Source organism: Micromonospora hortensis, assembly GCF_022230935.1.
Lineage (GTDB): Bacteria > Actinomycetota > Actinomycetes > Mycobacteriales > Micromonosporaceae > Micromonospora > Micromonospora hortensis.
Map to the genome: position 1 here is coordinate 1 of NZ_JAKKFE010000018.1, position 97093 is coordinate 97093.

At 70.8% G+C, this 97093-nt stretch carries 82 protein-coding genes, 1 tRNA gene and 3 pseudogenes; 22 read left to right on the forward strand and 64 right to left on the reverse strand.

Annotated elements, in window-relative coordinates; all coding sequences use genetic code 11:
• Positions 1–17 precede the first annotated feature (17 nt).
• On the forward strand, positions 18–1115 hold the full coding sequence (locus tag NIE111_RS13715; protein ID WP_372488333.1) for a methyltransferase domain-containing protein: 1098 nt from the start codon (positions 18–20) through the stop codon (positions 1113–1115).
• Positions 1116–1243: 128 nt separating this feature from the next.
• The gene (locus NIE111_RS13720) at positions 1244–1462 is read left to right on the forward strand and encodes a hypothetical protein (RefSeq protein ID WP_238684759.1); all 219 of its coding nucleotides are present in this window, start codon (positions 1244–1246) and stop codon (positions 1460–1462) included.
• A gap of 22 nt (positions 1463–1484) precedes the next feature.
• On the opposite strand, the gene NIE111_RS13725 is transcribed toward NIE111_RS13720, so the two are convergent.
• Both NIE111_RS13725 and NIE111_RS13730 read right to left on the reverse strand, forming a co-directional pair.
• Positions 1485–1919 carry a DUF6228 family protein gene (locus NIE111_RS13725; protein WP_238684760.1) on the reverse strand — a complete coding sequence of 145 codons (435 nt, stop codon included), beginning with the start codon at positions 1917–1919 and terminating at the stop codon, positions 1485–1487.
• Positions 1920–2094: 175 nt separating this feature from the next.
• Positions 2095–2171 (reverse strand) — tRNA-Thr (locus tag NIE111_RS13730).
• Positions 2172–2315: 144 nt separating this feature from the next.
• Between NIE111_RS13730 and NIE111_RS13735 the strand changes: the two genes are divergently transcribed.
• Complete coding sequence (locus NIE111_RS13735) at positions 2316–4070, forward strand: metallophosphoesterase family protein (protein WP_238684761.1); 1755 nt, start codon at positions 2316–2318, stop codon at positions 4068–4070.
• Between the two features lie 160 nt (positions 4071–4230).
• On the opposite strand, the gene NIE111_RS13740 is transcribed toward NIE111_RS13735, so the two are convergent.
• The 6 genes from NIE111_RS13740 to tmk all read right to left on the reverse strand — a co-directional run bounded on the left by NIE111_RS13740 (position 4231) and on the right by tmk (position 10222).
• Positions 4231–5070 carry a PSP1 domain-containing protein gene (locus tag NIE111_RS13740; protein ID WP_238684762.1) on the reverse strand — a complete coding sequence of 280 codons (840 nt, stop codon included), beginning with the start codon at positions 5068–5070 and terminating at the stop codon, positions 4231–4233.
• Between the two features lie 351 nt (positions 5071–5421).
• Positions 5422–6102, reverse strand: coding sequence for a hypothetical protein (locus NIE111_RS13745; RefSeq protein WP_238684763.1), 681 nt, complete (start codon positions 6100–6102; stop codon positions 5422–5424).
• Positions 6102–6407, reverse strand: a complete 306-nt coding sequence (locus NIE111_RS13750) for a type VII secretion target (protein WP_112725261.1) — start codon at positions 6405–6407, stop codon at positions 6102–6104. The genes NIE111_RS13745 and NIE111_RS13750 overlap by 1 nt, the downstream gene beginning before the upstream one ends.
• Before the next feature lies 1 nt (position 6408).
• On the reverse strand, positions 6409–6738 hold the full coding sequence (locus NIE111_RS13755) for a YbaB/EbfC family nucleoid-associated protein (RefSeq protein WP_238684764.1): 330 nt from the start codon (positions 6736–6738) through the stop codon (positions 6409–6411).
• A 122-nt stretch (positions 6739–6860) separates the two neighbouring features.
• On the reverse strand, positions 6861–8123 hold the full coding sequence (locus tag NIE111_RS13760; RefSeq protein WP_238684765.1) for a DNA polymerase III subunit delta': 1263 nt from the start codon (positions 8121–8123) through the stop codon (positions 6861–6863).
• Complete coding sequence (tmk, locus tag NIE111_RS13765; protein ID WP_266305230.1) at positions 8123–10222, reverse strand: dTMP kinase; 2100 nt, start codon at positions 10220–10222, stop codon at positions 8123–8125. Before tmk ends, NIE111_RS13760 begins: the two co-directional genes overlap by 1 nt.
• A 308-nt stretch (positions 10223–10530) precedes the next feature.
• Here tmk and NIE111_RS13770 point away from each other — a divergent pair, with 308 nt between their 5' ends.
• Positions 10531–11739, forward strand: coding sequence for an amino acid deaminase/aldolase (locus NIE111_RS13770; protein WP_238684766.1), 1209 nt, complete (start codon positions 10531–10533; stop codon positions 11737–11739).
• 50 nt (positions 11740–11789) lie between these two features.
• Here the strand turns inward: NIE111_RS13770 and NIE111_RS13775 are convergent, their stop codons facing one another.
• Positions 11790–12395, reverse strand: coding sequence for a TetR/AcrR family transcriptional regulator (locus tag NIE111_RS13775; protein WP_238684767.1), 606 nt, complete (start codon positions 12393–12395; stop codon positions 11790–11792).
• A gap of 226 nt (positions 12396–12621) precedes the next feature.
• On the opposite strand from NIE111_RS13775, the gene NIE111_RS13780 reads away from it, so the two are divergent.
• Positions 12622–13938: a D-arabinono-1,4-lactone oxidase gene (locus NIE111_RS13780; RefSeq protein WP_238684768.1), complete on the forward strand. Its 1317-nt coding sequence runs from the start codon at positions 12622–12624 to the stop codon at positions 13936–13938.
• Positions 13939–13969: 31 nt separating this feature from the next.
• On the opposite strand, the gene NIE111_RS13785 is transcribed toward NIE111_RS13780, so the two are convergent.
• The 9 genes from NIE111_RS13785 to NIE111_RS13825 all read right to left on the reverse strand — a co-directional run bounded on the left by NIE111_RS13785 (position 13970) and on the right by NIE111_RS13825 (position 24200).
• Positions 13970–15070 (reverse strand): GDSL-type esterase/lipase family protein, encoded by a 1101-nt coding sequence (locus tag NIE111_RS13785; protein WP_238684769.1) that lies wholly within the window; start codon positions 15068–15070, stop codon positions 13970–13972.
• Positions 15067–15366, reverse strand: coding sequence for a hypothetical protein (locus NIE111_RS13790; RefSeq protein WP_238684770.1), 300 nt, complete (start codon positions 15364–15366; stop codon positions 15067–15069). The genes NIE111_RS13785 and NIE111_RS13790 overlap by 4 nt, the downstream gene beginning before the upstream one ends.
• Positions 15363–15989: a TetR/AcrR family transcriptional regulator gene (locus tag NIE111_RS13795; RefSeq protein WP_238684771.1), complete on the reverse strand. Its 627-nt coding sequence runs from the start codon at positions 15987–15989 to the stop codon at positions 15363–15365. Before NIE111_RS13795 ends, NIE111_RS13790 begins: the two co-directional genes overlap by 4 nt.
• Before the next feature lie 142 nt (positions 15990–16131).
• A complete protein-coding gene (gene topA / locus NIE111_RS13800) occupies positions 16132–18963 on the reverse strand; it encodes a type I DNA topoisomerase (RefSeq protein WP_238684772.1) in 2832 nt (943 codons plus the stop codon).
• A gap of 442 nt (positions 18964–19405) precedes the next feature.
• Positions 19406–20152, reverse strand: coding sequence for a hypothetical protein (locus NIE111_RS13805; RefSeq protein ID WP_238684773.1), 747 nt, complete (start codon positions 20150–20152; stop codon positions 19406–19408).
• Complete coding sequence (locus tag NIE111_RS13810) at positions 20143–20682, reverse strand: hypothetical protein (RefSeq protein ID WP_238684774.1); 540 nt, start codon at positions 20680–20682, stop codon at positions 20143–20145. The genes NIE111_RS13805 and NIE111_RS13810 overlap by 10 nt, the downstream gene beginning before the upstream one ends.
• A 51-nt stretch (positions 20683–20733) precedes the next feature.
• A complete protein-coding gene (locus tag NIE111_RS13815) occupies positions 20734–23094 on the reverse strand; it encodes a sodium-translocating pyrophosphatase (protein WP_238684775.1) in 2361 nt (786 codons plus the stop codon).
• Between the two features lie 315 nt (positions 23095–23409).
• On the reverse strand, positions 23410–23847 hold the full coding sequence (locus NIE111_RS13820) for an ATP-binding protein (RefSeq protein WP_238684776.1): 438 nt from the start codon (positions 23845–23847) through the stop codon (positions 23410–23412).
• Positions 23844–24200 carry an STAS domain-containing protein gene (locus tag NIE111_RS13825; protein WP_091395433.1) on the reverse strand — a complete coding sequence of 119 codons (357 nt, stop codon included), beginning with the start codon at positions 24198–24200 and terminating at the stop codon, positions 23844–23846. Before NIE111_RS13825 ends, NIE111_RS13820 begins: the two co-directional genes overlap by 4 nt.
• Before the next feature lie 188 nt (positions 24201–24388).
• Here NIE111_RS13825 and sftH point away from each other — a divergent pair, with 188 nt between their 5' ends.
• From sftH to NIE111_RS13840, 3 genes are all read left to right on the forward strand, one after another.
• The gene (gene sftH, locus NIE111_RS13830) at positions 24389–26761 is read left to right on the forward strand and encodes a DEAD/DEAH box helicase (RefSeq protein WP_274531103.1); all 2373 of its coding nucleotides are present in this window, start codon (positions 24389–24391) and stop codon (positions 26759–26761) included.
• Between the two features lie 99 nt (positions 26762–26860).
• Positions 26861–27070 (forward strand): hypothetical protein, encoded by a 210-nt coding sequence (locus NIE111_RS13835; protein ID WP_030334221.1) that lies wholly within the window; start codon positions 26861–26863, stop codon positions 27068–27070.
• Positions 27071–27234: 164 nt separating this feature from the next.
• On the forward strand, positions 27235–27813 hold the full coding sequence (locus NIE111_RS13840; RefSeq protein WP_238684778.1) for an LURP-one-related family protein: 579 nt from the start codon (positions 27235–27237) through the stop codon (positions 27811–27813).
• A gap of 609 nt (positions 27814–28422) precedes the next feature.
• Here the strand turns inward: NIE111_RS13840 and NIE111_RS13845 are convergent.
• The 10 genes and pseudogenes from NIE111_RS13845 to NIE111_RS13890 all read right to left on the reverse strand — a co-directional run bounded on the left by NIE111_RS13845 (position 28423) and on the right by NIE111_RS13890 (position 36961).
• Positions 28423–28836, reverse strand: a complete 414-nt coding sequence (locus NIE111_RS13845; RefSeq protein ID WP_372488326.1) for an Rv3654c family TadE-like protein — start codon at positions 28834–28836, stop codon at positions 28423–28425.
• Positions 28836–29231 carry a TadE family type IV pilus minor pilin gene (locus NIE111_RS13850; RefSeq protein ID WP_238684820.1) on the reverse strand — a complete coding sequence of 132 codons (396 nt, stop codon included), beginning with the start codon at positions 29229–29231 and terminating at the stop codon, positions 28836–28838. The genes NIE111_RS13845 and NIE111_RS13850 overlap by 1 nt, the downstream gene beginning before the upstream one ends.
• A 47-nt stretch (positions 29232–29278) precedes the next feature.
• Positions 29279–29446, reverse strand: a complete 168-nt coding sequence (locus tag NIE111_RS13855) for a DUF4244 domain-containing protein (RefSeq protein ID WP_081883916.1) — start codon at positions 29444–29446, stop codon at positions 29279–29281.
• Positions 29447–29468: 22 nt separating this feature from the next.
• Entirely contained in the window at positions 29469–30092 is a 624-nt protein-coding gene (locus NIE111_RS13860) for a type II secretion system F family protein (protein ID WP_372488327.1), read from the reverse strand.
• Positions 30093–30268: 176 nt separating this feature from the next.
• Positions 30269–30862, reverse strand: a pseudogene (locus NIE111_RS32520) (type II secretion system F family protein); the annotation flags it as partial.
• Positions 30863–31563: 701 nt separating this feature from the next.
• Positions 31564–32775 (reverse strand): TadA family conjugal transfer-associated ATPase, encoded by a 1212-nt coding sequence (locus NIE111_RS13870; protein ID WP_238684779.1) that lies wholly within the window; start codon positions 32773–32775, stop codon positions 31564–31566.
• Positions 32772–33875 carry a septum site-determining protein Ssd gene (ssd, locus tag NIE111_RS13875; protein WP_238684780.1) on the reverse strand — a complete coding sequence of 368 codons (1104 nt, stop codon included), beginning with the start codon at positions 33873–33875 and terminating at the stop codon, positions 32772–32774. The genes NIE111_RS13870 and ssd overlap by 4 nt, the downstream gene beginning before the upstream one ends.
• Positions 33876–34095: 220 nt before the next feature.
• Entirely contained in the window at positions 34096–35106 is a 1011-nt protein-coding gene (locus NIE111_RS13880; protein WP_238684781.1) for a CU044_5270 family protein, read from the reverse strand.
• Positions 35106–35660, reverse strand: coding sequence for an RNA polymerase sigma factor (locus NIE111_RS13885; protein WP_238684782.1), 555 nt, complete (start codon positions 35658–35660; stop codon positions 35106–35108). Before NIE111_RS13885 ends, NIE111_RS13880 begins: the two co-directional genes overlap by 1 nt.
• Before the next feature lie 110 nt (positions 35661–35770).
• Positions 35771–36961, reverse strand: coding sequence for a serine hydrolase domain-containing protein (locus tag NIE111_RS13890; RefSeq protein WP_238684783.1), 1191 nt, complete (start codon positions 36959–36961; stop codon positions 35771–35773).
• A gap of 492 nt (positions 36962–37453) precedes the next feature.
• Between NIE111_RS13890 and NIE111_RS13895 the strand changes: the two genes are divergently transcribed.
• On the forward strand, positions 37454–38257 hold the full coding sequence (locus tag NIE111_RS13895; RefSeq protein ID WP_030486293.1) for an HAD family hydrolase: 804 nt from the start codon (positions 37454–37456) through the stop codon (positions 38255–38257).
• Between the two features lie 18 nt (positions 38258–38275).
• Here the strand turns inward: NIE111_RS13895 and NIE111_RS13900 are convergent, their stop codons facing one another.
• A complete protein-coding gene (locus tag NIE111_RS13900) occupies positions 38276–39022 on the reverse strand; it encodes a Fic family protein (protein ID WP_112585724.1) in 747 nt (248 codons plus the stop codon).
• Between the two features lie 220 nt (positions 39023–39242).
• On the opposite strand from NIE111_RS13900, the gene acs reads away from it, so the two are divergent.
• The 4 genes from acs to NIE111_RS13920 all read left to right on the forward strand — a co-directional run bounded on the left by acs (position 39243) and on the right by NIE111_RS13920 (position 48165).
• Positions 39243–41207, forward strand: a complete 1965-nt coding sequence (gene acs / locus NIE111_RS13905) for an acetate--CoA ligase (RefSeq protein ID WP_238684784.1) — start codon at positions 39243–39245, stop codon at positions 41205–41207.
• A gap of 267 nt (positions 41208–41474) precedes the next feature.
• Complete coding sequence (locus NIE111_RS13910; protein WP_238684785.1) at positions 41475–44270, forward strand: immune inhibitor A domain-containing protein; 2796 nt, start codon at positions 41475–41477, stop codon at positions 44268–44270.
• A 333-nt stretch (positions 44271–44603) separates the two neighbouring features.
• Complete coding sequence (locus tag NIE111_RS13915; protein WP_238684822.1) at positions 44604–47042, forward strand: immune inhibitor A domain-containing protein; 2439 nt, start codon at positions 44604–44606, stop codon at positions 47040–47042.
• Between the two features lie 190 nt (positions 47043–47232).
• Positions 47233–48165: an alpha/beta fold hydrolase gene (locus NIE111_RS13920; RefSeq protein ID WP_112638703.1), complete on the forward strand. Its 933-nt coding sequence runs from the start codon at positions 47233–47235 to the stop codon at positions 48163–48165.
• A 4-nt stretch (positions 48166–48169) separates the two neighbouring features.
• Here the strand turns inward: NIE111_RS13920 and NIE111_RS13925 are convergent, their stop codons facing one another.
• Positions 48170–48535: a UCP033725 family protein gene (locus NIE111_RS13925; RefSeq protein WP_238684786.1), complete on the reverse strand. Its 366-nt coding sequence runs from the start codon at positions 48533–48535 to the stop codon at positions 48170–48172.
• A complete protein-coding gene (locus tag NIE111_RS13930) occupies positions 48532–51330 on the reverse strand; it encodes an SseB family protein (RefSeq protein WP_238684787.1) in 2799 nt (932 codons plus the stop codon). Before NIE111_RS13930 ends, NIE111_RS13925 begins: the two co-directional genes overlap by 4 nt.
• A gap of 152 nt (positions 51331–51482) precedes the next feature.
• Here NIE111_RS13930 and mycP point away from each other — a divergent pair, with 152 nt between their 5' ends.
• Positions 51483–52706 carry a type VII secretion-associated serine protease mycosin gene (gene mycP, locus NIE111_RS13935; RefSeq protein ID WP_238684788.1) on the forward strand — a complete coding sequence of 408 codons (1224 nt, stop codon included), beginning with the start codon at positions 51483–51485 and terminating at the stop codon, positions 52704–52706.
• Positions 52707–52854: 148 nt separating this feature from the next.
• Here the strand turns inward: mycP and NIE111_RS13940 are convergent, their stop codons facing one another.
• Both NIE111_RS13940 and NIE111_RS13945 read right to left on the reverse strand, forming a co-directional pair.
• The gene (locus NIE111_RS13940) at positions 52855–53148 is read right to left on the reverse strand and encodes a WXG100 family type VII secretion target (protein ID WP_238684789.1); all 294 of its coding nucleotides are present in this window, start codon (positions 53146–53148) and stop codon (positions 52855–52857) included.
• 21 nt (positions 53149–53169) lie between these two features.
• Positions 53170–53490, reverse strand: coding sequence for a WXG100 family type VII secretion target (locus tag NIE111_RS13945; protein ID WP_238684790.1), 321 nt, complete (start codon positions 53488–53490; stop codon positions 53170–53172).
• A gap of 203 nt (positions 53491–53693) precedes the next feature.
• Between NIE111_RS13945 and eccE the strand changes: the two genes are divergently transcribed.
• The 4 genes from eccE to rarD all read left to right on the forward strand — a co-directional run bounded on the left by eccE (position 53694) and on the right by rarD (position 57739).
• A complete protein-coding gene (gene eccE / locus NIE111_RS13950) occupies positions 53694–55742 on the forward strand; it encodes a type VII secretion protein EccE (RefSeq protein WP_372488331.1) in 2049 nt (682 codons plus the stop codon).
• A 62-nt stretch (positions 55743–55804) separates the two neighbouring features.
• Positions 55805–56191, forward strand: a complete 387-nt coding sequence (locus NIE111_RS13955) for a phage holin family protein (protein ID WP_091395522.1) — start codon at positions 55805–55807, stop codon at positions 56189–56191.
• Positions 56192–56318: 127 nt separating this feature from the next.
• Entirely contained in the window at positions 56319–56816 is a 498-nt protein-coding gene (locus NIE111_RS13960; RefSeq protein ID WP_238684792.1) for a GNAT family N-acetyltransferase, read from the forward strand.
• Positions 56813–57739 carry an EamA family transporter RarD gene (gene rarD / locus NIE111_RS13965; RefSeq protein WP_238684793.1) on the forward strand — a complete coding sequence of 309 codons (927 nt, stop codon included), beginning with the start codon at positions 56813–56815 and terminating at the stop codon, positions 57737–57739. The genes NIE111_RS13960 and rarD overlap by 4 nt, the downstream gene beginning before the upstream one ends.
• A 121-nt stretch (positions 57740–57860) precedes the next feature.
• On the opposite strand, the gene NIE111_RS13970 is transcribed toward rarD, so the two are convergent.
• Positions 57861–58577, reverse strand: coding sequence for an anti-sigma factor family protein (locus NIE111_RS13970; RefSeq protein ID WP_238684794.1), 717 nt, complete (start codon positions 58575–58577; stop codon positions 57861–57863).
• On the reverse strand, positions 58574–59089 hold the full coding sequence (locus NIE111_RS13975; RefSeq protein WP_051708644.1) for a sigma-70 family RNA polymerase sigma factor: 516 nt from the start codon (positions 59087–59089) through the stop codon (positions 58574–58576). The genes NIE111_RS13970 and NIE111_RS13975 overlap by 4 nt, the downstream gene beginning before the upstream one ends.
• A gap of 226 nt (positions 59090–59315) precedes the next feature.
• On the opposite strand from NIE111_RS13975, the gene NIE111_RS13980 reads away from it, so the two are divergent.
• The gene (locus NIE111_RS13980) at positions 59316–61442 is read left to right on the forward strand and encodes a PhoX family protein (RefSeq protein ID WP_238684795.1); all 2127 of its coding nucleotides are present in this window, start codon (positions 59316–59318) and stop codon (positions 61440–61442) included.
• 102 nt (positions 61443–61544) lie between these two features.
• Here NIE111_RS13980 and NIE111_RS13985 read toward each other — a convergent pair whose 3' ends face one another.
• Positions 61545–62327 carry an IclR family transcriptional regulator gene (locus tag NIE111_RS13985; RefSeq protein WP_091395539.1) on the reverse strand — a complete coding sequence of 261 codons (783 nt, stop codon included), beginning with the start codon at positions 62325–62327 and terminating at the stop codon, positions 61545–61547.
• A gap of 154 nt (positions 62328–62481) precedes the next feature.
• Between NIE111_RS13985 and NIE111_RS13990 the strand changes: the two genes are divergently transcribed.
• Positions 62482–63711: an MFS transporter gene (locus NIE111_RS13990; protein ID WP_238684796.1), complete on the forward strand. Its 1230-nt coding sequence runs from the start codon at positions 62482–62484 to the stop codon at positions 63709–63711.
• Here the strand turns inward: NIE111_RS13990 and NIE111_RS13995 are convergent.
• The 25 genes and pseudogenes from NIE111_RS13995 to paaA all read right to left on the reverse strand — a co-directional run bounded on the left by NIE111_RS13995 (position 63687) and on the right by paaA (position 91509).
• On the reverse strand, positions 63687–64772 hold the full coding sequence (locus tag NIE111_RS13995; protein WP_238684797.1) for a polyprenyl synthetase family protein: 1086 nt from the start codon (positions 64770–64772) through the stop codon (positions 63687–63689). The genes NIE111_RS13990 and NIE111_RS13995 overlap by 25 nt on opposite strands.
• A 90-nt stretch (positions 64773–64862) precedes the next feature.
• The gene (gene nuoN / locus NIE111_RS14000; protein WP_238684798.1) at positions 64863–66416 is read right to left on the reverse strand and encodes an NADH-quinone oxidoreductase subunit NuoN; all 1554 of its coding nucleotides are present in this window, start codon (positions 66414–66416) and stop codon (positions 64863–64865) included.
• Between the two features lie 52 nt (positions 66417–66468).
• Positions 66469–68004 (reverse strand): NADH-quinone oxidoreductase subunit M, encoded by a 1536-nt coding sequence (locus NIE111_RS14005; protein ID WP_145794932.1) that lies wholly within the window; start codon positions 68002–68004, stop codon positions 66469–66471.
• Between the two features lie 64 nt (positions 68005–68068).
• Positions 68069–69994, reverse strand: a complete 1926-nt coding sequence (nuoL, locus tag NIE111_RS14010) for an NADH-quinone oxidoreductase subunit L (RefSeq protein WP_238684799.1) — start codon at positions 69992–69994, stop codon at positions 68069–68071.
• Between the two features lie 12 nt (positions 69995–70006).
• The gene (gene nuoK, locus NIE111_RS14015) at positions 70007–70324 is read right to left on the reverse strand and encodes an NADH-quinone oxidoreductase subunit NuoK (RefSeq protein ID WP_238684800.1); all 318 of its coding nucleotides are present in this window, start codon (positions 70322–70324) and stop codon (positions 70007–70009) included.
• Between the two features lie 58 nt (positions 70325–70382).
• A complete protein-coding gene (locus NIE111_RS14020; protein ID WP_238684801.1) occupies positions 70383–71153 on the reverse strand; it encodes an NADH-quinone oxidoreductase subunit J in 771 nt (256 codons plus the stop codon).
• Positions 71150–71791, reverse strand: a complete 642-nt coding sequence (gene nuoI, locus NIE111_RS14025) for an NADH-quinone oxidoreductase subunit NuoI (protein WP_238684802.1) — start codon at positions 71789–71791, stop codon at positions 71150–71152. The genes NIE111_RS14020 and nuoI overlap by 4 nt, the downstream gene beginning before the upstream one ends.
• Position 71792: 1 nt before the next feature.
• Complete coding sequence (gene nuoH / locus NIE111_RS14030; RefSeq protein ID WP_238684803.1) at positions 71793–73145, reverse strand: NADH-quinone oxidoreductase subunit NuoH; 1353 nt, start codon at positions 73143–73145, stop codon at positions 71793–71795.
• 61 nt (positions 73146–73206) lie between these two features.
• A complete protein-coding gene (locus tag NIE111_RS14035) occupies positions 73207–75714 on the reverse strand; it encodes an NADH-quinone oxidoreductase subunit G (RefSeq protein ID WP_238684804.1) in 2508 nt (835 codons plus the stop codon).
• Positions 75714–77030 (reverse strand): NADH-quinone oxidoreductase subunit NuoF, encoded by a 1317-nt coding sequence (gene nuoF, locus NIE111_RS14040; protein WP_112585688.1) that lies wholly within the window; start codon positions 77028–77030, stop codon positions 75714–75716. Before nuoF ends, NIE111_RS14035 begins: the two co-directional genes overlap by 1 nt.
• Positions 77031–77366: 336 nt before the next feature.
• Positions 77367–78336: pseudogene (nuoE, locus tag NIE111_RS32255) on the reverse strand (NADH-quinone oxidoreductase subunit NuoE); the annotation flags it as partial.
• Positions 78333–79658: an NADH-quinone oxidoreductase subunit D gene (locus tag NIE111_RS14050; RefSeq protein WP_210785487.1), complete on the reverse strand. Its 1326-nt coding sequence runs from the start codon at positions 79656–79658 to the stop codon at positions 78333–78335. The gene NIE111_RS14050 and the pseudogene nuoE, both read right to left, overlap by 4 nt.
• Positions 79655–80392, reverse strand: coding sequence for an NADH-quinone oxidoreductase subunit C (locus NIE111_RS14055; protein ID WP_112620361.1), 738 nt, complete (start codon positions 80390–80392; stop codon positions 79655–79657). The genes NIE111_RS14050 and NIE111_RS14055 overlap by 4 nt, the downstream gene beginning before the upstream one ends.
• Positions 80389–81066 (reverse strand): NuoB/complex I 20 kDa subunit family protein, encoded by a 678-nt coding sequence (locus tag NIE111_RS14060; RefSeq protein ID WP_124821345.1) that lies wholly within the window; start codon positions 81064–81066, stop codon positions 80389–80391. Before NIE111_RS14060 ends, NIE111_RS14055 begins: the two co-directional genes overlap by 4 nt.
• 14 nt (positions 81067–81080) lie before the next feature.
• The gene (locus NIE111_RS14065) at positions 81081–81446 is read right to left on the reverse strand and encodes an NADH-quinone oxidoreductase subunit A (RefSeq protein ID WP_007454588.1); all 366 of its coding nucleotides are present in this window, start codon (positions 81444–81446) and stop codon (positions 81081–81083) included.
• A gap of 135 nt (positions 81447–81581) precedes the next feature.
• Complete coding sequence (locus NIE111_RS14070) at positions 81582–82859, reverse strand: geranylgeranyl reductase family protein (RefSeq protein WP_238684806.1); 1278 nt, start codon at positions 82857–82859, stop codon at positions 81582–81584.
• A gap of 139 nt (positions 82860–82998) precedes the next feature.
• Positions 82999–83223 (reverse strand): hypothetical protein, encoded by a 225-nt coding sequence (locus NIE111_RS14075; RefSeq protein ID WP_091395588.1) that lies wholly within the window; start codon positions 83221–83223, stop codon positions 82999–83001.
• A gap of 87 nt (positions 83224–83310) precedes the next feature.
• The gene (locus NIE111_RS14080) at positions 83311–84021 is read right to left on the reverse strand and encodes a demethylmenaquinone methyltransferase (protein WP_196920656.1); all 711 of its coding nucleotides are present in this window, start codon (positions 84019–84021) and stop codon (positions 83311–83313) included.
• Between the two features lie 792 nt (positions 84022–84813).
• A pseudogene (locus NIE111_RS14085) lies at positions 84814–85869 on the reverse strand (cell wall anchor protein); the annotation flags it as partial.
• A gap of 374 nt (positions 85870–86243) precedes the next feature.
• The gene (mqnC, locus tag NIE111_RS14090) at positions 86244–87434 is read right to left on the reverse strand and encodes a cyclic dehypoxanthinyl futalosine synthase (RefSeq protein WP_238684808.1); all 1191 of its coding nucleotides are present in this window, start codon (positions 87432–87434) and stop codon (positions 86244–86246) included.
• A gap of 219 nt (positions 87435–87653) precedes the next feature.
• Positions 87654–88763 carry a 1,2-phenylacetyl-CoA epoxidase subunit PaaE gene (gene paaE, locus NIE111_RS14095; protein ID WP_238684809.1) on the reverse strand — a complete coding sequence of 370 codons (1110 nt, stop codon included), beginning with the start codon at positions 88761–88763 and terminating at the stop codon, positions 87654–87656.
• Positions 88760–89272 carry a 1,2-phenylacetyl-CoA epoxidase subunit PaaD gene (paaD, locus tag NIE111_RS14100; RefSeq protein ID WP_238684810.1) on the reverse strand — a complete coding sequence of 171 codons (513 nt, stop codon included), beginning with the start codon at positions 89270–89272 and terminating at the stop codon, positions 88760–88762. The genes paaE and paaD overlap by 4 nt, the downstream gene beginning before the upstream one ends.
• A gap of 5 nt (positions 89273–89277) precedes the next feature.
• Entirely contained in the window at positions 89278–90003 is a 726-nt protein-coding gene (paaC, locus tag NIE111_RS14105; protein ID WP_238684811.1) for a 1,2-phenylacetyl-CoA epoxidase subunit PaaC, read from the reverse strand.
• Between the two features lie 112 nt (positions 90004–90115).
• Positions 90116–90400 carry a 1,2-phenylacetyl-CoA epoxidase subunit PaaB gene (gene paaB / locus NIE111_RS14110; protein WP_238679931.1) on the reverse strand — a complete coding sequence of 95 codons (285 nt, stop codon included), beginning with the start codon at positions 90398–90400 and terminating at the stop codon, positions 90116–90118.
• Positions 90401–90432: 32 nt separating this feature from the next.
• The gene (gene paaA / locus NIE111_RS14115; protein WP_238684812.1) at positions 90433–91509 is read right to left on the reverse strand and encodes a 1,2-phenylacetyl-CoA epoxidase subunit PaaA; all 1077 of its coding nucleotides are present in this window, start codon (positions 91507–91509) and stop codon (positions 90433–90435) included.
• Between the two features lie 371 nt (positions 91510–91880).
• Here paaA and NIE111_RS14120 point away from each other — a divergent pair, with 371 nt between their 5' ends.
• Both NIE111_RS14120 and NIE111_RS14125 read left to right on the forward strand, forming a co-directional pair.
• The gene (locus NIE111_RS14120) at positions 91881–92867 is read left to right on the forward strand and encodes a serine hydrolase (RefSeq protein WP_238684813.1); all 987 of its coding nucleotides are present in this window, start codon (positions 91881–91883) and stop codon (positions 92865–92867) included.
• Positions 92867–93829 (forward strand): serine hydrolase, encoded by a 963-nt coding sequence (locus NIE111_RS14125; RefSeq protein ID WP_238684814.1) that lies wholly within the window; start codon positions 92867–92869, stop codon positions 93827–93829. Before NIE111_RS14120 ends, NIE111_RS14125 begins: the two co-directional genes overlap by 1 nt.
• Positions 93830–93896: 67 nt before the next feature.
• Here NIE111_RS14125 and NIE111_RS14130 read toward each other — a convergent pair whose 3' ends face one another.
• The 3 genes from NIE111_RS14130 to NIE111_RS14140 form a co-directional block, all read right to left on the reverse strand.
• On the reverse strand, positions 93897–94748 hold the full coding sequence (locus tag NIE111_RS14130; RefSeq protein ID WP_238684815.1) for a menaquinone biosynthetic enzyme MqnA/MqnD family protein: 852 nt from the start codon (positions 94746–94748) through the stop codon (positions 93897–93899).
• Positions 94749–94840: 92 nt separating this feature from the next.
• Positions 94841–96196: an MFS transporter gene (locus NIE111_RS14135; RefSeq protein ID WP_238684816.1), complete on the reverse strand. Its 1356-nt coding sequence runs from the start codon at positions 96194–96196 to the stop codon at positions 94841–94843.
• 42 nt (positions 96197–96238) lie between these two features.
• A complete protein-coding gene (locus tag NIE111_RS14140; RefSeq protein WP_238684817.1) occupies positions 96239–96823 on the reverse strand; it encodes a winged helix-turn-helix domain-containing protein in 585 nt (194 codons plus the stop codon).
• Positions 96824–97093 lie beyond the last annotated feature (270 nt).

Below are 97093 nucleotides of genomic sequence, written 5' to 3' on the forward strand. Positions count from 1 at the left end.
GAGGATGAAAAACGCTCATTGTCCAGGACAACCTGAACGGCGTCGGTGCCGTGAAGGGGTACGCCTGCGCCGAGGCTGCCGGTGACATCCTGGTCGAGCTTGACGACGACGACCTGCTCAGCAGCGACTGCCTGCAAGAGATCGTCGACGCCTTCGACGCCAACCCGGAGGTGGGGTTCGTCTACAGCGACACCGCGCAGATCCAGGAGGATGGCGGCCGCTCTGAGGACCGTTTCGCGAGTTCGTTCGGCTGGCGGCACTACGACGACAAGGTGGACGGCCGCGAGGTGCTGGTCTGCCGGGCGTTGCCGCCGACGCCACACAACGTGAGCTACATCTGGTACGCACCGAACCACGTACGGGCATTCCGTCGGGACATCTACGAGAAGGTCGGCGGGTACGACGAGTCGCTCGACGTTGCGGACGATGCCGACCTCATGGCTCGGATGTACCAGGTGAGCGAGTTCCATCACATTCAGAAGTGCCTGTACCTCCAACGCATGCATGCCAAGAACACGCAGCGCATCCCAGATGTCAACGCTCGCATCCAGCAGCGCACGGTGGAGATCTACGACCGGAACATTCAACACAACGTGCTGGCCTGGTCACGTCGGCAGGGACTTCTGGCCCTCGACCTGGGCTCCGCGCACAACAAGCCGGAAGGGTATCTCGGGCTGGATTACCACGACGGGTCGGGTGTGGACATTGTCTGCGACATCAGAAAAGGTGTCGACCTGCCGGACAACAGCGTCGGAGTCATTCGGGCGGTGGACTTCCTGGAACACATCCCGGACAAGATCGCGCTGTTCAACGAGCTGTACCGACTGCTCGCACCGAACGGGATGCTGTTGTCGCTGACCCCCAGCACCGACGGTCGAGGCGCCTACCAGGACCCAACACACGTGGCGTTCTACAACGAGAACTCCTTCTGGTACTTCACGGACGCCAAATATTCTCGGTTCGTACCTGAAATCGAATGCCGATTCCAAGCGTCGCGGCTGGTCACGTACTTCCCGAGTGAATGGCACAAGGCCCACAACATCCCGTACGTCTCCGCGAATCTCATAGCGATCAAGGATGACGCCCAGCGCAACGGCGGCCTGTTGAACATCTGACATCGGGCGGACAATGACGGACGGCGTCCGCCGCCCAGGCGATCCCGGTCGGCTCCTCGGGTACCGCCGTTGCCCCCGAGCGACAGGGTCGGGCACCGACGCGGTCTTCCACTACGTACTGTCTTCTTGTGGTCGACACTGATGAGGCGGTCCAGATCGCGATGCGATTCCTGGCCGGCCGCCTCGCCGAGCGTCAAGATCTGCGCGAACCGCCGAGCGTGCAGGATGCGACCATCGAGCAGGTGACGACAGCGACCGGTGTGCGGCTTTGCCACGTCGTGAGTTTTGGGTGGCCGCTGCGGGTGGCTGTCGATCAGGAAACGGGCGACGCCGACATGCTGCGGTAGGACCGATCTGGTGCGACCGCTGCTATGTGCGGAGGAAGTGTGTGAGGTCGCCGGCAAAGTGGGTCAGCTCCTCCCCTGCTTCGAGGACGAAGACCGCTCTGGCGGACCAGGCCGTGTCGTCCCAGTCGGGGCCGGCAGCTCGAAGAGTCACCCCCAGTGACACGTGGCCTCGACCGTCATGCCGAGCGTCGATCACGAGCTGGCGTTCCATCGATGTCCAGGTACGGGTGCCGCTCCAACCCTCCCAGTCGGCCGCGAGCCTCTCCACGAACCCGGGCAGCGTCGAGTCCGCAGGCTCGTACAGCCCATCGATCTTGGCAATCGTCGATGCTGTCATGCCCAGCTCGTGCAACTCCGTCGCGATCGTGTAGACGTAGCCGTCGCCGTACGGATCTTGCGGAGGATGAACAAGCCAGCGCTGGTCGTCAGACCTCTGAAGGACGAACGGTTCGCTCATAGTGACTCGCAGTATGCCCATGTCGGCGGTGGCCCGGTCTCCCGGCTGAGCCAGGGACATCTTGTCTGCAAGCCCTGTGCGTCGCGTCCGCACCCGTCCAGCAACGGCTGCGCTCTCGGAATAGAAAAGGCCCAGGTCATGATCGGCGATCAAGCCGGTGACCTGGGCCTTTCAGTGGAGCCGCCTGACGGAATCGAACCGTCGACCTACGCATTACGAGTGCGTCGCTCTAGCCGACTGAGCTAAGGCGGCAACGATCAGCAAGTGTACGGCACCCCGGCGGCACCGACCGAACGGGATACCCCCGTCGCGCCCGCCAGCACCAACCGGACATCGGCCGCCATCTGGACGCTTACCGGACAGCGGACGATCGGAGCCGGGACTACGCTGCGGCGGGTGAGCGACGAACGCGACCACCCCGAACGTCAGGACGAGACGACCGAACGCCCTGACCGCGCGCCGGCCGGTGAACGCGCCGCCCATCGGCCGCGCAGCACCGACCCGTTGGAGTTGGGCTTCACGCCGCGCAAGCCGGTGCCATGGCTGGCGCCGTTTCTGTTGATCAGCACCGGCATCCGGACGCTGCTGGCGGTGCTCTTCGGGGCGTACCTCGACAAGCGCGAGTTGCAGAACGCGTTCGGCGACGGCGTCTTCCGCCAGGTTGGGCCGGACGGCGGGCTGTGGCTCGACTACGTGGCCGACCTCGGTGACGGCTTCAACGCCACCTACTCGGTGGCGTACCTGCTGGCGCAGCCCGAGCTGACCGTCGACGGGCACCGCCTGCCCCGGGCGCAGACACTGGTGATGGGCGGGGACCAGGTGTACCCGTCGGCGGCCTACGCCGCGTACGAGGACCGGTGCAAGGGCCCCTACCAGGCCGCCCTGCCGGTGGCGCCGGCCGAGAAGCCGACGCTCTTCGCGGTGCCGGGAAACCACGACTGGTACGACGGCCTCACCGCGTTCCTGCGGTTGTTCGTCCGCTCCCGGGACCGCAACTTCGCGGGCTGGGGCACCGGGCAGTCCCGGTCGTACTTCGCTGTGGAGTTGCCGGCGGGCTGGTGGTTGCTCGGCGTGGACGACCAGTCCGGCTCGTACCTGGACGACCCGCAGCTGGCCTACTTCGACGAGGTGGCCCGGCGGCTCGGGCCGGAGTCCAAGGTGATCATCGCCGCGCCGGCGCCGACCTGGGTCAAGGCTGCCGACAACCCCACGGCGTACGACTCGATCGACTACTTCATCCGCACGATCATCGACCCGACCGGGGCGCGGGTGCGACTGTTGCTCTCCGGCGACCTGCACCACTATGCCCGCTACTCCGGGCCGGACCGGGAGCTGATCACCTGCGGTGGCGGCGGCGCGTACCTCTACCCCACGCACAAGCTGCCGGAGCGCATCGAGGTGCCACCGCGGGACACGCTCGCCCGCAAGGCCAGCTCCGCCCAGCCGTACGACCTGGTGGCCCGCTACCCGGACGCCGCGCGGTCGCGCCGCTACGGCTGGGGCATCTTCCCCCGGTTGCCGTTCCGCAATCCCGGCTTCACCACGCTTCTCGGCACCCTGCACACCCTGCTGATGCTGGCCATGGCCGGTGCGACGGCGAACTGGGCCGACAGCACCAACCAGCGGTTGTTCAGCGTCCCGCTGGTGGTGATGGTGCTCGTGACGGTGATCGCGGCGGCCCTGTTCGCCAAGCCGCCGAGCGCGAGCGGCAAACGTCACGCCCGGCACTGGATCCTCGGAGTGGGCCACGGCGTGGCGCAGGTGGCGCTGGCGGCGGCCGGCACGTGGGTCTGGTTGGCGCTGCCGTTCTACGACTGGCCGTGGCCGCTGCCGGCGGTCGCCGCGGCGGTGCTCTACGGCCCGGTGATCGGTCTGGTCGCCAGTCAACTGGTCGCGGCGTACCTGCTGGTGGCGGGCTCTTTCGGAGTGAACGTCAATGAACTCTTCGCCGGCCAGGGCATCGAGGATTCGAAGTCGTTCCTGCGACTGCGCATCGACCCGGACGGCACGTTGACCATATACCCGCTCGGGGTGGATCGGGTCTCCCGCGACTGGCGGGTGAACCCCGACCAGTCCCCCACCCACAGTTGGCTGATTCCCAAGTCCCCCCTAACCCCCCACCTAACCGAACCTCCCACAGTCCTGCACTAAACCCCCACCCCACCCACCCACCCCACCCGAGTTGATCAAGAGGTTTGCGTCATGACGGACCCGATTCCTGACGCAAACTTCTTGATCAACTGGGCTAAGCGGCGGGCGGGAGCCGGGGGGCCGGGGGGCCGGGCCGGGGCGGGGCGGGAGGGGCGCGGGGTTAGGGGGTGTATTGCTGGTCGTGGGCTTGGCGGGAGCCGCAGACGTCGGCGCGGGAGCACATTGAGCGCGAGCCGTCGGCGTCCAGGCGTACCGTCACCGCGTCTCTCGGGACGCTGTGGCCGACGACCCGGCCGTCGCCCTCGGGGGTGGAGACCCGACTGCCGACCGCTGGGGCGGTTTCCTGAAAGCGCTGGTACAGCGGGTGCTCGTACTTGAGGCAGCACATCAGGCGACCGCACGCGCCGGAGATGCGCAGCGGGTTGAGCGGAAGGTCCTGGTCCTTCGCCATCCGGATGGTCACCGGCTCGAAGTCGGTGAGGAACGTGGCGCAGCACAGGTCCCGACCGCAGGAGCCGATGCCGCCCTGCACCCGCGCGGAGTCCCGTGCGGAGAGCTGGCGCAGTTCCACCCGACAGTGCAGGGTCGCGCCCAGGTCGCGGACCAGGGAACGGAAATCCACCCGGTGCGGGGCGGTGAAGTAGACGGTGCTGCGCTCACCGCCGCTCTCGGCGGAGCCGAGCACATGGTCGACCGCCACCACCTTCATCGGAAGGCCGTGCGAGCGGATCAGCCGTTTCGCGGCGACCTTGGCCTCGGCCTTGCGCCGACGCAACGCCTCGTCCCGGCGGAGGTCGTCGTCGCCGGCCAGCCCGACCAGGCGGGGGAAGCCGTCGGTCTCCTCGGTCACCCACTGCGCGGCCCATACGCACTCCGCCACCTCGGGCCCGTCATCCGTGGGAACCAGCACCCGGTCGCCCACCTGCGGACGCAACTCGCCCGGGTCGAGGTAGTAGAGCCGCCCGTACCGGTTGAAGCTGACCGCGCAGAGCATGCCCATCCCCCCACCCTACGACGGGTCACGCCGTGAAGCGCAGCGGCTGGCTACGCCCCGCCGCCATTCATGACCGTCGACTCGACCTATTGCCGAACGTCCCGTCGTGCCGTTGCTGCTCGCCCGGACGGTTGAATCCGGGGCCGGGCAGGAGACAAGACGTGCCTCGGCGGCGTTGAGTGGAGGCAGACCTGCGGGGGGTGCAGGGGGAAGACCACGGCGTCGCCGTGGGCGCCGGCTTCAGGCCAGGCGCCCGTGAGCGACGCCGTGGCCTGTCCGCGGCAACGCGGCAACGCGGCAACGGCCGGCGGATCAAGATCCGAGGCAACACCGCCACGGCCGGGGGGTCGGGCTCGGTTACCAGCCGACCCGGGTGGGCTGGTCGTAGCGGGGTCGTCCGTCCGTTGGCGGACGCCACGCGGTCTCGGCCAGGCTCGGTGCCCACTGACGCAGCAGCGTCTCCGCACCGTCGTACGCGACGCAGAGCACCGCAAGCACCCGTGCGGCGATCTCGGCGGCGTCGGCCACACCGGGCCCGACCGGCCCGGGGCGCGTCGACGCACCGGTGGCGGTGGCGGCGACCACGGCTACCGCTTCGGCCGAGCGGAGCACGTCGGCCAGCGTGCGAGCCAGCGCGAGACGGCTGCCCTCCACCCAGTCGGCGAGGGCGTCGGCGTAACCGGCTGTGGATTCGAGTCGCCCGACCAGGCTGTCCGGCCCCTCGTCGAGGTGGCGTAGCAGCGCCGCCCGCTGTTGCCCGTACGCCGTGGCGGCCGGGCCGGACCAGAGCACCGGGTCGCTGAGCGCGGCGGAGACGTCGTCGTACCCCCGGACGAGCCGGCGCACCGCGTGGCCGGCGCTGGCGAGCGGCACCGGGTGCAGGTCGAGGAAGCCGCGAACCGCGTCGCCCGGCAGCACCTGCATGCGGCGCAGCAGCGGCCAGACCCGGTGCCCCTCGGGGACGCCGGCCGCGATCAGTCTGTCCACCCGGCGAAGCAGGTCGAGGCCGGGCTCGGCGAGCCGGTCCAGCGCGTCCATCACGGTTCCCCGGTGAGCCGGCGGCGGGCCGCCCGGTCGACCTCGGCGTAGCGGTCGGCAGCCTCCCGCACGGCCGCTGCGGCGGCGGCCAGTCGACCGGCCGCGGCACGGGCCTCCCGGGCCCGGTCGTCGGTGGCGGTGGTCCACTGCCGGTGCAGCGCCCGACCGATCTCGCCCGGGCGGCCCGGTGCGTCGGCACCGAACGCGGCCTGGGCCGGATCGCTGGCGGTGACGGTGTGCGAAACGACTGTGAGCGTGGCGCTCGCCTCGTCCAGTCGGGCGGAGAGCGCGCGCAGTGTGTCCATCTCAGGCCCCCGCGAGCGGTCGGTAGGCGGCGAACGTCTCGTTGTGCAGCTTTTCCCGCGCCCATTCGGCGGCGTCGGCCGCCGCGGTGACCGCCGCCTGCACGGAACCGGCCACGTCGCGCGGGCTGCGGGTGTGCAGCGGCCCGAGGAACCGGACGTCGGTGATCCGTCCACCGGCGGTGACCACCACCTCGACCAGGCCGTCCGGCGAGCGGACGGTCACTTCGACGGTCGACACCGCCTGGTCGAACTCGGTCTGGAGGGACTCGATCCGGCGGTAGCGTCGCACCGCCTCCTCGATCCAGGCTTCGTCGATCTCCCCCCGCGGCATCGGCCGACTCCTCCCGGGTGATCCATCACTCAGTGTGGTGCCACCGTCACCACGGCACAGGGACCGTACCGCACCGCAATCGGGCCTGTCGATGCCTGTGGACAACGGCCGCGGAGTGCGGGTCAGCCCTTCCAGAGGGCGAGCATCATCGCCTCGACCGCGATCCGCGGCTTGACGTTCGCCTCGATCGCCGCACGGCAGGCGAGCACGGCCTCCAACCGGCGCAGCGACCCCTCGGCGTCCCATTTCTGCGCGCCGGCGCCGGCCAGGGCGGCCGTGTCGGTGTGCACCGGGGCGACGGGTGCGCTCAGCGCCATGGTGAGCGCGTCCCGGTAGAAGCCCGCGAGGTCGACCAGCGCCCGGTCCAGTGCGTCCCGTTGGGCCCGGGTGGCCCGGGACTTCTGCCGCTTCTCCAGCTCCTTGAGCTGCCCGGCAGCGCCTCGCATGGCGCCGGCCGCGCCCCGGCCGGTGCCGCCCGCGCCGAGCGCGGTCTCCAGTGCCGCCCGCTCTGTCGTGTCGGCCTCGGTGACCGACGCCTCGGCCTCCGCCTCGGCCGCCTCGATCAGCGCGGACGCCGCGTCGAACGCCGCGCCGACACCGGTCAGCCGGCGGGGCACAGCGAGCACCGCCTCGCGTCGTTTGCGGGCCTCCGGGTCGCGGGCCAGCCGGCGGGCCCGACCCACGTGACCCTGCGCGGCCGCCGCCGCCCACTGCGCCACGTCGGGGGCGATGCCGTCCCGACGAACCAGCACCGCGGCCACATCGGCGGCCGGCGGCTGCCGCAGGGGTACGACACGACAGCGCGACCGGATGGTCACCGAGATGTCGTCCGGGTGGGTGGACGGGGCGCAGAGCAGGAAGACCGTGCGCGGCGGAGGTTCCTCGATCGCCTTGAGCAGCGCGTTGCCGGCGGCCTCGGTGAGCCGGTCGGCGTCCTCGATGACGACCACCTGCCAGCGCCCGCCGGACGGGGTGCTGGCCGCGCGGAGCACCAGCGCGCGCATCTCGCCGACGCCGATGGAGAGCCCTTCCGGCACCACCATCCGCACGTCGGCGTGGGTGCCGCCCATCGTGGTGCGGCAGCCGGGGCACTCACCGCAGCCGGTGCCGTGCACGCACTGGAGTGCGGCGGCGAACGCCCGTGCGGCGACCGAGCGGCCGGAGCCGGGTGGCCCGGTGAAGATCCACGCGTGCGTCATCCCGGTGGAAGGGTCCACCCCGCCGGTCACGGCGGCGTCGGCCGCTGACTCGTCACCGCTGGCCGGGCCGGCGGTGACCAACGCGGCCGCGCCAGCACGCAGCACGGCGGCTGCCGCGGCGGCGGCGCGCCGTAGCTCGACCACCGCCTCGTCCTGACCGACCAGGTCGGCGAAGACGTCCGGCATCAGGTCTTGTGCTCCATCGTCACCAGCTCCGCGTCGGATAACTCAGGCTGCACCGACGTGTCCGGGCCCTGCGCCGGCCGCGGGTGCACGATGCCGCCCGGCTTGCCGAGCATCTCCTCGACCCGCCGGACCACCTTCCTGGTGATCTCGTCGGTCGGCCGGGACGCGTCGAGCACCAGGTAGCGCTTCGGGTCGGCGGCGGCGAGGTCGAGGAACGCGTACCGGACACGTTCGTGGAAGGCGATCGACTCGGCCTCCAGCCGGTCGGTGCCGGTGTTGCGCGAGGCCACCCGGGACAGGCCGGTGCGCGGTTCGACGTCCAGCAGCACCACCAGGTCGGGCTTGAGCCCACCGGTGGCCCAGGAGGAGAGCCAGGAGACCTCGTCGACAGGCAGAGTCCGGCCGGCGCCCTGGTACGCCAGGGACGAGTCGACGTACCGGTCACTGATCACCACGCCGCCCCGAACCAGCGCGGGCCGGACGACCGTGGCCACGTGGTGCGCCCGGTCGGCGGCGTAGAGCAGCGCCTCGGCCCGGGGGGAGGGCGCGTCGTCGCCGGATGTGTCCAGCACCAGCGACCGGATGCGCCGGCCGACGCCGGTGGCCCCCGGCTCGCGGGTGACCACCACCTCCCGGCCGTGACCGCGCAGCCGCTCGGAGAGCGCGCTGAGCTGGGTGGACTTCCCCGCGCCCTCGCCGCCCTCGAAGACCACGAAGAGCCCGGCGGAGACGAACGGCTCGGCGGGCATCAGCGGACGGCCCCGGATGGAGCCCCACAGGTCGGCGAGGACCGGGACACCCTTCTTGTCGTCCATCTGGCCGAACGCGCTGATGCCGGCGAAGATGCCGGCGGCACCGGCGGCGAGCAACAGCAGTCGGGTGGAGGAGACGGAGATGCCGAGGTCGGCGATCGTCAGTTTGCGGGAGCCGCCGACACCGACCAACACGCTGCTCAGCCCGATGGCCAGGATCAGCACCAGCCGGGTGCCGATCTGCACGACAGCGAAGACCCGGCCGCGCACCTCGTCGGCCACCTCGCCGCCCAGCAGCGTGGTGCCGGCCAGGAAGGCCATTCCGGCACCGGCGCCGACCAGCACCGCGCCGACGATAGCCATGGACAGGTGGATGGCGAAGGCGAGGGTCATCACCGCGGCGCTGGCCAGCACGATGCTCATGCCGAACCAGCGACGCCGGGACATCTCCTTGACGACCATCGGGCCGAGCCCGATGCCGAGCGCCAGGCCGACGAAGATCGCACCGAAGAGCAGCGAGAACGCCGCGTCGCCGGCGCCCAGCGAGTTGGCGAAGAACTTGGCGGTGCCGACCACGATGCCGCCGCCGGCGAACGCGCCGAAGATGCCCAGCACCAGGCCGCGGACGAGCGGGGTCTGGCCGATGTATTTCCAACCCTCGGAGAACTGCCGGAACATGCTCTGCTCGGCACGCTCGGCCTCACCGCGTTGCGCCTCGCTGATCTCCTTGATCCCGAATGCCACCACCAGTGCGGTGGCGAGCCGGGAGAAGGAGTTGATCCAGAGCGCGAGCTGGGCCGGCTCGGCCCAGGAGGGCAGGTCGCCGCCGACGGCACCACGGACGCCACGGTCGAGCACGGCAAGGCTGATGGCGGCGGCGACCGGGGTGAGGCCGTAGGTGGTGATCAGGGTGAGCTGGTTGGCCGCTTCCAGCCGGGCCCGCGGAATCAGGTTCGGGACCGCGGCCTCCTTGGCCGGGATCCAGAGCAGGGTGAGCGACTCGATCAGGAAGGTGGCGATCAGCGCCCAGCCGACCACCAGGCCGCCCGCGGCGCCACTGAGGGCGTAGAGCGGAATGGAGGCGAAGAGCACGAAGCGCAGCAGGTCGCAGATGACCATCGTCCAGCGCCGGTCGAACCGGTCGGCGAAGACGCCGGCCACCGGGCCGAGCACCAGCGCGGGCAGCAGCCGGATCGCGGTGACCCCGCCGAACGCCGCGCCCTGTGCGGTGCTGCCCTGCACCTGCGAGGCGGCGAAGAGGGCGGTGGCCAGCAGGCCGAGCCAGTCACCGAAGGAGGCCGCGCCGAGCACGATCCACAGCCGGCGGAACGGCCGGATGCGCAGCACGGACCGGATTGCGGCATAACCGGACGGATCAACCTGACCGCCGTTGGGCTGCTGGGCGGCGTTGTCCGACTGGTCACCCGAGCGCGACACGCCGGGCGACTCGCCGCTGTTCTGGCTTTCGATGGCCGTACCTCCACGTGCCGGCCCATCGCTGGGCACCTCCGGTGCAACACTCTAGACCCGGTGGGGGCCACCCCCCCGGGCGACATTCTCCTGCTCGCTGAGCCTAGGCCGCCGGAGGTACCGACCGCAGCCCGGACGTACGCGAGGGTATTTCGCATTCTCCGTCGGACAGTTAGCGTGCACACGTGGCCATCGAAAGCGACAAACTTCGCGAGCGCCTGGATCGGGCGACTGCCCACCTCGACCCCCCGTACGCGGTGGTCGACCTCACCGCCTTCGACGCCAACACGGTCGCCTTGGCCGATCGCGCCGCGGGAAAACCGGTCCGCCTGGCCAGCAAGTCGGTCCGCAGCCGGGAGTTGATCAGTCGAGCCCTCGCTCGGCCCGGCTGGCAGGGCGTGATGGCGTTCACAGTGCCCGAGGCGATCTGGCTGGTCCGCGCCGGCGTCAGCGACGACGTGCTGGTCGCGTACCCGAGCGCGGACCGGGCCGCCCTCGCCGAACTGGGCGCCGACCCGACGCTCGCCGCCGCGATCACCCTGATGATCGACAGCACCGGCCAACTCGACCTCATCGACGCCATCACGGCACCGGGGCAGCGCGCCGAGCTGCGGCTCTGCCTGGATCTGGACGCCTCCTGGCGACCGCTACGCGGTCGGGTGCACGTCGGCGTCCGCCGCTCACCGGTGCACAGCGCGCGGGCGGCCGGCGCGCTCGCCGCAGCCGTCGCCGGTCGACCCGGCTTCCGGCTGGTCGGGCTGATGTCGTACGAGGCGCAGATCGCCGGCCTGGGTGACGCGCCGCCGGGCAAGACGCTGCTGGCCGGCGCGATCAGGCTGGCCCAGCGTGGGTCGTACCGCGAGTTGCTGGCCCGCCGCGGCGCGGCGGTCGCCGCGGTACGCGAGCACGCCGACCTGGAGTTCGTCAACGGCGGCGGCACCGGCAGCGTGGCCGCGACCAGCGCCGATCCCGCGGTAACCGAGATCACCGCGGGATCGGGCCTGTACGGGCCGACGCTGTTCGACGCGTACCGCGCCTGGCGGCCCACCCCAGCGGCGTTCTTCGCCTGCGCGGTGGTCCGCCGACCGACGCCGGAACTGGCGACGGTGCTCGGCGGTGGCTGGATCGCCTCCGGCCCGGCCGCCGACAGTCGACTGCCCCGGCCGTGGCTACCGGCGGGGCTGAAGCTGGTCGGCACCGAGGGCGCCGGCGAGGTGCAGACTCCACTGTCCGGAGCGGCGGCGGCCGGGCTGAACGTCGGCGACCGGGTGTGGTTCCGGCACGCCAAGGCAGGTGAGCTGTGTGAACGGGTCAACGAGCTGCACCTGATCGAGGGCGACGCGGTGGTGGCGAGAGTCCCCACCTACCGGGGTGAGGGGCAGGCCTTCCTCTGAGACCGGACAGCCGCCCTCACCGCCGGCCGAGGACCGCGCGCCACACCGACTCAGGCGGGTTGGGCCGCCTCAGCCTGCTTGCCGACGGCGGGTCGGCCATTGTCCGGGCCGTCCACCTGGCGGTGCAGGTACTCCCGGATCAACGCCTTCGCCTCCAACAGCACCCGCTCGTCGCCTTCGGACTTCCGGCGGAACGCGAGCTTGATCAGCGCGTCCGCCGCCTCGACAGCGATCTCCAGCACGAAGCGCAGCTTGGGCACGTCGGTGAGCCCGAAACGTTCGGTGAGCACCCGGGCCAACTGGTCGGCGATCACGCCGTTGTTGTCCCGCTGCTCGTCGAGCAGGTGCAGGTCGACCACGTCGCCGAAGTGCAGGGTACGGAAGCCCGGGACGGTGCGGTGCATCGTGATGTACTCGTCGATGCCCGCGTCGACGCCGTCCCACCAGTGGGTCATCTCGTCGGAGGCGAACCGCTCGTCGAGGCGCTGGAGATAGGACTCCATGGTCCGCAGGGTCAACGCCTGCACGATCGCTCGCTTGTCCGGGAAGAACTGGTAGACCGACCCGATCGCCACCTCGGCCCGCTCGGCGAGCAGGGTGGTGGTCAGCCCCTCGTACCCCACCTCGTCGACGAGTTCGGCGCAGGCATCCAACATGCGCTGTACCCGCGCGACACTTCGACCTTGCACCGGTACGCGGCGCAGCGGCCCGGTCGTGGCGGCTGGTGTGGACACTCTGCGCCACCCCCCTTCGACGGATGAACATATCTCCACGTCACGAGTCCGTGACTACCGGTACAACGAGCGGATCGCAATTGCGGTATTTACCAGCTAGAACGTTCCTGATATGAAGTCAGTTCATATTCATGAATGAGGAGCGCGCATGGTCCGCACCGCACCGCTCGGGGCTGGATGGTCCAACTGGGCCGGGAACCAGCGTGGCAGCGCCAGCGCGATCCTGCGCCCCGGCTCGCCGGAAGACGTCGCAGAAGCCGTCAGATCCGCCGCCGCCGACGGCGGTCGGATCCGGGTGACGGGCAGCGGCCACTCATTCACCGCCGTCGCGCTCGCCGACGACCGCCGGATGGATCTGTCCGACCTGGACACGATGGTCAGCGTGGACGTCGCACACCGACTTGTCACGGTGCCGGCGGGCATGACCCTGCACGCGCTCAACGGCCTGCTCGCCCGGCACGGCCTCGCGCTGCCCAACCTCGGCGACATCGACGCGCAGACCGTCGCCGGGGCGATCTCCACCGGCACCCACGGCACCGGAGCCGGTTACGGGTGCCTCTCCACCTTCGTGGAGGCGATCACACTGGTCACCGGCACCGGCGAAGTGCTGCGCTGCTCCGCCGACGAGCATCCCGACGTCCTCGCCGCAGCCCGGGTGTCACTCGGCGCGCTCGGCGTCCTAGTCGAGGTGACCCTGCGCTGCGTGGACGCCTTCGTCCTGCGTGCCCACGAACGACCGGCCGAGCTGGCCAACGTGCTCGGCGAACTGCCCGACCTGATCGGCCGGCACGACCACGTCGAGTTCTACTGGTTCCCGTACACCTCCCGGGTCCAGGTCAAGGCCAACGACCGGGTACCCGCCAACGACCGGCCGCTGTCGCGCTGGCGCGGCTGGGTGGACGACGACTTCCTGTCCAACCGGGTCTTCGCCGGCGCCTGCCGACTCGGCCGGGCCGTGCCCGCGCTGGCCCCGGGGATCAGCGCGGTCTCCGCCCGCGCCCTCACCGAACGTCAGTACACCGGCCGCTCCGACCGGGTCTTCTGCACGCCGCGCCGGGTCCGCTTCGTGGAGATGGAGTACGGCCTGCCCCGCGAGGCGTTGCCCGAGGCGCTCGCCGCGCTCCAGCGGATCGTGGACGGCCTGCCGTTCAAGGTGCTCTTCCCGGTGGAGGTGCGATTCACCGCCGGCGACGACATCTGGCTGTCGCACGGCTACGGCCGGGACAACGCCTACATCGCCGTGCACCAGTACGTCGGCATGCCGTACGAGCCGTACTTCCGGGCCTTCGAGCAGGTAGCCGCCGGGCTGGGCGGTCGCCCGCACTGGGGCAAGCTGCACTACCGCGACGCCGCCTCGCTGGCCACTGCGTACCCCCGCTTCGCGGACTTCCAGGCCGTCCGCGACCGGCTCGACCCTGATCGCGTCTTCACCAACGCCCACCTGAACCACGTCCTCGGGGTCTGACGACTCCCATCGGTACGCGCGGTGACCAGCGCTAGCGCGCCAGGTCGTCCAGGTCCACCGCGTCGGCCATCGCCTCCGCGCCCCTGTCGTTCAGGTGCATGCCGTCGCCGCTGTCCAGCGACGAGTGGATGTGGTCGGGGGCGTGCGGGTCCGCGACAGCGCTCGCCACATCGACGACGGCGTCGAAGGCGTCAGTCGTACGGATCCAGTCGTTCACCTCGCGTCGGGTGGCGAGGCCCGCCGGCGTGCTGATCTCCGGGCCGGCGCCCGCGAACGGGCCGATGGTGGCGACGACGATCCGCAGACCGGCGCCGTGAGCGCGATCGGCCAGCGCTCGGAAGCCCTCGACGAGGGCGTCGGCGGTGACCGGCGGCTCGCCCAACATGGCCGGAAGGCCGAGGTCGTTGATACCGAAGTGGACCAGGACGTGGGTCAGGGCGGGGATGGAGAGAACGTCACTGTCGAAGCGCGCCAGACCGTGTTCGCCGACGCCGTCGCGCAGGAGACGGTTCCCGGCGATGCCCTGGTTGACCACCCACCCGCGCTTCAGACGCCGGTTGAGGACGTCGACCGAGCGACGATTCGCGCTCGTCGTGGTGCCGACCCCTTCGAACCAGGAGTCGCCGAAGGCCACGGCTACGGCGGTGTCCCGGGGGGCGAGCACGTCGACGCCCGCCAGGTAGAACCTCGCCTCGACCTGCTCAGCCCCCACCAGTGCGGGAGAGGTGACGTGATTGCCGTCGGCTATCCGGGCGACTTCGGCCGGCTTGTGCGAGTGGGTGGCCAGACCGGTCCGCTCCGGAAGGTAGAGGCTCAGCACCAGGTCCGTGCCGGCCGCGACGGGGATGTCCACCGGGTCGGTGACCGCCTCCTCGCCCGCCGGGATGACGTGGCGCTCCGCGCCGTCGACGGTGAGGGCGACCCACTGACCGCCGACGGCGACAGTGGCAGCCCCGATGGTCAACGGAGTGCGGCCGTAGCGGTTCGTCAGCCGTACCCGGAATGCCTCCCCGCCGCCGGCCAGGTGCAGCACCTGACGAACGGTCTGGTCGGCGAAGCCACGGGGTTCGCTGAACTGGAGCCGCTCGTACGGACTGAGCACTCCGGTACGGAAACCGGCGGTCCAGATCATGGCTGGTCCAGGTCGGTAGTGGTGCCCTCCTCCATGCTGATCACCGAATCGATCAGGGAGAAGAACGTCTGGATGCCGGGCAGGTTGGCGCCTCGACGGCGGGATTCGGCGTAGTCCTCGGACGAACTCCAGAAGACGATGTCCAGCCACTCGTCGGCCGTCAGCCGGATCAGTCGCGCGTCGAGGAAGCCGCCACGATCGGCCTGGAAGTCGCGCAGCATCGCCGGCCGCGCGGCCAGCAGGGCGTCAGCGCGCTCGGCGGGGACGCGAAAGCGGGTGATTTCGACTGTGGTCATCGTGCCTCGATCCGTTCGGGTGGGGAGCCGTTGACGCCCAGCATCAGTCGGAGCTGGCCCAGGAGGACATCGCGGAAGTCAGCGGGTGCCGGCGTGGGGTGGCTCTGGACCCGGGAGATGATCAGACCGGCCAGCGCCGCGAGCAGGAGGTCCGTCACGGCCTCGGCGTCCTGGGCCAGCGTGAACGCACCCCGGGCAGCGCCCTCCCGGACGGCGGCCAGGAAGGGCGCCCGGTACCGCTCCTGCACTGTGGCGCTGTAGTCACGCAGCTCGTCGTCACGCATGGCGGAGCGCCAGAACTCCACAAGCACCTGCCGGGTCTGCTCCGAATTGTGCAGACTCCGGTCGACAAGCGCGACGAGTCGTCGCCACGGATCATCCTCGGCGGCGGAGACGGCCCTCAGGGCCTCGACCTCCCGGTCGGTGAACACCTGCATGGCCTCGATGATCATGTCTTCGCGGGAGCCGAAGTAGGTCTGGAGGGTGCTGATCGCGACCCCGCCGGCAGCGGACACGTCGGTGAAGCGGGTGTTCTCGTATCCGCGGGCGGCCAGCACGCCGGCCACGGCGTCGAGAACGGCGTCCCGCCTGTCTCCGCCAGCACGCCTCTTCCTGATCGGCATGACCATACGGTACGACCGTACCGGCGAAACAGTGAAGGACTGAGCCACTCGCGTGACCCGAAACACCGCAAAATAGATCTTGGACAGTTTCCGAACGGAAACTGTCCAAGATTCTGAAGCACGGTTCAGACGGCGCGGAGGGCTACTCCGTGCTGGTCGCTGCCTTGCGTGGGGCGGCCTTCTTCGCCGGAGCCTTCTTCGCCGCCGTCGCCTTGGCCGTCGTGGTCTTCTTCGCGGCAGTGGACTTGCTGGCGGCGGCCGTCTTCTTGGTGGCCGTGGCCTTCTTCGCGGGCGCCTTCTTCGCCGCCGCCTTCTTCTTCGGCGCCGGGCCCTTCGCCCGCTTCTCGGCCAGCATCTCGGACGCTTCCTCGATGGTCAGCGCCTCGGGAGTCTGCCCGCGCCGCAGCGACGCGTTGAACTCACCGTCGGTGACATACGGGCCGAACCGGCCGTCCTTGATCACCATCGGCTTCTCGGTGGCCGGGTCCACGCCCATCTCGCGCAACGGCGGGGCTGCGGCTCGCCGTCCACGCGCCTTCGGCGCGGCCAGCAGAGCCAGCGCCTCGTCCAGACCGACAGTGAACATCTGGTCCTCGGACTCCAGCGACCGGAACTCCTCGCCCCGCTTGACGTACGGGCCGTAGCGACCGTTGTTCGCGAAGACCTCGACGCCGTCCGGCGCGACACCGATCAGCCGGGGAAGGCTGAGCAGCTTGAGCGCCTCCTCGAGGGTCAGCGAGTCCGGGGTCTGCGTACGCAGCAGCGACGACTTCCGCTCGCCGCTGGACACGTACGGGCCGAACCGGCCGGACTTGAGCACGATCGGCTCGCCGGTGCCGGGGTCGTCGCCGAGCTTGCGCTCGCCGCTGCCGCCCAGGAACAGCTCGTGCACCTTCTCCGGGGTCAGCTCGTCCGGGGCCAGGCCCTCGGGGATCGGCGCCCGGTCACCCTGGGAGCCGCCCTCCTCGCCCTCGGCAGCCGGTGCCGGCTGCTCACCGCCGGGCAGTTCACGTTGCAGGTACGGCCCGTAGCGGCCGACCCGCACCACGACCTCGCGGCCGTCGTCGTCGGTGAAGAGCGGGATGGAGTTGACGCTGCGGGCGTCGATGTCGCTGAGGTTCTCGGTGACCAGCTTCTTGAGCCCACCGGAACGGGCGATGTCCTGGTCGCCAGCACCGTTGGAGCTGCCGAAGTAGAACGCCGTGAGGAAGTCGACCGCCGCGTGGTCACCGCCGGCGATCTCGTCCAGCTCGTTCTCCATGGTGGCCGTGAAGTCGTAGTCGATGAGGCGGGGGTAGTGCCGCTCCATCAGCCCGATCACCGCGAAGGCCAGGAAGGTCGGGATCATCGCCTGGCCGCGCTTGGTGACGTACCCCCGGTCCTGGATCGTCTGCATGATCGACGCGTAGGTGGACGGGCGGCCGATGCCCAGCTCTTCCAGGGCCTTGACCAGCGACGCTTCGGTGTAGCGCGACGGCGGCTGGGTGTGGTGGCCCTGCGCGGCCAGTTCGTCGGCGGTCAGCGGCTGGTCCTTGACCAGGGTGGGCAGCCGGCGCTCGGCGTCCTCGGCCTCGGCGTTCTCGTCGTCGCTGGACTCGACGTAGGCGCGCAGGAAGCCCGGGTCGGTGATGGTCTTGCCGGTCGCGCCGAAGTCGGCTTCCTCCTGGGAGGTGGAGACCGCCCGGATGCGCACCGACACGCTGGAGCCGACCGCGTCGGTCATCTGCGAGGCGATGGTGCGCCGCCAGATCAGCTCGTAGAGCTTGAACTCCTCGGCGGACAGCTCCTTGGCCACCTCGCCCGGGGTACGGAAGTTGTCCCCCGCCGGGCGAATCGCCTCGTGCGCCTCCTGCGCGTTCTTCACCTTGCCGGTGTAGCGGCGCGGCTCCGGCGGAACGCTGCGCTCGCCGTACAGCTCGACGATCTGTCGACGCGCCGCCGAGATGGCGGTCTCCGACAGGTTGACCGAGTCGGTACGCATATAGGTGATGTAGCCGTTCTCGTACAGGCGCTGCGCGGTGCGCATCGTCTGCTGCGAGGACAGGCGCAGCTTGCGGGCCGCCTCCTGCTGGAGGGTCGAGGTGATGAACGGCGCGTACGGGCGACGGCGGTAGGGCTTCTCCTCGACCCGGGTGACGGTGAACGGCCGCCCCTCCAAGCGGGCCGCGAGACCACGGGCGCCGCTCTCGTCGAGGTGGACGACGCCGGCGCCAGGCTTCACCCGGCCGGTGGTCGGCTCGAAGTCCTTACCGGTGGCGATCCGGTCACCGTTGAGCGCGATGAGGGTCGCGTTGAACGCACGCGGGCCCTCGCCGCCGTTGGCCACCGCGAGGGTGGCCAGGATGTCCCAGTATTCGGCGGTGCGGAAGGCCATCCGCTGCCGCTCCCGCTCGACCACGATGCGGGTCGCCACGGACTGCACCCGGCCTGCCGAGAGCCGCGGCATGACCTTCTTCCACAGCACCGGGGAGACCTCGTAGCCGTACAGGCGGTCGAGGATCCGGCGCGCCTCCTGGGCGTCGACCAGGTCGCGGTCGATCTCCCGGGGGTTGGCCACCGCCGCCTGGATCGCCGGCTTGGTGATCTCGTGGAAGACCATCCGCTTGACCGGGACCTTGGGCTTGAGCGTCTCGACCAGGTGCCAGGCGATCGCCTCGCCCTCGCGGTCCTCATCCGTCGCCAGGAAGATCTCGTCGACTTCCTTGGCCAGCTTCACCAGCTTGCTGATCTGCTGCCTACGGTCGGCGGAGACGACGTAGAGCGCCTGAAAGCCGTTGTCGACGTCCACCCCGAGCCGGGCCCAGGGTTCCTTCTTGTACTTGGCCGGCACGTCGGCGGCGTTACGCGGCAGGTCGCGGACGTGACCGAAGCTGGCCTCCACGACGTACCCCGGGCCAAGGTAGCCCGAGATCGTCTTGGCCTTCGCCGGTGACTCGACGATGACCAGACGGGTGGTTCCAGCGTTGCTCGGCACGTCTCTCCCCGACCTCACTCCTGCTCGTGGTCTGCCGGCGCCCGGACAGCGACCGCTTTCGACCCCGCCGTCGCACCGGCGGTCCGGATGTCCAACGTAACGCGCCGCCCGCGTTTCGGGTTTCGCGGGCCGCAAACCGCTTCAAGGCGGCTGTCGACGCCACCCTGCCGCGCTCGGCACTGCCGGACGGCGCCACCGTACACCGTGGGTAGGGCTCGAAGCGGGTCACTGTGACGATGGCGGGCCCACGACCGAGGCCCGAGCCGCCCGTTTTCCGCCTGGATCGACCCGCCCGCTGTCCGGCACCGGACACCCGGCCGGCCCACCCCAGGGCCGCCGCCCAACCCCGCCGATCACGGACTTGTGGTGGGCGTTTTAAGCCAGAACAAGCAGTACGTCCCCCACCACAGCTCCGTGATCGACCCGGTGAAGGTGGGGTGGATCAGGTTGGCCAGGCGTCGACCGGCGCCGCGTTCGGCGGCCCGCCGACCAGCTCGGCGAGGCGGGCCAACCGGCGGCGGCCGATTATTCGGTACGCCGGGCCGCCCTCAGCCGGGCCGAGCAGCGTCCCCGCCATCCCCGCCGAGGCGAGCGCCACGCCGATCGGCTCCCAACACTCGTGGTCGTCGGCGCCCAGCCGCAACAGGAAGCAGTCCGGAGGCTCCGGCGTCCCGGCGGCGGCGAGCCACAGCCGCAACCGCCGACCGGTCAGGTGGAAGGCGGCCGGCGGGCGTTTCGTCGTACCGTGCAGCCAGGCGGCCGCGAGCGGCTTCAAGACCCGGGTGTACGACGTACGAACGGCGTGTCGCGCGCCCTCGGTCGGCTCCCAGCTCGCCGCCAGCCCACGCGACGCCAACTCGGCGACCAGCACGTGCACCCGCCAGGCGGCGTCCACCTGCACCGAGAGCCGGGCCGTGCCGCCCATCCGAACCACCTCACCGGGCCCGGCGAGCAGCCCGGCCAGGTCGGCGACTGCCGGTTCGGCCGCGTCCGCGCCGAAGAAGACAAGTTGCCGGCCAGCGTCGTCAGTCTGGGGTGGGCCGTTCTGGACTGAGCCGTCCTGCTGCGGGCGGTTCTGCGGCGCGCCGCCGCGGCGTCGCCCGGGAGTGGGCGTGTCGGACTCGGGCGCGGGGAACAGCGCCGGGGGCGGCTGTGCCTTCCCGGTGTCACCGAGCCCGCTCAGCGACACTCCGGCACCTCGTCGAATGCCTGTTTCAACTCCTCGGAGTTGAGCTTGCTGGTGTCCAACGCGCTGGCGTCGTACTCCGTGTTGAGGGTCTCCACGGCGGCCCGCACGCCGTCGTAGAAGGCCGTCGGCTCACCCGTGCCCAAGCCGTCGATGGTGTCCCGGGCACGACCGTACGCGTCCCGCATCTTCCCCAGGGAGCTGCGGAAACCGGCGGAGATGGCCTCGCCGTTCTCCGCCTCCGGGATACCCGCCTTCTCCACCTTGCGGCGCGCGGCCTCGCTGGCCTGCTCCGCCCCATCGAAGAGCCGCACCAGGTTCTCCTTGGCCTGCGCCGGCGTGGTCTGCGCTGTCATCTGCTCGTCAGTGCTGCTGGTCAGCTTGTTGATCTCGGAACGCCACGGGGTGAGGGCACCGCAGACCGAGGCCGCCCAGGCCCGTGGGCTGGGACCCCCGCCGCAGCCGGCCAGAACGACGATCGTGGCCAGGACCACCGTGAGCTTTCCGGCGGCAGACGCCCGGCACGTACGCATGCGTTGCAGCGTACGGCCTTTGGCCAGGTGTGGCATCGGGCCGTTGGTGGATCAGGCGTTCACCGTCTCCGGGCGGTGATCGGTGCTGCCCGCGCCGGTGTTGCCATCGGCGTCCGAGTCGGACATCGCGATGCCCTTGCGCTTGCTGAACACCACCGACGCCACGATGATCAGCGTCGCGACCAGCGCGATGCCGACCCGCAGGCCGACGTTGCGTTCGTCGCCGACGCTCCAGGCCACCACGGCGGGCGCGATCAGCAGCGAGACCAGGTTCATCACCTTGATCAGCGGGTTGATCGCCGGGCCGGCGGTGTCCTTGAACGGGTCACCGACGGTGTCGCCGATGACAGTGGCGGCGTGCGCCTCGGAGCCCTTGCCCCCGTACGCGCCGTCCTCGACCAGCTTCTTGGCGTTGTCCCAGGCCCCACCGGAGTTGGACAGGAACACCGCCATCAGGGTGCCGGCACCGATCGCACCGGCCAGGTACGCCGCGAGCGCGCCGGGCCCGAGGCCGAAGCCGACAGCGATCGGCGCCAGGATGGCGAGCAGGCCGGGGGTCATCAGCTCGCGCTGCGCGTCCCGGGTGCAGATGTCGACGACCTTGCCGTACTCCGGGCGCTGGGTGCCGTCCATGATGCCGGGCAGCTCACGGAACTGCCGGCGGACCTCCATCACCACGGCACCGGCCGAGCGGGACACCGCGTTGATGGCCAGCCCGGAGAAGAGGAAGACCACAGCCGCGCCGATGATCAGGCCGACCAGGTTGCGCGGGTTCGCCACGTTCAGCGCGTTGAGGATCTCGTTGCCGACGTCGCCCACGCCAGCCGTCGCGTACGCGCTGCTGAGCGTGTCGGTGTACGAGCCGAACAGCGCGGTCGCGGCGAGGACCGCAGTGGCGATCGCGATGCCCTTGGTGATCGCCTTGGTGGTGTTGCCGACCGCGTCCAGCTCGGTCAGCGTGCGAGCGCCGTGCTCGTCGATGTCGCCGGACATCTCGGCGATGCCCTGGGCGTTGTCGGAGATCGGCCCGAAGGTGTCCATCGCGACGATCACGCCGACGGTGGTGAGCAGGCCGGTGCCGGCCAGTGCCACAGCGAACAGCGACAGCGTGATGGAGCTGCCGCCAAGGAGGAAGGCGCCGAAGACGCCGGCGCCGATCAGCAGCGCCGAGTAGACAGCCGACTCCAGGCCGATGCTGATGCCGGCCAGGATCACTGTCGCCGCACCGGTCTGCGAGCTCTTGCCGATGTCCTGCACCGGTCGCCGTTTGGTCTCGGTGAAGTAGCCGGTCAGCGCCTGGATCGCGGCGGCCAGCACGATGCCGATCACTACCGCGCCGATGGCCACCAGCCGCGGGTTGCCGGTGGCGTCGGTGAGGCCACTGTCGAACTCGCCGAAGGTCGCCGGCAGGTACGCGTAGGCGGCGATCGCCACCAGCACCGCGGAGAGCACCGCCGACAGGTAGAAGGCCCTGTTGATAGCGGTCAGGGCGTTACGGTCGGACGCGCGCAGCCGGGTGATGAAGACGCCGACGATCGCGATCAGCACACCGATGGTGGAGATGATCAGCGGGAAGACCAGGCCCTCCTCGCCGAACGCGGCGCGGCCGAGGATCAGCGCGGCGACAAGCGTCACCGCGTACGACTCGAACAGGTCGGCGGCCATGCCGGCGCAGTCACCGACGTTGTCGCCCACGTTGTCGGCGATGGTGGCGGCGTTGCGCGGGTCATCCTCGGGGATGCCCTGCTCGACCTTGCCGACCAGGTCGGCGCCGACGTCGGCGGCCTTGGTGAAGATGCCGCCGCCGACGCGCATGAACATCGCGAGCAGCGCGGCGCCGAAGCCGAAGCCCTCCAGCACCGTGGGCGCGTCACCCCGGTAGACGAGGACGACCATCGCCGCACCGAAGAGGCCGAGGCCGACGGTGAAGAAGCCGACGACGCCGCCGGTCTGGAAGGCGATCTTCATGGCCGCCTCGCGGCCGCCTACTCGCTCCCGTGCGGCGGCGGCCACGCGCAGGTTGGCGCGGGTGGCCAGCCACATGCCGGCGCCGCCGATGAACGCGCTGAACAGGGCGCCCACCACGAAGAAGAGCGAGCGGCCGATCTTCACAGCCAGCTCACTGCCATCGGTGTCGTGCACCGGAAGCAGGAAGAGCAGCACGACGGCGACGACGACGAAGATCGCAAGGGTGCGGAATTGCCGGAGCAGGTAGGCCGAGGCGCCCTCCTGGACCGCCCCCGATATCTCCTGCATTTTCTCGGTGCCCTTACCAGCGGCCAGCACCGTTTTTGTCAGGGCGGCAGCGAAACCGAGTGCCACCAGCGCGACAACCGCGGCGATGACGACGTAGGTGACATTGCTTCCGGTAAGGGAAAGCCCGCCGCCGTCGGCGGCCAAGGTCTCGGACATCTGTGTCCTCCTGTTACCGAACATCGCGCCGGTGAGTGGAGACGCACTGACCGACGCCTGGATGCGGACTCGCAAGCGCGCGCCAACCCACCAGCGGACCAGCGATGAACACCCATACCCGCTGGCTGCGGGATAGGTCACTTGCTGACAACCCGGGTACTGTAGCCCTCCGCAGTGTTGGAGGTCACACCCAGGTGGCACCGTGTCGCGATGATCTTCGTCGCTGTGTTATGAAACGAAATCTGATATAGGGCCCCATCCATGCAAAGAAGGCCGCATCCCCAGCAGGGGACGCGGCCTACGCAGCGGAACCAATCAGCGGCCGACCGGCCACACCATCCGTACCTCGGTGCCGATGCCCTCGTCGACAGGGCGCACCTGGAGGTCCTCGACGAAACCGGCGAGCAGCGCGAAGCCGACGCCGGTGGTCAGCGCCTCATCGGTCAGCGCCTCGTTGGCCAGCTCGTCCGGTGGCAGCGCGGTCAGACCGATACCCGCCTCGATCGGCGCCCGGTCCACCACCCGCACGGCGTACGAGCCACCGTCGGACATCTCCACCAGCACCGGGTCGGCCAGGCCGTACTGCCGGTGCAGGGCCACCGCCCGCGTGCACGCCTCACCGATGGCCAGGCGCACCTCGTCCAGCAGGTCCTCACGCACCCCGGCCCGCCGGGCGACGGCGACGCCGACCAGCCGGGCGGTACGCACGTGCACCGGAGCGGGCGAGAAGGAGAGCTTGACTGTCGCCATCACGCGCCGGCGCCCGCCGAGTCGGCGCTGATCGCCGCGTCGACCGTCGGGTGCAGCGGAAACACCTGGTCCAGCGCGGTGATCCGGAAGATCTTGAGCAGCGGTTCCTTGTCGCAGACCAGCGCGAACGAACCGCTCGCCGAGCGGAGCCGCTTGAGCGCGCCGACCAGCACGCCCAGCCCGGTGGAGTCGAGGAAGTCCACCCGACCGAGGTCGACCACCACGTGACGGGCGCCACCATCGATCAGTTCGAGGAGTCGTTCACGGAGTCGGGGCGCGGTGTAGACGTCCACCTCACCACCGACCTCGAGCACCGTGTGCTCGCCCACGGTGCGGGTCGCCAGTGACAGCTCCATCGGTCCTCCTCGCCAGAGCCGTAAACTCTCGTGGGCATCTAACCACTACCGCCGGGGCGGCCTGCGGACGCCAGCGGAGGCTTCCCCTTACCCCGGTGTCCGACTTTTCATCTCCGAACACCAGTGCGAGAGTGCAGGGCGTGACCTCCAACGACTTCAGCTCCGCGCGCGGCACCCCGCGCCACGACCTGGAGTCGTCGTCCGCGGCCACCGTATCCGCTGGTCCCGGCCCCGGGCCAGCGCCGGCCGACCTGCTGCGCCGGCTACGCGCCCGGGGCGCCGCCGACCCGGTCACCCACGTCGAGCGGGTGCCGGCCCGCGCCGGTGTGCCCGCGCCGTGGCCGTCGTGGGCACCGGCGGAGTTGCGCACGGCGTTCACCGGGCGCGGCGTGGTCGCGCCCTGGCAGCACCAGGCCGAGGCGGCCAACCTGGCGTACGAGGGCCAGCACGTGGTCGTCGCCACCGGCACCGCGTCCGGCAAGTCACTGGCGTACCAGCTGCCCGCCCTCGCCACACTGCTGGCCGACCCCCGGGCCACAGTGCTCTACCTGGCGCCGACCAAGGCGCTCGCCGCGGACCAGTTGCGCGCCGTCGCCGCGCTGGAGCTGGAGGGAGTACGCCCCGCCTGCTACGACGGGGACACTCCGCGCACCGAGCGGGAGTGGATCCGCCGGCACTCCCGGTTCGTGCTGACCAACCCGGACATGCTGCACCACGGCATCCTGCCCGGGCACGCCCAGTGGTCCGGTTTCCTGCGCCGACTCGCGTACGTGGTGATCGACGAGTGCCACACCTACCGGGGCGTCTTCGGCTCGCACGTCGCGCACGTGCTGCGTCGGCTGCGTCGGCAGTGCGCCCGGTTCGGGGCCACCCCGGTGTTCGTGCTCGCCTCGGCCACCTCCGGCGACCCGGCCACCGCGGCCGGACGGCTGACCGGCCTGCCGGTGACAGCGGTCACCGAGGACGCCTCTCCCCGCGGCGGGGTGACCTTCGCACTCTGGGAACCGCCGCTGCTGCCACCCGACTCGTCGGCCACTTCCCCGGTGCCGCCGCAGGCCACCGGCGAGCACGACGAGCTTCACCAGGTCCGTCGGTCGGCGCTGCGCGAGACCGCCGACCTGCTCGCCGACACGGTCGCCGAGGGGGTACGCACCCTCGCGTTCGTCCGCTCCCGCAAGGGCGCCGAGGTGGTGGCCGCCAACGCGCGTCGAGCGCTGGACGACGCCGTGCCCGGCCTCGGCGACCGGGTGGCCGCCTACCGGGGCGGTTACCTGCGGGAGGAGCGACGCGAGTTGGAACGGGCCCTGCTGCACGGCGATCTACTCGGCCTGGCCTCCACCAACGCGCTGGAGCTGGGCGTGGACCTGGTCGGGCTCGACGCGGTGCTGATCTGCGGCTACCCGGGCACCCGGGCGTCGCTGTGGCAGCAGGCGGGCCGCGCCGGACGTTCCGGGCAGGAGGCCCTCGCGGTGCTGGTGGCACGGGACGACCCCCTGGACACCTACCTGGTGCACCACCCGGAGGCGATCTTCGGCGCGCCGGTGGAGGCGACGGTGCTCGACCCGGCCAACCCGTACGTGCTGGCACCGCAGCTGGCCTGCGCCGCGGTGGAGGCGCCGCTCACCCCGGCCGACCTGGTGCTCTTCGGCGAGGGGGCGAAGGAGGCGGTCGATCAGCTGGTCGCGGCGGGGGCGCTGCGACAGCGGCCCACCGGTTGGTACTGGCGGCACCGGGAGCGACCCGAGGTGGACCTGCGCGGCGAGGGCGGCGCCCCGGTCGCCGTGGTGGAGTCGTCGACCGGCCGGCTGCTCGGCACCGTCGACGGCGGCTCGTCGCACTTCCTGCTGCACTCCGGCGCGGTCTATCTGCACCAGGGCGTCTCGTACGTGGTCGACCAACTCGACCTGGCCGACGGCTGCGCGCTGGTGCGCGCCGAGGAGCCGGACTGGTCCACCCACGCCCGCGACGTCACCGACCTGTCAGTGGTGTCGGTGCGCTCCTACGTGGACGCCGGCCCGGTCGGCATGTTCCTCGGCGAGGTGGACGTGACCAGCCAGGTGGTGTCGTACCAGCGGCGGCGGATCGCCACCGGCGAGGTGATCGACACCCGGCCGCTCGACCTGCCCGCCCGGGAGCTGCGCACTGTGGCGGTCTGGTTCACCCTGTCGCCGCAGTCGTTGGCCCTCGCGGGGGTCCAGCCGGCCGACGTGCCGGGCGCGCTGCACGCCGCCGAACACGCAGCGATCGGCCTGCTGCCGCTGATGGCCACCTGCGACCGGTGGGACATCGGTGGGCTCTCCACCGCCATGCACCCGGACACCGAGGCGCCGACCGTCTTCGTCTACGACGGGCATCCGGGTGGCGCCGGCTTCGCCGAGCGGGCGTACGGAACGGCGGCGGCGTGGCTGCGGGCCACCCGGGACGCGATCGCGGAGTGCGGCTGCGAGGCCGGCTGCCCGTCCTGCGTGCAGTCACCGAAATGCGGCAACGGCAACAATCCCCTCTCCAAACCGGACGCGATCCGGGTGCTCGACGTGGTGTTGACGAACCTGCCCGACTGACCGGCTTGCATGAATCGGCATGGCACGGGGCACAATGATGTGGGAGCGCTTCCATCGATGCCAATGTTGCTGATCGCCCCCCGTGCCCGAGGAGAAGCTGTGGCCGACACCATCGCCGAGACCGTCGACCTGCTCTACACCATCGACCAGGACAATCTCACCCTCGACCAGCAGATCGCGCTGGGGTCGGCACTGGCCGCCCTGGCCCAGGCGGAACGGCTGGAACAGATCAACGAGCGGCTGCGCGGCATCCACCAGGTGCTGAACACCTGGGCGCTGCGAGCCGCGACCTCCGTCGACAGTCGCTGAGGCTTCCGGAGTGATCCTGCTAGGGCACCAGTGATCACTCCGCGCTGGGTAGTCGTCCGGCGACCTCGACGGCTACCCAGCAGCAACTGATCTTGGGCAGCGGGGAGGGCGGTGCTTGTCGGGCTGTGCGAGACTCCGGCGCACCAACCCCCAGAGGAGTACTCATGCAGCTCGACAACTTGCAGGGCCAGCACCAGTTCCACATCCGCCAGCGGCTGCGCATGATGGTCAACCAGTACGAGGTCCGGGCGGTCTCCCCCGACGGCACCGAGGGTGAGCTGTTGGCGTTCGCGCAGCAGAAGCGGCTCGCCTTCAAGGAGCAGGTGACCATCTACACGGATGACTCCAAGCAGCAGCCTCTGCTCGGCTTCAAGGCCCGCCAGCGCATCGACCTCGGTGCCACGTACGACGTCACCGACGCCGCGGGCAACGCGATCGGCCTGTTCCGTAAGGACTTCGCCCAGTCGCTGCTGCGGTCCACCTGGCACGTCGAGCAGGGCGGCCTGCCGCAGGTGACGGGCCAGGAGCGGAGCATGCCGGTGGCACTGCTGCGTCGATTCGTCGACTCGCTGTCCTGGCTGCCGTACCACTTCGACTTCACCGCAAACGGCCAGCCGGTCTTCACGGTGGTCAAGAAGTGGGGCCTGCGCGACAAGTACGTCGTCGAGGTACAGAACCCGCAGATCGACCGCCGCCTGGTCATCGCGATGGCCGTCGCCCTCGACGCGCTCCAGGCCCGCTGACACACCCGGCCCGGACCAGGGCGGCGCGGCGACCCACCACGGTCGCCGTCGCGGCCACCCAATCCGCGGCTGCCGGCCGGGACCTGGACCTCGAACAGTCCCGGCCGGCAAGCCGTCGGCCGTGATCCCCGGCAGGCCGGCAGTCGGCCGCGATCCCCGGCCGGTAGGCCGTCGGGCCGTCGGGCCAGCAGGCCGTCGCGCCGGTAGGCCGTCGGGCCGGTAGGTCGTCGGGCCGGCAGGCCGTCGGGCCGGTAGGCCGTCGGGCGGCGCTCTCGGGCGGCGTTCCGTTGGTGACTCGGAGCCCTGACGGGTCCGGTCCCCCTTTGGAGCTGATGTCGTAAACGCATCACCCTTGATGTCGTAACCGATTCAGCTCCATAGCACCCAACCAATCCCACCAGGGCCCCTGGCACCTTCGACCAGGCGGTGGCCCGTACCTGCGCCTGGTGCCGCAACGCGAGTCAATTCCGGAACGCCACAGGCCGCGCCCTCCACAGGCCGCGCCCTGCGCACGCCGCGCCCTGCGCACGCCGCGCCCGACCACAGGGCACGCCTGGGCTGCCCGCACCCCGCCGGAGGCGGCGCTGAGCAGTGACGCCGCCGCGGGGGTCAGCCCCGCACCGGGCCGGCGCGGGCGCTCGCCGCGGCTACCCGGGTCAGGCCGGGTAGTGGCGTGAAGGCCACCTCGACCGTCACCTGCACGTCCAACCCGTCGAGGTGGCAGCCGACCAGCCGGCCATCATTGCGACCGGCGAGGTCGGCGGCGGACGCGCAGGCCACCGCGTCGCCGTCGAGCGCTCGGGCTGCCCCGGCCAGCGCGCCGAGGTCGGCTGCTACCGCCGCCCGCTGACTCGCCATTCCGGCGGCGACGATGGCGGCGCCGAACGTCCCGAACACCACGAAGACGAGCCCCATCGCCAGCAGCAGGACCGTCGCGCCACCTCGCTGCCGGTCCAACCGGCCAGCGACGATCCCTCCGGCAGCCGGTTGTCGGCCGGAGCGGGGTGACGGATCTCTTCGCACTACCAACTCCCCTCGTGTGCGCCCGGTTCGACGGCGGCGACGGCGGTGGCGACCACTGTGATTCGTGGTAGCCGGGCGCCCAGTGTCCGGACGGGTGCCCGTACCGTCGCCTGCACCCGGTCGCCGTCGACGGACACCGACACCGCCGCCCCCGGCGGCGCCGTCCGGCCACCCTCCGCGCTGCCGTCCGCGCCCCGGGCTGCGGCGAGCGCCGCCTCCCGGGCCGCGTGCAGGCAACCCGCCTGCACGCTGACGGCGTTGACAGCGGTCAGGCCGGCCAGCAGGAGCAGAAGCAGCGCCGGCAGGCCGGCCGCCAGTTCGGCGGTGAAAGAACCCCGGTCCCCGCCAACGGTCCGCGCGAGGACGCGAGGTCCCCGCCCGCCGCGTGCCGCCAGCCCGGGGACGCTCGACCCTGAATCGCGGCCGACCCGCCGGCGCTCGATCACTTCAGTGCCCGGTCGATGACGGCGGTCAGCGCCGACTGGACGTTGCCGGAGGTCAGCACCTTCAACAGGATCCCGGCGAAGGCGACCGCGGCGAGAGTGCCCACGGCGTACTCGGCCGTGTTCATTCCGGCATCGCCGCGCAGGCGAGCGATGAGTTTGCGCATGACTGTTTCCCTTCTCGATGGGTCAGAGCACATCGCCGAGGACGGCGACGATCACCGGCACGAGTCCGGCGAGAATGAACGCCGGCAGGAAGCACAGCCCCAGCGGCAGAACGATGAGGACACCCGCCCGGCGGGCCGATGCCTCAGCAGCGGTGGCCCGGTCGGCGCGCAGGTCGTCGGCGAGCCGGGTCAGCGCACCGGCCAGGGCGGCACCACTGTTGGCCGAACGCAGCGCCGCCGCGGTCAGGCGCTCCGCGCCTGGCACGCCGTTCAGCGCGGACCATGCCTCCGCTGGGCCACCACCAAGCAGCAGCGTGCGGCCAACACGGGCCAGCCGGTCGGCGAGCGGCCCGTCCAGTGCCTCGGCGACGGCCAGCACCGAGCGATCCACCGGCGCGCCCGCCCGCATCGCCGCGGCCAGCAGGTCGGCGGCGAGCGGTAGGTCGGCGGCCTCCTGTTGCCGCCGCTTGCGCACAGCGGGCGACTCGATCCGCCGCAACAGGACATCGAGCAGGAACGCGGCCGGAAGAGCGCCGAGCAGCCCGAGCCAGCCCTCGACGACGATGGCCACCGCGAGCCCAGCCAACACCGCCACGAGCCGGATCACGTCCGGCCGCCGCCGCCTGGTCGAGCTGGGCTGGATCACTGAGCTGGGCTGGCTCGCCGCGCTGGTTTGGCTTGTTGAGCTGGGCCGGCCGGCTGGGCTGCGCTGGCCGGCCCAGCTGCGTTGGCTCCCCGAGCTGCGTTGGCTCCCCGAGCTGCGTTGGCCGGCGGCGCTGCGTCGGCCGGCTGAGTCGGGCTGGCCGGCTGGGCCGCGGGGCGTCATCCGGCCCGCCGCGGTGTCGCGCCCAGCCGTTCCGCCCAGAGGAGGCCCACGACCTGAAGTGCAACCGCGACAACCCCGCTAGCACCGCCGACAGGGCTGTGCAGGAGCACCGCCATGGGGTCGACGCCGATGCCGTACCCCAACCCGATCCCGCCAATCGGCAGGGCCGCCAGTAGCCAGGCCGTGGCCCGCGCACCGGCCGCCTGAGCCGCCGCAGCGGCCAGACCACGGTCGGTTGCCCGAGCGTCCGCCTCGATCCGTTCCAGAAGCTCCGCCAGCGGCGCACCGGTCCGGTCGGCCAAGCGCACCGCCGCCGAGGTCAGCTGACGTAGGCGGCTCGCCCCGTCACTCTCGACGGCCGTGACGTCGAGCGCGTGTGGGACGGGCAGGCCGGCCCGCAGGTCCGCCGCGAGGCCACAGAGCTGGTCCAGGCCACGTCGACGGTCCCGCTCGGTGCTCCGGTTCACTCGCCAACGCAAGGCGGCGCGCACGGCCAACGTGCCGTAGCCGGCCATCGCGACCGCGGCCACCGGACCGCCGACCACGGCGCCCACACCGCCACCGAGCAGGCCGACCACAGGCAGCACGCGGGTCGCCGATCGCGAGATGCGCACCGACGGAGGCGTACCCGGTTTTCTGTCAATCGGGCCGACGCGCCCGTGGGCGCGACAATCGACGATCGCGCATTCGTCGGCCGTTGCCCCGGCGGACGTGTCGCCCCGACAGCCGGCGGCCAGGTCGCCGCGCCCATCGGTGGTTACCTGGCCGGAGCCATCGTTCCGGCCGGAAGTGTCCACGCCACTGACACCGATCGTGGTCGTGGCCGCCGATGCCCCCGGCCGCTGTTCGGCGTCGAGCATGGTGGGGGCCGCTTCCGGGCGGGCGGTGCCGGTCGGGCGTCGGGGATCCCGACGGGCCGGCGGGCGCGTGGGGCCTTCCGGACGAGTGAACCCGTCTGCCGCTCCCGGCCACCTCGGGCTGCGACTGACGTCCCGGTCGGGCCAGCCGAGTGCCGTCCGTCTTCCGTCGGCGCCCGCAGTAGTCGTCGACTCGAACGCGATGCCGACCTGATGACCCTTGGTCGGGGCGACGCCAGTGCCGTCGACCGGCCCGTCCGGCGTGCGACCGAGTTCCCTGATCCACTGCACCAGGGCCTCATCCGGATCGGCACCGCCGGCCCTCCGTCCCGGTGCCAGCACGCGACGTCGACGGGCCCGGATGCTCCGCATGGGCCACGCCACCAGGGCAGCGGCGACCAGGAGCAGCGCCGCCGCCAGCATCGTCTCGCCGGTCATGCCGGACCCGCCGATCCGGGCCACGGCTCGCTGAGGATGGGCGGCACCGCCACCCCACGCTCCCGCAGCAGCGCCCCGAGGGCACGGGCGGCGAGCCCGAGCCCACTGCCGCGTACCCAGGCGGGCACCACTGTCACCAGCCGTTCGGGCCCCTCGGGCAGCAACAGGCAGACCGACTCCAGGACGCGACCCCGGTCGCTGCGTCGCACCTGGAACAGCACCTGCAACGCGGCGGCCACCTGGGCGTGCAGCGCGGCGCGCGGCAGCCCACCCAACATGCCCAGGGCCTCCAACCGGGCCGGCACGTCCGACGGTGTGTTGGCGTGCAACGTGCCGGCACCCCCGTCGTGGCCGGTGTTGAGCGCGGCCAGCAGGTCGACCACCTCACCGCCCCGGCACTCCCCGACCACCAGCCGGTCCGGACGCATCCGCAACGCCTGCCGGACCAGGTCAGCCAGGCTGACCACGCCCGTCCCCTCCACATTGGCGGTACGCGCCTGGAGCCCCACCACGTGCGGATGCCCCGGACGCAGCTCGGCGGCGTCCTCCACCAGCACGATCCGTTCGGTCGCCGGCACCATCCCCAGCAGGGTGTTGAGCAGTGTCGTCTTGCCCGACCCGGTGCCCCCGGTCACCAGGTACGCCAGCCGGGCCGCCACGACTGCGGCGAGCAGTGGCGCCAGCGGTCGCGGCACGGTCCCCTGGCGCACCAACTCGTCGAGGGTGAAAGGCCGGTGTCGGAAGGTCCGCAGCGACAGGTAGGGACCTTCGGTCGCCACCGGCGGCAGCACGGCGTGCAGCCGGGTGCCGTCGGGAAGCCGCGCGTCCGCGTACGGGGAGCCGTCGTCGAGCCGCCGCCCCGCGCTGGCGATCAGCCGCTGCGCCAACCGGCGGACGTCCTCCACCGAGCCCACCGGGACGGCGACCTGCTGCAGCCCCGACCCGCGGTCGACCCAGACCCGGGCACCGTTGACGAGGACGTCGGTGACCTCCGGGTCAGCGAGCAGCGGCGCCAACGGCCCAGCGCCGACGAGGTCGTCGCGCACCCGGTCGGCGATCCGCAGCATGGCGGTGTCGCCGAGCACTGCGGCGGCGGGCTCGGCCCGTACCGCGGAGACGATGGCCGCCGCTGTGACCGGGGTGGTGGCGGCGGCGATCCGCTGCCGTACCCGGGCGGCGAGGGTGCCGTCCTCCGGCCCGGCGGTCATGCCGCACCCGCAGCCGGCACGCCGGTGAGGTCGGTGACGATCCGTTGGCAGAGCGCGGCCAGTGGGCCCTTGCCCCCGGCGGCCGGCGCCTCGCCGCGTTCCAGCCCACGGCAGAGCCCCGGCTCGGGGCGCAGCGTGCCGGCCAACGGGAGGCCCAGCGCGCGTGCCACCTCGGACGCCCGCAACCGCCCCGGCGCGGGCCCGCGCACCACCACCGAGAGCGCAGCGCAGTGCGGGGCGGCCGCCGCCACCACCCGAGTGGCCGCAGCGGTGGCGCGCAACTCGGCCGGCACGACGACGAACGCCTGGTCGGCGGCTTGCAGCGCCACCACTGCCGCGTCGTCCAACTGCCGGGGCAGGTCGATCACCACGAAGTCCCGCCCACGCCGGGCCGCGTCGACGGTCGCCGCCATCGCCGTCGCCGGCAACGTCAGCATCTCGCCGCGGTCCCAGGAGAGCACCACGAGATCACCCCGGCTGGGCAGGGCCTGCACCAGCGCCGGGGCGTCCACCCGCCCGTCGGCGCTGGTGAGCGACGGCCAGCGCAGGCCTTCCAACTGCTCCCAGCCCAGCACGAGGTCGAGGCCACCACCGAGCGGGTCAGCGTCGATCAGGAGGGTGCGCAGCCGGGCCCGCGCGGCGGTCACCGCAAGACCACCGGCGAGCACACTCGCGCCCGCACCGCCCCGACCCCCGAGGACCGCGACGACTCGGGCGCCGACGCCGGCCGGACGATCCGGATCATGCTCGGCGAACCGATCCACCAGCCATGGCTCCGCGGCGGGCAGCGTGGCGACGTGCTCGGCCCCGATCAGCTCGGCGATCTGCCAGCCGGGGTCGAGCTGACCAGCACGGCCGAGCAGCACCAGCCGGGGCCGCTGCGGCAATCGGGCACGCAGGCAGGCCTGCGCCTGATCGGCGCCGAGCAGCACCAGCGGCGCGGGAAGCCACCGGGTACGGGCAGCCGCTGGGTCCCGGGCCAACTCCACCTCGGTCCCGCCAACGGCGGCGAGCCGGAGCACATCATCGAGCAGATCGTCGTCGCCGGTGACGACCAGCGGGAGCCGGCGGATCGGCGGAACCGTGGTACGGGGTGGCATCGCGGCCTCCAGCGGTCGGGCTCGGGTATGCCGCCGACAGTGCTCGGAATCCGCCCCGCAGGCCGCCCGGATGTCGTCGCCTGTGGACAACCTGGTGGGCTGTGGAAAACGCCCGCCGAGACAGCTGATCTGCTACGGGCACGGGCAAATCCGCAGCTGGCGCCGCTGAGCCCAAAACAGCGGGGCCGCTCCCGAAAGGAGCGGCCCCGCGAGTCGGTGGTCAGCCGGGCTGATTTGTCCAGGCCGCATCGAGGATCACCTGGTACGAGCTGATCCGCACTGGCGACAGCGTCAACAGCTCAGCGGCGAGCAATTCACCCGTCTTCGGATCGAAGATCAGAAGGCATTGCTGGTCGTGTTCGCGGTCGTCGAAGGTGACGGCGACTCCTTTGCGGCCGGCACGGTCCGTGACCTGCCCCCGCCAGCGGAAGCCGGGCACGTCGGCGAGGACCCGCAGGACCGCCGCTCGGGTCGCACGCGGCACGACGTACTGCCCGTAGAGCGTGCCGACCCACTTACTCGCCGCCCCCGCGCCGTACTCGACCTTCAGCCGCTCCCGGAGCTCCGACGGGTCGGCCGACAGCGGCCTGAGCTCCTCGGGCGACAGCGGCCTGACGCTCGGTGCGGGGGTGCCGGTGGCTGCTGGCCGCGCAGCGCTCTCGCGCTGCCAGTAGTCCCGGGACTCCTGGTCCGGGTACTGCGGCTCCAGTTGGATCCTGATCTGGTTACCGGTCCCGTCGAGGGCCTGCCAGATCTTCGTCTCGCTGGCATAGGCCACGTGGTGGCGGCCGTCGGCAGACGTCTCCACCGGAGAGCCCCACACCTTGGTGTGGTGATACATGTAGCGCCCGCTCTGGTGGTCGTACGCCGCGTCTTTGATCTTGTTGGCCAGCATGCGTAGCTGCGGGCCGGCGGCCGGCGGATCCGCGTCGAACTGGTACGCGACCGGCACCAGCACCAACCCCGCTGCCGCCGGCGGCTCGGCCGGAGTGTCCGGTGCCCCCTCGCCGAACGGCTCGAGCACCGCCACGGCACCGACCGCGACCGCCAACGTCCCGGCCGCCAGGACCAGCCGGCGGGTCGGGCGTACGCGACGATGCTCGCCGACCGTTTCGGTAGCGCTGGCGCGTTCGATCAGCTCGCGCGCCGAGACCAGCGGTGACCCGACGGCGGCGTTCCGGGCCGGGTCGGCCGGGCCCAGAAGAGTACGGGTGCGCTCTGCTCCGAACATCACAGATCCTCTCGAATTGTCACCAACACCGGTCGACGCCGGGTTGGCGCGGGCCGGTCCGACATTGCTTCGGCAAGACGACGGCGAGCGCGATGCAGGCGCACTGCGGCGGTCGCCCCGGCGCAGCCGAGAACCTTTGCCGCCTCGGAGACCGTCAGCTCCTCCCAGCCGACCAACCGGAGGATTTCCTGGTCGAGGTCGTTGAGGGTGGCCAGAGCCGCCCGGACGTCGGCCACCCCGACTGTCGTGTCGGCACCCGACGATCCGGCCAGTCGCTCGAGGTCGACATCGGTGATCGAGAGGAGGTCCGGGGCGGCACGCCGCGACCGCCACTGGTTCGCCAGCAGGCGCCGGGCCACCCCGTACAGCCAGGGCAGGCTGTGCTCCGGCACCTCGGCCCGGCGACGCCAGGCGACGACGAAGACCTCCTGGGCAAGCTCCGCCGAGGCATCCCGGTCAGCAAGCCGGCGCAGGCCGTACCGGACTATGTGCTCGTACTCGGCGGCGTAGAGGCTGGTGAACCAGCCCTCGTCCCGCTTCTTCGGTGGACCCACCCGAACCCCCATTGCCTCGGCGACTCTCACAGTGGCTTGTGTCGCTGAGGGACCCGGGATTACCGCGCGGCCGAGGGCGGGTGCTGCCCACCGGGAAACGAACGCTGCGGTCAGTCGTCGATTGCCTGGTACACGGTGGTCCAGAAGTCGTGCCACATCGGCAGCCGCTGGTCGCCCGCGTGCGCCCGCTGCATGAAGACGATCGTCGTCAGGTCCTCGGCGGGATCGTTGTACCAGGCAGTGCCGTAGAAGCCGGGCCATCCGTAACTGCCGACCGAGGGCCCGAGGTGTGTACGCCGGGTCCGGACCGACATTCCGAAACCCCAACCGATGGCGTCGAAGTACCCGGGCCAGAACCCGGAGATTGCCCTCTGGGTCGGAGTCAGGTGGTCGCTCGTCATCAGCGTCACCGCCGGCCGCGACAGCACCCGCTCGCCGCCGTGGGTGCCGCCCGCAAGCAGAGCCGACGCGAAGGCGAGGTAGTCCTGGGCGGTCGACACCAGCCCACCGCCACCGGACTCGAACAGCCGCGGTCGACTGAACCGCCCGTCGGGGGCGTCCTCGACAACCGGCTCGCCGGTCGCGGCGTTGTCCTGCTCGTACGCCGTCGCGAACCGGCCGAGGCTCTCGCTACCCACGCTGAAGGCGGTGTCGGCCATTCCCAGCGGCTTGCACACCCGCTCACGCACGGCATCGCCGAAGGACATGCCGGTCGCTCGGGAGATGAGAACACCTGTCACGTTGGCGGCGGTGTCGTACATCCAGCGCTCACCTGGCTGGTGCACGAGCGGGAGGTCACCGAGCTGGCGGATCCACTCGTCCGGCGACTGATATTCGAGTGCGTTCAGCGCGTCGGCGATCGGGACCGTTCCCGGCTCGGCGGGGACCATGCCGGTGCCAAGGGTGCCGTCCAGGACGTCCCGCAGCGTGATCGGGCGTTCCGCCGGGACGGTGTCGTCCAGTGGGCCGTCGGGATCGGCGAGCACTGTCATGTTCGCCAGCTCCGGGAGGAGATCGTCGACCGGGTCGTCGAGGCGGAGGGTGCAGTCCTCGACGAGGGTCATCGCACACGCGGCGACGATCGGCTTCGACATCGAGCCCAGGCGACAGATCGTGTCGATCGCCATCGGGGTCTGCGACCCGGGGCCCTCGAACGCGAGATGACCCGTCGCCTCGATGTGCACCTCACCGTGCCGGGCGAGGACGACCACCATGCCCGGGACGAAGCCGGACTCGACGTGGCGCTCAAGCAACCCTTGCAGCCGGGCCAGCCGTTTCGACGAAAAGCCGCCAGCAGCCACGTGTTACCTCCTCAGCTCGTCCCGATTGGCAAATTACACGGCACTCGGCGGTCGCATGGCCCACGACAAGGCTGGGACGACACTCGGTCCGAGCAGTAGCGGTCATCGATCGACCGGGCCTCTGTCGCGCGAACGGGCCTGGCGACAGACCCCGCTGCCGTGACGCGCTCTCACGGGAAAGGGACGACCCCCGTCGGGGGGAGACGGGGGTCGTCGGAGGTTCGGCTCCGGGGGGGTCGAGCCGAACCACTCAGCGGTCACGGGGGGTGCAACCGCTGAGGGTCTGCCTGTTTCGAGGATGTGAAAGCTCGTCGTACGGACAAGTCTGCCTGAGCGCGCCCGTCACGTCGAGTGGTGCTGCCTCCACTCACTGCGAAAATCTCCTCGCAGAGTGTGAGCGTGATCACGCGGAGCGGAGAGCCCGCAGGTCTGAGGGGTGGCATGACCCCGGGCACCCGCCGACGATAGACCATCCGGCTAGACTTTCGCGCCGTGGGCCGAAGTGCCGCTTTCTTCGATCTGGACAAGACCGTCATCGCCAAGTCGAGCGCCCTGGCGTTCGGTCGTCCGTTCTACCGGGATGGGCTGATCACCCGGCGTGACGTGGTCAAGTCGGCGTACGCGCAGCTGATGTTCCGGCTGGGCGGCACCGACGAGCAGACCATGGCCCGAACACGGGACTACCTGGCTGCGCTCTGCAAGGGCTGGCAGGTGGAGCAGGTCCGCCAGATCGTCGCGGAGACGCTGCACGAGCTGATCAACCCCTACGTGTACGCCGAAGCCGCCGCCCTGATCGAGGAGCACCAGGCGGCTGGGCGGGACGTGGTGCTGGTGTCGGCGTCCGGCGAGGAGATGGTCCGGCCGATCGGCGAGCTGCTCGGGGTGACCGACGTGATCGCCACTCGGATGACGGTGCGGGACGGCCGGTACAGCGGCGAGGTCGAGTTCTACGCGGCTGGCCCGAGCAAGGTCGAGGCGGTCAGCGAGTTGGCCGCCGCTCGGGACTACGACCTGGCTGATTCGTACGCCTACTCCGACTCGTACAGCGATCGTCCGTTGCTGGAGTGCGTGGGCCACCCGAGTGTGGTCAACCCGGACCGGCAGCTACGCAAGCTGGCCTCGGAGAACGCGTGGCCGGTGCTGGAGTTCCGGCACCCGATTCCGCTGGGCCGGCGGCTGCGGGAACGTCCTGCGGTCCCGGTGGCCGCGGCGGCCCTGGGGGTCGGGGTGGGCGTGGCGATCGGCATCGCCTGGTACGGCCGGCACCGTCGTACCCGAGCCGCCACCACTGCCTGATCCCACCCAGCCGACCGCTCAGGCGGCGGCGAGGATCTCGTCTCCGATGGCGGTGAGCTGGTCGGTGCCGACCTCGACGGCGGCCATGTAGTGGCGTAGCCAGGAGCGCAGCCCGTCCGGGGTACCGGTGGCGAAGGCGCCGGCCGCGCCGACGTACTCGGGCTCCCGCTCGCGGTGCCCCACGTCGACGGGGAGCAGGCCACGCGGGTCGAGGCCACTGGCGAGCAGCACCAGCCGGGCGGCCCCACGGGCCACCACGCCGGACGGCCCGGCGAACGGGCGCAGGTTCAGCAACTCCCCGTGTACGACAGCGGCGAGCACCAGCGGGGAGACCTTCGTGCCGCCGGCGACGAGGCCGGCCAGCCCGTCCAGCCGGGTGGCGACCACGGGGTCGGCGACCGGGCGGCCCAGCTCGGCCTCCGACACCAGGTCCCGGGCGGCGAGCACGTGCAGTTTCGCGAGGGCCTGGCGGGGCGCCTTCGGCCACAGCTCACTCAGGCCCGGCAGCGCTCCGGCGACCCGCAGCGCCCCCTGGAGCACCGGGTCGGTGACGGTGCCGGCCCGGACCGCCTCACGCTCGTGCCCGGCTCCCTCGAGGGCCGCGCTGGCCACCGCGGAGCGGAGGCTGACCTCGGCGGCTACCTGTCCACCGTGCCGGCGCAGCGCCCGGTGCCCGAGCGCCTGGTCGAACCGCGCGCGGGCCTGCTCGACGGCGGCGGTGATGTCGGCGAGCGCGAGCAGCGGGGCGAGCGGGTCGGTGGTCACCCCGCCACGCTAACGACCCGGCCTGGCGTGGCGGGCCGCACCCGCCCGCAACGCGACCCGGACCACCCGACCCGGGGGGCGAACCGGCGGGGACGGGCCGTCGGGCGCGCGGCGGGGGCCACTCGGCGCGAGGCGGTGGGCAGCCGTGGCCGGTCGCGGGCCCCGCGACTACCCTCGTGCCATCGAGACCCAGGTCACCCCGAGGATGAGGAGTCACGGCATGAGCGAGGCATTGGCCAATCTGCTGAACGAGACGCGCCAGTTCCCCCCGCCGGCCGAACTCGCCGCGCACGCCAACGTCACCATCGACGCGTACGCCGAGGCGGAGGCCGACCGGCTGGCCTTCTGGGCGAAGCAGGCCGATCGGCTGGCCTGGTCGAAGAAGTGGGATGAGGTGCTCGACTGGTCGAACCCGCCGTTCGCGAAGTGGTTCGTGGGTGGGCAGCTCAACGTCGCGTACAACTGCCTGGACCGGCACGTCGAGGCGGGCCGGGGCGACAAGGTGGCGATCCACTGGGAGGGCGAGCCGGGCGACACCCGCACCATCACGTACGCGGACCTGCACGAGCTGACCTGCCGGGCGGCGAACGCGCTCACCAACCTGGGGGTGACCGCCGGCGACCGGGTGGCGATCTACCTGCCGATGATCCCGGAGGCAGCGGTGGCCATGCTGGCCTGCGCCCGGATCGGCGCCGCGCACAGTGTGGTCTTCGGTGGCTTCTCGGCCGACTCGTTGAGCAACCGGATCCAGGACGCCAGCGCCAAGGTGGTGATCACCGCGGATGGTGGTTACCGGCGGGGCAAGCCGTCGGCGTTGAAGCCCACTGTGGACGAGGCGGTGGCGAACTCCCCGTCGGTGGAGCACGTGCTCGTGGTTCGCCGTACCGGCGAGGATGTGGCGTGGTCCGACAAGGACCACTGGTGGCACGAGACGGTGGAGACCGCGTCGGCCGAGCACACCGCGCAGCCGTTCGACGCCGAGCACCCGCTGTTCATCCTCTACACCAGTGGCACCACGGCCCGCCCGAAGGGCATCCTGCACACCACCGGCGGCTACCTCACCCAGGCGTCGTACACGACGCACGCGGTGTTCGACCTGAAGCCGGAGACTGACGTCTACTGGTGCACCGCCGACATCGGCTGGGTCACCGGGCACTCCTACATCGTGTACGGCCCGCTCTCCAACGGCGCCACCCAGGTGATGTACGAGGGCACCCCGGACACGCCGCACAAGGGCCGGTTCTGGGAGATCATCGACAAGTACCGGGTGAGCATCCTCTACACCGCTCCCACCCTGATCCGGACGATGATGAAGTGGGGCGACGACATCCCGGCGGACTTCGACCTGTCGTCGCTGCGCCTGCTGGGCAGCGTCGGCGAGCCGATCAACCCGGAGGCCTGGATGTGGTACCGGCAGCACATCGGCCGGGGCGAGCTGCCGGTGGTGGACACCTGGTGGCAGACCGAGACGGGCGCGATCATGATCTCGCCGTTGCCGGGGGTGACGGCGGCCAAGCCGGGTTCGGCGATGGCGCCGCTGCCGGGCATCGTGGCCGACGTGGTGGACGACCAGGGCCAGTCGGTGCCGAACGGTGGTGGCGGCTACCTGGTGCTGCGCGAGCCGTGGCCGTCGATGCTGCGCACCATCTGGGGTGACGACGACCGGTTCATCGACACGTACTGGTCGCGTTTCCCGGGCATGTACTTCGCCGGCGACGGTGCGAAGAAGGACGACGACGGGCACATCTGGCTGCTCGGCCGGGTGGACGACGTGATGCTGGTGTCCGGGCACAACATCTCGACGACCGAGGTGGAGTCGGCGTTGGTGTCGCACCCGTCGGTGGCCGAGGCGGCTGTCGTCGGCGCGACCGACCCGACCACCGGTCAGGCGATCGTCGCGTTCGCCATTCCACGGGGCAGCACTGACATCGCCGGTGAGGCGGGCGAGCAGCTCATCGCCGACCTGCGCAACCACGTGTCGAAGACGCTCGGCCCGATCGCCAAGCCGCGGCAGATCATGCTGGTGCCGGAGCTGCCGAAGACCCGCTCCGGAAAGATCATGCGCCGGTTGCTGCGGGACGTGGCGGAGAACCGGTCGCTGGGCGACGTGACCACGTTGCAGGACTCCTCGGTGATGGACCTGATCTCGTCGGGGATGAGCGGTACGAAGTCCGACGAGGACTGACGGTAGGCGTACTCATCGGAGGGTGGTGGTCCGTGCGGACCGCCACCCTCCGTCGTGTCTTACGGGTACGGTTCGTGCCGCCTCGCCACTGTCACATCGGTCGGTCGGGGGAGTCGGGAGAAGCTGAACGGGCACAGGCATAGATCACCTCTGTCCTTTCGGCCGGTTGTGCTTTAGGTTCACGCAGGTTGGAAGAGTTCGACACACATCGCTTCGATGGTCGGCCACGCCAACGTCCTCCTCCCCATGCCCGAGAAACGGAGCGGCATGAACCACAAACCGCAGTCCAGGGCGCGCCGACGACTACTCGTCGCGCTGCCCGCCATCGCCCTCGCGGCCACGTCACTGACCGTGAGTGGCAGCGCGGCGGCCCAGTCGCCGTCCGGCACCCCTCTGGCGGTGATCGGGGCCGACGAGCACTACATCAACTACGCCGAGCCCGAGGTGCAGCCGGACACCACCGGCCGTGAGGTGAAGGGCAAGGGTGGCATCTACACCCCTGCCGCGGAGTCCGCCCGCGCGTTCGACCAGAAGCACGCCCGGGGCAACCCGGTGACCGCACGGCAGTTGGCCAAGGACGAGGCCAAGTCGCTGAAGACGGGCCAGAACCCCCGCAAGTTCAAGAAGGCCCCGACCACCCAGACGGCGAAGCTGCTGACGCTGCTGGTGGAGTTCAACGACAAGGCCAACGACGACTTCACCGGCGTGATGGTCCCCAAGACGGTGTTCGAGGACCGCACCTGCGTCCCCGGCACGGTCCAGAACGGCCCGAAGCACAACAAGATCCCGGACCCGGCGCGCCTGCCCCACGAGGACAACAACTCGATGTGGGTGCCGGACTTCTCGCCGCAGCACTACAACAAGATGCTCTACAGCAAGAAGGGCATCACCGAGCGGGTCCGTACGGACCTGAAGGGCCCGGACGGCAAGAAGGGCATCGACCTGTCCGGTCGCACCATGCACAACATGTACCTGGAGATGTCCAAGAACGCGTACACGGTGGACGGGCAGGCCAGCCCTTGGATCACCGTGCCGCACTCGGAGGGCTGGTACGCGGCCAACCGCTGCTTCCAGGACGAGACCGGCGCGTGGGTTCCCGGCCGTGAGCAGTCGATGAACGGCCACCCGGACAACCCGGCCGGCGCGGGCCGCCTGGCGACCGACGCGATCGACGCGCTCGTCGCGAAGGACCCGAACTTCCCGTGGGCCGACTACGACATCGAGGACCAGGCCGACCGCGACGGTGACGGCAACGTCTTCGAGCCGGACGGCGTGATCGACCACCTCGTGCTGGTGCACGCCGGTCAGGGCAAGTCCCGCGGTGGCGGCGCCGAGGGCGTGTACGCCGTGTGGGCGCACTCCTCCACGGTTGCCGGTGGTTACACCATCCCGGGCACCAACCTGAAGGCGTCGAACTACATCGTGCAGCCGGAGGACGCCGGCGTCGGCGTCTTCGCCCACGAGTTCGGCCACGACCTGGGTCTGCCGGACCTCTACGACACGTCCGGCAACGCCGACTCCGACGTGGACTTCTGGGACCTGATGGCCTCGGGCTCGCACTCGGGTGAGATCTTCCAGGCGTTGCCGACGCACATGGGCATCTGGGACAAGTGGGTGCTCGGTTGGGCCGACCCGCTGACCATCCGCCCCGGGTCGAACCCGCGCGAGGTGAAGCTCGGCCAGACGTCGCGCACCCCGATCGACTCCGAGGACGGCATCAAGGTCGACCTGCCGGACAAGGTGACGACGCTGGCGACCCCGCACAGCGGCACGAAGATGTGGCACAGCAACAACGACCAGGAGTGGGCTGACGTCAAGCTGAGCCGCTCGGTCGACGTGCCGGCGGCTGCCGACTCGAAGTTCTGGATGTGGAACAACTACATCATCGAGGAGGACTGGGACTACGGCTTCGTGGAGCTCTCCACCGACGGCGGTACGACCTGGACCGAGCAGAAGGTGTACGACGAGGGCGGCACGGTGGTCACCACGCCGGACGGCTACCCGGACCCGAACGGCCGCATGAACGACTTCGGCGGCAAGAAGTACGGCCTGACCGGCAGCACCGACGGCTGGCGGCACGACTACGTCGACCTGTCGGCGTACGCCGGCACGACGGTCCAGGTGCGGCTGCGCCTGGCCACCGACGAGGCGTTCGAGGAGCGCAACTGGTTCGTCGACGACTTCTCGGTCACCGGCGGCGGCGCCACCACCTGGAGTGACGACGTCGAGGGCGGCGACAACGGCTGGACGGCCACCGGCGGCACCTTCGTCGACACCACCGGTGGCGGCTGGAAGGTCTCCAGCGGCACCGAGGTGCACGCCCAGTACTACCTGGCGGAGTGGCGCAACTTCGACGGCTTCGACAAGGGCCTGAAGTACGCCTACGACACCATCTACTCGCACGAGGCGTGGAAGGTCGACCGGATCTCCTACAACGCCCCGGGCATGCTGGTCTGGTACCGGGACACCGCGCTCGGCGACGTCAACCACGTCACCGGGCAGATGACCTCGCTGCCCAGCTACGGCGCTAAGGGCGGGTTGCTCATCGTCGACTCGCACTTCGACCCGTTGCGGCGCACCGGTGAGGCGGCCGTGAAGGACCCGTCGGTGACGGACAACCTGCCGAGCCGCCCGCAGTCCTCGAACGCGGCCTTCACGTTGAACCGGACGTACCCGTTCACGGAGTGCCTGGAGGCGGCGGACGAGCCGTACAGCGCGTACTGCACGAAGTTCAAGGGACTGCCGCCGGTGAAGGCGTTCACCGACGCCAAGGGCTGGTACCCGGGCATCGAGATGCGCGATGGTGCTGCCTACGCCCGGGACAACGACGCGTCGGTGGTCCTGCCGTCGCGTGACAACGCGCCGTACACCACCCGGGTCACCAACCCGGACGGCAGCCCGGCGCCGGAGTTCTACGGCGTGACCCTGGGCGGTGGCGCGATCGTGCTGGGCACCGGAAACCCCGGCGACCAGGGCGTGAACTACGGCGTCTCGCTGACGATCAAGAAGGCTGCCGGGGACAACTCGTCGGCCATGATCTACGTGACCCCGGCCAAGAAGTAACGGTTTCACGGATCGCGAACTGACGGTGGGGCCGGTGGCGGAGACGCTGCCGGCCCCACTGTCGTATGTGCGCAAAGATTGATCGAAAAATGTCGTTGTATACGTTCGCGTCCGGGGCCGCGCTGGTCAGCGGGGCTGATGAACCGGCGGGGTGTGACGGTGAAAAGCATTCCCAACAAAATCTTGCAACAAATCGACGCGTTCGTCTTCCCACCCGTCCCGCCAGTAACTATGTTCACCAATGGTCCCACTAGTGGGATCGATCTCCCACCGGCCTGTACCCCCGTTGGGCCGGTTCCCTCACACCGGAGGTACCACGTGCGCAAAGTCGCAGTGGGTCTGCTCGGGCTCTCACTGACGGCGACAGGCCTGGCTTTCGGCCCGTCCGCCTCGGCGGCGCCTCAGCCCAAACTGCCGGCAGCAGCACCGGCCGCTGCCGAACCGCAGTCACTGCAGGATGAGCTCCCCGACAAGCTCGAGGAGAAGCGCCGCGCGCTGCGTCAGCAGGGTCTCAGCGACGTGCTGACCGGTCGCAGCAAGCCGATCGAGCGCAACGGAAGCACTGTTGTCAAGGTCGGCGAGGTCGGCAAGGCGGGCGGAACGGGCGCCAACGCCCGCGCGCGCGCCGGCGCCGCCGCGCAGACCAGGGATCAGTACGTCGAACTCAAGCGTGAGCGGACCGACAAGATCTTCGTGATCCTGGCCGAGTTCGGTGACGAGCGGCACCCGTCCTACCCGGACAAGGACATGAACCCGGACGTCGCCGGACCGGCGACGTTCGAGGGACCGCTGCACAACAAGATCCCCGAGCCCAACCGGGCCGTGGACAACTCCACCATCTGGCAACCGGACTTCAGCCCGGAGCACTTCCGCCAGCTCTACTTCGGCACCAACCCGGGCGACGAGTCGCTCAAGCAGTACTACGAGGCCCAGTCCTCGGGTCGCTACACCGTCGAGGGTGAGGTGACCGACTGGGTCAAGGTCAAGTACAACGAGGCCCGCTACGGTCGCTCCGACGACCCGAAGGCCGACGACGACCCGACCGGCGACCCCGCCGTCTGCGCCGACAACGTCTGCCCGAACACCTGGAACCTGATCGCCGACGCCGCCACCCAGTGGGTCGCCGACCAGAAGGCCAAGGGCCGGACGGACGCGCAGATCACCGCCGAGATGAAGTCCTTCGACCAGTGGGACCGCTTCGACTACGACGGTGACGGCGACTTCAACGAGTCGGACGGCTACATCGACCACTTCCAGATCGTCCACTCCGGCGGCGACCAGGCCGACGGTGACCCGCAGCAGGGTGAGGACGCGATCTGGAGCCACCGTTGGTCGGCGTTCAACAGCTCGCCCGTCGGCCCGCCGAACTTCCCGATCGGCGGCACCCAGATCGGCAACACCGGCGTCTGGATCCGCGACTACACGATCCAGCCGGAAAACGGCGGCCGCAGCGTCTTCTACCACGAGTACGGCCACGACCTGGGCCTGCCGGACGACTACGGCCCGGCGGACAACAGCAACGAGCACTGGACCCTGATGGCCCAGAGCCGGCTCGGCGCCAAGAACGACGCCGGCATCGGCGACCGTGGCGGCGACCTCGGGGCATGGAACAAGTTCCAGCTCGGCTGGCTCGACTACGAGGTTGTCGTGGCGGGGCAGAAGCGCACGATGGAGCTCGGCCCGCAGGAGTACAACTCGAAGAAGGCACAGGCCGTCGTGGTCGTGCTGCCGAAGCGGGAGTACACCTTCAACTACGGCGCGCCGTTCGAGGGCTCGAAGCAGTACTTCTCCGGCAACAAGGACAACCTCGACGGCACCATGACGAGGACGTTCGACCTCACCGGTAAGTCCGCGGCGGCGCTGTCGCTCAAGGGCAAGTACAGCATCGAGGAGACCTACGACTACCTCTACTTCGAGGCGTCGACCGACGGTGGTCAGACCTGGACCGATCTGGACGGCACCGTCAACGGCCAGCCGATCGGCGTCGACGGCGCCGGCCGCCCCGCCCTCGATGGCAGCAGCAACGGCGCCTGGGCGGACATCAACATTCCGCTGAACACGCTGGCCGGCAAGGTGGCGCAGGTCCGCCTGCACTACGTCACCGACGGTGGCGTGTCCGAGGGCGGCTTCTTCGGCGACGCGATCACCGTGACCGCCGACGGCCAGACCGTGCTCAGCGACGGTGCCGAGACCGACGCGGGTTGGGCGCTCGAGGATTGGGAGGTCGTCGGTGCCACGTACACCGACGAGTTCGACAACTTCTACATCGCTGGCAACCGCTCGTACGTCTCGTACGACAAGTACCTGAAGACCGGCCCGTACTTCTTCGGCTACGCGAACACCCGCCCGGACTGGGTGGACCACTACGCGTACCAGGAGGGCCTGCTCATCTCGTACTGGAACACCCGCTGGGACGACAACAACACCGCCCCGGCATCCCCGACCAACCCGGGTGGTCACCCCGGTGAGGGTCGCAACCTGTACATCGACGCGCACCCGCGCCCGATCTACAACCTGACCGGCGCTCCGTGGCGGGCCCGCGTCCAGATGTACGACGCACCGTTCAGCCTGAACAAGGCCGACTCGTTCACCCTGCACCTCAACAGCCAGCCGCAGTACATCCGTGGCCAGGCCGCTGAGCCGCTGTTCGACGACACCAAGAAGTACTTCTACGAGGAGCTGCCGAACCACGGCGTCAAGCTCCCCGCGGCCGGTGTCAAGATCAAGGTTCTGGAGCAGGACGGCACCTCGATGAAGATCCGGGTCAGCTGACCACTGATCCCGCACCAACCAGCGACGCCCCGGGCAGGTCATCTGCCCGGGGCGTCGCCCTTTGTCCGGCCCTTGTGCCGCTGGTTCCGCCCGCCGGACCCCGGTCCCGCTCCGGGACTACCCGGGGCTTTCCCCTGTTCAACGCGACCACCAGGGTCGCCCGCGGCAACCGGGTCCTAGGCTGTCTGCCATGACCGACCAGCGCGGCGGGGCCGTCGACGAGTCCTGTGTCCTCACCGAGGGGCCGTGGACGCACCGTTTCGTCGGCGCCAACGGCAGCCGGTTCCACGTGGTCGAGGGCGGCACCGGGCCGATGGTGCTCTTCCTGCACGGCTTCCCGGAGCACTGGTGGGCCTGGCACCAGATGTTGCCGGCGATCGCCGACGCCGGCTTCCGGGCGGTCGCCGTCGACCTACGCGGCTACGGGGCCAGCGACAAACCACCCCGGGGGTACGACGGCTACACCCTCGCCGCCGACATCGCCGGGCTGATCCGCGCGCTCGGTGAACGATCCGCGACGATCGTCGGCAGCGGCCTCGGCGGCATGGTGGCCTGGACGGTGGCGTCGTTCCACCCGTCCCTGGTCCGCCGGCTCGTGGTGCTGGGGGCGCCGCACCCACTGCGACTGCGCGCCGCCATCTTCGCCGACCCACGCGGGCAGTTCACCGCCTCCACACCGGCGTTGAAGTTCCAGCTACCCCGCTACGAGCACGTCCTGACCCGCGACGGCGCTGCGGCAGTCGGCGAGATCATGCGCCGCTGGGGCGGCCCACAGTGGGTGGCCGGGCCGGACTTCGAGGCGTACGCCGAGCGGTGCCGGGAGGCGATGTGCATCCCGCAGGCCGCGTTCTGCGCGCTGGAGGGTTACCGCTGGGCGTTCCGTTCGCTGCTGCGACTGCACGGCTACCGGTTCGTCCGCCTGATGCAGAAGCCACTGTCCACCCCGACCCTGCAACTGCACGGTGCCCTGGACACCGCCTCCCTGCCGCGCACCGCGTTGGGTTCCGGCCGGTACGTCGTCGCCCCGTACGAGTGGCGGCTGCTCGACGGGGTGGGGCACTTCCCACACCTGGAGGCACCGGAGCTGGTGCTCGGCGAGATCCTGCGGTGGGCGAAGACCTGACCGGTCAGACCCGCTGCTCCCGCAGGTCGGTGACCTCGGCGGCCGGCGCCCAACCCTGGTAGACGCCGAAGTCGAAGACCTCCAGTCGCATCGCCTCGGCCACCGGCCAGCGACCACCGGTGTATTCCACCCGCAACCAGGCGTCGTGCTTGCCGAGCACGATGAACGGCTGCCCCTGCCAGGTGCAGGTGGTCCGCACGTACGCCAGATCCTCGATCTCGCTCGCCGGCAGCACGCGGACGTAGCGGCCCGCGCGGACCTCCTCGAAGCCGTCGCCCGGCTCGGGCTGGTAGAGGCGGATGTCGTCGCCGTCCGGGCTGGCCTGGTATTCCCGGCCCTGCCAACGAGCCACGTAACCGTCGCGCATCACGCCTCCCCGACCCGTCGCCAGGTGACCGAGTCGGTGTCCAGCTCCGCGACCACCCGCTCGCTGCCGTCCGCGCCGATGCGCCAGAGCTGGGCGCCGTGCGGCAGCCGTGCGCTGTCCACCTTGAACTCCGCCACCACGTCGCTGCTCTCACCCGGGGCGAAGCCGTTGCCCCGGAACGGCGGACGTTCGATGACCCAGCCCTCCATGGCCCGCATCGCCGGCTCGTTCTGACCGCCGTACGGGATGCGGTAGAGACTCGGCCGGTGCGCCGGCCAGCGCAGCACGTAGATCTCCTCGGCGTCCGGGGCGAACGGCGAGCCGGGGTAGCTGAGGCCCAGCGCCTCGTGCAGCTGAGCCGGTGTGGTCAGGTGGGACAGCTCACCGGCCCGGTGCACGAACCCGGACACCCTGTCGTACCCACGATCCAGGTAGTACGCGAGCTGGCTGGGGGCGATCGCCTTCTGCATGACCGTCGGGCGGGTCGGGTCGACCGCCGCTGGGGCGTACCGGGGACGGGCGGCGGGTTCGGCCACGGCCGGCGCTTCCACCTGGTCCACTTCCAGGTCGTCCCCGAGCCCGACCTCGGCGGCCCAGTTGGCCAACGCGACGATCTGCTCGCCGGGCAACTTGGCACCCACCGGCGTGCCCGGGTTGACGGCGAACGACCAGTCCTCGTCGGGCCAGCGCCGGATCAGCTGGGCGAACTTCACCCGGACCGTGTCGACGTCCCCCTCGACATGGTCGGCGAGGCGCTCCGACGACGTGTAGACCACCACGTACGTCTCGCCGTCGAGCTGTCCGGTACGCCAGACGAAGCCGGGATCCCCGGGGCGGCTTCCCCGCACCGATTCCGGTGCCGCCGGCAGTAGCACCCGGGCCAGCAGGAGGGTGGACAGGAACGTGTCGGTGCTGCCCGAGCCTGCGGCGCTGAGCAGGTCCTCCTCGACCGTGTTGGCGGGCTCGAACTCGACCGGCGCCGGCTCGTCGGCCGGCGAGCGCGGAACGTCGCTCGGGCTCACGCTCGCGCCGCTGCCCTCGCCGTCGGCCTGGTCCGTACCGGCCGGGCCCACCGACGAGACAGCACTGTCGGCGCGGTCGTCCTGGAGCGGGGCGTCGACGCGGTCGTCGATCCGCGGGTCGCCCAGGCCACCGCCGGCTGCGCCGACCTCTGTCGGAACCACGGGGTGCGGGGCGGATGGGCTCGGGGCCGGCTGAGCGGGGCTGAACGACGGGGGCCCGGACGGGCTGGAACCGAAGGACGACGGGCCGAACAGGCCCGGGTCGGAGGACGTCGAGCCGAACGGCGGCGGGGCGGCCTCGGCGGGGCTGGGCCGCCGGGGCGCGTCGACCGGAGCGCTGCTCTCGACCGGGTCGGTGAGGTCGCGGGACTCGATGATCGTGCCCTCGATGACGATGGGCGTGAAGCCGCGGCGCGGCGCGGGCGGCCCGGAGACCGGTTCCGCGACTGACGCCGGCAGATCCTCCGTCGGCTCGAACCGGCCCGGCCGGTCCTGGGGAATCGCCTGCGTCTCCTCCGCCGATGGCCGCCCGGGCGCACCGATCAGGGGTGGCTCGCCGGTCACCCGGAACGCGCGGGTGGGCTCCTCAGCGAGTGGGTTGTGCCGGCGCGGCGGCAGCGGCTGGGTGATCTCCTCGCCGGATGGCGGCGCGTCCGTCCCGCGGGACGCGCCGAGGCCACTTCCTGGCCGTTGTATCGGCTGGGTGGCTGCCGGGTCCGCCGCCATCGGAAAGGCTCGCGTCGCGGTCTCGTCGGCCGGCGCGTCGGCCGGACGGCGGCGAGGAAAGGGCTGGCTGCCTCGCCCGAACCGGGTCGGCGGGGCAGCCCGGTCACCGGGGCGTCCCCCACTCGCGGCCGGGTCGCGGGTCGGGCTGGGGTCGAAGAAGGAGCGCCGAGGCGCGGCCTGGGGGCCGGCGTTGCCGTTGGCCGGAGCGGGGCCGTCGACGTCGCCCGGCCGGGTCGCTGCCGGCCAACCAGCGCCGGGCCCGGCCTGGTCGGTGGTGGGGCCGGCGGTCGCCAACGGGGTGAAACGGGACTGCCGGCCGGTGCGGGGCAGGGCTTCGGCGCCCGGTGTGGGCCGGGGCGGCTCGGTGGGGTGCCGCTGACCGGCGGCGGGCAGGCCCTCGTCGCCGGACCGGCGCGGCGGCTCAGCGGGAACGGGCGGCCGGGGCGCCGGGCCCGGTGCCGGCGGGGCACCCACTCGGGGGGCACCGCTCCGGCTGGGCCTGTGGGGTGTGAGCGGAGCACCATCGGGGCCGGACGAGGCCGCCCCCGTCGCAGGGCGCGATCCGGCGGCTGGCGCGGAGTCCCGAGCTGGCATGCCGGGCCGGGTGCGGGCCAACGTCTCGGCGCGTTCCAGGCGGGCGCGGGCACCCATGGCGCGGCCGGGCAGTCGCACGTCACCTCGGGACAGCTGCGACACGAACCAGGCCGGCAGGTAACCCTCGACCGGTAGACCCGGATTGACGGCGAGCCACCACTCGTGGTTGGGCCAACTGGCCGCGAGGTCCGCGAAGGGGATGCGTCGGTTGCTGCCGGCGTGATCGCCGAGGCAGGCTCGCAGGGCGGCGGCGGAGGTGAAGGCCAGGACGTGGGTCCGGCCGCCGGTGGTCCAGGTGCCCCATCCGGCGGGTGGCTGGCCGGGCTGCGTCGGCGCGGAGACCGGCAGCAGCACATCGGTGCGGGACAGGACCCTGAAGTACAGCTCCTGGTCGTTGGCGCGCAGCGCGTCGCGCATCGCCACCTCGGCCTCCGTGGCCGGCTCCCATGCGGTCACGGCCACCTCCCCTTCCGAGAACAGGCCACAGGTATCGCGTACAACCTACAAGGTGGTACCAAGATCACAATGGCTGGCCGGCGGCGGCCTGCCAGGGCCAGGAGGAGGCGATAACATCCCGTTCCGGAGCCGATACGATACGGAGGGTGTCGATGTCCGGATCGATAACGCGCCCGGTCCTCGCAGGTCTGGCCGCCAGCCTGTTGACCGTACCGGCCCTTCCGACAGTCGCCGCCACCGCCGGGCTTCGGGCGGCACCGGCCTGCGCGACACCACTCGCCCCCGTCCGGCCGGTCGCGGCCAGGCCCTGGCCACAGCAACGGTACGACCCGGCGCGGCTCGCGTTGCTGGCCACCGGCGCCGGGGTGACCGTCGCGGTGGTCGACTCCGGGGTTGACCGCGTGCACCCGCAGCTGGTTGGGCGGGTGCTGGCCGGCACGGACCTGCTCGACCCCGGCGGGGACGGCGGTCGGGACTGCGCCGGGCACGGCACCGGTGTGGCGAGCATCATCGCCGCGGCGCCCCGCTCCGACGTCGCCTTCCGCGGTCTGGCGCCGGGTGCCCGAATCCTGCCGGTGCGGGTGAGTGAGCAGCAGGTGGTGCAGGGGCGGGAGTCGGGGCGTACGGTCAGCGCCGACGAGTTCGCCCGGGCCATCCGGTGGGCCGTCGACCATGACGCCGACGTGGTGAACCTGTCCGTGGTCCTGTACGCGGACGACCCGGAGGTCCGTTCGGCCGTGCGGTACGCGGTCGACCGGGACGTGGTGCTGGTGGCCGCCGCCGGCAATCTGCACGACAGCGGGGATCCCCGACCCTTCCCCGCCGGCTACGACGGGGTGCTCGGTGTGGGCGCGATCGGGGCGGACGGCGCGCGGGCGACGTTCTCGCAGACCGGCCCGTACGTCGACCTCGTGGCCCCGGGCAGCGAGGTGCTGACCGCCGCACCCGGCGCCGGCCATCATCGGGTCGAGGGCACCAGTTACGCGGCGCCCTTCGTGGCCGCCACCGCCGCGTTGCTGCGGCAGTACCGGCCGGAGCTGACCGCAGCCCAGGTGGCGGAGCGGATCATCGCTACCGCCGATCCAGCTCCGGGCTCGGGCCGGGGCGGCGGGTACGGCGCCGGCGTGTTGAACCCCTACCGGGCGGTCACCGAGACCAGCGGCGGCCGTGCGGCCGGCGCGCGGCCGGTCGCCGCCCTCGCCGACGACCGGGCCGACCCGGCGCAGCTCGCCCACCAGGCCCGCCGGGCCGCCGCGCGGGACCGAGCCCTGCTGGTCGGCGCGGTGGCCGGCATCACGGCGGTCACAGTGGCGCTGCTCGCCCTGGTGGTGCCTCGGGGCGCCCGTCGACGCTGGCGCCCGGCCGACCCGGCCTGAGCCCGCCCGCGCGCGGCCTGAGCCCGTCGGTGCGCGGCCTGAGCCCGTCGGTGCGCGGCCCGAGCCCGCCCGCGCGCGGCCCTGACCGCCGACCGGCGGCGGGCGGGGCGCCGACCCGGACACGGTCAGCGCTCCCGACCCAATTCGCTCACTGGAACAGCCCGGTGTTCTTCTTTTCGGTGTCCAGGTAGTCGGTGGCGGAGTCGTTCACCGCCAACCTGATGTCACGCAGCATCCCCTGCAGGTCCTGCGAGGCCGAACGCCACCGCGCCTGCCGCTGCTCGTAGGCCTGCCGCGCGTCGCCCGTCCAGCTCGCCACCAGCGGGGCGGCGTCGCGTTCGAGTTGGCCGAGTTGCGCGTCGAGGGTGTTCAACGCCTTCTGAATGTCAGCGCCGGCCTGCTGCAGCGCGGCGAAGTTGACGACCAGCACACCATTGTCCATTGGATTCCCTCCCCAGCGGGATCAGAGCGGCAGTTGGATGCCGCCGCGGTTGGTGCCGGCCACCCGGCTGGCCACCTCGTCGTCGGACGCGTGGTATTGCCGACCGGCGGTGCGGATCGCACCGGCGGTCTCGCGCAGCGCGCGGTGCAGCGCCGTCTGGTCCTGTGACCACTGCTGCTTGACCTGCTCGAACGACCGGCCACCAGCGCCACGCCACGCCTGCTGCAACACCTCCAGCTCGGCCAGCAGGCCGGTCAGCATGGATTGCAACGACTGGTCCACCTGCTCGAACTTCGCGGCAGTCTGCTGCATCACCGCTGCTTCTGCCTTGGTTTGGGACATCCGGACGTCACCTCGTCTCTCGGATCGCACCTGGCCGTCGACGCGCCCACCCCGTGGCGACGCGTCGTCGCTTGGCCCGGTCGTCGAGCACTGAGACACGGGTCAGCGAAGGACTTCGTGGCTGACGGTAGCGACCTCGTAGCAGTTCTGCTACCCCGCCGGCTTCCCCTGTGGACAACCGAGGCGGCCATCGGTCGCTTACGATGTGCCGCAGCCACGTCGCGGCGCGTGACGGGCCGCCGGAGGGCGGCCGGCCGCCCGACCCGGTCCCCACTGGTCGAGGAGGCACGGTGCCGGCGATCACCACCGGAGGGCCGCACCCGCCGACCCCGACCGGATCCGAGACAGGTGCCTCCCCACTGATGGGCGGGCCGGGGCGATCCACCCACAGCGGCTCGCTGTCGGTCGATCAGCGCACCCCCGGTCGCCGGTCGCCGGTGGCCCACTGGGTCGCACTCGGCCGTCGTGCGGCTGCCGGAGCGCGAGCCGGCCAACTGGTCGCCGCACAGGTCGCGGCGGCGCTCGTGCTCGTCACCCTCGGCCGACCCGCGCCGGTCGTCGCGGCGGCCGTCCTGGTGGCCGTGCTGCTGGTGGCCTGCGCCTGGGTGCCGGTGCGAGGGCGGTGGCTGTTCGAGTGGCTGGGCACCGCCATCGGGCACCTCACCCGTCGACGGGTGTTGGCCGGGCCAGCGGACGCGGCCGAACTGCTCGACCTGGTCGCCCCGGGCACCGTGGTCCGCTCGACCGAGTTGACCGGCGGGCCGGCCGCCGTCCTGGAGGACACCACCGGCATGGTCGCGCTCCTGGAGCTCGGCGACCCCGGCGACCTGCTGGGCGACGTGTCCCAGGCGATCCCCGCCCCGGCCGCGTTGCTCCCGCCGACCGGGCCGGACCAGCCCCCGCTGCTGATCCAACTGCTGCTCGCCGGTGCGCCGGCGCCGGTGCCGAGCGCGGGTGGCACTATCGGCACGTCGTACCGGCAGCTCACCGACGGGCGGCTCGCCGGGCGTGAGCGTGCGGTGGTGGCGGTCCGGGTGCTGCGGGTGAACGGTTGGTCCGAGGAGGACCTGCGGCGGGTACTCGCCGGCACGGTTCGCCGGATCGTCCGCCGGCTCGGGCCGTTGGCCGCGCGGCCGCTCGGGGTGCCGGCGGCACTGCGCGTCCTGGGCGAGCTGGCCCACCACGATGGCGAACCGGTTCGGGAGTCCTGGCCGGCGATCCGGTCCGGCACTCTCGTCCAGGCCACCTTCCGACTGCTCCACTGGCCCGATGCGGGCGCTGCGGCTACCCGCCGGCTGGTGCCCCGCCTGCTCGCGCTGCCGGCGACGGCCACGACGGTGTCGATCTGCTCAGGCCCGTCGCCGACGATGTCGGCGTCGTCGGGTCCGCCGGCGGCCAGCGGAGTGCCGACCGAGCTGACCGTACGCCTGGCCGCCGGGACGGCGGCTGAGTTGGTGGCGGCCACCGAGGCGCTGACCCGCCTGGTGACCGACCTGGGCGGAAAGCTACGCCGACTCGACGGCGCCCACCTGAGCGGGCTGGCCGCCACGCTGCCGTTGGCGCTGTCGGCACCCGGGGCGCAGCCCCGCTCACCGGTGCCCGGAGCGCGACCCGGCCCGGCTGTGGACGCCTGGGAGCTGTCCCTGGGCGACGCGGGAATGATGGTCGGCACCAATCGACACGGCCGAGCCGTCACCGTGCGACTGTTCCGGCCGGAGAGCACCCGCGTGCTGCTGGTCGGCGGGGTGCGGGCAGCCCAGCTGGTGGCCCTGCGCGCCCTGGCCCTCGGCGCCCTGGTGGTGGTGCAGACCGCCCGGCCACGCGCCTGGGAGCCGTTCATCCGAGGGGTTGGCGCGCCGGGTGGCACGATCCCGTTGCTCCCTCCCGGTCGGGCGGTCGCCGACGGGGTGGGCACCGCGCTGCGTCCGTTGCTGCTCATCGTCGACGCCGGGCCGGTGGCGGGCGAGGCAGCGCCGGGCCCACCGTGGCGGGCCACCCTTGTGGTACGCGACGAGCTGACCCCGGCCGATGTGGACGCGTTGAGCCGCGCCGACCTGGCGTTGCTCCAGCCACTGACCTCCACCGAGGCCACCCTGGCCGGAGCGGCGCTGGGGCTGGGCGGCTCGGCCGAGTGGCTGACCCGGATCCGGGAGGACATGGTGGCCGTGGTCAACCGTCGGGCGCTGCGGTGGGCACTACTCTCCCCCACTCCGATCGAGGCGCAACTGATCGGCCCGCCGACGCGGGGCTGATTCCACCGGGACGGCCAGCTGGCGGGTTACGTCGGTGCGGTGTCCGTGGCACGATCCCCGCCATGGGTTTTCTGAAAGGTCTGCTGATCCGGCTGGCCAGCACAGCTCTGGCTTTCTGGCTGGCCACGCTCCTCATCCCGGGCATCTCCCTGGATTCGAACTCGGCCACCGAGACGGTGACCACGCTGCTCCTGGTGGCGGTGATCTTCGGCGTGGTCAACGCGGTTCTCCAGCCGATCATCAAGACCGTCGGTTGTGGCTTCTACCTGCTGACCCTGGGTCTCATCGCCCTGGTGGTGAACGGGCTGCTCTTCCTGCTCACCAGCTGGATCGCCGATCAGGCCGGGCTGCCGTTCTCGGTGGACGGTTTCTGGCCGGCGGCAGTGCTCGGCGCCCTCTTCGTGAGCATCGTGACCTGGATCCTCGGCGCCGTCCTCGACCGCGACTGATCGCCGACCAACCAGCACCGACCCGGTCCGTCCGGGGCTCCGACCTCGGTCGGGCCCCGGCGGGCCGATGACCAGAGTTCGGGAATGTGGCGGCCGGACCGCCCACCTCGGCGGTTAGCGTCGCAGCATGTTCTCGCTGACCTCTCCCGACGGCCACCTGCTCAGCACCGATCCGGCGCGGATCGACCTGGACCTGGTGCACCACTGGTTGTCCACCGACGCGTACTGGGCGCTCGGACGGGACCGGGAGACCACGGAGCGGTCGTTCGCCGGCTCGCTGCCGTTCGGCATCTACCGGCCGGAGGACGGCCGGCAGGTCGCTGTGGCCCGGGTCGTCACTGACGGCGCCACCTTCGCCTGGCTCTGCGACGTGTACGTCGACCGGGCCGCCCGAGGTCGCGGGCTGGGCGGGTGGCTGGCCGGCGCGGTCCGCGACCACCTGGACGAGCTGGGCGTACGCCGGATCCTGCTCTGCACCAACGACGCCCACCAGGTGTACGCGGGGGTGGGTTTCACCCCGCTGGACGCGCCGCAACGCTGGATGCAGCTGGACCGGCGACCCCCGGTGACCCCGATCACCGGAAAGGAACAAAGCAGCACTACGCCCCTTACGGTGGAGGCGTGACGCCACTCCGCCTGGGATATCTCTACGGCCTCGGCGCGTACCTGCTCTGGGGTTTCTTTCCGCTCTACCTGAAGCTGCTGCGACCCGCCGGCCCGCTGGAGATCCTGGCCCACCGGATCGTCTGGTCGGTGCTCTTCGTGGCCCTGCTGCTGGCGGCGCTGCGCAACGTCGGCTTCCTGCGGGCGCTGCTGCGCCGCCCCTGGGCGATGGCGGGGATCGTCGCCGCCGCCGCGCTGATCGCTGTCAACTGGGGCACCTACATCTACGGGGTCAACTCGGACCGGGTGGTGGAGACGGCGCTCGGCTACTTCATCAACCCGCTGGTGGTGGTGCTGCTCGGGGTGACCGTGCTGCGGGAGCGGCTACGCCCGGCGCAGTGGGTGGCGCTGGGGATCGGCGCGTCGGCGGTCGCGGTGCTCACAGTGGACTACGGCCGGCTGCCCTGGCTGGCGTTGACCCTGGCGTTCAGCTTCGCCGGCTACGGCCTGGTGAAGAAGCGGCTCGGGCTGCCGGCGGCGGAGGGGCTCTTCGTCGAGTCGGCGGTGCTGGCGTTGCCGGCGTTGGGCTACCTGGGTTGGCTGACCGCGAAGGCCGACCTGACCTTCGGGCACGTCTCGGCCGGGCACACAGCGCTGCTGGTGCTGGCCGGCGCGGCCACGGCGATCCCGCTGTTGCTGTTCGCCGGGGCGGCCAACCGACTGCCCCTGAGCAGCCTAGGCATGATCCAGTATCTGGCGCCCATCCTCCAGCTCGGCTGCGGGGTGCTGATCTTCCACGAGCCGATGCCGCCGGCCCGCCTGGCCGGCTTCGCGCTGGTCTGGCTGGCTCTGATCGTCTTCACCGCCGACGCCGTCCGAGCTTCCCGCCGCACCCGCCAGTCCCGCCACCAGACCCCTGTCCCCACCCCCCTCCCCACCCCCTGACCCCGCGATCTTGCAGTTTCGGTCGTCGATATGCCTGATCTGCCCCTTATGGAACAGCAGAAAGTGCAAGATCGCGGAGGACCGGGGTTGGGCGGGGCGGGGCGGGGTGGGGCGGGGTGGGTTAGGGGACGGCGTAGGTCAGGAGGGGCGTGCCGTCGGCTTTCTGCAGCTCCACGCTGACCAGCTCGGCGTCGGTGAACCTCGTCGCGCCGGTGAAGCTGAGGTCGTCGCCGGGCGCCGCCAACCAGGAGCCGATCTGCTCGGTGGCGCCGTTCGGACCACGCGCCACCAGCCGGAACGGGTACGCCTTGCCGTAGCTCGTCCGCGCGTCGTACCCGCAACGCATTCTCACCTCGGTGCCCCACTTGGTGCCGGTGAGCCCGAGGTCGGCGTGCACCGGCCCGGCGGCGGCCACCGGTCGCATGGCCACCATCGACACCTGCGGGGTCGGGTTGCCCTGCGCGCCGGGCGGCCCGGACGGGTCGACCGTTCGAGGCAGCGCCACTGCGGTGCCCACACCGACCAGCAGCGCCAGCCCGGCGGCGGCCAGTGTGGTCAGTGCGTATCGTCGCCGGTCCGCGGCGCGTTCCCGACGGCGGCGCTGGCGGGCCTCGTCGAGCAGCGCGGGTACCCGGGGCGGGGCCGGCGGCGGCAGGATCTGCTCCAACCCCGCCGGGTCGAGGCGTCCGAGCAACCCGGGCAGGACGGCGATCTCCGCGACCGCCTCCCGACACGAGGCGCACCCGCCGAGGTGCCGCTCGTAGGCCGCCCGTTCGGCGGGGGCCAGGGCGCCCAGCACGTACGCGCCGTCGTCATACGCGAACTCGCACCGGGTCATCCCGTCACCCCCATCTCGGCCAGGACCAACCGTAGAGACCGCAGCGCGTAGTGGGTGCGGGATTTCACGGTCCCTGGCGGCACGCCCAGGCGGGACGCCGCCTCGGCCACCGACCGCCCCTGGTAGAAGCACTCGACAAGCACTTCCCGGTGGGTCGGGCTGAGCCGGTTCAGCGCCTCGGCGACGGTCCACGCCTCCACCGCCCGTTCGGCCTCGTCGATCACCTCGGGCGGTTCGGGCAGATCGTCGGTGAACACCTCACCGACGCGGGTGGATCGGCGCCGCCAGGCGTCGATGGCCAGGTTGCGCGCGGTGGTGAACAGCCAGGACCGCACCGATCCGCGTCTCGGGTCGAGAGACTCCGGATGTCGCCAGGCCCGCAGCAGCGTCTCCTGTACCAGGTCCTCGGCCCGCTGCCGGTCCCCGTTGACCAGCCGCAGGGCATGGGCGTACAGCGCCTCCGCGTGCTCGTCGTGCAGCGCGCGGAGCAGTTGGGCGTCGTGGTCGCTGATGGCGGTCTCCTCGCTTCCGGCGCGCGTCCGGCGGTGCGTTCGCTCGGGAATACGTGCTGTCACGCCGATCGGTTCAGCCCGAGGTCAGACCGGTGGCGTGGTGACGCCGCCGACGAAGGTGTTCATGCCTGGTTCACATCGCGGCTGACGAGCGCTCACCGCGTCCTCTTAGCGTCCGGCTGGTACGCCGCCTGTCGTGCCACCGACTTCTCTGGAGGCCTCCCCCATGAGCGACCGTCCCCGGCTGCTCCCCCTGTTGAACGGCACCCGCCATGGCACCCGTGATGCCATGACCTGCCTGTACCGGTGCGGAAACGCGTGTGACCACCCGGTCCCGAACACCTCCGACAACGCGTACTTCGGTGACGTGGTGAACGCCGAGGTGTCGCGGCGTGGCGTGGTCCGGGCCGGCGCTGTCGGCGCGTTGGTGCTCGGTTTCGGCGGCGCGGCAGCCGGCGCGCTCGCCGGGGCGGCCCCGGCCATGGCGGCCCCGACCGCCCCGGACGTTCCGGAGAACGTCGGGTTCGGTCGTCCCAGCACCGGGGTCGGCAGCGGCGCGCTGACCTTCAAGCCGATCCCACCGAACAAGCTGGACACCCTTGTCGTACCGAACGGCTACGACCACGCCGTGGTGATCAAGTGGGGTGACCCGGTGCTGCCGGGCGCGCCGGAGTTCGACCTGCACCACCAGACCGCCGCCGCGCAGTCCAGGCAGTTCGGGTACAACAACGACTTCGTGGGCGTGCTGCCGCTGGACAAGCAAGGCAAGCGGGCGCTGCTCGTGGTCAACCACGAGTACACGAACGAGGACCTGATGTTCCCAGGCTTCCCCGGCCTGGACGGGCTCTCCGTGGAGCAGTTGCGCACCGCGATGGCCGCGCACGGCATGTCGGTGGTGGAGCTTGAGCGGGTCGCGGGCACCGGGCAGTGGAAGCCGGTCGGGAAGGGCCCCCGGCCGTACAACCGGCGGGTCACCGCCCTGAGCACCAAGTTCGACCTGACCGGCCCGGCCGCCGGCTCGGCCTGGCTGAAGACCGCCGCCGACCCCAGGGGCCGCACTGTCGTCGGCACGCTGAACAACTGCGCCGGTGGCGTGACCCCGTGGGGCACGGTCCTCTCCGGCGAGGAGAACTTCAACCAGTACTTCGTGGGCGCCGACGCCGTCCCGGCCGAGCTGAAGCCGAAGCTGGACCGGTACGGCATCGGCACCGCCAGCCGCTACCCCAGCGGCAGCCGCAAGTGGGAGCGCGCGGACGAGCGCTTCGACCTGGCGAAGCACCCCAACGAGGCACACCGGTTCGGCTGGGTCGTCGAAATCGACCCGTTCGACCCGGAGAGCCGCCCGCGCAAGCACACAGCGATGGGCCGGTTCAAGCACGAGGGCGCCAACGTGATCGTGGCGAAGGACGGTCACGTGGTCGCGTACATGGGCGACGACGAGCGGTTCGACTACCTCTACAAGTTCGTCTCGGACAAGAAGTTCATGAAGGGCAACTCCTGGGCTGCCCGCAAGCACAACCTGACACTGCTGGAGTCCGGCACGCTGTACGTGGCGAAGCTCGACCAGACCAGCGCCGCCGAGATCGACGGCTCGGGCAAGCTCCCCACCGACGGCGCGTTCAACGGTCGGGGTCGCTGGATCAGGCTGGTCAGCGGCAACCGCTCGTTCGTCGACGGGATGACCGCCGCGGACGTGCTCACCTTCACCCGGCTCGCCGGCGACAAGGTCGGCGCGACCAAGATGGACCGACCCGAGGACGTCGAGCCGAGCCTGCTCACCGGCAAGGTGTACGTGGCGCTGACGAACAACACCAACCGGGGCGTCGGCAGCAACCCGAAGGCGGACGAGGCCAACCCGCGCACCGCCAACAAGCACGGGCAGATCCTGGAGCTGGTCGAGGACCGCAACGACAACACCGCGGAGACCTTCGCCTGGTCGCTGCCGATCGTCTGCGGCGACCCGACCGACCCGTCGACCTTCTTCGCGGGGTACGACAAGACCAAGGTCTCCCCGATCTCCTGCCCGGACAACGTCGCCTTCGACGCCACCGGCAACCTCTGGATCTCCACCGACGGCAATGCGCTGGGCAGCAACGACGGCCTGTTCGCCACCGCCGTGGAGGGTCCGGAGCGGGGTCACCTCAAGCAGTTCCTGACGGTGCCGCTCGGCGCGGAGACCTGCGGCCCGTTCATCACCGGCGACAACCGCTCGGTCTTCGTCGCCGTACAGCACCCGGGCGAGATCACCGGGGCCTCGGTGGAGAACCCGGCCTCGAACTGGCCGGACGGTGACTACGCCAAGCCGGGCGTGGTGGTCACCTGGCGCCTCGACGGCGGCCCGGTGGGCAGCTGACGTCGTACCCGGGGCTGATCGGCCGCTGACGTTGCTCCGGCGGTCCGGCGCTGGACCGCACCGAGAGGCCCTCTCCCAGCCCGGGAGAGGGCCTCTCGGCGGTCAGTTGTCGGTGGCGATGCCGTCGGCCACGCCACGGGCCACTGTGAGCAGCTTGGCGCGTACGACCCGGGCGGAGGTCATCATCTCGCTGGCCGGCAACGCACAGGCCAGCACGACGCGGCGTTCCATGTCCTTGTCCGGCGCGACGAGCACCGCGGCGCAGGCCACCCCTTGGCGGAACTGCCCCATCTCCAGTTGCATGCCGCGCCGGTCGCCGGCCGCCAGGTCGGCCTCGAAACTCTCGGTGGTGGTAAGCGTGGCGGTGGTGAAGGGGCGCATGCCGTACTCGCGAAGGTAGCGGTAGCGCTGGTCGGTGGTGAGGGTGGCGAGCAACGACTTGCCGAGCGCTGTCGCGTGCGCCCCCTCGTCGAAGCCGGGGACGAGATCCTCCAGGTAGGGCGAGCGGTGCCCCTCGGCGACAGCGGTGAGGGCCACCTGACCGCCGACGAACCGACCGAGGTAGTGGCTGTAGCCGGTGTCCAGGGCGGCCCGCCGCAGCGTCTCACCGACCGCTGGCGGGCCCCGGAACGCCGTCACCAACTCCCGGTACCGGTCGGCCACCTCCAACCCCACGATGTACGTGCCGTCCTCCCGACGGATCACGTAGCCCTCGTAGGCGAGGGTGCGCACCAGGTGGTACGTGGTGGCCACTGTCAGCTCGCAGCGCCGGGCGATCTGCTTGACGGTCAGGCCCTTCGGGGCGCGACCGACCGACTCCAGCACCCGTAGCGCTCGGGACACGCTGCGAATCAGGTCCGAAGGTTCTGCCAAGGGGTCGCGCACAACCACCTCCGCCGCCGGGGACTTACACCATATGAAAAACAGGCCCGGTGCGAAATGCCTGTTCGGGTCGAGGATGCCAGATCACCATCCACAGCTTGTGGCCCGCCGGTCACCAGGAGTGCTGTGAGCGGGGTTCGCGTAGGTTTGCCGGACGATGACCGACACCTCCAACACCCCCGATCCGACCGTCGCCCAACGCCGTCCGGTCCGGGCCAGCGCGGGCGCAGTCGTCACCACTGTGGCCTGCGTACTCCCCGTGTTCCTGCTCGGCGGTCTCGCCGTGCAGATGGGCACGGACCTCGGCTTCTCGCCGGCCGGCCTGGGCCTGGCCGTCTCCGTCTACTTCGGGGTCAGCGCGCTGGCGTCGGTGCCCTCCGGGCGGTTGGTCGAGCGGTACGGGCCGGCACTGGTCGCTCGCTGCGGCATCCTGCTGGCCGCCGGGTCGATGCTGGCCGTGGCCGCCTTCGCCCGGTCGTACCCGGTGCTGGTCGGCCTGCTGGCGCTCAGCGCCGCCGCGAACGCGCTCGGCCAGTTGGCCAGCAACGCCGCGCTGGCCCAGCACGTGCCGGCCCGGCGGCAGGGGTTGTCGTTCGGTGTCAAGCAGGCCGCCATCCCGGTCTCCACCCTGCTGGCCGGGGTGGCGGTGCCCACCATCGCGCTCACCGCCGGCTGGCGCTGGGCGTTCGTGGCCGCCGCCGTGGCAGCGCTGACGACGCTGGCCGCCGTACCCCGGCAGTTGCCCGGCCTGGCCCGGCGGGCCGGCGCCGCCCGCGCCGGGCGGGCTACGGCGGCGCTGGTGGTCATCGGCGCGGCGGCGACGTTGGCCTCGGGCGCGGCCAACTCGTTGGGCACCTTCCTGGTGGACTCCGCCGCGGCAAGGGGTCTGTCGCCGGGCCTCGCCGGCCTCACCCTGACCCTGGGTAGTGCGGTCTGCGTGGCGGCTCGGGTGGGCGCCGGCTGGTTGGCCGACCGCCGCGAGACCGGCCACGTCGCCCTCATCGCCGCGATGCTGCTCGTCGGCGCGGTCGGGCTGGGCCTGCTGGCGTTGACCGGCTCGGTGCCGTTGATGGTCGGCGTGGTGCTCGGCTTCGGCCTGGGCTGGGCCTGGCCCGGCCTGATGAACTTCGCCGTGGTCCGGCTGCACCCGCAGTCACCGGCCGCCGCCACCTCGATCACGCAGACCGGGGTGTACGCGGGCGGCTGCCTCGGCCCGCTGAGCCTGGGCCCCCTCGCCGCCCACCTCGGTTACCCGGCGATGTGGACAATCGCTGCCGTGGCGATGCTGCTCGCCGCCGCCCTCATGCTCGTCGGCAGCCGACTGTTGACCCGCGCCGCCACCGGAGCGGGCCGCGGCGTGGATCAGCTGGTGCGGTCGGCGATGTAGTCGCAGAGCGACTCGAGCGCGCTGCGGGACGGGCCGGGCGGCAGCGGGGCGAGCTGCGCGCGGGCCTCCTCGGCGTAGCTGCGCACGGTCTCCCGGGCCCGCTTGAGCGCCGGGCTCTCCCGGAGCAACCCCAACGCCTCGGCGTGCAGCGCGTCGTCGGTCAACGGGCCGGTCGCCAGGATCTCCCGCAGCCGCACCGACGACGCGTCGGAGTCGTCCGCCTCGCGGGCGTAGAGCACCGGCAGCGTCGGGACACCCTCGCGAAGGTCCGTGCCGGGGGTCTTGCCCGACTGCACCGACTCGGAGGCGATGTCCAGCAGGTCGTCGGAGAGCTGGAAGGCGACGCCGATCGTCTCGCCGTACCCGGCGAGGGCCTCCACGTGCTCCGGGGCGGCGCCACCGAACATGCCGCCGAACCGGGCCGACGTGGCGATCAGCGAGCCGGTCTTCTCGGCGATCACGTGCAGGTAGTGGGCCACCGGGTCGTCGTCGGCGCGCGGCCCGACCGTCTCCGCGATCTGGCCGTGCACCAGCCGGGCGAAGGTGCGCGCCTGCAACCGGACCGCCTCGGGGCCCAGGTCGGCGGCGATGTCGGCCGCGCGGGCGAAGAGGTAGTCGCCGACCAGGATGGCGACCGAGTTGGTCCACCGGGAGTTCGCGCTCGGCGCACCCCGACGGACGGCGGCCTCGTCCATCACGTCGTCGTGGTAGAGGGTGGCGAGGTGAGTGAGCTCCATCACCACGGCGGCCGGGACCACCTGCGCACCGGTCGGGTCACCGAACTGGGCGCCGAGCGCCACCAGCAACGGCCGGAACCGCTTCCCGCCAGCCTCGACGAGGTGCCGGGCGGCCTCGGTGACGAACGGGTCGGCACTGGCCACGCTGGCCCGCAACTCGACCTCGACCGTGTCCAGAAGACCCAGCACGGACGCCTCGACACGAGGATCGGCGAGGTTGAGGCCAAGCGCGCCGAACTGACTCGTGCTCGCCCGACCCCGTCGACCGCCGGAGCCGGAGGCACCTGAACGCTCGCCCGCCGGTTTCACCACGCTAACAACCATGCCACACCCGTTCGACCTGCTCCGGCCCGGGGATACGCACCGGGGGCCGGCACGTGAACACGCGCCGACCCCCGGTGATCGATCCCTCGGTCATCGAACGAATTCGGCGGCTCCGGCAGCCAGATCGAGCAGCGGCGCCGGGGCGACACCCAACACCAGGGTCGCCAGCACACCGATCATCAGCGCGGCGGAGGTGAGCCCACCAGGCACCATGACGGTCGGGGTGGACTCGCCCGGCTCGGAGAGCCACATCATCACCACGACCCGCAGGTACGGGAACGCGAGAATCATGCTGGTCAGCACACCGGCGATCACCAGCCAGGCCTGGCCACCCTCCAACGCCGGCCCGAAGATGGCGAACTTGCTGGTGAAGCCGCTGGTCAGCGGAATGCCGGCGAAGGCCAGCAGGATGAACGTGAACAGCGCGGCGAAGAACGGCGACCGACGGCCCAGCCCGGCCCAGCGGGACAGGTGGGTGGCCTCGCCGTCGTCGTCCCGTACCAACGTCACCACGGCGAACGCGGCGAGCACCGAGAAGCCGTACGCGACGAGGTAGAACATCGTGCCGGCCAGCCCGTCGCGGCTCGGCGCCAACACACCGACCAGCAGGTAGCCGGCGTTGGCGATCGAGGAGTACGCGAGCAGCCGCTTGATGTCGGTCTGGGTGACAGCGAGCACCGCACCCACCAGCATGGTCAGCACCGCCACCGCCCCGAGGACCGGCGTGAAGTCCCAGTTGGCGTCGGCGAACGCGACCTGGAAGACGCGCAGCAGGGCCCCGAACGCGGCGACCTTGGTGCAGGCCGCCATGAACCCGGTGACCGGGGTCGGAGCGCCCTGGTAGACGTCCGGGGTCCAGACGTGGAACGGGGCCGCCGCGGCCTTGAAGAGCAGACCGATGGCGAGCAGCGCCATGCCGGCGAAGAGCAGCACCGGGCTGGCCGGCGACTCGCCCACCGCCGCGTGGATGGTGGCGAAGTCGACGCCGGCCGTCCGCCCCGGGACGCCGGAGGTGAAGCCGTAGATCAGGGCCACGCCGAACAGGAAGAACGCCGAGGCGTACGCGCCGAGCAGGAAGTACTTCATCGCCGCCTCCTGGCTCAGCAGACGCCGGCGACGGGCCAGCGCGCAGAGCAGGTAGAGCGGCAGGGAGAAGACCTCGAGTGCGATGAACATGGTCAGCAGGTCGTTCGCCGCCACGAAGATCAGCATGCCGCCGATCGCGAACGTGGTCAGCGGGTAGACCTCGGTGAGACCGTTGCGCCCCTCGGCCTGCCGCCGGTCGTCGGCCGACTCCGCGGTCACCGCGGCCTGGGCGACGAACGCCCCGCCCCGCTCGACCGAGCGGTCACCGATCAGCAGCAGCGCCATCGCTGCCAGCACCAGGATCGCGCCCTGGAGGAAGAGCGTCGGCCCGTCGATCGCGAGCGCCTGGCCCGCGGTGATGATCCGCTCATCGGCGCTGAGGACCACCATGGTCAGTGCCGCGAGCACGGCGAGCAGCGCCAGCGTCAACTGCACCACGTGCCGCCAGCGACGAGGCACCAGGGCCTCGACCAGCACGCCGAGCAACGCCGTGCCCAGCATGATCAGGATCGGAGAGATCGCCGCGTAGTCGATCGACGGCAGCTTCAACTCGGTCACTGGGCCGACCTTTCGTTCACGACTGCGGGGCTCGCAAGCTCACTCCTCGCGCTCACCGGCCTGCCTCCTGGACGGTGCCGCCCACGGACGGCGCCGGGTCGGTTCTGCCGATGTCGTCCATTGTCGCCTGGACGGCGGGGTTGATCACGTCAGTGACCGGCTTGGGGAAGAAGCCGAGCAGCACGATCAGCGCGATCAGCGGGGCGACCACCACCTTCTCGCGCAGGTTGAGGTCCCGGCGCATCCCGTCGACCTCGGTCAGCGCCGGGTTGAGGGTGCCCTGGGTGGTGCGCTGCACCATCCACAGCACGTACGCGGCGGCCAGGATGATGCCGAGCGTGGCGATGACAGCTACCGGCTTGTTCACTGTGAAGGTGCCGATCAGCACCAGGAACTCGGAGATGAACGGCGCCGTGCCGGGCAGCGCGAGCGAGGCGAGACCGGCGAAGAAGAGCACCCCGGCGAGCACCGGGACGAGCTTGCCAGCGCCACCGAAGTCACTGATCAGCGCCGAACCACGGCGGGAGATCAGCATGCCCACCACCAGGAAGAGCAGGCCGGTGGCCAGCCCGTGGTTGAGCATGTAGAGCACCGCGCCGGTGCCGGCCTGGGTGGTGAAGGCGAAGATGCCCACGCCGATGAAGCCGAAGTGCGCGATCGAGGTGTACGACACCAGCCGCTTGAGGTCGTTCTGGCCGACCGCCAGCAGCGCGGCGTAGACGATGCCGATCACGCCCAGGGCCAGCGCCCACGGCGCGAACCACTTCGACGCCTCGGGGAACAGCGGCAGGCAGTAGCGCAGGATGCCGAAGGTGCCGACCTTGTCCAGCACGCCGACGAGCAGCGCCGCCGCGCCCGCCGGGGCGGCGCCACCGGCGTCGGGCAACCAGGTGTGGAACGGGAAGAACGGCGCCTTGATGGCGAACGCGAGGAAGAAGCCGAGGAACAGCCACCGCTCGGTGCCGGTGCTGATGTCGACCTGCGAGAGCGCCTGCCAGTCGAAGGTCTTTCCGCCGACCACCCACAGGCCGATCACCGCGGCCAGCATGAACAGACCGCCGACGAGCGAGTAGAGGAAGAACTTCACCGCCGCGTACTGCCGCTGGTGGCCGCCGTAGCTGCCGATGAGGAAGTACATCGGCACCAGCATGACCTCGAAGAACACGTAGAACAGGAAGACGTCGGCAGCCGCGAAGACGCCGATCATCGTGCACTCGAGGACCAGCAGCAGCGCGAAGTAGACGGGCACCGACCGCTTCGACGACTCGGCGTCGTGCCAGGACGCCAGGATCACCAGCGGCACCAGAACCGCGATCAGCATCAGCATCACCAGCGCGATGCCGTCGGCGGCGAAGGTGAAGCTGACCCCCCAGTTCGGAATCCAGGAGTACGACTCGCGGAACTGGAACCGGTCACCGCCGGCGTTGAAGCTGACCCACATCACCACCGAGAGCACCAGCACGAGCAGCGACCAGGCGAACGCCACCTGCTTCGCCAGCTCCGGGCGGTGGCGCGGCAGGAAGGCCACCACCAGGGCGCCCACCAGCGGCGCCACGGTGAGCACCGAGAGGAACGGGAAGTTGGACATTATGCGGCCTTACCTCCGTCGTGGATGCGTGGTCCGCCGGCGGGGGCGGGCGTATTGAGGTCGATCACGCGAACCACCCCGCCTGCACCGCCAGGAACGCCGCCATCACCAGCAGCGCACCGGCCAGGATCGAGGTGGCGTACGAGCGGACAAAGCCGGTCTGCATCCGACGGAGTCGACCCGAGCCCCCGCCGACCGCTGCGGCGAGCCCGTTGACAAGCCCGTCGATGCCCCGGTTGTCGAGGTACACCAGCGCCCGGGTGAGGAAGATGCCCGGCTTCTCGAAGACCGCCTCGTTGACCGTGTCGGTGTAGAGGTTGCGCCGGGCGGCGGTGACCAGCACCCCGGCCGGCTGCGGCACGGTGGCAGTGCCGGCCCGGAACAGGAACCAGGCGAGCCCGGCACCGAGCACGGTGACCAGCAGCGACAGGATGGTGATCACGGTGTGCGAGAGGACCGCCGCGTGCTCCGCGTGCTCGCCGCCCAGCCCGGCGGTCTCCGTCAGCCAGTCCGGAACGGACGTGGCGAGCAGGAACCCGGCGCCGACCGACCCGACCGCCAGCAGGATCAGCGGGATGGTCATCAGCTTCGGCGACTCGTGCGGGTGCTCGATGTCCTCGGTCCACCGCTGCGGCCCGTGGAACGTGAGCACGAACAGCCGCGTCATGTAGAACGCGGTGAGCCCGGCGCCGAGCAGTGCCGCACCGCCGAACAGCCAGGCGGTCCAGTCCTCCCGCTCGAAGGCGGCCACGATGATCGGCTCCTTGGAGAAGAAGCCGGAGAAGGGGAACATGCCGATGATGGCCAGCCAGCCCATCATGAAGGTCAACCAGGTGATCTTCATGTACTTGGACAGCCCACCGAAGCGGCGGATGTCGACCTGGTCCTTCATTCCGTGCATGACCGAGCCGGCGCCCAGGAACATGTTGGCCTTGAAGAAGCCGTGCGCCAGCAGGTGCACGATGGCCAGCGCGTACGCCGCGCCGCCGAGGCCGACACCGAGGAACATGTAGCCGATCTGGCTCACCGTCGACCAGGCCAGCACCCGCTTGATGTCGTCCTTCGCCGCACCGATGATGCAGCCGATCAGCAGGGTGAGCGCGCCGACGCTGACCACCACGAGTTGCAGCGTCGAGTTGGCCGAGAAGATCGGGTTGGACCGGGCGATCAGGTAGACGCCCGCGGTGACCATGGTGGCGGCGTGGATGAGCGCCGACACCGGGGTCGGGCCCTCCATCGCGTCCGGCAACCACGCCTGGAGCGGGAACTGACCGGACTTGCCGGCCGCCCCGAGCAGCAGCAGCAGGCCGAGGACCAGCACGGTGGTGCCGGTCAGCGCGCCGACGCCGTTGAACACCTCGTCGTACTGGGTGGTGCCCAGGGTGGCGAACATGATGAAGATGCCGATGGCCAGGCCGGCGTCGCCGACCCGGTTCATCAGGAACGCCTTCTTGCCGGCGGTGGCCGCGCTCGGCCGCTCGGTCCAGAAGGAGATCAGCAGGTACGACGCCAGACCGACGCCCTCCCAGCCGAAATACAGCATCACGTAGTTGTTGCCGAGCACCAGCAGGAGCATCGCCGCGACGAACAGGTTGAAGTACGCGAAGAACCGACGACGGCCCGCGTCGTGGGACATGTACTCCACCGCGTACAGGTGGATCAGGAAACCCACCCCGGTGATCAGCAGCACGAAGACCGCGGCCAGCGGGTCGAAGAGCAGGCCGAAGTCGACACGCAGGTCACCGACAGCGATGAAGTCCCAGAGGCTCAGCTCGACCGACTTGTTCTCCAGGCCACGCAGCTGGAAGAAGAAGCTCAGGCCGAGCACGAACGCGGCGCCGATGGCGGCCACGCCCAACCAGTGCCCCCAGCGGTCGGCCCGGCGGCCGAGCAGCAGCAGGATGGCCGCGCTGAGCAGCGGGATCGCCACCAGCAGCCAGACGCCCCCAAGCAGCCCCGTGGCCTGGGCGTATTCCACAGTCTCTTCCACCGGTGGACCCCTCTAGTACTTGAGCAGGTTGGCGTCGTCGACGCTCGCCGAGCGTCGCGTCCGGAAGATGGACATGATGATCGCGAGCCCGACCACGACCTCGGCCGCCGCCACCACCATCACGAAGAACGCCATGATCTGGCCGTTGAGGTCACCGTTGATCCGGCTGAAGGTGACCAGCGTCAGGTTGGCCGCGTTGAGCATCAGCTCCACGCACATGAACAGCACGATCGCGTTGCGCCGGATCAGCACCCCGGCGGCGCCGATGGTGAACAGCACCGCGGCGAGCACGAGGTAGTAGGTCGGCTCGACCGAGAAGAACGATCCCATTACTTGGTTTGCCTTCCGTTCGCGACTGCGAGGCTCCGCTTCGCTGCACTCCTCGCGCTCACCGGTCCGTACCCTTCAGGGCCGTCTCCTCGGCGGTCAGCTCGCGCTGCGGAAGGATCGCCGGGGTGCTGCGGTCGGTCAGGCGGCCGTCGGGCAGCCGGGCCGGGGTGGCCACCGAGGAGGAGGTCGCGAAGACGCCGGGGCCCGGCTTCGGGCCGGGGTAGTTGCCCGGGGCGAAGCGTGCCTTCATTGTCGACACCTGGTCGACCTTGTCCTGCTTACGCCGCTCGACGTGGGCCAGCACCATGGCACCGACCGCCGCGGTGATCAGCAGCGCCGAGGTCAGCTCGAACGCGAAGACGTACTTGGTGAACAGCAGCCGGGCGATGCCTTGCACGTTCCCCTCGGCGTTGACCTGGTCCAGACCGACCGTGTTGGTCCGGTCCAGCGCCTGGTAGAGGCCGGTGCCGACCAGGCCGGCGAAGCCCAGGCCGAGCACGATCGCCGCGACGCGCTGGCCGCGCAGCGTCTCGATCAGCGAGTCGGTGGAGTCCCGACCGACAAGCATCAGCACGAAGAGGAACAGCATCATGATGGCGCCGGTGTAGACGATGATCTGCACCATGCCGATGAACGGACCGGCCTGGAGCACGTAGAACACGCCCAGGCAGAGCATCGTCAGCACCAGCCACAGCGCCGAGTGCACGGCGTTGCGCGCGGCCACCATCCCGATCCCGCCGATCAGCGCGAGCGGGGCGAGGATCCAGAAGGTGACCGCCTCGCCGGTGGGGACAGAACCCGCCGCGGCGAGCACCGTAGACGTGGTCATGCTTCCTCTCCCTTGCCGGCCGCCACGCGCTGGGCGGCCTGCTCGGCGCCCGGGAACGTCACGCCGGGGTGCTCCTCGACCTTGTAGCGGCCGGGGCCCATCGGGGACGTCTCCGCACCGGCGGAGGTGCCCGGGTTGTCCAGCGCGCCGACGTAGTAGTCCTTCTCGCTGTCACCCAGCCGCATCGGGTGCGGAGGCTGCTCCATGCCCTCCAGCAACGGCGCGAGCAACTGCTCCTTGGTGAAGATCAGGTCCTGCCGGTTGTCCCGGGCCAACTCGTACTCGTTGCTCATGGTGAGCGACCGGGTCGGGCAGGCCTCGATGCACAGCCCGCAGAAGATGCAGCGGGCGTAGTTGATCTGGTAGATGCTGGCGTACCGCTCACCCGGCGAGAAGCGCTCCTCGTCGGTGTTGTCGCCACCCTCGACGTAGATCGCGTCCGCCGGGCAGGCCCAGGCGCACAGCTCGCAGCCGATGCACTTCTCCAGGCCGTCCGGGTGCCGGTTGAGGATGTGCCGCCCGTGGTAGCGCGGCGCCGACACCGGCGGCTTGAACGGGTAGTCGGTAGTGACGACCTTCCTGAACATGTGCGAGAAGGTGACACCGAATCCCTTGAACGTTCCGGTGATCGCGCCCACGTCACACCTCCCTGGAGTCCGAGCCGGCAACGATGTTGGCCGGCTCCCGCTCGGCGACCACGCGCGTGATGCGCGGGCTCGGTGGTACCTGAAGATCCATCGGTGGCAGCGGGAAACTCCCGTGCGGCCGGTTGTCGACCTGTTCCTGCGTCGTCGGCGTCGGCTTCGGGCGCCGGCTGGGCCAGAAGATCGTGACCAGCAGCAGGATGCCGGCCGGAATGCCGACGGCGATCACCTTGCCGCGGGTGTCCCAGTCCTCGATGGAGCGCAGGCCCGACAGGACCAGGATCCAGGCCAGGTTGATCGGCAGCAGCACCTTCCAGCCGAGCCGCATGAACTGGTCGTACCGCAGCCGGGGCAGCGTGCCACGCAACCACACGAAGACGAAGACCAGGGCGATCACCTTGCCGAAGAACCAGAGCATCGGCCACCAACCGGAGTTGGCGCCCTCCCAGATGGTGATCGGCCAGGGTGCCCGCCAACCACCCAGGAACAGGGTGGTGGTGACGGCCGACATGGTCACCATCGCGACGTACTCGCTGAGCATGAAGAGCGCGAACTTCAGCGAGCTGTATTCCGTCATGAAGCCGGCGACCAGCTCGGACTCGGCCTCGGGCAGGTCGAACGGCGCCCGGTTGGTCTCACCCACTGTGGCGATGAAGAAGATGATGAAGCTCGGCAGCAGCAGGATCGCGTACCAGCCCGGCGCCGGGATGGTCTGGCCGAAGACGGTCAGCTGGGTGCCGTCGCCCTGAGCGGCGACGATGCCGCTGGTGCTCATCGTGCCGGCGGTCATGAAGACCGCCACGATGCTGAGCCCCATGGCGACCTCGTAGGAGATCATCTGGGCGCTCGACCGGAGACCACCCAGCAGCGGGTACGTCGAGCCGGAGGCCCAGCCACCCAGCACGATGCCGTAGACGCCCATCGAGGAGCAGGCGAGCAGCAGCAGCACCGCCACCGGCACATCGGTGACCTGCAGCGGCGTGTGGTGACCGAAGATGCTCACCATCGGGCCGAACGGCACCACCGACAGGGCGGTGACCGCGCAGATCACCGAGATGGTCGGGGCGAAGAAGTAGACGACCTTGTCGGCCGCCTTCGGGAGGATGTCCTCCTTGAAGGCCATCTTCAGGCCGTCGGCGAGGGTCTGCAGCAGGCCGAACGGGCCGACCTGGTTGGGGCCGGGCCGCACCTGCATGTAACCGACCACGCGCCGTTCGAACCAGACACCGAGCAGGGTGGCCAGCAGACCGAAGGCGAACGCGAAGACAATCTTGCCGAGAACCAGCCACCACGGATCCCGGCCGAAGTCGGCCAGCGTCGGATCCTGGGCGAGGAAGGACGGACTCACTGTGCCCACCTTTCGTTCGCGACTGCGGGGCTCACTCGCTGCGCTCGTTCACTCCTCGCGCTCACTGGTTACCCCCGGAGTTGAGGAGCGGACCCGGGAGACCGGTCTCGTCGGCCGCCACGCGTCCGGCCGGGATGGCCGTACTCGGTGCGGGGACGGAGATCCGGACGACCGCGCCGGACGTCGCCCCGAGGCTGCGCCGCACTGTCGAGCCGGGTGAGTTGGTCGGCAGCCAGACCACGCCGTCCGGCATCTCGGTGAGTTCCGCCGGCAGGGTCAGTGCCCCACGGTCGGTGCCGACAGTGACCGCGTCACCGTCCACCACACCGAGCGCCTCGGCGGTGCCCTTACCCAACCGGACCACCGGCGGACGGGCGGTCCCGGCGAGGTTCTCGTCGCCCTCGGTCAGGGTGCCGAGGTCCACCAGCTGGTGCCAGGTGGCCAGCACGGCCTCCCCGGCGTTCGGCTGCGGCACCCGGCCCGGCGCGACCGACGGCGCGGCCGGGCGGGACATCCGCGTCGCCGGCAGCGTGGCCAGCTCACGACGCACGCTCAGCACGTCGGCAGTGCCGAGGCGTACGTCGAGCAACGCGGCCAGCGCGTCGAGCACCCGGCCGTCGGTCATCGCGGCGGTGGTCAGCACCGCCTCGAACGGGCGCAGCCGGCCTTCCCAGTCCAGGAAGCTTCCGGCCTTCTCGGCCACCGGCGCGATCGGCAGCACCACGTTCGCCCGCCGGGTCACCGCGCTGGCGCGCAGCTCGAGGCTGACCAGGAACGGCACCGCGTCCAGGGCGGACTCGGCCAGTCGCGGGTCGGCCAGGTCGGCCGGGTCGACACCGCCGACGACAAGCGCGCCGAGCTGCCCGTTGGCGGCCGCGGTCAGGATGCCGTCGGTGTCCCGCCCGGCCTGGCTCGGGATCACCCCGGCCGGGATGTCCCACGCCTCACCCAGCTCGGCCCGGGCGGCCGGCTCGGTCACCAGGCGTCCACCGGGGAGCAGGTTGGGCAGGCAGCCCGCGTCGACAGCGCCGCGGTCACCAGCGCGCCGCGGCACCCAGGCCAGCTTCGCGCCGGTACGCCGGGCCACGTCGGCCGCGGCGGAGAGCCCACCCGGCACGGTGGCCAGCCGCTCGCCGACGATCAGGATCGCGCCCGGTGCGCTCAGCGCCTCGCTGACGGTGGCGTGCTCGGCGAGCACGCTGGCCTCCTCGCCCGGCACCACCCGGGCCAGCTTGGCACCGAGCTTCTCCAGGCCGCGAGTGGCGAAGGGTGCCAGCGCGTACACCGTCAGGGTCTTCTTCAGGTACGCCTTGCGCAGCCGCAGGAAGAGGATCGGGCACTCCTCCTCGGGCTCCAGGCCCACCAGCACCACCGCCGGCGCGTTCTCCACGTCGGTGTAGGTGACGTCGGTGACCCCGGCGACCGAGCTGGCCAGGAAGTCGGCCTCCTCGCGGGAGACCGGGCGGGCCCGGAAGTCGATGTCGTTGGTGTTCAACGCGACCCGGGCGAACTTGGCGTAGGCGTACGCGTCCTCGACGGTCAGCCGACCACCGGTGAGCACCGCGCTGCCCTGCCCGCTCTCCCGGGCGATGTGCAGCCCCTCGGCGGCGACGGTGAGCGCCTCACTCCAGGACGCCTCGCGCAGCTCACCGGTGTGCTCGTCGCGGACCAGCGGAGTGGTCAGCCGGTCGGCGGCCCGGGTGTACTGGAAGCCCCAGCGGCCCTTGTCGCAGTTCCACTCCTCGTTCACCGCGGGCTCGTCGCCGGCCAGCCGTCGCAGCACCTTGCCACGCCGCCAGTCCGTGCGCTGCCCGCAGCCGGCCGAGCAGTGCTCGCAGACGCTCGGGCTGGAGACCAGGTCGAACGGGCGGGCGCGGAAGCGGTACTGGGCACCGGTCAGCGCACCCACCGGGCAGATCTGCACGGTGTTGCCGGAGAAGTAGGAGTTGAACGGAACGTCGCCGGCGTCGCCCTCTTCGCCGTACGCGTCGTCCCGGTAGATGTTGATCTCCTCGGCGGACGACCGGCCCATCAGGTCGATGAACTTGTCGCCGGCGATCTCCTCGGAGAACCGGGTGCACCGCTGGCAGAGCACGCACCGCTCGCGGTCCAGCAGCACCTGGCTGCTGATCGCCATCGGCTTCTCGTACTCCCGCTTGTGCTCGTGGAAGCGCGAGTCGGTGCGGCCGGTGGACATCGCCTGGTTCTGGAGCGGGCACTCACCGCCCTTGTCACACATCGGGCAGTCCAGCGGGTGGTTGAGCAGCAGCAGCTCCATCACCCCCTCCTGCGCCTTCTTGGCGACCGGGGAGGTGATCTGGGTACGCACGACCATGCCGTCGGCGACGGTCTGGGTGCAGGAGGCGACCGGCTTGCGCTGCCCCTCCACCTCGACCAGGCACTGCCGGCACGCGCCGGCCGGGGCCAGCAGCGGGTGGTCGCAGAACCGGGGGATCTCGGTGCCCATCTGCTCGGCGACCCGGATCAGCAGCGTCCCCTTGGGGGCGGTGACCTCGACGCCGTCGATGGTGAGGGTGACGGTCTCGGTCTGCTTGGCTACGTCGGTCATCAGTGCGCCCCTACCAGGGTCTTCTCCGACAGCTTGGGTGCGGTCCGACCCTCGATGTAGTCGAGGTAGTCCTGCTTGAAGTACTGCAGCGAGGAGGTCACCGAGCTGGTCGCGCCGTCACCCAGACCGCAGAACGACCGGCCGAGGATGTTGTCGCAGGTGTCCAGCAGGGTGTCCAGGTCTTCGTGGGTGCCCTGACCGGCGAGGATCCGCCGGTAGACCCGGACCATCCAGTAGTTGCCCTCACGGCACGGGGTGCACTTGCCGCACGACTCGTGGTGGTAGAACTCCAGCCACCGGTACGTCGCGTAGACCGGGCAGTCCTGGTCGGAGAAGATCTGGGTGGCAGTGGTGCCGAGGATCGAGCCGGCCGCCGCCACCCCCTCGAAGTCCAGTGGCACGTCCAGGTGCTCGGCGGCGAGCAGCGGGGTGGACGAGCCGCCCGGGGTCCAGAACCGCAGGTTGTGACCGGGCTGCATGCCACCGGCCAACTCCAGCAGCTCGCGCAGCGTGACACCCATCGAGCACTCGTACTGGCCCGGGTTGGCGACCCGGCCGGAGAGCGAGTAGATCATCGGCCCGGAGGACTTCTCGGTGCCCATGCTCTTCCACCAGTCGGCCCCACCGAGCACGATCGGCGGCACGCTGGCGATGGTGCCGACGTTGTTCACCACAGTCGGGCTCGCGTACAGGCCGTGGGTGGCCGGGAACGGCGGGCGCAGCCGGGGCTGACCCCGGAACCCCTCCAGCGAGTCCAGCAGCGCCGTCTCCTCGCCGCAGATGTACGCCCCGGCGCCGGAGTGCACCACCAGCTCCAGGTCGTAGCCGCTGCGCAGGATGTTCCGGCCCAGGTAGCCCTTGTCGTACGCCTCCTGGACCGCGTTGCGCAGCCGGCGCGCGGCGTGCACCGCCTCGCCCCGGATGTAGATGTAGGCGCGGGCGGCCCGGATCGCGTACGACGCGATGATGACGCCCTCGACCAGCGCGTGCGGGTCGTGGGTCATCAGCGGCAGGTCCTTGCAGGTGCCCGGCTCGCCCTCGTCGGCGTTGACCACCAGGTAGTGCGGCTTACCGTCGCCCTGTGGGATGAAGCCCCACTTGAGGCCGGTGGGGAAGCCGGCGCCGCCTCGGCCCCGCAGCCCGGAATCCTTGATCAGCTGGATCAGGTCGTCCGGGTGCGCCTTGAGCGCCTTGCGCAGCGCGGCGTAGCCGTCCAACTGCTCGTACGTGCCGATGCGCCAGGCGTCCGGCGACAGCCAGCGCTTGGTCAGCACCGGCGTCAGCTTGGCCAGCGTCTCCGGGCGGGGAGTGGTCACTTCTGGGCCCCCGTTTCGTTCGCGTCCGCCGGTCCGGTGCCATCGGCGTCCGTGCCAGCCTTCGCTTCGGTGAGGTTGCGCTCCTGCGCCCCGGCCTCGTCGCCGGCGGGCTTGCCGTCGCCGGCCGGTGCGTTGGCCGCCACACCGGCGGCCTCGGCCGCCCGTGCGTCGCCAGCCTCGGGCGCGGTGCCGGTGCCGTCCGTCGGGACCTTGGTGCCGGGGGCGTCCGGCACCGCGGTGCCCGCGTCCGGCTGCCGGGTCTCGGCGGTACGCACCTGCGGCGACTTGTCGTCCGGTGCCTTGACGTCCCGCGTGGTGCTGCCACTGGCGTCTGCCGGCTTCGCCGGCCCGGTGGCCTCTGCCGGCTTCGCCGGCCCGGTGGCCTCTGCCGGCTTCGCCGGCCCGGTGGCCTCTGCCGGCTTCGCCGGCCCGGCAACCCCGGCTGCCCCCGTCGGGGCGGACGCCCCGTCGCCACCCTTGACCGGCGCCGCGCTGGCCTCGACGGGCGCCGGCTTGGCGGCCTCCGCCTTCGCCTTCGCCTCGGCGGCAGCCTTGTCGGCCTCGGCCTTGCTGCGGATCGGGGTGTTCGGGTCGAAGCCCGGCACCGAGACGTTGTGCTGCTGGGCCAGCCGCAGCCCGCGCAGGGTGGGCTCGCCCGGCCCGCCGTCGGCGACCGCACCGTCACGCTCGTCGGCGAAACCGGCGAGCTGCACCGCCATCTCCTTGAGCGTGCAGAGCCGGGCACCCCGGGTCGGCATCGGCCGGCCGCCGGCCCGCAGCTCGTCCACCACACCGACAGCGGTGGAGGCGTCCACACCGTCGAAGAAGTCGTAGTTGACGGTCATCACCGGGCCGTAGTCGCACGCCGCCAGGCACTCGGCGTGCTCCAGCGTGATCGTGCCGTCCGCTGTGGTCTCGTCGTGCCCGACGCCGAGGTGCTCGGCGAGGGTGTCGTAGACCTCCTGGCCACCGAGCACGTTGCACATCGTGTTGGTGCAGACGCTGACCAGGAAGTCACCGGTCGGCTTGCGCTTGTACATCGTGTAGAAGGTGGCCACCGCGCCGACCTGGGCCTTGTTCAGGCCCAGCACCTCGGCGCAGAACGCGACCCCGGCCGGGGAGACGTACCCCTCTTCGGCCTGCACCAGGTGCAGCAGCGGCAGCAACGCCGAGCGGGACCGGTCCGCCGGGTAACGGGCGATGATGTCGCGCGCCCGCTCCCGGGTCTCGTCAGTGAAAGTCGTCGTCATCAGAGCCGCCTTCCGTTCGCGACTGCGGGGCTCGCAAGCTCACTCCTCGCACTCACCTGTCACACCCACCCATCACCGGGTCCAACGAGGCGCCGCCGGCGATCACGTCGGCGATCAGACCGCCCTCGGCCATCGCCGGGAGGGCCTGCAGGTTGACGAAGCTCGGCTCCCGGTAGTGCACCCGGTAGGGCCGGGTGCCACCGTCGGAGACCGCGTGGACGCCCAGCTCGCCGCGGGGCGCCTCGATGGCGACGTACACCTGGCCGGGCGGAACCCGGAAGCCCTCGGTCACCAGCTTGAAGTGGTGGATCAGCGACTCCATCGACTGACCCATGATTTTCGCGACGTGCTCCAGCGAGTTGCCCATGCCGTCCACACCGATGGCGAGCTGCGCCGGCCAGGCGATCTTGCGGTCGGCGACCATCACCGGGCCCGGACGGAGCCGGTCCAGCGCCTGCTCGACCAGCTTCATCGACTCCCGGATCTCGGCGAGCCGGACCTGGTAGCGACCCCACACGTCACCGTCGGGGTGGGTCGGCACGTCGAACTCGTACGTCTCGTAGCCGCAGTACGGCATGGTCTTGCGCAGGTCCCAGGCGAGGCCGGCGGAGCGCAGCACCGGGCCGGTGATGCCGAGCGCCACGCAGCCGGTGACGTCCAGCACCGCGACGTTCTTCGTCCGCTCGGTCCAGATCGGCTGGCCGGAGAGCAGGTCCTCGTACTCCTTGAGCTTCTTCGGCATCATCTTGAGGAACTCGCGGATCTTGACGATCGCGTCGTCCGGCACGTCCTGAGCCACACCGCCCGGCCGCACGTACGCGTGGTTCATCCGCAGGCCGGTGATGGTCTCGAAGATGTCGAGGATGTACTCCCGCTCACGGAAGCCGTACAGCATGATCGAGATCGCGCCCAGCTCCATGCCGGTGGTGGCCAGCCAGACCAGGTGCGACGAGATCCGGTTGAGCTCCATCATCAGCACGCGGATGGTGGTGGCCCGCTCGGTGATGTCGTCGGTGATGCCGAGCAGCTTCTCGACCGCGAGGGCGTACGCCGTCTCGTTGAAGATCGGGGCGAGGTAGTCCATCCGGGTCACGAACGTCGAACCCTGGACCCAGTTGCGGTATTCGAGGTTCTTCTCGATGCCGGTGTGCAGGTAGCCGATGACCGAGCGGGCCTCGCGGACCGTCTCGCCCTCCAACTCCAGGATCAGCCGCAGCACCCCGTGCGTGGACGGGTGCTGCGGACCCATGTTGACAACGATCCGCTCGTCGTTGATCGGGTCGGTGCCCGAGACGATCGTGTCCCAGTCCCCACCGGTGACGGTGAAGACCCGACCCTCGTCGGTCTCGCGCTCGCTCGCGTAGTTCGACGTCGTCACTGGTACGACCTCCGCTCGTTCGGCGGCTGGATCTCCGCGCCCTTGTACTCGACGGGCACACCGCCGAGCGGGTAGTCCTTGCGCTGCGGGTGGCCCTCCCAGTCGTCCGGCATGAGGATCCGGGTCAGGTTGGGGTGGCCGTCGAAGACGATGCCGAACATGTCGTACGCCTCGCGCTCCTGCCAGTCCGCCGTCGGGTAGATGGCGGTGACGCTGGGCAGGTGCGGGGCCTCGACGGAGACAGCGGCTTCCAGCCGGACCCGCCGCCGGTACGTCATCGAGGTGAGCAGGTAGACCACGTGCAGCCGGCGTTCGTCGGCGCCCAGGTAGTCCGCACCGGACACCGAGGAGCACAGCTCGAACCGGAGCGCCAGGTCGTCCCGCATCACCTGGCACACCTCGGCGATCCGCTCCGGGCGTACGTGCAGGGTCAGCTCACCCCGGTCGACCACTACCTTCTCGATCGCGTCGTTGAAGGCCGGGTACGCCTCCTCCAGCGCGTCGCGGACCTCGTCGAAGTAGCCCCCGTACGGCCGGGACGCCTCCTCGATGGGCTGGCGCTGGCGGACCAGGCCGCCGTAGCCGGACACGTCGCCGGTGCCCTGGTTGCCGAACATCCCGCGACCGGCCGGACTGGCCGGCGGGAACTCGGCGGGGGCGCCACTGGTGGCGCCGGCCGGCACCACAGGCAGCGGTACGCCGCCGTCGTTTGGCTTGTCCGTGGGTGACGTCATTTCGGGCCTGCCTGCGGGTGGAGGTGGTTCTGAGCGTTCATCCAGTTCTCGATGCGCAGTTGCTCCTCGCGGCCCTCGCGGACCGCCCGGGTCCACTCGGCGCGCCGGGCCTTGTCGCTGCGGTACGAGGAGGGCATCGAGCCGTAGGGCACGATCGGAACGTCACCGCGCTCCTGGCGGGCCGCCAGCATCTTGCGGCCGTTCGGGCCCAGCGGCTCATACATGATCTTCTCGCGGAGCTTGAGGATCGCGTCGATGAGCATCTCCGGCCGGGGCGGGCAGCCGGGCAGGTACATGTCGACAGGCACCACGTGGTCGACGCCCTGCACGATGGCGTAGTTGTTGAACATGCCGCCGCTGCTGGCGCAGACGCCCATGGAGAGCACCCAGCGCGGCTCGGCCATCTGGTCGTAGATCTGGCGCAGCACCGGGGCCATCTTCTGACTCACCCGGCCGGCCACGATCATCAGGTCGGCCTGCCGGGGCGACGCCCGGAAGACCTCCATGCCCCAGCGGCCCATGTCGTAGTGCGGACCACCGGCGGCCATCATCTCGATGGCGCAGCAGGCCAGGCCGAAGGTGGCGCCCCACACGGACGACTTCCGAGACCAGTTGACCAGCTTCTCCACCGAGGTGAGCAGGACGCCGGCGGGAAGCTTCTCCTCGATGCCCATCTGACGTTCCTTCCTCAGTCCCAGTCCAGGCCGCCGCGCCGCCACACGTAGGCGTACGCAACGAAGACCGCGACGATGAACAGGACCATCTCCACGAAGCCGAAGATCGGCAGAGCGTCGAACGAGACCGCCCAGGGGTAGAGGAAGATGATCTCGATGTCGAAGACGATGAAGAGCATCGCCGTCAGGTAGAACTTGATCGGGAACCGCCCGCCGCCGACCGGCTGCGGGCTGGGCTCGATGCCGCACTCGTAAGCCTCGAGTTTGGCCTTGTTGTAGCGACGGGGACCGGCGAAGCGGGCGGCGCCAACGGAAAACAGCGAGAACGCCGCGGCGAGGGCGAACAGCCCGATGATCGGTGCGTAAGGCGAGAGCGACATCGTTTTCTCCTGCTCGTCCTTCCCTGCCCTCGGTGCTTGACGAAAATCACACTATTCACGTCCCTCGCAGTGGCAGTCGGCGGGGGTCGATCTTTGTCGGCATCGGCGCCGTGACCAGCGCCGATGCCGTCCTACTTATACGGCTGGGGCGGCCTTCGTCATCGCGTTGATGACCCGATCCATCGCGTCCCCGCCGCGCGGGTCGGTCAGGTTGGCCAACAGCTTGAGCACGAAACGCATCAGCGTCGGGTGCGGCATGCCGTGTTTGGTGGCGATCCGCATGATCTCGGGGCGGCCGATCAGTTTCACGAAGATCCCGCCCAGCCGGTAGTAGCCGCCGAGCCGGGCCTTCAGCTCGTTCGGGTACGCCAGCAGTGCGCGCTCGCGTTCCGGGCCGGCAGGGCGGGCGAGGGCCTGGACCATGGCCTCGGCGGCCAGTTCGCCGGACTCCATCGCGTACGCGATGCCCTCACCGTTGAACGGGTTGACCATGCCGCCCGAGTCGCCGACAAGCAGCACGCCCCGGGTGTAGTGGGGCACCCGGTTGAAGCCCATCGGCAGCGCGGCACCGAGGATCGGGCCGTCGGCGTTGGTCTCGTCGGTCATCCCCCAGTCTTCCGGGGTGTTGGCGAGCCAGTCGGTGAGCAGCCGGCGGTAGTTGGTCTTGCCGAACGCCGAGGACGAGTTGAGCACGCCGAGCCCGACGTTGACCCGCCCGTCACCGAGGCCGAAGATCCAGCCGTACCCGGGTAGCAGGTTGTCGCCGCTGTCCTTGCTGCGCAGCTCCAGCCAGGACTCCAGGTAGTTGTCCTCGTGCTTGGCCGGCGAGCGGTAGTAGCGGCGCACAGCGACGCCGATCGGCCGGTCCTCCCGCTTGGCCAGCCCGAGCGCGAGCGGGAACCGGCCGGAGACGCCGTCCGCCGCGACGACCAGCGGGGCGTGGAAGGTGGTGGGCTCCTTGCCCGGCCCGACCTCCGCCTCGACGCCGGTGACGCGGCCATCGCCGTCGAGCACCGGGCCCAGCACGTTGACGCTGGTCCGCAGTTTCGCGCCGGCGGCCACCGCCCGCTGGGCGAGCAGGTCGTCGAAGTCCAGGCGCGTGCGCACCAGACCGTAGTTGGGGAAGCTGGCCAGCTCCGGCCAGTCCAGTTCGAGGCGCACCCCGCCGCCGATGACCCGCAGGCCGCGATTGTGCAGCCAGCCCGCCTCGGGCGAGGTGTCCACACCCATCCGGATGAGCTGACGGACGGCGCGCGGGGTCAACCCGTCGCCGCAGACCTTCTCCCGGGGGAACTCGGTCTTCTCCAACAACAGCACCCGTACGCCGTGCCGGGCCAGGTGGTACGCAGTAGCTGATCCACCGGGACCGGCGCCCACGACAATGACGTCGGCGTCATGTTCCACCGCGGTCATTCGCGCCTCCTCCCGCACGCTCGTGAAATGCTTCACAAGCCAGACGGGACGAGTGTATGACCGGCGTCATACCAGCGCAGGATCAGGGGTACCTAACTCGCCGATGTGACAGCTCATGACCGTCCACAGCGGTCAGGTGTCAGGCCGGGCTGGAGGCGTCCAGGCCCGCATCGACCCGAATTGTCTCCGGCAGATGCTCGCGGAGCGCCCCACCCGCCGCCCGGTCCAGTGCCGCCAACACCTCGGCGACCACCTGCCGGACCTCCACCGGATCGGCCCCGGCCAACTCGCGCAACTGGGAGATGAGTTCGGCCGCGTCGTCGTCGGTGGCGGCCACCGGGTCCGCCGGGTCTGCTCCGGTCATGCGATCGAGCGTACCGGGCAAAGTGGACTAAAGACCGACATTTACGGAACCTGAATAATGTCCATACCGGTCGGTGCGGTCCGTCCGCTACTCGCGGATCCCCCGGTGCAGGGCCACCACGCCACCGGTCAGGTTGCGCCACGCCACGCGCCCCCACCCGGCAGCGGCCACCCGGCCGGCCAGCGCGGACTGCGCCGGCCAGGCCCGGACCGACTCGGCGAGATAGACGTACGCCTCAGGGTTGCTCGACACCGTGCGGGCCACCGCCGGCAGCGACCGCATCAGGTACGACAGGTACACCGTCCGGAAGACCGGGTTGACCGGGGTGCTGAACTCGCAGACCACCAGCCGGCCGCCCGGCCGGGTCACCCGGGCCAGCTCACGCAGCGCCGCGTCGGTGTCGTTGACGTTGCGCAGCGCGAAGGAGATGGTCACCGCGTCGAAGCTGGCGTCGGCGAACGGCAGCCGCAGCGCGTCTCCGGCCAGCAGCGGCACCTCGGGCCGGGCCCGCTTGCCGGTGTGCAGCATGCCGAGTGACAGGTCGACCCCGACCGCGTACGCCCCGGACTGGGCCAGCTCGCGCGTCGAGACGCCGGTGCCCGCCCCCACGTCCAGCACCCGCTCGCCCGGCCGCAGCCCGAGCGCAGCCCTGGTGGCCCGACGCCAGGAGCGATCCTGACCCAGCGAGATCACCGTGTTGGTCAGGTCGTAACGCTCTGCCACGCCGTCGAACATCGCGGCGACCTCGTGCGGCTGCTTGTCCAGACTGGCGCGCTGGCCCTGCGGGGTACGGCTCACCCCCTCACTCTGCCAGCCGCCCACCAACCGACGTTCGCTGGGTGGGCGGCACGCATCCCGTACGCGAAAGGGCGGGGTGGTCGCCCACCCCGCCCTCGCGTCGTGCCCGCGTCCGTGACACCTCGGTCAGAACGCCTGTCGCCATCGCATCCGTCGCGGTCGCATCCGTCGCGGTCGCATCCGTCGCGGTCGCGCCTCGCCTGAGCGCCGCCGGTCAGGGCACTGGTGTCAGTCGGTCGACTTCTCGTCGGTCGGCGAGACCAGGACCACCTTGCGGCGACGGGTGAGCACCAGCAGCGCCCCACCCACCAGCAGGATGATCACGCCGATGCCACCGATCAGGCCGACCTGCACACCGGTCACCGGCAGGCCGCCGCCGCCCGAGCCACCACCGGCGGAGCCACCACCGGCACCCGGCGAGACGGTAGTGCCCGGCGTCGTCGTACCGCTGGGGATCGGCGTCGGCGTGGCCGTCGCGGTCGGGTTCACCGTCGCGGTCGGCGTGACCGTCGGCGTCTCCGTCGGAGTCGGGGTCGGGGTCGGCGTGACCGTGGGCGTCTTCGTCGGAGTGACAGTCGGCGTCGGCGTCTCCGTCGGGGTCGGGGTGACCGTCGGAGTGACCGTCGGCGTCGGGGTCGGCGTCTCCGTGGGAGTGACCGTCGGCGTCGGCGTCGGCGTCTCCGTCGGGGTCACCGTCGACGTCGGCGTCGGCGTCTCCGTCGGAGTGACAGTCGGGGTCGGCGTCTCCGTCGGAGTGACCGTCGGGGTCGGGGTCGGGGTCGGGGTGACCGTCGGGGTCACCGTCGGCGTCGGGGTCGGCGTCTCCGTCGGAGTGACAGTCGGGGTGGGTGTGGGCGTCGGGTCGACGGCCTGGTCGACGAAGACGTCGAAGATCGCCTGGTTGTCGCCCTCGTCGATCTCGGTGAAGGCCTTCCGCTGGGCGGTGTTGGCCCGCCGCGGTTGCTCCTCGGGCTTGCCGGCTGCCGCGTCCAGGCCGTGCGCCACCAGCTCACCGACCCGCAGCACCGGCTCGGTGACGTTCTTGCCGACGGTCACCCTGATGTCCGCGGTGTAGTAGTCACCGGGCCGGATCACCGCGCCGTCGTCCTGGCAGAGCGCCTGAACGACGCCGAAGGTCTGCGTGGTGCACGTGTCCGGCAGGGTGTCGAAGGTGACGCCCGCCGGGAGGGTCAGCACGTAGGCGAGGCCGGTGGCCTTGCGGCTGCCGTCGTTGTAGACCGCCCAGTCGACCGGCACCGTCTCGCCCGGCCGCACCGGCCGAAGGTCGGGGTCGTCGCCGTTGACGCCGTTCACCACGACGTTCGCGTTGACGTCCTGCACCCAACTGGTCAGGTCGTACCCGGGCTCGGTGACGGTGATGTCGTGCTGGACCTTGTTGTCGTCCTCGTTGGGGTCCTCGGTGGCCGAGCGGATGGTGACCACCAGAGTGCCGGCGGCGCCCCTACCACCGCTGGAGAAGATCGGGATACCGAAGTCCTCGCTGGTGCCGGCGGCCAGGTCGCCGAGGCGGCAGGTGAACTTCTTGCCGTTCACCCGGCAGCCGTCGGGCACCACGACCCGGACCTTGTTCGTCTTCAGCTTGCTGGTGTCCACCGTGTAACTGACGCCCTTGGCGTCTTCCTTGCTCCGGGTGTTGTCGACGGAGAACTTGAACGGCTTGCTCTTGGCTTCCGTCACACCCTTGGCCAGGTTGTAGCTGAGCGGCACCAGGGCCAGATCGGCCTCCTCGGCCGCCAGCACCGGAGCGGCCACTGCGGCGATGCCGCCGGCCGCGAGCAGCGCCACGACACTGGCGCGCACCAGCGTCGAGCGGTGGAACGCTGTCATCAGTCCCCCGGGGGTAGGGAAGAAAGAATGGTTGCGGAACGAGCGGACGTTATCGGAGGCCGATCTTCCACGCCAGCAGGCGGAGCCGTTTTCAACCGTCCGGTCCGAGCTGCGCAGACAGTACGGGCGGGATGGTCACCCATCCCGCCCGTACTGCCGTGCGTTATATGAACGACCCGCAGCGGGCCGATGGAGGACAGCCTCGTCCGTCGACGGTGGTGACGGATATGAGCCGGGACGCTAGCCGCCGACGATCAACTCCACCAGCCCCGCACCGGAGAGGCTGACGCTGCGGCGGCGGGGACCACCCGTACCGCCGGGGTGATCCGGCGGGAGCATGAGCGTCGATCAGCCGAACGGCCGGGTGCCGACAGTCAGCTGACGTCCACCAGGGGCAGGGACTTCCCCGCCCCGCCGCCGGGCAGCGCGATCGAGGAGAAGTGCGAGACCACCCGCTCGTCGGTCGGGTCGTCGGCCGGCGTGTGGTGCACGGCGAGCCGGTGGTAGAGGGTGTCGCGCTGGGCCGGGATCCGGTCCGCGGAGCGGATCATGCCGATCAGCTCGTGCAGGTTGGAGCGGTGCCGGGCACCGGCGGAGGAGATGACGTTCTCCTCCAGCATGATCGAGCCGAGGTCGTCCACGCCCATGTGCAGCGAGAGCTGCCCGACGTCCTTGCCGGTGGTCAACCAGGACGCCTGCAGGTGTGGCACGGTCTCGAAGAAGAGCCGGGCCACCGCGACCAGGCGCAGGTATTCCAGCGTGGTCGCCTGGGTGCGGCCCTTGAGGTGGTTGTTCTCCGGCTGGTACGTCCACGGAATGAACGACCGGAAGCCGCGGGTGCGGTCCTGCACGTCACGGATCATGCGCAGGTGCTCGATCCGCTCGGCGTGCGTCTCGCCGGTGCCCATCATCATGGTGGCGGTCGACTCGATGCCCTGCCGGTGGGCCAGCTCCATGACCTCCAGCCAGCGCTCGCCCGACTCCTTGAGGGGGGCGATGGCCTTGCGGGGCCGCTCGGGCAGCATCTCCGCGCCGGCACCGGCGATCGAGTCCAGGCCGGCGGTCTTGATCCGGGCGATGGCCTCGTCCAGGCTCACCCCGGAGACCTTGGCCATGTGCAGGATCTCGCTGGGGCCGATCGAGTGGATGACCAGCTGCGGGTACGCCTGCTTGACCGAGGAGAACAGCTCCTCGTAGTACTCCACGCCGTAGTCCGGGTGGTGCCCGCCCTGGAGCATCACCTGGGTGGCGCCCAGCTCGACCGCCTCGCCGCAGCGGCGAAGGATCTCCTCGGTCGGGTGGGTCCACCCTTCCTTGTGCTTGGGCGCCCGGTAGAACGCGCAGAACTTGCACGCCGTCACGCAGACGTTCGTGTAGTTGATGTTGCGGTCGATCAGGTAGGTGACGACGTTGTCCGGGTAGCGTCGCCGACGCACCGCGTCCGCCGCCTCGCCCAACGCGTGGAAGGGCGCCTCGGTGTAGAGCAGCAGCGCCTCCTCGGGCGTGATCCGCCCGCCGTCCGCGCCGCGCTGCAGGATGTCGTCGATCTCCCGGCTCACCGTCACACCCCGAGCCTACGCCGGTCACCCGCCTTGGCCCTGAGGGGTGCTTAAGGCTGTGATTCGCTCCGCACAGGGCTGGATCGCGCTGGAGGCAGCACCGAAACGGGGCCACCCCCACACCCCTCCGCGATCTTGCATTTACTGTCGCGACACACGGGGCATTCCGTGCATATCGGCGACCGAAACTGCAAGATCGCGGAAAGGCAGTGGCGTTCGGGGTCGTCATGCGTCGTAGTCGACGGTGAGCTTGTCGGTGGTCGGGCTGGACTGGCAGGTCAGCACGTAGCCGGCCGCCAGTTCGTCGGGCTCCAGCGCGTAGTTGCGGGCCATCGTGACCTCGCCGTCGACGACCTTCGCCTTGCAGGTCGAGCAGACGCCACCCTTGCAGGCGTACGGCAGCTCACCCCGCACCTTCAGCGCGGCGTCCAACACCCGTTCCTCGCGACCCATGGTGAAGCTCGACGACCGGCCGTCCAGCACGATGGTCACCTCGGCCCCGGCGCCCACCTGATCGACGGGTCGGCGCACCGGCTCCGGTGGCGTGTCGACGTGGAACAGCTCGGTACGCACCGCCGACTCGGGCAGCCCGCGTCCGGTCAGCACGTCCCGGACGTCGACCACCATGCCGTACGGGCCGCACAGGAACCACTCCTCGATCAGGTCGCCCGGCACGATGGTGCCCAGCAACCGGCCCAGCCGCTCGGCGTCGATCCGACCGGAGAGCAGCGGCGACTCGCCCTGTTCCCGGGAGAGGACGTGCACCAGGTGCAGCCGGGTGGGGTAACGGTCCTTCAGGTCGGCCAACTCCTCGGCGAACATCACGGTGTTCGCCGTGCGGTTGCCGTACACCACTGTGAAGGTGCTGGCCGGCTCGACGGCCAGGGCGGTCGCGACCAGCCCGAGCACCGGGGTGATGCCGGAGCCGGCGACGACCGCGCCGTAGTGCCGCGCGCGGTCCGGCGCGAACGCCGTGGTGAAGGTGCCCAGCGGCGGCAGCACCTCGACGGTGTCGCCACCGCGCAGCGCCCCGCAGGCGAACGCCGAGAAGGCGCCGCCGGGGATCTCCCGTACCCCGATCCGCAACCGGCCGTGCCGGGCCAGGTCGTCGGGGGTGGAGCAGATCGAGTACGACCGGCGCACGTCAGTGCCGTCCTCCGCGGCTCGCCGCACTGTGAGGTGCTGGCCGGCGCGGAACGCGAAGGTTTCCCGCAGTTCCTCGGGTACGGCGAAGGTCACCGCCACGGAGTCCTCGGTGAGCCGGTCGACGGCGGCGACGGACAACGGGTGGAAGACCGGCCGGCGGCGAACCGGGCGGGTGATGGTGACAGTCACAGCGCCTTCAGGTGGTCGAAGGGTTCGGAGCAGGAACGGCACCGCCACAACGCCTTGCACGCTGTGGAACCGAACCGGCTGACCTGCTCGGTCTCCGGTGAACCGCACTGCGGGCAGCGGACCGCGAGCGTCAGCGAGACGACGCCGGCGGTGCGCACCGGGGCCGGCGGGGCGATCCCGGCGGCGGCGAGCTTGGCCCGCCCACGCTCGGAGATCCAGTCGGTGCTCCATGGTGGGCTGTAGACGGTCTGGACCTGCGCGTCCGGGTGGCCGGCGACGGCGAGCGCGCGGCGGATGTCGGCCCGGATCACGTCCATCGCCGGGCAGCCGGTGTAGGTCGGGGTGATGGTGACGGTGACCCGACCACTGGCCGGGTCCTCCTCGACCGCCCGCAGGATGCCCAGCTCGTCGATGGTGATGACCCGGATCTCCGGGTCCACGACGCTCGCGGCGGCCTCCCGTGCGCTCGCCGTGGCGGCGCGGTTCGCGATTGCGGGGCTCGCGCTCATCGCGCTCACCACGTCGCTCCTGGGTGGGCGCGGTGCAGCACCTGCATCTCGGCGAGCAGGTAGGCCAGGTGCTCGGTGTGCACACCGGCCCGCCCACCGGCGGGGGCCCAGGCGCTGTCCGGCTGGGTGAGCGTCGCCTCGGCCAGCACCGGGCCGACGACCTCGTCGAACGCCGGCCGCACTGTGGCCGGGTCGACCGGCGCCGCCGGGTCCGCGGCGAACAACTCGTGGGTGTACGGCCACACCTGGTCGACGGCCGCCTGCATCCGACGATGCGACTCCTCGGTGCCGTCACCGAGCCGCTTCACCCACAGCGCGCCGTGGTCCAGGTGGTACGCCGACTCCTTGCGCGCCTTCGCGCCGATCGCGGCCAACCGCTCGTCCGCGCAGCCGGCCAGCGCCGTGTACAACGGCAGTTGGTACGCCGCCAGGAAGAACAGCTTCGCCATCGTCACCGCGAAGTCGTCGTTGGGCAGCTCGACCAGTAGCGCGTTGCGGAACTCGCGGTCGTCGCGCAGGTACGCCAGCGCGTCCTCGTCGCGGCCGGCGCCCTCCAGCTCGCCCGCGTACGACAGCAGCAGCCGCGCCGCGCCGAGCTGGTCGAGGGCGATGTTGGCCAGCGCGATGTCCTCTTCCATCTCCGGCGCGCGGGTGGTCCACTCGGCCAGCCGCTGGGCCGCGATCAGCGCGTCGTCAGCGAGCGCGAGGGTGAAGTCGAAGGGCCCGTTCACGCCGTCACCTCGCTGCGCTGGCTGGTTCGCTCGCTCCGCTCGCTCCGCGCAACCACCACGCTTCGCTCGGCGGCGGCGCTGCTTAGCTGGCTGGTTCGCTCGCTCCGCTCGCTCACAGGTGGGCCACCCCGTCCGGCACCTCGTAGAAGGTGGGATGGCGGTAGACCTTGTCGGCGGCCGGGTCGAAGAAGGAGTCCTTCTCGTCCGGGCTGGACGCGGTGATCGCGCCGGCCGGCACCACCCAGATCGACACGCCCTCCTGGCGGCGGGTGTAGAGGTCGCGGGCGTTGCGCAGGGCAAGCTCGGCGTCGGGGGCGTGCAGGCTGCCGACGTGCGTGTGCGACAGCCCGCGCCGGGCCCGCACGAAGACCTCCCACAAAGGCGAATGACTCGTCATGCCAGGTTGTTCGGCTTGCTCGCGACGCTCGCTCACGCGGCCACCGTCTCCTTCTGTCCCGCCCGCTTCGCGGCGTATGCCGCGGCGGCCTCGCGTACCCAGGTGCCGTCGGCGTGCGCGGCCCGGCGGTGGGCCATCCGCTCCCGGTTGCACGGCCCGTCGCCCGAGATCACCCGCATCAGCTCGTCGTAGTCCGGCTGGGTGTAGTCGTACGCCTGCCGCTCGTCGTTCCAGCGCAGGCCCGCGTCGGGGATGCGCAGCCCGAGGATCTCGGCCTGCTGGACGCACATGTCGACGAAGCGTTGGCGCAGATCGTCGTTCGAGAAGCGCTTGATCTTCCAGGCCATCGACTGGGCGGAGTGCGTGGAGTCGCCGTCCGGCGGGCCGAACATGGCCAGCGACGGGTACCACCAACGGTCCACCGCGTCCTGGGCCATCGCCTGCTGCCCGGGGGTGCCGTGCGCCAGGGTGTGCAGGATCTCGTAGCCCTGCCGCTGGTGGAACGACTCCTCCTTGCAGACCCGGATCATCGCGCGGGCGTACGGGCCGTACGAGCAGCGGCAGAGCGGGACCTGGTTGACGATCGCCGCGCCGTCCACCAACCACCCGACGGCACCCACGTCGGCCCAGCTCAGAGTCGGGTAGTTGAAGATCGAGCTGTACTTCTGGCGGCCGTCGAGCAGCAGTTGGACCAGCTCGTCGCGGCTGATGCCGAGGGTTTCGGCGGCGGCGTAGAGGTAGAGGCCGTGACCCGCCTCGTCCTGCACCTTGGCCAGCAGGATCGCCTTGCGCTTGAGCGACGGCGCCCGACTGATCCAGTTGCCCTCCGGCTGCATGCCGATGATCTCGGAGTGGGCGTGCTGGGCGATCTGCCGGATCAGCGTCCGCCGGTACGCGTCGGGCATCCAGTCGCGGGGCTCGATCTTCTGTTCGGCGTCGACGACCTCGGCGAAGTACGCCGCCAGGTCCTCGTCCGGCGCGGGCCCGCCGCGCCGTCCGCGCGCCGCCGCTGCCCGCAGTTCGGCCTCGGCGGCCTCGACCTCGCCCAGCAGGCCGCCGGGCGCCTCGTCGGTGGCGCCGTCAGGAGCGGAGAAGTCGTTGCCATACATGAGGCTAAGTGTTACAGCTTGCGCCACGTTGCACCAGGGGGTGTAACAGGAATCCGCGCATCCCATCTGTGAGCGGATGAGCGCTTTGCGCTACTTGGACACCGCCGTCTCGCCGTGACCTAGGCCACGAAACAAAGGTGAATCCCTGCAAAAACCTCATACCGGCCCCAGATCCCGCCTTTATCGCAGGTTGCCTAGTGTCGAACCCTGGCGGTCTGCCGGTCCGGCCGTAGACTTCTGCCGGACAACCGATCGGCTGCCGACATCGACATCTCCACAGAGGCCACCTCCCCCGGCCTCGGCGATCGCACCCGATTCGTCCCGACGACAAGCCGGTCCCCCCGGCCCTGACACCTGGAGTTCACCCACTCATGCGATCTCGCGTGACCCTGGTGCTCGCCATCACGGCGGTCGTGCTCGGCGGCGTCCTACTGGTCCCCACCGCGTACGCCCGGCTCGCCAGCGACGACAGCGGCGGAGGTGGCGGAGGTACGTCGAGCGTCGCCGCGCCCGCGCCCACCCCACCACCGCCGCCCACCCTGGCCGCCGGCCCGGTGTCGGTGAGCTTCAAGGGTCAGTTCTTCTCGTGGGCTCTGCTGGACCGGAAGACGGGCAAGATCTCCGGGTCGCCGAACATGACGGCGACCAGCTCCACCGAGTCGATGATCAAGGCGTGGATCGTCTCCGACTACCTGCGGCAGCTCGGCGACAAGGAGCCGCCCGCAGCGATGAAGGAGCTGGCTCGACTCGCCATCGTCGACAGCAACGACGGAGCGGCCAACAAGGTCCACGCCGCCGCGGGCGGCTCCTACAAGCCCTCGTCGAGCAGCGTCCCCGACGCGGTGATCCAACGAGCGATCAAGATCTGCGGGCTGACCGACACCAAGCGTGGCAACGTCAAGCCGTACACCGGCTACTGGAGCTTCACGCGGATGTCCCCCCGTGACGCGGCCCGGGTCGGCGACTGCATCGCCGACGGTAAGGCCGCCGGCCAGAAATGGACCAAGTGGGTGTTGGACCAGATGAGCAAGGTCAAGGGCACCACGGCGGCCAAGGACCAGCGGGCCTCGTCCGGTGGTGGCCGCTGGGGGATCATCGACGGTCTACCCAAGTCGATCACCGCTCAGGGGCCGGTCAGCATCAAGAACGGCTGGACCCCCATCTACGGCGACGGCAACTGGCACGTCAACTGCCTCGCCGTCACCAGCAAGTGGAGTCTCGCGGTGATGCTGCGCTACCCGATCAGGACCGGTCTGGACTACGGCGCGAAGGTCTGCGCCAGCGTGGCCACCCAACTGGTCACCCCGCAGCCCGGCGCCGCGCTCAAGGTGCCGCAGCAGCCGGTCGGAAAGCTCTGATGGCAGGCAACCGTCGGGTCGACCGGCGCAACGGCGGCGAGGCCTCCCCGATCCGGCTGATCGCCATCGCGGTCATCCTGATCGGGCTGGTGCTGGTGTCGCTGCGGCTGCTGCCCGGGTCGCCGTTCGAGTCGTCCGCCGCGGCCAAGTGGGGCGATTCCGGTTCCGGCACGAGCGACCGACCCACCGGCGCCGGCACCGATCGCAGCGCCCGCAAGCCGTCCTCGCCGACGCCGAGCCCCAGTCCGTCGCTGGAGCCGCTGCCCTTCGTGGCCAAGGACCTCAATCTGAACATCGAGGGCTGGTACTCCTGGAGCGTCCTCGACCGCCGGACCGGAAAGATCATCGGTTCGAAGAACATGGGCGAGACCAGCACGACCGCCTCGCTGATCAAGGCCTGGATCGTCGCCGACTACCTGCGGCGCGCGGCCGACGCCGGCCAGACCCCGAGCGACGCCAAGCTCGCCGACGCGACACGGATCATCCGGGACAGCGACAACACCCGTGCCGAACAGTTCTACAACCAGGTCGACCGGGACGCCTCGATCAAGCGGCTCATCTCCATGTGCAAACTGACCGACAGCAGCGTCGCCCCCGACAAGGGTTGGAGCCGGACGGCGCTCTCCCCCCGGGACACCGCCCGGATGGGCAACTGCATCGCCACCGGCACCGCCGCCGGGCCGAAGTGGACCAAGTGGCTGCTCAACGAGATGAAACTGGTTCGCGGTGCCGGCGACTTCGGTATCCGCAAGGCCTTCCCGGCGTCCGAGCAGAAGAAGATCGCCATCAAGAACGGGTGGATCGATCGGACCAGGGAGCAGGAGATGCACATCAACTGCCTGGCCATCGGTGACACCTGGACGATGGGTGTGATGGTCAAGTACCCGATCAACATGGGCTACGACTACGGCATGAAGAACTGCGAGAAGATCACCGAGGCACTACTTCGCCCCGGCACCTGAGCCCCTCGGGCTGACGCCTAGGCATGCGCCAGCCCGGCCGGCGCTTTGCCGGCCCGGCCGGCAGCGGTCAGCCGGCGAAGAACTCCGGGCCGCCGTCCGGCAGCGCCGGGGCCTCGCCGATGGCGGCGGCCCGTCGGGCCCACTCGCGCAGCCCGGCGACCTGCCGCTCGCCGAGGGAGAAGTCGAGGGTCCGGAAGTACGTGGCAAGCGTCTCCGCGTCGAAGGTCTCCCAGCGGGCAGCCGCCTCGGCGACCTGGTCCAACTCCGCCAGGCAGAGATCGCGCGAGCGCAGGAATGCCTCGTGCACCTCCTTCACCAGGCCCGGGTGGGCGGCGGCGAAGTCGCGGCGGACCGCCCAGACGGCGAAGACCATCGGCAGCCCGGTCCACTCCCGCCACGCCTGCCCGAGGTCGGTGACGGTGAGGCCCTTCCGCGGCGCCTCGTAGTACGCCCGCAGCGCCACGTCCCCGATCAGCACGGCGGCGTCGGCCTCCAGCAGCATCTGGGTCAGGTCCGGCGGGCAGCGGAAGTACTCGGGCCGCACGTTGTACTGCTCGGCCAGCAGCAGCTGAGCCAGCATGACCCCGGTCCGCGAGGTCGAGCCGAGCGCCACCCGGGCGCCGTCCAGCTCGGCGAGCGGCCGGGTGGAGACCATGTTGACCGAGAGCACCGGCCCGTCGCTGCCCACCGCCAGGTCCGGCAGGAGCAGCAGCTCGTCGGCGTGCTTCAGATACTCCAACAGGGTGATCGGGCCGATGTCGAGGTCGCCGGCGACCAGCGCCGCGCTCAACCGGTCCGGCGAGTCCTTGTGCAGGTCCACGTCGAGCAGGGCACCGGAGCGCATCAGACCCCAGTAGATCGGCAGGCAGTTCAGGAACTGGATGTGCCCGACCCGCGGGCGTGCGATGCGCTCAGCCATGGCCCGACCGTATCCCCGGCCGCTGGCTCCGGCTCGGCGGGCCGGCCCGGAGTGGCCAACCCCGCACTTGACCGGGCTGCTCGCCGGCTGGCCTAACTGCCTGCGTGCGCGGCTGCCTGCCGGTCGGCTACCGGTAGGTCGGTCAGCGACGACCGTCGTACCGCCCGGGTCACGACCGGCACGAACGCCAGCACCACCAGCAGCCCCACCACACCGGCGCCGGCGATCAGCGGCCGAGGCGGAACGACCGCGAGCAACGCCCCGCCGACCAGGAAGCCCACCATCGAACCACCCTGCACCGCCGCGCCGTAGGTGGCGTACGCCCGAGCGCGCATCGCCTCCGGCACCCGCCGAGCGGTGAGCAGGTTGGCGAAGACGTTTTCGCCGCCGTTGGCCGCGCCCCCCACCAGCCAGAGCGGCACCAGCACAACCGCCGCCGGCACCGTCGCCGCGAGCAACACCATCAGGCTGCACACGGCCAGAGTCGCCAGCACCCCCCGTACCAACGCACCGTCGTCGTCGAGCCGCCTGGCGAGTCGTACGGCAAGCCAGCTCCCCGGCAGCATGCCGGCCATCCATGCGGCACTGACCAGGCCGTATGTGGTCGCCGAATCCCCCAGCGTCTCCCGGATGAAGAAGACCTCGATCACGTTGATACCGCCGATCGCCGCGATCACGACGGCGGTGGTCACCACCATGACGAGCATCAGCGGGTCACGACGCAGCCGCCAGCCGATCTCCGTACCCCCGGGGGGTGCCTCGCCGCCCGAGACGGCCTGGCTGCCCGAGACGGCCTCGCTGCTCACGGCTGCCGGGCCGGCAACGGCTGCCTCGCTGCTCACGGCAGCGGCCTCGCTGCCCACGGCGGGCCGGCGGCCGCCGCGGCGGGTCCGCAGCAGCAGGCCCGCGACCACGAGCGCCAGGTAGGTCGCGGCATCGAGAAGCAGCGGTACGCGGGTGCCGAACTGCCCCACCAGCAGGCCGGCCAGTACCGGGCCGCCGAGCGCACCGAGCGAGACGGCGTTCTGACTGATCGCGCTGGCTCGGGGCAGGTCAGCCGGGCGGACCATCGCCGGCAGCAGCGCCGCCAGGCAGGGTTGCGTCACCGCGAGCCCGCAGGCCAACAGGGCGACGAGCCCGACCACCAGGACCGGCTGTTCGACGACGGCGAGGAGCGCGCAGATCGCGGCCTGCCCGAACCCGATTGTCACCAGCAAGGTACGGCTGTCTATCCGGTCGGCGAGTCGGCCCGCGAGGGGGGCGAACACCACCAGAGGCAGCGTGGCGGCCAGCAGCAGCCCCGATACGGCCAGCCCACCTGCGCCAGCGCCCTGTAGGGCCAGCGCCAGCGCGGTCGCGGCGAGGAAGTCACCGCAGATGGTGGTGCCCCGGGCGGCAGCGGCGAGCCAGACATCCGACCAGCGCGATTCGTCAGGTGTGAAGGACATACTTCGAAAATAATGCTTCACAACTGATTCATGCAAGCCTGGCTATGCCAGCGGCACCGTCCGGTACTGCACAGCGACAGTGCGCGCCCCCGGCGGCGGGTCCCCCTGCCTCCGCCGCGGGTGATACGGCCTGAGCAGCGCCAGCACCGCCTCGTTCAACTCGGCCAACTCCTCGGCGGTGAGCAGCAACAGCGTGTCGGTGAACAGGGCCGTCTCGTACCACTCGGCGGGCTCGTCCCCGGCGCGCCGCAACCAGTCCCGGGTCCGCTCCATGGCCCGGACCGCATGCGCCTCCACCAGCGCCTGCTCGGCCGCGCGCGCCTCAGGCCCGGCATCCCGACCCGCCTCGACCAGCACACTCACACTCGGCACGCGCCACAGCCGCTCGCGCGCGTCCCCCCGGCTCGGCGCCTGCTCGACCAGGCCGAACTTCGCCAGCGCCCGAAGGTGGTAACTGGTTGCGCTCGGCGACAACCCGACGATCTCGGCACACTCGGTGGCGGTCCCACCACTCTTGCGACTGTTCAGGTATTCCATGATCGCGATCCGGGCCGGATGGGCCATCGCCCGCATCACCTGGGGGTCGCTGATCGTCATCCGGCGCGAATCGGAGCGGGCCTCGGTCATACACCCATGATCCCGGCAGCCCCGCCAACCTGCCATCACCCCCGCGCCCCGCTCGGACCACCGCGCGTCGGCCACGCCTTTGCCTTCGGCCGCGAGCAGGCGGATTTGACGGCGGGCACGGCTTGGCGGGGTGGCCTGAATAGGCGAGCGTGGCCTGGCGTCGCCGTGGCGTGGCGTGGCGTGAGCACGGCGGGGTGGGGCGGCTTCGCGGCACGGCGGTTCGGCGGCACGGCTTCGCGCCACGGCGGCTCGGCGGCACGGCTTCGCGCC

Coding starts and splice junctions, on each gene's coding strand:
- NIE111_RS13755 (WP_238684764.1), bottom strand. CDS start 6,738: ATGCCGCGGGGGGAGATCGACGAAGCCTGGATCGAGGAGGCGGTGCGA.
- NIE111_RS14060 (WP_124821345.1), bottom strand. CDS start 81,066: ATGGGCATCGAGGAGAAGCTTCCCGCCGGCGTCCTGCTCACCTCGGTG.
- paaA (WP_238684812.1), bottom strand. CDS start 91,509: ATGTATGGCAACGACTTCTCCGCTCCTGACGGCGCCACCGACGAGGCG.
- NIE111_RS13910 (WP_238684785.1), top strand. CDS start 41,475: ATGAACCACAAACCGCAGTCCAGGGCGCGCCGACGACTACTCGTCGCG.
- eccE (WP_372488331.1), top strand. CDS start 53,694: ATGTGCCGCAGCCACGTCGCGGCGCGTGACGGGCCGCCGGAGGGCGGC.
- NIE111_RS13840 (WP_238684778.1), top strand. CDS start 27,235: ATGCAGCTCGACAACTTGCAGGGCCAGCACCAGTTCCACATCCGCCAG.
- NIE111_RS13870 (WP_238684779.1), bottom strand. CDS start 32,775: ATGACCGCCGGGCCGGAGGACGGCACCCTCGCCGCCCGGGTACGGCAG.
- NIE111_RS13750 (WP_112725261.1), bottom strand. CDS start 6,407: ATGGACACACTGCGCGCGCTCTCCGCCCGACTGGACGAGGCGAGCGCC.
- NIE111_RS13825 (WP_091395433.1), bottom strand. CDS start 24,200: ATGGAGCTGTCACTGGCGACCCGCACCGTGGGCGAGCACACGGTGCTC.
- NIE111_RS13980 (WP_238684795.1), top strand. CDS start 59,316: ATGAGCGACCGTCCCCGGCTGCTCCCCCTGTTGAACGGCACCCGCCAT.
- NIE111_RS13995 (WP_238684797.1), bottom strand. CDS start 64,772: ATGGTTGTTAGCGTGGTGAAACCGGCGGGCGAGCGTTCAGGTGCCTCC.
- NIE111_RS13970 (WP_238684794.1), bottom strand. CDS start 58,577: ATGACCCGGTGCGAGTTCGCGTATGACGACGGCGCGTACGTGCTGGGC.
- NIE111_RS14005 (WP_145794932.1), bottom strand. CDS start 68,004: ATGTCCAACTTCCCGTTCCTCTCGGTGCTCACCGTGGCGCCGCTGGTG.
- NIE111_RS14020 (WP_238684801.1), bottom strand. CDS start 71,153: ATGACCACGTCTACGGTGCTCGCCGCGGCGGGTTCTGTCCCCACCGGC.
- NIE111_RS13790 (WP_238684770.1), bottom strand. CDS start 15,366: ATGACCACAGTCGAAATCACCCGCTTTCGCGTCCCCGCCGAGCGCGCT.
- ssd (WP_238684780.1), bottom strand. CDS start 33,875: ATGCCACCCCGTACCACGGTTCCGCCGATCCGCCGGCTCCCGCTGGTC.
- NIE111_RS14065 (WP_007454588.1), bottom strand. CDS start 81,446: ATGTCGCTCTCGCCTTACGCACCGATCATCGGGCTGTTCGCCCTCGCC.
- NIE111_RS14075 (WP_091395588.1), bottom strand. CDS start 83,223: ATGACCGGAGCAGACCCGGCGGACCCGGTGGCCGCCACCGACGACGAC.
- NIE111_RS13960 (WP_238684792.1), top strand. CDS start 56,319: ATGTTCTCGCTGACCTCTCCCGACGGCCACCTGCTCAGCACCGATCCG.
- NIE111_RS13795 (WP_238684771.1), bottom strand. CDS start 15,989: ATGCCGATCAGGAAGAGGCGTGCTGGCGGAGACAGGCGGGACGCCGTT.
- nuoK (WP_238684800.1), bottom strand. CDS start 70,324: ATGGGATCGTTCTTCTCGGTCGAGCCGACCTACTACCTCGTGCTCGCC.
- NIE111_RS13740 (WP_238684762.1), bottom strand. CDS start 5,070: ATGGGCATGCTCTGCGCGGTCAGCTTCAACCGGTACGGGCGGCTCTAC.
- NIE111_RS13955 (WP_091395522.1), top strand. CDS start 55,805: ATGGGTTTTCTGAAAGGTCTGCTGATCCGGCTGGCCAGCACAGCTCTG.
- NIE111_RS13810 (WP_238684774.1), bottom strand. CDS start 20,682: ATGCGTACGTGCCGGGCGTCTGCCGCCGGAAAGCTCACGGTGGTCCTG.
- mycP (WP_238684788.1), top strand. CDS start 51,483: ATGTCCGGATCGATAACGCGCCCGGTCCTCGCAGGTCTGGCCGCCAGC.
- paaD (WP_238684810.1), bottom strand. CDS start 89,272: ATGAGCGCGAGCCCCGCAATCGCGAACCGCGCCGCCACGGCGAGCGCA.
- acs (WP_238684784.1), top strand. CDS start 39,243: ATGAGCGAGGCATTGGCCAATCTGCTGAACGAGACGCGCCAGTTCCCC.
- NIE111_RS13780 (WP_238684768.1), top strand. CDS start 12,622: ATGGTCCGCACCGCACCGCTCGGGGCTGGATGGTCCAACTGGGCCGGG.
- NIE111_RS13785 (WP_238684769.1), bottom strand. CDS start 15,070: ATGATCTGGACCGCCGGTTTCCGTACCGGAGTGCTCAGTCCGTACGAG.
- NIE111_RS13990 (WP_238684796.1), top strand. CDS start 62,482: ATGACCGACACCTCCAACACCCCCGATCCGACCGTCGCCCAACGCCGT.
- NIE111_RS14130 (WP_238684815.1), bottom strand. CDS start 94,748: ATGGCTGAGCGCATCGCACGCCCGCGGGTCGGGCACATCCAGTTCCTG.
- NIE111_RS14070 (WP_238684806.1), bottom strand. CDS start 82,859: ATGACCGCGGTGGAACATGACGCCGACGTCATTGTCGTGGGCGCCGGT.
- NIE111_RS14135 (WP_238684816.1), bottom strand. CDS start 96,196: ATGTCCTTCACACCTGACGAATCGCGCTGGTCGGATGTCTGGCTCGCC.
- NIE111_RS14140 (WP_238684817.1), bottom strand. CDS start 96,823: ATGACCGAGGCCCGCTCCGATTCGCGCCGGATGACGATCAGCGACCCC.
- NIE111_RS13775 (WP_238684767.1), bottom strand. CDS start 12,395: ATGTTGGATGCCTGCGCCGAACTCGTCGACGAGGTGGGGTACGAGGGG.
- NIE111_RS14125 (WP_238684814.1), top strand. CDS start 92,867: ATGGCAGGCAACCGTCGGGTCGACCGGCGCAACGGCGGCGAGGCCTCC.
- NIE111_RS14120 (WP_238684813.1), top strand. CDS start 91,881: ATGCGATCTCGCGTGACCCTGGTGCTCGCCATCACGGCGGTCGTGCTC.
- NIE111_RS13725 (WP_238684760.1), bottom strand. CDS start 1,919: ATGAGCGAACCGTTCGTCCTTCAGAGGTCTGACGACCAGCGCTGGCTT.
- NIE111_RS13815 (WP_238684775.1), bottom strand. CDS start 23,094: ATGTCCGAGACCTTGGCCGCCGACGGCGGCGGGCTTTCCCTTACCGGA.
- NIE111_RS13745 (WP_238684763.1), bottom strand. CDS start 6,102: ATGGACGCGCTGGACCGGCTCGCCGAGCCCGGCCTCGACCTGCTTCGC.
- NIE111_RS14035 (WP_238684804.1), bottom strand. CDS start 75,714: ATGACCGACGTAGCCAAGCAGACCGAGACCGTCACCCTCACCATCGAC.
- NIE111_RS13945 (WP_238684790.1), bottom strand. CDS start 53,490: ATGTCCCAAACCAAGGCAGAAGCAGCGGTGATGCAGCAGACTGCCGCG.
- NIE111_RS13880 (WP_238684781.1), bottom strand. CDS start 35,106: ATGTTCGGAGCAGAGCGCACCCGTACTCTTCTGGGCCCGGCCGACCCG.
- paaB (WP_238679931.1), bottom strand. CDS start 90,400: ATGACGAGTCATTCGCCTTTGTGGGAGGTCTTCGTGCGGGCCCGGCGC.
- NIE111_RS14055 (WP_112620361.1), bottom strand. CDS start 80,392: ATGACGTCACCCACGGACAAGCCAAACGACGGCGGCGTACCGCTGCCT.
- NIE111_RS13760 (WP_238684765.1), bottom strand. CDS start 8,123: ATGCCGGACGTCTTCGCCGACCTGGTCGGTCAGGACGAGGCGGTGGTC.
- NIE111_RS13920 (WP_112638703.1), top strand. CDS start 47,233: ATGACCGACCAGCGCGGCGGGGCCGTCGACGAGTCCTGTGTCCTCACC.
- NIE111_RS13940 (WP_238684789.1), bottom strand. CDS start 53,148: ATGGACAATGGTGTGCTGGTCGTCAACTTCGCCGCGCTGCAGCAGGCC.
- NIE111_RS13855 (WP_081883916.1), bottom strand. CDS start 29,446: ATGCGCAAACTCATCGCTCGCCTGCGCGGCGATGCCGGAATGAACACG.